Annotated in this window: 64 protein-coding genes (2 of these 64 running past the window's edge); 51 read left to right on the top strand and 13 right to left on the bottom strand. The window is 45.0% G+C overall.

Annotated elements, in window-relative coordinates:
* Positions 1-630, bottom strand: the start of a protein-coding gene (locus ACFFGT_RS01995) for a sigma 54-interacting transcriptional regulator (protein ID WP_377020820.1). 5223 nt of this gene lie to the left of the window's left edge; the window shows 630 of its 5853 coding nt (coding positions 1-630); the start codon lies at positions 628-630; its stop codon lies off the left edge, out of view.
* 156 nt (positions 631-786) lie between these two features.
* On the opposite strand from ACFFGT_RS01995, the gene ACFFGT_RS01990 reads away from it, so the two are divergent.
* The 4 genes from ACFFGT_RS01990 (at position 787) to ACFFGT_RS01975 (ending at position 4513) form a co-directional block, all read left to right on the top strand.
* Positions 787-1755 (top strand): helix-turn-helix domain-containing protein, encoded by a 969-nt coding sequence (locus ACFFGT_RS01990; RefSeq protein ID WP_377020819.1) that lies wholly within the window; start codon positions 787-789, stop codon positions 1753-1755.
* A 207-nt stretch (positions 1756-1962) separates the two neighbouring features.
* Positions 1963-2733, top strand: coding sequence for an MlaE family ABC transporter permease (locus ACFFGT_RS01985; protein WP_377020818.1), 771 nt, complete (start codon positions 1963-1965; stop codon positions 2731-2733).
* A 4-nt stretch (positions 2734-2737) separates the two neighbouring features.
* The gene (locus ACFFGT_RS01980) at positions 2738-3514 is read left to right on the top strand and encodes an ABC transporter ATP-binding protein (RefSeq protein WP_377020817.1); all 777 of its coding nucleotides are present in this window, start codon (positions 2738-2740) and stop codon (positions 3512-3514) included.
* Positions 3515-3517: 3 nt separating this feature from the next.
* Positions 3518-4513 carry an MlaD family protein gene (locus ACFFGT_RS01975; protein ID WP_377020816.1) on the top strand — a complete coding sequence of 332 codons (996 nt, stop codon included), beginning with the start codon at positions 3518-3520 and terminating at the stop codon, positions 4511-4513.
* Between the two features lie 500 nt (positions 4514-5013).
* On the opposite strand, the gene ACFFGT_RS01970 is transcribed toward ACFFGT_RS01975, so the two are convergent.
* Complete coding sequence (locus ACFFGT_RS01970) at positions 5014-7200, bottom strand: eCIS core domain-containing protein (protein WP_377020815.1); 2187 nt, start codon at positions 7198-7200, stop codon at positions 5014-5016.
* Between the two features lie 357 nt (positions 7201-7557).
* Here ACFFGT_RS01970 and ACFFGT_RS01965 point away from each other — a divergent pair, with 357 nt between their 5' ends.
* Positions 7558-8244, top strand: coding sequence for a YoaK family protein (locus ACFFGT_RS01965; protein WP_377020814.1), 687 nt, complete (start codon positions 7558-7560; stop codon positions 8242-8244).
* A gap of 32 nt (positions 8245-8276) precedes the next feature.
* Here ACFFGT_RS01965 and ACFFGT_RS01960 read toward each other — a convergent pair whose 3' ends face one another.
* The 4 genes from ACFFGT_RS01960 to ACFFGT_RS01945 form a co-directional block, all read right to left on the bottom strand.
* Positions 8277-9137 (bottom strand): sigma-70 family RNA polymerase sigma factor, encoded by an 861-nt coding sequence (locus ACFFGT_RS01960; protein ID WP_377020813.1) that lies wholly within the window; start codon positions 9135-9137, stop codon positions 8277-8279.
* 329 nt (positions 9138-9466) lie between these two features.
* Complete coding sequence (locus tag ACFFGT_RS01955) at positions 9467-10906, bottom strand: hypothetical protein (RefSeq protein WP_377020812.1); 1440 nt, start codon at positions 10904-10906, stop codon at positions 9467-9469.
* Between the two features lie 24 nt (positions 10907-10930).
* Positions 10931-12187 carry an MFS transporter gene (locus ACFFGT_RS01950; RefSeq protein ID WP_377020811.1) on the bottom strand — a complete coding sequence of 419 codons (1257 nt, stop codon included), beginning with the start codon at positions 12185-12187 and terminating at the stop codon, positions 10931-10933.
* Positions 12188-12220: 33 nt separating this feature from the next.
* Positions 12221-13960, bottom strand: a complete 1740-nt coding sequence (locus tag ACFFGT_RS01945; protein ID WP_377020810.1) for a thiamine pyrophosphate-dependent enzyme — start codon at positions 13958-13960, stop codon at positions 12221-12223.
* A 631-nt stretch (positions 13961-14591) separates the two neighbouring features.
* On the opposite strand from ACFFGT_RS01945, the gene ACFFGT_RS01940 reads away from it, so the two are divergent.
* Together ACFFGT_RS01940 and ACFFGT_RS01935 are read left to right on the top strand one after the other, a co-directional pair.
* Entirely contained in the window at positions 14592-15434 is an 843-nt protein-coding gene (locus tag ACFFGT_RS01940; RefSeq protein ID WP_377020809.1) for a putative universal stress family protein, read from the top strand.
* Positions 15435-15528: 94 nt separating this feature from the next.
* Entirely contained in the window at positions 15529-17643 is a 2115-nt protein-coding gene (locus ACFFGT_RS01935; protein ID WP_377020808.1) for a sigma 54-interacting transcriptional regulator, read from the top strand.
* A 110-nt stretch (positions 17644-17753) separates the two neighbouring features.
* On the opposite strand, the gene ACFFGT_RS01930 is transcribed toward ACFFGT_RS01935, so the two are convergent.
* Positions 17754-22658 (bottom strand): NHL domain-containing protein, encoded by a 4905-nt coding sequence (locus tag ACFFGT_RS01930; RefSeq protein ID WP_377020807.1) that lies wholly within the window; start codon positions 22656-22658, stop codon positions 17754-17756.
* 580 nt (positions 22659-23238) lie between these two features.
* Between ACFFGT_RS01930 and ACFFGT_RS01925 the strand changes: the two genes are divergently transcribed.
* The 21 genes from ACFFGT_RS01925 (at position 23239) to ACFFGT_RS01825 (ending at position 63825) form a co-directional block, all read left to right on the top strand.
* Positions 23239-26337 (top strand): SusC/RagA family TonB-linked outer membrane protein, encoded by a 3099-nt coding sequence (locus ACFFGT_RS01925; protein WP_377020806.1) that lies wholly within the window; start codon positions 23239-23241, stop codon positions 26335-26337.
* A 12-nt stretch (positions 26338-26349) separates the two neighbouring features.
* The gene (locus ACFFGT_RS01920) at positions 26350-28002 is read left to right on the top strand and encodes a RagB/SusD family nutrient uptake outer membrane protein (protein WP_377020805.1); all 1653 of its coding nucleotides are present in this window, start codon (positions 26350-26352) and stop codon (positions 28000-28002) included.
* Between the two features lie 73 nt (positions 28003-28075).
* The gene (locus tag ACFFGT_RS01915) at positions 28076-29086 is read left to right on the top strand and encodes a GntR family transcriptional regulator (RefSeq protein ID WP_377020804.1); all 1011 of its coding nucleotides are present in this window, start codon (positions 28076-28078) and stop codon (positions 29084-29086) included.
* Positions 29087-29095: 9 nt separating this feature from the next.
* Complete coding sequence (locus ACFFGT_RS01910) at positions 29096-30694, top strand: solute:sodium symporter family transporter (RefSeq protein ID WP_377020803.1); 1599 nt, start codon at positions 29096-29098, stop codon at positions 30692-30694.
* 104 nt (positions 30695-30798) lie between these two features.
* Positions 30799-32235 carry a hypothetical protein gene (locus ACFFGT_RS01905; protein ID WP_377020802.1) on the top strand — a complete coding sequence of 479 codons (1437 nt, stop codon included), beginning with the start codon at positions 30799-30801 and terminating at the stop codon, positions 32233-32235.
* 23 nt (positions 32236-32258) lie between these two features.
* A complete protein-coding gene (locus tag ACFFGT_RS01900) occupies positions 32259-34307 on the top strand; it encodes a hypothetical protein (protein WP_377020801.1) in 2049 nt (682 codons plus the stop codon).
* Between the two features lie 544 nt (positions 34308-34851).
* Complete coding sequence (locus tag ACFFGT_RS01895; RefSeq protein ID WP_377020800.1) at positions 34852-36501, top strand: glycoside hydrolase family 28 protein; 1650 nt, start codon at positions 34852-34854, stop codon at positions 36499-36501.
* Positions 36501-37493, top strand: a complete 993-nt coding sequence (locus tag ACFFGT_RS01890; RefSeq protein ID WP_377020799.1) for a pectinesterase family protein — start codon at positions 36501-36503, stop codon at positions 37491-37493. Before ACFFGT_RS01895 ends, ACFFGT_RS01890 begins: the two co-directional genes overlap by 1 nt.
* 8 nt (positions 37494-37501) lie before the next feature.
* Positions 37502-39403, top strand: coding sequence for a glycoside hydrolase family 88/105 protein (locus tag ACFFGT_RS01885; protein WP_377020798.1), 1902 nt, complete (start codon positions 37502-37504; stop codon positions 39401-39403).
* 25 nt (positions 39404-39428) lie between these two features.
* Positions 39429-40922: a tagaturonate reductase gene (locus tag ACFFGT_RS01880; RefSeq protein WP_377020797.1), complete on the top strand. Its 1494-nt coding sequence runs from the start codon at positions 39429-39431 to the stop codon at positions 40920-40922.
* Between the two features lie 11 nt (positions 40923-40933).
* Positions 40934-42586: a UxaA family hydrolase gene (locus ACFFGT_RS01875; protein ID WP_377020796.1), complete on the top strand. Its 1653-nt coding sequence runs from the start codon at positions 40934-40936 to the stop codon at positions 42584-42586.
* Positions 42587-42748: 162 nt separating this feature from the next.
* The gene (locus ACFFGT_RS01870; RefSeq protein WP_377020795.1) at positions 42749-43762 is read left to right on the top strand and encodes a zinc-binding alcohol dehydrogenase family protein; all 1014 of its coding nucleotides are present in this window, start codon (positions 42749-42751) and stop codon (positions 43760-43762) included.
* Positions 43763-43765: 3 nt separating this feature from the next.
* Entirely contained in the window at positions 43766-45313 is a 1548-nt protein-coding gene (locus ACFFGT_RS01865) for an MGH1-like glycoside hydrolase domain-containing protein (protein WP_377020794.1), read from the top strand.
* A 221-nt stretch (positions 45314-45534) separates the two neighbouring features.
* Complete coding sequence (locus ACFFGT_RS01860) at positions 45535-48282, top strand: alpha-d-galacturonidase (protein ID WP_377020793.1); 2748 nt, start codon at positions 45535-45537, stop codon at positions 48280-48282.
* Positions 48283-48287: 5 nt separating this feature from the next.
* Positions 48288-51098: a glycoside hydrolase family 95 protein gene (locus ACFFGT_RS01855; RefSeq protein ID WP_377020792.1), complete on the top strand. Its 2811-nt coding sequence runs from the start codon at positions 48288-48290 to the stop codon at positions 51096-51098.
* Complete coding sequence (locus ACFFGT_RS01850; protein WP_377020791.1) at positions 51099-54665, top strand: malectin domain-containing carbohydrate-binding protein; 3567 nt, start codon at positions 51099-51101, stop codon at positions 54663-54665.
* Positions 54666-54674: 9 nt separating this feature from the next.
* Complete coding sequence (locus ACFFGT_RS01845; RefSeq protein WP_377020790.1) at positions 54675-57437, top strand: family 78 glycoside hydrolase catalytic domain; 2763 nt, start codon at positions 54675-54677, stop codon at positions 57435-57437.
* 15 nt (positions 57438-57452) lie between these two features.
* Positions 57453-58574 (top strand): glycoside hydrolase family protein, encoded by a 1122-nt coding sequence (locus ACFFGT_RS01840; RefSeq protein WP_377020789.1) that lies wholly within the window; start codon positions 57453-57455, stop codon positions 58572-58574.
* Positions 58575-60974 carry a glycoside hydrolase family 2 TIM barrel-domain containing protein gene (locus tag ACFFGT_RS01835; protein ID WP_377020788.1) on the top strand — a complete coding sequence of 800 codons (2400 nt, stop codon included), beginning with the start codon at positions 58575-58577 and terminating at the stop codon, positions 60972-60974.
* A gap of 358 nt (positions 60975-61332) precedes the next feature.
* Positions 61333-62889, top strand: coding sequence for a sodium:solute symporter family protein (locus ACFFGT_RS01830; RefSeq protein ID WP_377020787.1), 1557 nt, complete (start codon positions 61333-61335; stop codon positions 62887-62889).
* A gap of 12 nt (positions 62890-62901) precedes the next feature.
* Positions 62902-63825, top strand: coding sequence for a dihydrodipicolinate synthase family protein (locus ACFFGT_RS01825; protein WP_377020786.1), 924 nt, complete (start codon positions 62902-62904; stop codon positions 63823-63825).
* Between the two features lie 199 nt (positions 63826-64024).
* Here the strand turns inward: ACFFGT_RS01825 and ACFFGT_RS01820 are convergent, their stop codons facing one another.
* Positions 64025-64918 (bottom strand): AraC family transcriptional regulator, encoded by an 894-nt coding sequence (locus tag ACFFGT_RS01820; protein WP_377020785.1) that lies wholly within the window; start codon positions 64916-64918, stop codon positions 64025-64027.
* A 441-nt stretch (positions 64919-65359) separates the two neighbouring features.
* Here ACFFGT_RS01820 and ACFFGT_RS01815 point away from each other — a divergent pair, with 441 nt between their 5' ends.
* The 23 genes from ACFFGT_RS01815 (at position 65360) to ACFFGT_RS01705 (ending at position 108013) form a co-directional block, all read left to right on the top strand.
* A complete protein-coding gene (locus tag ACFFGT_RS01815; RefSeq protein WP_377020784.1) occupies positions 65360-66025 on the top strand; it encodes a DUF3826 domain-containing protein in 666 nt (221 codons plus the stop codon).
* 106 nt (positions 66026-66131) lie between these two features.
* Complete coding sequence (locus tag ACFFGT_RS01810) at positions 66132-69317, top strand: SusC/RagA family TonB-linked outer membrane protein (RefSeq protein WP_377020783.1); 3186 nt, start codon at positions 66132-66134, stop codon at positions 69315-69317.
* 12 nt (positions 69318-69329) lie between these two features.
* Complete coding sequence (locus ACFFGT_RS01805) at positions 69330-71138, top strand: RagB/SusD family nutrient uptake outer membrane protein (RefSeq protein WP_377020782.1); 1809 nt, start codon at positions 69330-69332, stop codon at positions 71136-71138.
* Between the two features lie 64 nt (positions 71139-71202).
* Positions 71203-72864 (top strand): polysaccharide lyase, encoded by a 1662-nt coding sequence (locus ACFFGT_RS01800; protein WP_377020781.1) that lies wholly within the window; start codon positions 71203-71205, stop codon positions 72862-72864.
* A 69-nt stretch (positions 72865-72933) separates the two neighbouring features.
* Positions 72934-76032, top strand: a complete 3099-nt coding sequence (locus ACFFGT_RS01795) for a DUF6298 domain-containing protein (protein ID WP_377020780.1) — start codon at positions 72934-72936, stop codon at positions 76030-76032.
* A gap of 289 nt (positions 76033-76321) precedes the next feature.
* Complete coding sequence (locus tag ACFFGT_RS01790) at positions 76322-77710, top strand: glycoside hydrolase family 140 protein (protein ID WP_377020779.1); 1389 nt, start codon at positions 76322-76324, stop codon at positions 77708-77710.
* A gap of 12 nt (positions 77711-77722) precedes the next feature.
* Positions 77723-78673, top strand: a complete 951-nt coding sequence (locus tag ACFFGT_RS01785) for a glycoside hydrolase family 43 protein (protein ID WP_377020778.1) — start codon at positions 77723-77725, stop codon at positions 78671-78673.
* The gene (locus tag ACFFGT_RS01780; RefSeq protein ID WP_377020777.1) at positions 78666-80501 is read left to right on the top strand and encodes a six-hairpin glycosidase; all 1836 of its coding nucleotides are present in this window, start codon (positions 78666-78668) and stop codon (positions 80499-80501) included. The genes ACFFGT_RS01785 and ACFFGT_RS01780 overlap by 8 nt, the downstream gene beginning before the upstream one ends.
* Before the next feature lie 29 nt (positions 80502-80530).
* Positions 80531-81958 (top strand): sialate O-acetylesterase, encoded by a 1428-nt coding sequence (locus ACFFGT_RS01775; protein ID WP_377020776.1) that lies wholly within the window; start codon positions 80531-80533, stop codon positions 81956-81958.
* 8 nt (positions 81959-81966) lie between these two features.
* On the top strand, positions 81967-84753 hold the full coding sequence (locus ACFFGT_RS01770) for a glycoside hydrolase family 2 protein (RefSeq protein WP_377020775.1): 2787 nt from the start codon (positions 81967-81969) through the stop codon (positions 84751-84753).
* 3 nt (positions 84754-84756) lie between these two features.
* Positions 84757-87513 carry an alpha-L-rhamnosidase gene (locus tag ACFFGT_RS01765; protein ID WP_377020774.1) on the top strand — a complete coding sequence of 919 codons (2757 nt, stop codon included), beginning with the start codon at positions 84757-84759 and terminating at the stop codon, positions 87511-87513.
* Positions 87514-87526: 13 nt separating this feature from the next.
* A complete protein-coding gene (locus ACFFGT_RS01760) occupies positions 87527-88252 on the top strand; it encodes a DUF3826 domain-containing protein (RefSeq protein WP_377020773.1) in 726 nt (241 codons plus the stop codon).
* Positions 88253-88259: 7 nt separating this feature from the next.
* On the top strand, positions 88260-89390 hold the full coding sequence (locus ACFFGT_RS01755; RefSeq protein WP_377020772.1) for a sialidase family protein: 1131 nt from the start codon (positions 88260-88262) through the stop codon (positions 89388-89390).
* 130 nt (positions 89391-89520) lie between these two features.
* Positions 89521-90921 (top strand): acetylxylan esterase, encoded by a 1401-nt coding sequence (locus ACFFGT_RS01750; RefSeq protein WP_377020771.1) that lies wholly within the window; start codon positions 89521-89523, stop codon positions 90919-90921.
* A 4-nt stretch (positions 90922-90925) separates the two neighbouring features.
* Positions 90926-91810, top strand: a complete 885-nt coding sequence (locus ACFFGT_RS01745; protein ID WP_377020770.1) for a sugar phosphate isomerase/epimerase family protein — start codon at positions 90926-90928, stop codon at positions 91808-91810.
* Positions 91811-91816: 6 nt separating this feature from the next.
* Positions 91817-93739 (top strand): hypothetical protein, encoded by a 1923-nt coding sequence (locus ACFFGT_RS01740; protein ID WP_377020769.1) that lies wholly within the window; start codon positions 91817-91819, stop codon positions 93737-93739.
* Positions 93736-94449 carry an L-rhamnose mutarotase gene (locus ACFFGT_RS01735; RefSeq protein WP_377020768.1) on the top strand — a complete coding sequence of 238 codons (714 nt, stop codon included), beginning with the start codon at positions 93736-93738 and terminating at the stop codon, positions 94447-94449. Before ACFFGT_RS01740 ends, ACFFGT_RS01735 begins: the two co-directional genes overlap by 4 nt.
* Position 94450: 1 nt before the next feature.
* Entirely contained in the window at positions 94451-95530 is a 1080-nt protein-coding gene (locus ACFFGT_RS01730) for a Gfo/Idh/MocA family protein (protein ID WP_377020767.1), read from the top strand.
* Between the two features lie 8 nt (positions 95531-95538).
* Positions 95539-97128: a sodium:solute symporter family transporter gene (locus ACFFGT_RS01725; protein WP_377020766.1), complete on the top strand. Its 1590-nt coding sequence runs from the start codon at positions 95539-95541 to the stop codon at positions 97126-97128.
* Positions 97129-97130: 2 nt separating this feature from the next.
* Positions 97131-99329, top strand: a complete 2199-nt coding sequence (locus tag ACFFGT_RS01720) for an alpha-L-rhamnosidase-related protein (RefSeq protein WP_377020765.1) — start codon at positions 97131-97133, stop codon at positions 99327-99329.
* Positions 99326-102634, top strand: coding sequence for a glycoside hydrolase family 2 TIM barrel-domain containing protein (locus ACFFGT_RS01715; RefSeq protein ID WP_377020764.1), 3309 nt, complete (start codon positions 99326-99328; stop codon positions 102632-102634). Before ACFFGT_RS01720 ends, ACFFGT_RS01715 begins: the two co-directional genes overlap by 4 nt.
* Positions 102631-105966 (top strand): glycosyl hydrolase, encoded by a 3336-nt coding sequence (locus ACFFGT_RS01710; protein WP_377020763.1) that lies wholly within the window; start codon positions 102631-102633, stop codon positions 105964-105966. Before ACFFGT_RS01715 ends, ACFFGT_RS01710 begins: the two co-directional genes overlap by 4 nt.
* A gap of 4 nt (positions 105967-105970) precedes the next feature.
* Complete coding sequence (locus tag ACFFGT_RS01705; RefSeq protein WP_377020762.1) at positions 105971-108013, top strand: aceric acid hydrolase; 2043 nt, start codon at positions 105971-105973, stop codon at positions 108011-108013.
* Positions 108014-108520: 507 nt separating this feature from the next.
* Here ACFFGT_RS01705 and ACFFGT_RS01700 read toward each other — a convergent pair.
* The 5 genes in view from ACFFGT_RS01700 to pdxA are tightly spaced (at most 9 nt apart) and all read right to left on the bottom strand, a layout consistent with a single transcriptional unit that may run on beyond the window.
* Positions 108521-110836 carry a DUF5703 domain-containing protein gene (locus ACFFGT_RS01700; RefSeq protein ID WP_377020761.1) on the bottom strand — a complete coding sequence of 772 codons (2316 nt, stop codon included), beginning with the start codon at positions 110834-110836 and terminating at the stop codon, positions 108521-108523.
* A 1-nt stretch (position 110837) separates the two neighbouring features.
* The gene (locus ACFFGT_RS01695) at positions 110838-112259 is read right to left on the bottom strand and encodes a sialate O-acetylesterase (protein WP_377020760.1); all 1422 of its coding nucleotides are present in this window, start codon (positions 112257-112259) and stop codon (positions 110838-110840) included.
* A 9-nt stretch (positions 112260-112268) separates the two neighbouring features.
* Positions 112269-113834, bottom strand: coding sequence for a sodium:solute symporter family protein (locus ACFFGT_RS01690; protein WP_377020759.1), 1566 nt, complete (start codon positions 113832-113834; stop codon positions 112269-112271).
* A complete protein-coding gene (locus tag ACFFGT_RS01685; protein WP_377020758.1) occupies positions 113831-114997 on the bottom strand; it encodes a four-carbon acid sugar kinase family protein in 1167 nt (388 codons plus the stop codon). The genes ACFFGT_RS01690 and ACFFGT_RS01685 overlap by 4 nt, the downstream gene beginning before the upstream one ends.
* 4 nt (positions 114998-115001) lie before the next feature.
* On the bottom strand, positions 115002-115343 hold the 3' end of the coding sequence (gene pdxA / locus ACFFGT_RS01680) for a 4-hydroxythreonine-4-phosphate dehydrogenase PdxA (protein WP_377020757.1). 699 nt of this gene lie beyond the right edge of the window; only the last 342 of its 1041 coding nucleotides appear in the window; the start codon falls outside the window, past its right edge; it ends in the stop codon at positions 115002-115004.

Here is a 115343-nt window from a genome sequence, read left to right as displayed (position 1 = left end):
ATCTTGAAATTGTGTCTTTGTTCTGATATCAGCGAGGTCGCGCCCAAGCGACAGTAATAACTGCCTGTTTTTTTGTTCCTCCTCTATTTTTATATTGGTAATGATATTGTTCAAAACCGTTCCGAAAAAAGGTAATAAATCGGGAACTACTGAATTGACAGCAATAGTGGGCAGATTAGTATCATGACCGGCAAACCAAATAATACCAACTATATGCGATTGGTTTTTAATTACAAAAGACAACAGGATATTATACCCTCGTTGAACGCAGTATCTGAAATGGTCTGGCAGATTCTCTTCCTTGGATAACTGAGCAAGATCAAACTTAAATGGCCCTGTTGATCTGATAATTCCTTTTACATAAAGCTCTTCATTTAAAAAGGAACCATAATTATTTATTATTTCAGACTTTCCAAAAAAAGCATCATCATTAGGCTCATGCCCCAAAAAGTTGTAGCTATCGTAATCTTTATCGAATAAACTAATGAACGCGCCTTGAAATTTCAGATAGGACGCAATCGTCCCCGCTGTTATCAGTAAATCATCGATGGTTTCAGATTTGGAAAGTTCCAAAATAATCGAATTCTGAAATATCAGATCCCCGTCTGAAATGGTTGATATATGTTTCATGTGAATTTAACTGCCGTTATTTCGTTATTTTATTTAAGCAATTGCCGATATAAAAGCAGCTTAAATTACAATTTTTTATATTAAGTGCCTGTTTTTTAATGAATTAATTAATGGCATCGCAATTGGTTACTCTGTATGGTTGTAACTTATAAATGTATGTTGAAAAATCTATATATCTCAGAAAGCCGATCAGAAAAAGACAGGGTCTTGTCCAGGTATTTACAGGCTTTTACCAAATTTTCAGGGGATGGGGTAATTGATCTTGATAAGCGGTTAAAATACAAATTTGAGTATTCGCTGCATGAACTCGAAAGTGTTATCCATGCTTTCAATGGTACGGTTCCGCCAAGCAGGCAGTCTATTTACACAATTGGTTTAGTTAAAGAAGGGGCCGGTTTAAACAATATCGGTCAACATGCTTTTCCGATACGTGATAATACCCTTTTTATAATTCCCAGCAGGGTTATTCATTCAAGTGATTTTGACACCCTTGCCTGCAAAGGATACCTGTTGCATTTTGACCTTGACTTTTTTTCTAAAACCTCATTGCCTAAAGAATCTATTATCAACAGAAAAATCTTCAGAACTTCCATCAGGCCTTATTTATATCTGAATAAGTCACAAGCTCAATCCATGTGTGGCATATTTGAGCAAATGATGCATGAAGAAGATAGAATAAAGAATGAAGGCAATGATATGCTGGCCCTTAAGATACTGGAGCTATTGATCCATTGTGACCGTTTGTTTTCCAAGGCGTCACTTATGGGCAAAGTAATATGTTATCATCCCATTATTCACAAGTTTTCAGAATTATTGGAATATAATTATAAAAGGTACAGGAGCGTGCAATTTTATGCAAAGGTGCTCAATGTTCACCCCAACCATTTGAATTTCCTGCTAAAAAAGCACAATGGGTTAAATGCCAAGCAATATATTAATAACAAGGTCATTTCTGAATCCAAATACCTGTTATCTAATTCCGGCTTAATAATAAAAGAAATTGCTAATCACATGGGTTTTGAAGACCCCAATAATTTTTCAACTTTCTTTCAGAAGTGTACCGGCCAGGCGCCCTTAAATTATAGGGAGTCATGTCCTTTATATAGTTCCCAGTCTGCCAGTTAAACTATCGCAGACGATTTAAAAGGTTGTTCTGTGAAAGTCAAAATGGTTAACAAACTAACAGTCCCTGCTGGCGCTGGCTCCTGTTTGAATTTTAAAGCCTATTGTTTGTAATTAAAAGGAAAAATTAACCTGCTGATGGTTTCTTTGTCTGCGTGCAATAGCCCTTGTGTTTTTAATAAATAAGCACAAATTAAAGCCCCATGAAATATGGCAATTTTTATAAGAACGAAAATATTTCTGGAAGAAACAGGCGCCCTGGCGAAGTTTACCGGGCAATTTCTGTTTATGGGAAAGCAATCCAGGTACGAAGTCAGGGAGTTTCTGATCCAGTCTTATATCATAGGCTACCGGTCATTAGGCCTTGTTGGTTTAACCGGTTTTATTATGGGCCTCGTATTAACCATGCAGCTTCAACCTTCGCTGGCCAGATATGGAGTACAATCTGAGCTGCCCGGCATGGTAGCCATCGCAATTATCCGCGAAATCGGGCCTGTACTGACAGCTTTGGTGTTTGCAGGTAAAATAGGAAGCAGTATTGGTGCCGAACTCGGATCAATGAAAGTTACCGAACAAATAGATGCAATGGAAATAAGCGGAACAAATCCATTCAAATTCCTGGTTGCTACCCGCGTTATTGCAGCTACGCTGATGTTGCCCGTACTTACTATTCTTTCTGACGTTATTTGTCTTTGCGGATCATACCTTGGTATTAATATAGGGTACGAAACAAGCTTTAAGCTGTTTTTCAATGAAGTGATTCAGCATTTGTCATTCAATGATTTATTCCCTGCATTTATAAAAACATTCTTTTTTGGATTTGCTGTAAGCATGATAGGATGTTACAAAGGTTTTACCTCAAGCAAAGGGACAAGAGGCGTAGGCAATTCTGCTAACTCAGCTGTGGTGATGGCCTCAGTAATCATTTTTATTATGGATTTACTTGCAGTACAAATAACTAATATGCTAAACCTTAATTGATTTCATGAAAATGATACATGAAATTTCGGATAAGAAAATTGGTGTTATAGCCAATGAAGAGCCTCTTGTGATAGAGCACCTGTATAAGTCATTTGGTGGGCGTAAGATACTTGATGATTTCAGTCTTAGGTTAAACAGTGAAGAGAATGTGGTTGTGCTTGGGAAGTCGGGAGCGGGCAAATCTGTACTGATTAAGTGTGTGATCGGTTTGTTGGTTCCGGATGAGGGAAGTATAAAGGTTTACGGAAAAGATGTGGTTGGAATTGGTAAGCATGAGCTGGACCGGCTTCGCACAACCATTGGGTTCTTATTCCAGGGTAACGCCTTATATGATTCGATGAGCGTTCGGGAAAACCTGGAATTTCCGCTGAGAAGGCATTGGATTAAAATTACAGAAAATGAAGTCAATGATATGATCCTGGATGCGCTTGAAAATGTCAATTTGGTACATACTGTAAACATGATGCCCGCTGAATTGTCTGGCGGTATGCAGAAGAGAATTGCACTTGCCAGAACGATGATTTTAAAGCCAAAAATTATTTTATATGATGAACCAACAACAGGGCTTGATCCCGTTACGGCAAGGGAAATCGATGAGCTGATTCTGAAGTTGCAGGAAAAATATCATACCTCGTCAATCATAATTTCCCATGACATGAATTGCGTAAAAACAACAGCCAACCGGATTGTCCTGTTGTTAGATGGTAAATGTTATACAGAAGGAACCTATCAGGAGCTGGAACATTCACAGGATTTAAAAATCAAACAATTTTTCGAATAAGCAATGAAGACGGAAGGAAACAACATAAAACTTGGGATATTCGTCATGTGCGGATTGGCCATTCTTGTAATTACGCTTTACCTGGTGGGTGAAAATAAAAACAATTGGGGATCGGGTATCGAGGTTAAAATTCAATTTTCTGATCTTGATGGTCTTGTTGAAGGGGATAACGTATTGTATGCAGGCATGGCGGCAGGTAGCGTAAAAAAAATTCAGATTTTAAAAGATACAACCATTGAGGTTACATTATTGGTCAATAATAAAACCGGGCACTTTATTAAAAGAAATTCAGTTGCCACAATTGGTTCCGAAGGCTTAATGGGTAACAAGGTGATCAATATTTCACCAGTTGCAGGCAATGCGGATCTTATAAAGGATGGGGACTACCTGGCCTCCAGGCAACCCATAGGGATTGAACAAATGTTGCCGAAACTATCACGCATCGGGGATAACGTTGAATTGGTTTCCGGGGTATTAAAAAATACGGTGCTGGCGCTCGACTCCAGTCAGCTGATGAAATTAATGAAAGACAGCAATACGGCAAAGCAACTTCGTTCGTCATTGACCAATGCGCAGTTAACCATACAAAACACGGCAGAGATGACTGCTGTATTTCGTAATCTTGCCTATCAAACAAAAAATGGAAAAGGTGCCCTGGGCTTATTGGTTGCCGATAGCGGTTTTGCTCATGTGGTCTCAAAAACAATGAACCAGATAGCGGATGCTTCCCACAATGTTAATGAGGCCTCCTTAAAATTAAATAATACAGCTTCCAATATTAATGACGAGATCTTACACGGAAAGGGGATGTTAAACCTGTTACTAACAGATTCGGCATCCGCCGGGAATATAAGTAAGTCATTACTTAATATAAAAAATGGGACCGACGGTTTTAATCAAAATATGGAAGCGCTTAAACATAACTTTTTATTTAGGGGATATTTCAGGAAACAACAAAAAGAGGAGGCTAAACAGCTAAATAAAACCGGGGCTCAATAACAGCTGGCCGGTGGTTACAGACCCGTACCTTTCAAAGGCGGGGGCTGGAAATAAATATTGCTGATTAGCAATTGATAGACTGGTTTCTATGAATCAACTTGTATTAAGCCTCATAAACAGATATCAAAAAACTACCTGCTTATGGGGCTATAAAATTAACAATAAGGCCGGTGCCGGCGCAGTTACTGTATGGGTTGCCGGCAGCTGGCCAAATCACCGCTAATCGTATTTGTGCGCGCCGGTTTCTGTGGTTCGGGGCGTTAGTAAGCCGGATAAACTCAAAAAAAGCTTCAGCAGATATTGTTAGGTTATCTCTCTTCTTAGTCGTCTTCTGATCCTGGTTCCTGTTCTTCACCTGAATCTATTGCCTCTGCCAGCCAGGCCGCAATTAATTCTTGCTGTTGCCGGTAGCACTCCTTTATATATGCATCTTGTATCTGCTTTGGTGTAAGTTCAGCTTTAAATTCGGGTGTAGTCCCCGGAGCGTCATCGGATGCATGTTATTGTGGAGATGACGACAAGGAAGATGATGAAGAAGATGAAAGTGATGGAGCAGGCGAAGATGACGACGAGGAAGATGATGGAACCGACGACAATGACGACGAAGAAGAGGAAGAGGACGAAGAAGATCTTGTCGTTATACCGGGATCGTGTATTTCACGAATCAGGTCAAAAACAGCCAGGGCAAATTCTGTAAGCTTCTCTACAGGCACCTGGCTACCCAATTTTCTCAATTCAATAATGGCGCCCCGCCGCGCAGGCTGCTTTGGTTCAGAAGATTCATTGCTCAATTCAATAATGGCGCCCCGCTGCGCAGGCTGCTTTGGCTCAAGAGGTTCACGCTCTGTATTAGAAATGCCAATATCATCTATGCTCTCTATCTTATACTTCTCTTTTAATTTGGTATCATATTTAAGTGTTGTTTCTGATATTTGGCCGTAGCCCGCGATTCCAAGGGCTTGAAGAGGGTCATCATCTTCCTCTTCTTCTTCTTTTGTTTCTTCCTCTTCTTCTTTTTTTTCTTCTTTTCCTTCTTCTTCTTTTCCTTCTTTTGCTTTTTCCTTGTTAAGTATTGCTTTTTTTCTTTTAAGCGAATGGTTAAGTACTTCTTTAATAGTCTGTATTTCCGCATCTGCTATTTCATCGTGGCCTCCAGCATCCAAACCAGAAACAATTGGTAAATCTAAAGCACTACCGCCCATTAATAGCTCTATTTCCCTTAGTTCTTTTTCAGTAAGACTATTGATAAACGCCCAAAAACCGTTCCTTAACATAAAGGGCATCCAATCTTTTACGTAGGCGCCTTTAGGGTAACTGCTCCTAATGTTGGTTTTATGATCTTCAGACTCGTTTTTTGCAAAGCCATAAAAAATTGCAGCAAGTCCTCGAACTTTGCGTGATACTGTGCCCGGAATCTTCTTTGCTTCATTCAATCCGTCTATAGAAGCTTGTCTAAACGGTTTACGTGGTTCGGTATTGCCCCATCCAATGATATTTGCATGCATTTGCGCACCCGTATGTGTACCTGTAATTTTTGCTTCATCTTTTTCTTCAGGGGGGGCTTGCTCAATACCCGCATTTTTAAATGGGGCCCTGGTTAGATGTTCAATCAAATCAACTACGTTGTCGAACTTTATACCCACAGTAGCCTGGGGAGAGAAAAATTTTTCTCCATTTGGAATATGGAAACTCTGCGCTTCTTTTTGAATACTCTCGAGATGTTCTTTAAAGCTCTTTCTTGTTTTATTTAAAGCTGCCCCTTTTTCTTCTTTCGTTTTTCTTTCGCCCTCATATTTCTTCTTGAAATTTTGCTGAAAAGAATCAGTAACGATTTCATTCCAATCAATCACTGATGATGCGTCTTTCGTTTCTAAGTTTTCAGCTTTTACATCTTTTGTGTCTTTCGGTATTACTTTTTCAATGAGGCCTTCTGCTGTGTTTAGCTTTTCGAAAGGCATATGATGTTCTATCTTGTTTAAAAACTTTACTATTGCAGCCATAATTCTCACGAGATGTTCACGCCCGGTATCGGTTTCGTCAACAGCGTTTGTGATAATTTCCAAATCCGGCCCGTTGGGCCCAACATCACCGTCACCCTCTATATGAAACATATTATCAATCCCACCCAAAGGTGTTCTGGTTTGGGTAATATTCTTTAAAAAAATACTGTCGACCGCCTGAAACTCAAGCCCTATCTTGCGCTGCACCACACCTGCCGGTTGCGAAACCGGGTTATTAAGTGGTGTTGCGGGCATATCGTCTGCTGTTTTTAACTGCGCGGCCCGTTGTCCCATTACATCGGCTTCTGTTTCCAGCGCCGGGTTGTCGTTTATGGCCAGCCCTTTGGCTTGCAGGGTTGGTTTAACGCGGCCCTGCTTTTGTTGCACTACGTGCCAGGCTTCGTGCGGCAGATGCTGCTCCTGCCCGGGGCCAAGATGTATCTGGTTTCCTTTAGCGTAGGCCAATGCGCCTATTTGTGTCGGTGTCTTTGAATTGTAGTGTACCTGCACATCATCCATAGGCAAGCCCGAAAGGCTTTCCACACCACGTTTAAGCTGTGCAGGTAAACCGGCGGCGGGCTGCGCAAACCGGGTTACCGCGGCATAGCCCATGGCTGATGCATTGCTACTTTCTACCTGTTGAACAGGGGCTTGGTTTTTACTGATTGTGGTTTTTCCCTGGTTCATGAAGCAGCGTTGTAAAGTAAGTAAAGATGTTGCAAGGTAGAAGAATCGTTCTCTTTCTGATACCATCATTTTCAATGGACGAAAACGATGTTTTTCTTTATTTGTTTATAAACTCTTCTCTATCCGTAACGAAGAACAAGGTATAAAATAATACCTTCTTTTGTTGCTCTTTTTTGTTGCAGTTATCCATGTTAACTGTAGCTACCTGCTTTGTTTTATTTTTTACCGCTTATGTACTATGGGCTTTCTGTATTAGAATTTCAAAGATGAATGATTGATATAAAAAGATTGTTCATCTGTTGATTAGATAACTTTGAGACAATGCAATTTTTAACCATACCCTGTTTTTATAAATGAATGGAAGATTTTAACGAGGCATATAAAATGAGGGTGGGAACCATCATTCTCACCTTTGCCGCAGGATTTTGTGATGCCCTGACCTTTGTTACTGCAAACGCACTGTTTTCCGCTCATATAACGGGTAACTTTATCCTTTTCGCTTATGAAGTTGCTGTTACTCATCACCTTACTGCCTGGGGTAAACTAATCTCATTACCGGTATTTATGTTATCAGTTGTTTTGTCGGGCGTTTTAGTAAAGCGGATTAAAAACAAATATAACCTGCTGGTTATAGAAGGAGTAATCCTGATAATTGCTTCATTGATTAATTTTTTCGGGAGGCCTTTTTTGGGTGATGGTTCCCCGGCCTTATACTTTTCCTATTGTATCAGTATGGTTATTGTTATTGCCATGGCGCTGCAAAACGTATTTGGAAGGAGTTATACAAAGGATACTTTTGGTACCACAACTATGATGACCGGTAATCTGATTAGTGCTTCTTTGTTGATCAGCGGTTATTTCCTGCGCAAAAATTGGGAAAAGGCAGAATTGATATCCCTTAGAAGATTACTGGTTACCATGGCCGGTTTTTTGTTTGGTTGTATTTGCGGCGCGCTGCTGGGAAAAGAAATTGGGCTGACTGCTGCTGTGATACCGGGAATTACGCTCCTTTTGTTCTTTTGCGGAACCACAGAATTATTATAACATAAATATCACTTGGATTTTTACCACCCTTATCAGGCAAGGTAGGATGCTAATCTTGGCGCTACGCGCGAGGATCTGATCTTGGTTAGTGCACCATCTTTCAAACGGCGAACATGTTCTACAGATAATTTAAATTGATCTGCAATTTCCTCCAGTCTGCAGGGCATAAAACAATCCAGGCCAAAATACATCATAAGTATCTCCCTCTCTCGTTTTTCGAGTATAGACATGGCAATACCTACCTCTTGCCTCAATGATTCCCGTATGATATCCGTATCAGGAAAATGATCATTCATGGAAATTAAATCAAGCAAGGTGGCATTGCTGTCATCTCCGAGCGGACGGTCAAGCATCACTTTATCAGTAGTGTTTCTTAAAATATCTGCGAGGTTTTCCGATTGTATGCCCATTATTTCAGCGATCTCCCGCATGGACGGTTTTCGTCCTTCTGCTTGTTCAAACCGGACGCTTTCGCGAACGTAACGATTGAACACCGTAATCTGATTATACGGAAGATGGATCAACCGGGTCTGCTCATCCAATGCGGCTGTAATAGCCTGTCGTATCCACCAAACGGCATAAGATATAAACTTAAATCCCCTCGTAGGATCAAACCTCTTTGCAGCAGTTATTAATCCGATATTGCCTTCGTTGATAAGATCATTCAGATTGATCTTGGGGTTTTGGTATTGTTTTGCAACGGAAATTACAAAACGGAGGTTTGCATTGATCAGACGGACTATAGCGGCGCTATCACCATCAGCAACCCGCCTGCAGATGTTGATTTCTTCAGTTGCTGTAAGCAGGGGGATTTTACTAACCTCATTAAAATAAACGTCCAGCGAACGGTTATCCTTTATGGTGTAGGTTTGTGTTATTTGTAGTTGCCGCATCTGTGATCAATCTTTAAAATGACTTTTAGCCATTGTCCGTTAGCTGGAACAGGCCTCCATGAATTTACCGGTGCTCTATCCGAACAAATTTACCTTAATGAGTTGCTCCGGCCCTTTCAGAATCAATGAATCATCTTTATGTATCGAATTAAAACCGGCAAATTCAACGGGGTACTTTTTCTTTTCTGCCAAAACTGTAAACCAAATAGGATAAGGCAGGTAATATGAAAAGACTCCCAATCAATAACGCTGTAGCAAGCACATGAAATAAGATTTAACCGGAAAATAGACGACAAACCAGGAACAGCGCTGGGCCGTTCCGGTTTGTTTCAAAGCATAACTTGAGTGGCCAGGATGTAGGATCCTTCAGATCCATTTTGCCTGTTGCCGGTTACAACGGGGCGGGTTTGGTATTTGAAGGATAACCGTGCATGATGACCGTCAAGATAAAGGTTCCAGCCTGCACTCCAGTAAGTGAATTTTGAACTGCCATAGCGTTCAAATTGCTGGTAGCTGAACTCGCCGAATGGCTGGAGGCGCATACCTGCGTCCAGGAGGTTTTTAGGAAGTAATAAACCAACCTGGGTGAATAGTGAATGACCGGTTCCGATAAGAGGCGCAAGGTTTCCAAAACCGGCCTGCGATACGGGGCCTGTATAACCAGGGGCCTGTGTGGCGTTGGCATTCATTATAGAAGCATTACGCAAATAATTTGGCCCGAAATCATAATGATAATAAACCATATAACCGGTAAAAGCCCAGTTTTGCGCACCTCCGAATGGGAGGTCTGCAAAACTATCTATTGCCCAAAGCATGATGTGATGCCTGATTAGCGGGGAATTTGCACTGTTGAAAGCCTGGGTCACTGTTCCGTCACCGGTATAGTAATAGCCGGCGCCAATATTGAACACCTTTTTGGTACCTACATAAGTTCCTGTAGTATACGGCAGAAAGTTGCCCTCTTTTTCCAAAAATTGCCACGCGGCATATCCTGTAGTTGACAATTTACCTGTGGCATTGTTGTCAACCGCATAACTGCTGTCGGGCGCACTTTTGGGAAAGGCAGTTGCTGAAGACAATACGGTAAAAGGTTTATTTACCGACCACCGGTAGGCCACCGGGCCTATATTCCCTTTAAAATAAACACCTAACTGCCGCGCAAATTGATCAGATAAATCTACCAGGGGCCAATTGTACAGAGGGACATCTAATGCCAGGTAATTGGATGAACTGGATGTAGTCATCCGGCTCAGTCCCATCCAATAATGTAAGCCCGTGCCGATATACAATGAAGCAAAACGTTGCCGCTTTGATTTTGGATCTTTATCCGGCAATACAGCGTATTCATTCCACAAATCATGTATATAAAGCTCAGGCTTTTTTCCAAGCGTCCCGCTGAAAGTACTGCCGCCGTTACCGCTGTTTCCTCCCCCCGCCGATCCTCCGGTTGAAAATGATTGGTTATCCATACCAATATCTGCAAGGATAAGGTACCTGGGGCTCAATTGGCTGTACGTTAAAAGGCGAAACTGTCGTAGCGAGAAATCTGACCAGTTATTCTTGGCAACACCATTGATTGCTGTTCCCGGATTGCTGTTGGAGTACCTTGCCCAAAACGTGGCCCAGGTAGAAAAATGAATGTATTTATTACCGGATGAGTCCAGCTTTATTCTCATTCCTTCACCATACTCCGGCGAGCCACCCTGACCAAACACCCTGCTCACTGTTAATAGGCTCGTTATACACAAGAGGATAAATAGTTTGTACATATGCAATTTATAAACAGTTAAAGACTATAGTAAATTAGCTTGTTTAACCCCCTTTCCGGTTTCTTTTATAATCAGGCTGATGCCAAAGGCTATAGCCATTATTATCAAAAAAAAGATTCCAGCTGACTGGAAATGACCGTTGTGATCCGTTGTTGTCTGGAGCGTTTTGCCGTACCATGATGCGAAAAGAGGACCGAGGATAGCAGTTATACTGAAGGTTATGAAATTGATACCGCCTGTGGCGCTTCCTTTTACATTATCAGGGTTGGCCTCCTTAATAATGGTATATGGAATCATGGCAACGCCGGATGCAACACCAAAAAGGAACAGCGAAACAGCGAAGGGCACAATATCGGGCAGGAAGAAGATTTGGGCAAAGCAGATAAACATGACAATGATCCCTCCTGAAAGCACTGGTTTTCTCCGGCCCGTTTTATCTGAAAGCCAACCCATCAGCGGACAGCCGATAACCCATCCCAATGGAACCATGGCGCAAATTATAACTGCACGCTCGTAACTCAGGTGACGGTCCTGCTGAAAAAACGCAATCCCCCAGGTCATCGCGAAAATTGTTGTCGGTGCAAAAAGAAGGCCTGATATGATACCGCTGAAATAAGACTGTACATTGGTAAATACGATCTTATAGGGCAAAAGTAAATTTTGCTTTGCCGGATGATCATGAGGATGGTTTTCGGCCGGGGTAATGAGGTAAAGCATTACACATACTATTCCGCAAATTATCCCAAGGGCCAGCCAAAAAGTACTGACATGTAAACCATTGTGAATAAGTGGGCCGGTAACAAATTGGCCGGCCGCGCCGCCCAGCATCCCAACACACTGCGTAAAACCGATAGCTGTTGCAATTTTGTTAGCCGAAAAGCCATGGGATGCCAGGTAAACGCAACCTGTAAATGCAAACGCAGAGCCCGCGCCTTGTAAAAGCCGGCCTATATCTCCGGTAAGTACAACAGGTACCGCAAACATTATACAGCCAATTGCCAGAACAAGCACGCCGATAGAAATCGAAAATTTACCGCCTATTCTATCAAGTGCAATTCCGGCAATGAGGCTGGTGATAGAATAGGTATAGTAATATTTACCGAGGATCGAACTCACCTGTAAGGCAGATATTCCAAAGAAATCTGAAAGTTGAGATATCATCACGGCCGGCGACGAACGACTTACATATTCCAGGAAATAAAACAAGCATCCGAACCCCCAGGCAATTACAAATGCCTTTTCTTTTGACTTTGTATCATCAATAACATTAAGGTAACTCATTGATCTAAGATTAAATTCTGTTGGATAATATTGTTAGTCGGTTAGTTCTTTCAGGTGCTTATAATTGTTTTTCACCGTGTCCAGAACATCTTCAAACTTTCCTCCGAGCATCATTTTGGTCATAGAAAGTGCCATCCCTTTAACCATGTTCAGGTCGATTTTGGGGGGGAGCGCCAGTGCGGTTGGGTCGGTATGAACATTTACGAGTACAGGGCCGTTAAATGAAAATGCTTCACGCAGCCCGGATTCGAGTTGCTCCGGGTCATCAATATTGATGCCTTTAATGCCCATGGCTTCCGCCACTTTTGTAAAATCAGGATCCATCATATCAACCTGGAAATCCGGAAGCCCCATTACTTCCATTTCCAGTTTTACCATGCCAAGCGCCTTATTGTTGAATACGATGATTTTAATGGGGAGTTCGTATTGTTTAATGGTAGCCAGGTCTCCCAAAAGCATGGAAATTCCGCCATCGCCGCACATCGCAACAACCTGGCGGTTAGGGCATGCAAGTGCTGCCCCCATAGCGTGAGGCATGGCATTGGCCATTGAGCCGTGAATAAATGAGCCAATCATATCCCGTTTTCCGTTTGCTTTGATGTAACGTGCACTCCATACATTACACATACCGGTATCACAGGTAAAAATGGCATCATCTGTAGCCAGCGTGTTAATTATATCAGCAACAGCTTCCGGGGAAACAGCGCCTTTCTTGCCTTTATCGCGAACATAGATCTGCAAATGTTCCTGAACTTTTTCATGGATATGAAGCTGTGCATCAAGGAAACTACGGTCGGTCTTTTCCCGTAGCAATGGCAGGAGTGCAGCAACGCTGGATTTGATATCGCCAAAAAGCCCCATAGTCAATTTTGCCCTTCGGCCTAAATTCTCGGCTTTAATATCTATTTGTACTATTTTTTTGTCATGCGGATAAAACGGGGTATAAGGAAAATCTGTGCCCAGTAGTAAAACTACATCGCTTTCGTGCATACTATGATAAGCGGAAGGTAGTCCAAGCAACCCCGTCATACCAACCTGGTACGGGTTGTCATATTCAATCCCCATTTTACCACGAAACGAAAAGCCTACAGGTGCTTTAAGTTTTTTGGCCAGTGCCACTACCTCATCATGTGCATCGGCGGCACCTATGCCGCAAAAAATACAGATTTTTGGATTACGGTTCAACAGATTGGCAAGTTCCTGCAATTCACTGTCCTCAGGGCAGATTTTTGATTTGGTAAAGAAATTCTTTTCAGAGGAGTCAATATGAACAGCCTCAAGGCTGGCCACATCGCCCGGGAACCCGAGCACGGCAACCCCTTTTTTAGAGATAGCAGTTTGTATTGCAGCCTGGGCCATACGGGGTAATTGAATTGCATTAGCTGCCACCTGTGTGTAATAACTGCAGTCGTCAAACAGCTTGATGACATTAGTTTCCTGGAAATATCCGCTTCCGAATTCCTTGGTTGCGCATGTTGAAGCAATAGCCAAAACAGGTGCACCTGAGCGGTGTGCATCGTAAAGTCCATTTACTAAATGGACATGGCCCGGGCCACTACTCCCGGCGCAGCAGGCAAGGCCGCTCATCTGTGCATCTGCAGATGCAGCAAACGCACCAGCCTCTTCATTACGCACATGGATCCATTGTAATTCCGGGCGTTTGCGCACTGCATCATTTAATTCATTTAAACTATCACCTGTAATAGCATAAATGCGTTTTATACCGGCATTTAACATCATTTCCACGAGTTGATCTGCGACTTTTGTTGACATAATCTTTTGTGTTTTAATTGGAAAATTGGGTGAATAAAAATTTAATAATTATTGCCAAGCTTGTGCCAGTATATAATGTATTGTTAATCAATTATTTATGTTTTGGTTCGTGAGGGTTAGCATTCGATATTTCGATTATTTACGAAAATGACTTTAAATCCCAAACAGGTTTACAGCCCGGTATACAGCGGGAAAATAGCAGGTAGCTTTGGTGATCAGCTATTACAGCGATAAGATTTAGTTAAAGTAAACCCAGGTTGTTGAAATGACAAGAGCTCGCTGAGACTCGTTTGTTTATTGCCGAACAATCCATTAATTACTGAGGTGGAAAAACGAAAGGTTTTGAACTCCTTTAAGCAGAGGATGCAGGTGGAAATTGTTGATTTTCAATGAAATAGTTGGTTTTATCCGGATATTCATCGTTTTTAAAAGTGGATTATTTGATTTTTAGAGTAGTGTTATATAAGGGGAGATTAATTTTGATTTTTAAACTACGCATAATTCAGAAAAGGAGTGATCACTTGATGTTGTAGTTCGAAGTTGGGTTTGTTGGAAGGTAAAGTCAAATTTTATTGGCCGCTATTCAGTAGCCAATAAAACTGATTAAAAACGATTATATAATCTTTACAAAATGAAAAAAATAGCCATCCCAATAGATTATACCGGAATAACACAGGAGGTTATTGCTTATCTGGCAGCTTTTTGCCGTGATTTTCCTGTTAGCGAAATTGTTTTAATTAAATCATTTCATCAGCCATCAATTATTGAAAAAACATTCGCTATCCCCGGAATAGTTGGAACTGCCATTGAACAACCTTTTCTGGATTGGGAAACAGAAGAGACTACACTAAAAACTATAGCTGGGGAAATGATCAGGGCGTTCCCTGTTCATATGCAAATCTCCACCCGCATGCTTGAAGGTACATTGATCGAAGTAGTAGAAACGACACTTGAAACAGAAAGACCGGATCTGTTGATTATTATTAATGATGCAAAATCGGCTGATTCAGATAGGTTGATTGCCGGAAGTATCATACCTATTGCGCAAATGAGCACCGTCCCGGTTTTACTTTTGCCATTTACTGTAGTATACAAGCCTGTAAACCGTGTTTTGATTCCGACAACATTCCAAAACCTCAGGAGACTTGAAAATTTCAAAAAGCTTTGTCAGTCCCATATTTGGTTAAATGCGAAGATTTTTATTTTAAATCTTGATCTGAATGATCATAATGTGCATCATGATCCTGAAAATTCAGCATTGCTGGCCAGTTATCTGGATGGATACCATTTTCAGATTGTTTATAGCAAAGGCAAGGACGTTGCGGCGGAAATCCTGCATTTCGCGGCTGAAATTGAAGCTCAGGTGATTTTTGCCCTGCCAGGACAACATAGCTCCTGGCATACTTTACTTTATGGTAGTACGACCCAGCGATTCGCATTGGAGTCAAACTATCCGGTTTTACTTTTAAAATAATTGTAAGCCGCATTATATAAGTGAGCGTTCTGCAAAAACTCATACCTGCAGGAAGCCACACTGTTTGATGGGCAGGTTATAAAATGATGTTGTTATGAATCAAACCTCTTTACTGGAAAAAACATTGACGATAAACGGTAAATCGTTATTAGAGGCGCTAAGAACAGATATAGCGGTGACAAAGAATGAAACGGACTTATTGAGACTGATCAATTCACAACTGAAAAAGCTGATCAATTTTACACATATTATAATAGGAGTTACCAGTGAGGATGGCAGGATGTACAAGGTGTTCTTGCAGGATAAAGATTTAGATGAGCTGAAATCGACGGTATATAATCAAGGAATCCTGGTTGGAAATTGTGTAAGTGATGGCGTTTACAACCAGGCTGTCAAAGCCGGGAGTCCAATTGTAGTAGATTTGGAAGAACTGATGACGAAGAAGCCACCATCCTGGATTAAAATGAATTATGAAACAGGTGCCCGCGAAATGGTTATAGCAATACAAGGGGAACCTGCGCGTAAATACAACTTTATTTTGTTTTCAGACATTAAAAATAATTTTAACCACGAAGCTTTGGAAATTATAGAACATGTTGCATGTCACTTGGCAACCGCGGTGACTAAAATCAGGATCAATGAGGAAATACAAGAAGTAGAAAAGGAAAAATCTATTTTATTAGCCCTTAGCCATGGTATGGCAACTGTGCGGGATAAAGCAGATTTGGCGCGGATTATCAAACAGAAAATTGCCGGTTATTTTAATGCTGTAAATTTTGCTGTTTCTATCATCAGCGAAGATCGCCAATCGCATTCGATATTGATTTGTGGTAATCAAAGTGGTGATATGATCGATGACCGGCCTGATAAAGAGAATTTTGTTATTGACGATGATATATTTGATCGTGTAGTGCTTTCTCAGGAACCTTTAACTTTTAGCTTGTCCAGGTTGAAAAAGATGGCGAAAATTCCCCGTTATATCTTTTTGTATGATGAAAAAAAAAGCGACAAGTTAATAGGAGTAAGGCTAAAAGCCGGCGAGACAGTCATTGGGTGTGTATGGTTACAGACCAGCGTAAATATATCTATGATACTCCTGAAAGGAGTTTGTGCGCAAATATCAATTGCCGTTTTAAACATTATAGGCAAGGAGAAAATTGCGGCCCAGTTAGAAATAATCAATTCTTATAAAAAACAGATAGAAAAGGAAACCAGCTATGTGCAGGAACAAAAACTTGTGCACAGTGGTAACTATGATATGATCGGGTCAAGCAGGGCGATCAAAAGCGTTTATGAGTTGATCAACCAGGTAGCTTATTCCAATAGCACGGTATTGATTACCGGCGAAACAGGTACGGGCAAGGAATTGGCAGCAATGGCGATTCATACAGCGTCACCCAGGAAAAATAACCCGATGATAAAGGTAAACTGTGCAGCAATACCAGCAAATCTCATCGAAAGTGAATTATTTGGCCATGAAAAAGGAAGCTTTACCGGTGCTGTTGAACGCCGGATAGGGAAGTTTGAAATGGCGAATAATGGAACCCTATTTCTTGATGAAATAGGAGAAATGCCATTTGAACTTCAGGCAAAATTATTACGGACGCTACAGGAACGGGAAATTGAACGGCTTGGTGGTAACAGAACCATTAAAATAGACGTCCGCATTATTGTAGCAACAAACCGGGAATTGAAAAAAGAAGTTGAAAATGGACGATTCCGTCCTGATCTTTATTACCGTTTGAATGTTTTTCCTATAGCCTTACCTTCGCTCCGGGAAAGAAAAGAAGATATTCAGGAGTTGGCTGCATATTTTCTGGAAAGATATAACCGATCATTTGGAAAACGTCTTGCGGGAATGTCTTCAGAGGTTGAGCAGGATTTACTGAGCTATCATTGGCCTGGTAACGTCCGCGAGTTAGAGCATATTATTGAAAGGAGCACATTAATGGCAACGAGTGGTGTGTTGAAAGAGGTGTATTTGCCTAAAAATAATTTCCAGGAAAAATTACCGGATGAAACGTTCAGTTTCAAAACGATCAAAGAAAATGAGCGTGATCATATTCTGCAAACATTACGCCGGTGTGGTGGGAAAATATCAGGTACAAAAGGTGCGGCGAAGCTTTTAGGTGTGCCGGTTTCTACATTGGGGTCAAAGATAAATAAGCTTAACATCACCAAAGAAGAGATCTTTCAAATTAGAATTTAAGAGCAATTGCTTGTAGTTCAAGATCAAAATTCGCCCCCGAATAAATGATTTTTCTTGCAACCACTTCTTCAGCCAATTAAGTTTCTTCAGGCAACACAAAACGTATTCTGTTACCTGAGTAAAACAATATATCCGGATAAAACCGCTGATTTGTTTTTTAGATCGATCAGGTAATAATAAGTACCAGTCGGCAATGCCGACTGGTTATAGGTGCCATTCCATTCGGTGGTATAACCATGGCTTTGAAAAACGTGCTGGCCGTAACGGTTATATATATCAACCGTACAGCCCGGGTAATATTGAAGTGAGGGGATTTTCCATGTATCATTCTTGCCATCCCCATTGGGTGTAAAGGTATTGGGTATGGTCATCGTTACCTGCACCGTAAGTGTTCCATCCACATAAAAAGGAGTGTAGTTGGCAGCTTCGACCCCGGAAACAGTGATAGCATAATCACCGGGATCTGAAGACAGATCAGCAGCAGTAGATATCACAGGCTGCGTAGTGAGTACTGCATCATCTTCGCCATAAACAAAGCCGCTGTAAGTCACAGTCAAAACCGGGTTTGCAACATGTGCAGGCCTGGTTTTGTTTTGTGCCGTAATAGTCAATAGCGCAGGCTTTACTAAAAATGCTTGGGTTACCGGGTTGGCAGGCAGGTATGCATTGTTCCCGGCCTGGCTGGCAGTGATAGTGACCGGGCCGGTTCCCTTTATAACAATTTGGCCATTAACAATAATAGCCACAGCACTATTGTTGCTGCTGTAAGTTACCGGGATTGAATTATTGGAGCTGAAAGCACCAGGGCTAAATGCGGGATCTCCGTAAGTTTTATCGCTTATAGGCGAAAACGTAATTGTTTGCGGCTGTAATGGTGCAGCATTAACAGTAAGGTTTTGCGTAACAGGCTGGGCTGGCGAATATATACCATTACCTGGCTGGTTTGCTGTTATATGTGCCGAACCCGCCCCTTTGATGACCACCTTATTGTTTACGATAACAGCTACTGCAGGATTATCGCTGCTGTAAGTTATTGGGATACTGCCATTATCGCTCGTTGCCCCGGGATCAAAATCCGCATCTGTAGTGATTTTGTCGGGGATAGGCCCGAAAGTAATAGCCTGGGGCTTGAGGGCAGCAGGGATCACTTTGATCTGGAATGTAAATGAACTGTTGCCATCTGTATTATAAGCCGTAACCGTATAGTCTGTAAGATCGGATGGTGCCGTGGGCGTACCGGTTATTTTGCCGGTTTGAGGATCAAAGGATAGTCCCGGAGGCAGTGGCTTATCAATATGATAGCCAGTGGTACTGATTTGCCTGATACTGTTAGCCCCAAAATCAACAACAAATAGCTGCCCGCCTTTTCCCATGCTTATTCCCAAAGGAAAGTTAAAAGAAGCGCTCGTTCCAATACCGTCGCTTTCTATTGCCGAAGGGTTTCCGGCCAGCGTAACTACAGCCCCTGTTTTATCGATATAATAAATAAACCCTCCTGCATCTGAAAAATAAACCGTACCATCATGGCCTGTAGCTACGCCTGCGATATATGCAAAACTGCCTCCCTGACCTGCAATGGTGGTTACATAACCTGAGGGGGTAATACTTCTTATCAGCTTGTAATCGGCAACAAGGATATTGCCGGCCGCGTCGGTAGTAATATTTGCCGGTTGATTGAATATTGCACTGGTTCCCTGACCATCATTAAATCCTGATGTACCATTCCCCGCAAAATTACTCACCTGGCCTTCTGGGGTGATTTTACGGATATAACCACTAAATTCTGCTACATAAAAATTTCCGGAAGCATCTGTACAAATACCAACCGGCTGGTTAAACGTTGCCGACGAAATTGAGCCATTATGATTGCCCTGCCCACCAGTGCCGGCAAATGTACTCACTAAGCCCGTAGGGGAGATTTTACGGATCATGTTATTGTAAGTATCGGCCACATATAAAAAACCATCCGCACCCAGGCAAACAGCAGACGGGCCGTGGAAACTGGCTGTGCTCCCAGGGCCATTTGCTGTCCCCGCTGCACCGCTGCCAGCAAACGTAATTACCGTACCGGCGGGGGTAACATACTTAATTACATTGTTGTCCCTGTCGGCAATATAGACCCCGCCGTTATCATCGGCATATAAGCTGGTTGGGTGGTTGAGCCCGGTCTTTAATAAGGTTGTTGTAAGCCCGTAAGCAATTGCAGGAACCGCTCCCCCTGTATTTGTTGGTTCAAGAACAGGGATGACAGTGCCTACGGTATAGGTAAGTGGGGTAGGGTAAGTGATAACCGGCGGTTTAAGCGGGCTGCTGAGGCCATCAACTTCAATCCGTACCGTGGCCGAACTGCTGCCGCTAACGTTGTATCCGGTTATGGTGTAAACTGTAGCAGGCCATTTTTGTGTTGGCGTGCCGCTGATGGTGCCGGTTGCGTTATCAAAGCTTAACCCCGGTGGCAGCGGTTTGTCAATAATGTATTGTTTGGTTTGGATCCTGCGTAAAGTTTTTCCGTCGTTTGATGGTACGTATAAGGTGCCGTTTTCATCAGAAGCAATGCCTAAAGGCTGCGATATTGTGCCTGCTTTACCTACTCCATCTAACTCATTGGTGATGCCTGATTGATCAGGGCCTATGCCTGTTACCGTGCTTACTGTACCATTTGTACTTATTTTACGTATAGCATTGTTGCCTTCATCAGTGATGAACAGGTTGCCGTCGCCGTCAATTGTGATATCCCTCGGGAAAAAGAAAGTGGCACTTTTTACCAGGCCATCCTGCATGCCATAATCACCAGTACCGGCAAGGGTTGTTACCGTACCATCGGGTGTGATTTTGCGGATCACCTGATTTTCTTCATCAGCAACGTATACATTGCCCTGCTTGTCTGTAACCAGGCCGGATGGAGCGTTAAAGCGGGCAGCTGCCCCTTTGCCATCAACTAATCCCGGTTCTCCACCGCCTGCAAGTGTGGTTACCATGCCATCCGGACTTATTTTGCGGATGGCGTTATTGCCTGCATCTGCAACGTATAAATTACCTGCGGCATCAACGGCCACATTATATATTGAGTTGAATTGAGCCACAGATGTAGGGCCGTCTAAGAACCCATTACCATGGCCTCCGGCTATTGTAGTCACTTTACCTTCTGGCGTTATTTTGCGGATCCGGTCAGCACCCCAGTCGGCTACATATATATTCCCGGCGCCATCAATGGCGAGTCCGAAAGGGTGATAAAATACTGCATCGGTGCCGGTACCGTCAATACTGTCGAATCCGCCATATCTGCCGGCCAGCACAGTGCGAACACCTGAAGGCGAAACCTTGTAGATTTGCATGGTTCCTGCATCTCCGATATACACGTTACCGTTTTTATCAATACATACCCCGAAAGGCTGGAACAGGTTGTAATCAGCAACAAGACTGATTGAAGAAATACTTCCGTAATTATTGGCTGCTATTTCGCCGCCGCTATTCTGGGGCAGCAGATTATCGATGGTTTTGGCAACGGTGTATTTTTGAGGGCCCTGATAGCTGATATTTGGTGGTGCTATTGCCGGCTGGGCATTGGCTTTTACGGCAATATTGATCTTGGCCGAACTGCTGCCTGTTAAGTTGTAAGCAGTTATTGTGTAATCAGTTGCAGGCCACTCAAGCGCTGGTTTTCCGCTGATGATACCAGTAGCAGGGTCAAAGCTTAGGCCGGGCGGCAAATCGCGATCAATACCGTAACCGGTAATGGATAGTTTACGAATGCGGTTACCTTTTGTTTCTGATACATATAAGTTGCCCTTGCGATCGGTTGCAATGCCAAATGGGTATTCAAATGCCGCCAGTTTGCCAACGCCATTACTGTAATGGTTATATGAACTGCCTGCAAGCGTGCTTGCCTTCGCCTCCGGGGTAACCTTGCGTACAAGGGTGTTGTACTGGTCTGTTACATAAATGGTACCCGTAATATCACATACAATTGATGTAATACCGCCAAAAGATGCGTTTGTGCCTACGCCGTCATAGTTCCCATAGTTTGTATTACCGGCAAACGTTGTTTCATCAAACGTGGGGCTTACTTTCCTGATGATCCTTGAACCGTCGGCAACGTAAAAATTACCCTGCTGATCCATGGTTATACCGGTTGGCGAGCCAATTGCGGCAAGCTCACCCTTGCCTTCTGTTGAATAAGGATTGCCGTTGCCAAGCACGGTACTCACCATACCCGATGGTGTAATTTTACGGATCCGGTTGTTGCCTATATCACACACAAATATATTGCCAGCGGCGTCGGCCAGCAGGCCGCCAAGATTATCAAATTGCGCTTCGGTACCCAGGCCGTTTTTGTAACCCTGGGTGCCATCGCCTGCTAACACGCTTACCTGTCCCTGGGCATCAATTTTCCTGATCTGGAAGTTTTTGGTATCGGCAACATAAACATTTCCGGCTGCATCCAGTGTTATCCAGGCCGGGCCGTTAAAACGGGCCTGTGCGGCATTGCCATTAGTGTTGCCTGCGGTGCCATCACCCGCCAATGTTATAGTGCTGCCGTCGGGCTTTACCTTCCTGATGATATTGTTGTTAAAATCGGCTACATACACATTGCCCTGCTCATCTGCCGCCAAGCCCTCCGGCGAATTGAATGCAGATGTATTGGCATCACCGTTGAATGACCCGGCCTGCCCGCTGCCGCTAAGTTTAGTTACCATCCCGTAAGTATCAGCCGGAACAGGGCCACCTGCATTGGCCGGTGCAAGCACTGCAATGTCTACGCCGGCCGTATAAACCTGCGGACTTTGGTAAGTAATGTCAGGTTTAGCTGCCTGCCCTGTATTGCCGGAAGTAGCAGGGGTAATACGGGTTGTTATCGTTGATTTATGATGGAAAGACAAGAAGTCCGTTAGTTCAGAAGTGCCTGGCAGCGACAATTTACCGGGTAAGTAGGCCTTAGCAGCAACTGCTACTAAAAAAACAGCGATAAGTACAAGCGGGTATTTTGCAGTATTGCCGAAGCGATGTAGTTTCAATTTGTGATACGGTTACTGATTTATTAACAGTGCCCCAAATTATGAAAATTAAATTTTTTGCCGAAATATAAGAAATGTAAAAAGACAGTTAAGAACAAGCCTGCTAAACACAAGTTTACTGGCTTGTTCTTTCCCGTTTTAGTATCCAGGATCCAGCACGTACCACTAAACTTTTCACCCTGACAAGGATTTATCTCAATCATGTTTTCTTTTTGCCCAACTATGCAGCCCACGGCCTGCCTGCATCTGGTACCACAGGCTAACCACCGAAAATATCGATTACCGCTTCACTAACAATACCCACATCAATCCTGATGGTTCTGCAGCCGATTTCGACCTGATCCTGCAAAACTTCAAAAATGCAGGTACCGAACCCCTGGTAGCACTGGTGAGTGGCCCTGATGCCGCGGGCTAAGTCAATATAGCATTTTTCCGAACCTTAATAAGGTATTCTACCAATACACGGTTAAGGGAGCTTTCAAACAAAAAAATAAAAATGTTTGGAGGTATCATTTTTGTTACTACCTTTATTAAAGAATAGACCAGAACAGAATAACCAATTATTCAAAAAAGAACCATTATGAAAAAAAAAGTACCACCTAAAAAACTGGGCATGTATTTGCTATGCTGTATCATGCTGCTTTGTTACCAGCAGGTTTTTGCCCAACAAAAAAGAAGTATCTCCGGCCATGTTACCGACGAGCATGGTCAGGCCTTGCCGGGAGTAAGCATTTTACTGGAGGGAACAGGTCAGGGCATCAGCACCGACGTAAACGGCTTTTACAAGATCAATGTTCCCGAAACCGGAGCAAAGCTTTCCTTTTCATTTATCGGCTACATGAAAAAAATTGTAACCGTTACAAAAGACTGGAATGGCGATGTAGCCCTGACGCCTGATAAAAGCGCGGGCAGCCTTGGTGAAGTAGTTGTAATTGGTTACGGAACAAGGAAAAAGGCTAACCTTACCGGCGCGGTAAGTACCATCAAGGGTACCGAACTGGAAAAATCGCCGGTTGCCAACGTATCCAATACACTGGCAGGTGCAGTACCCGGTTTAATTGTGAATACCCGCAGCGGTGAACCCGGGGCGGATGATGCCAGTATCCTGGTTCGCGGTAAAGGAACATTAGGCAACACCAGTCCGCTGGTGGTGATTGACGGTATCCCCGACCGCGGCTTTAACCGCCTGGACCCGGCCGATATTGAATCGTTCACTGTATTGAAAGATGCTTCGGGCGCTATTTATGGTGCAAGGGCGGCAAACGGTGTAATTTTGATCACTACCAAAAGAGGTACGGCAGGCAAAACCTCTTTATCGTTTACCTCCAATTTTTCTATCACCCAGCCTACCAGGGTGCCTAAAATGTTAAGCTCATGGCAATACGCACAATCAGCCAATGAATATGACGATTTGGTTGGCCAGCAGCATGAATACACTGCTGATGACATTCAGAAGTACAAGGACGGATCGGACCCGCTTGGGCACCCGAACACCAATTGGTGGGATGCCGTTATGCGCAAATGGGCTACACAAACCAATAATATCCTGACCTTAAGAGGCGGCTCAGATAAAGTGAAATACTATATCTCAGGTCAGCATCTTTATCAAAATAGCCTTTATAACAGTGGCGCTGATTATTATAAAAACGATAATGCCCGCGCCAATATTGACATTGCTGCTACCGATAACTTTAAAATTGGCGTGGATGTCATGTACCGGAGCGAGTATAAAAACGGTGAAGCGCCGGGTTATGATGCCAACGGCATTTTCCAACAGCTGTGGAATGCGTATCCTTATCTTACACCGGTTTACCCAAATGGTAAAGTTGGCGTTGGTATTGGTGGCGGCCCGGCTACCAGTATGGTTTATATCCTGAACGGCGATTTAGGTTATACCCATAATACTTACGATTTCTTACAGACCAAAACATCGTTCAGCTGGGCTTTACCTAAAATTACCCCGGGCCTGCATTTGGATGGTTATTTTGCCTACGATGTAAACACCAGGGCGTACAAAGGCTTTAATGCCCTGCCTCCGCCTGCTTACAGCTATAACAAAACCACCGGCAATTATGACGAGTACACTTCTACCGTGCCGCCAAACCTTTCCATCAACAACTACCAAACTAAAAGCCGGTTAAGCAATATCAAGCTTGGCTACGAGCGTAAATTTGGCAAGCACGGTATTGAAGCTTTTGTTGCCTACGAGCAGCAGCAGCAAACTTATACCGAGCTGGATGCCTACCGTACCGGTTTCCTGAGCAATAACGTGCAGGAATTATTTGCAGGTAGCACAGAAGGGCAAACCAATAACTCAATAACCACCCAGTTTGCACGTCAAAACTTCATCAGCAGGATCTCCTATAACTATGACGACAGGTACCTGATTGATTACAACATGCGTTATGACGGATCGCCAAATTTCCCGGCCGGTAAACGTTTCGGTTTCTTTCCTTCGGTATCTGCCGCATGGCGTATCTCGCAGGAACCTTTCTTTCATTCATCGGTTATTGATGATCTGAAACTGAGGGGATCATGGGGTAAAACAGGTAATGATGCCGTAAATGCGTTTCAATATATCCAAACCTATGGCTTGCAGGCCGGGCAGATTTCGCAATACCTGGGCGCGGGTTACTATTACGGGCCAAATGCAACACAGGTACCAGGCTTTTCATTGGGCCCAACACCCAATGCCAACATCACCTGGGAAGTTGCCACTACCACCAACATCGGCTTTGATGCACAATTGTTCCATGCCTTTTCGGTAAGTGTTGATGCATTCCGTTCGTCACGCAGAAATATCCTGGTACCGCCAAGTGCATCTGTGCCTGATTATACCGGTCTTACTTTACCCGATGTAAACCTGGGTAAGGTTGATAATAAGGGTATTGAGCTTGACCTTGGGTATAACAAAAAGGTCGGCAATGATTTTTCTTATAATATCAGCGGAAACCTGACTTATGCTGTTAATAAAGTGGTTTACGGCGCCGAACCGGCCAATGTTCCCGCCTATCAACGTGTTACCGGATACCCGATAGATTCATGGCTATTATACCAGGCCGATGGTATTTTTCAAAACACTGCCGAACTGAATGCTTATCCTCATCCAACCGGGACAGGCGTGGGCGACATCAGGTATAAAGACGTTAACAACGATGGTGTAATTAATGACCTGGATAAAGTAAGGAACACCTTATCAAACACTCCTCAAATTCTTTACGGCTTAACACTGGGTGGCCGGTACAAAAACTTTGATTTTACCGTGTTTTGGCAGGGACAGGCCAGGGCTCAGGCTATTTTGATGCCCAGTGGTTTAAACATGGCGCAGGAGTTTTTTGACGGCCGCTGGCTAAAAGAAGGTGATAGCACTTACCCGCGTACTTTCAACGGGCCAACCAGTCGTACGTTCGGATCAAACGCCTATCCTTCAACTTTCTGGCTGCGTAACGATTCCTTTCTGCGCCTGAAGAATGTGGAGCTTGGTTATAGCTTTTCTAAAGATCTGTTGAGCAAGATCAAAGTAAAGAGCGCCAGGGTATTTGTAAGCGGAAACAACCTGTTTTCGTTTGATAAGTTCGGACCATCATTTGACCCTGAAAGTGCAACGGGTACTGTCAACAACGGCAGGATCTATCCACAGCAAAGGATCATCAACCTGGGCGTAAATGTTACATTTTAAATGAATTGCGTGATGAAAAAGATATATATAACCTTTAGTGTACTACTGCTCCTGATTACGGGTTTTTCCTGTAAAAAGGTAATCGACCTGCAGCCTACCGGTTCTTTCACAACCAATAATGTTTGGAAAGATCCTTCGCTGATCCAGGTATTTGTTAACCAGATCTATAAAGAATCGGTATTCGCTTTTAAAGACGGCGGATTTGGCTGGGGATCGCAAACGGATGAACTATACAGTAATTTTAACTGGTGTAATGAAAATACCTACATTATGGGGCAGGCAACGCCCGATAACCAGGGAAGTTCATTTCCCCTCAATTACAGTTCAACCCTTAATTACTGGACAACGCTGTACAGCACCATTCAAAAAACAAACCTGTTTTTTCAGAATGTGGGTATGGCTGATAGCGTTGGTCATGGTGCACAGCTTAACAATATGAAAGGCGAAGTTCACTTTTTAAGGGCGCTATGCTATTTTGAATTGTTGAAGCGTTTTGGCGGCGTTCCGCTGATTACCAAGGTTTACACAGCTAATGACAATACCTTTACTGAATCGAGGGCTACTTATGACCAGACAAGGGATTTTATCCTGACCGAAATAGCCGCGGCAACTGCAATATTGCCTAAAACCTATGCCAACAGCAGCGATTATGGTAAAGCTACACTGGGTGCTGCCCTTGCCCTTAAATCGCGTTTGTTATTGTATGCTGCCAGTCCAACTTTTAATACTACGAACGATGTGAGCCGCTGGCAGGCTGCTGCTGATGCAGCGAAGGCGGTGATAGATCTGAACATTTACTCGTTGCACGGCAATGCTACAACCTACAACACCATCTTTACCGACTTTTTTAACAGTGAGGTAATTTTTTCAAGGGTGTTTAATGCTACCGTGCAGGAAGATCGTTACAATACCCTTTACCGCGACCTGAGCCCTAACGGCTATAACGGCTACAGCGCATATAATGTACTGGAGCAAATGGTTGAAGACTTTGATATGGCCGATGGTACTCACTTTAGCTGGGCAGCAAACGGGACAAATCCTTACCAAAACAGGGAACCCCGTTTTTATGCGGATATCCTGTTTAACGGCGCTCCTTTCCAGGGCCGGGGAGCCCAGTTTTATGAGGGTGGCCTCGATTCAAAATCAAGCTCATTATCTCCCTGGAATGCTTCGAAAACAGGCTATACGATCAGGAAAATGGTTGATGAAAATTATGATTTTAACGTTCAGCCTTACAGCGCCTGCCAGTGGGTTGCTTTTCGTTTAGGTGAGATCTACTTAAACTATGCCGAGGCAGAAGCAGCACTTGGCAACAGCAGCGAAGCCTTGAATTACCTGAACAAGATCAGGGCAAGGGCAGGTGTACCGGCCGTTAACGCAACCGGCTCAGCATTGACAGATGCTATCCGCCACGAAAGAAGGATAGAGCTGTGCTTTGAGGGGCACCGCTTCTTTGATATCAGAAGGTGGGGTATGGCTGAGATAGGCTCAAAAGATGGGTTGGGGATTACCATTACGCCAACTTCGCCGGCCAATACATCGTTCACTTACAAAGTGACTACCATACAGAAACGTACCTGGGTGCCAAGTTTTTATTATTACCCGATCCCGCGTAAGGAAATTCAGATCAATCCTAATCTAAAACAAAACCCCAATTACAATTAATCCAAAATAATGCATAAAAAAGGCAGCAGCGTAGCTGCCTTTTTTTCTTACTTTGCCTAAAACTACGTACTTAATGGATAAAATATTTGATGAGATAAGAAAGCTGGCGGAGGTTCCTTCTTATTCCAAGCATGACAGGTTTGTTCAGGGGATTATCAATGCTATCGACGAAAAGTTCATCGGCCAGGATGAAGTGCTGCCCTCGGTAAACAGGTTGATCAAGGAGCTGGGCTTTTCGCGCGAAACCATCATGAAGGGTTATAAAGACCTCATCAGCAGGGGGATTGTGGAAAGCAAAAACAGGCTGGGCTACTTTGTGGGCAACGGAAATACCGGGCAAACCTTAAATGTGGCCTTGCTGATGTATAACCTGGATACCTTTGAGGAGCAGTTTTACCGCAACTTCAGGCACGAGCTGGGAGAGAATGTACAGCTCACCACCTATTTTCATCATGGTAATATCGAGATCTTTGAAACCATACTATTGCAGATAAGGGGGAAGTACGGCATGTACGTAGCAGCGCCAATCCCGCATCCTAAAACTAAAGAGTTACTGGATATTATCCCACGAAATAAATTCCTGATGTTTGACAGGTTTGAACCGCTGGAAGGTGAATTTAACCACATCACCCAGGAGTTTGGCCATAGTTCATATGATGTTTTTTCGAAACTTGCTCCGCGGATAAAGCAGTTTGATGAGTTTATTTTTTACCATTCAAAAAACTCGCTCGATCCGAAAGAGATTGTACAGTCGTTCAAAAAATTCCTGGAAGATTTTGATGTCAAAGGCCGGATTTTGGAGGAGTACGTACCCGGATCTATCCAAAAAGGGAAAGTGTATTTCACGCTCGACAACTTTGCCCTCTGGCAAATTATGCGCGACTGTAAAACGCAAATGCTGGAGCCAGGTAAAGACCTTGGGGTATTATCCCACAATGATGAGCCCGCCAAAGAAATTATCGGCATAACTACTTTCTCGGCCGATTTCTCCAGCATGGGGCAACTGGCAGGCAAAGCTGTTTTATCCAAAGAGAAACTGCAGTTAACCGTCCCGATGTTATTGTTTGACAGGAGTACGCTATAAATACCTGATATGAGTGCCATGATGATTGCCGGTTTTTTGTTTTTTGCCGGGATAGTAGTTTTTACATCATGGTACCGGGCGGGAAATGCACGTGTTAATACTTTAAATAAACTGTTTTTTGCCAACCGGAGCCTTGGCTTTGTGCTGGTAGGCAGCGGTTTGCTGTTTACTAATATCAACGCTGCATCCATCATTGGCGAAAATGAGCTTACCTATACCAATAACATGACGGTTATGGCCTGGGGGGTAAGTTCGGTAGTAGCTATGCTGCTGGTATCAGAATTTATAATGCCGCTCTACCTCAAAATGGGCATAGCAACAACCCCCGATTTTTTGACCGCAAGGTATGGGGCAGATGTTGGCAGACTGGTATCCGTAATCTTCCTGGTCAGTTATATATTTAACCTCCTGCCATCGGTACTTTACGCCGGGGCAGTGGCATTTAACGGTTTATTTCATTTTTCTGATGTGTGTGGGATCTCATATCCTACGGTGATCATTGTGCTTGTTTGGATCATGGGCACCATCGGCTGCATCGTCTCCATTATCGGTGGGTTAAAAGCAATCACCAAGCTTGATATATTGCTGGGTGTAGGCTTTTTTTGCGGGGGGATCCTGCTGCCTTTCTTCGGCCTGAAGTATATGGGTAATGGAAACATAGGAGAGGGGCTGCAAGCTTTACTTACCAAACATACCGGTCACCTCAATGGCATCGGTACATCACATGACGCTATACCTTTTGGTACCCTGTTTACGGGGATGCTGCTCGTTAACCTTTACTACTGGGGCACTGAACAATATATTATTCAGCAGGTGCTATCCTCCAAAGATCTCGAAACTTCACAAAAAGGCATTGCACTGGCCAGTCTGGGAAAACTGGTATCACCGCTGTTGTTAAATATCCCGGGGATTATAGCGGTACATGTTTTTGCCAATATGCATAATACTGCCGAGGCTTTTCCGCGGCTGGTTAGCATGGTGTCGCCTCCTTTTGTGGCCGGCTTTATCTCGGCAATTATTTTTGTGGCTTCGCTCACTACCTTTAATGCCGGATTGAACAGTTCAAGTACGCTGTTCATGTTAAACATTTATAAGCCCTGGTTGCAAAAACGTTCTAAACAGGTAACTGAAAAAAAACTGGTGCGGACAGCCAAGCAATTTGAGATTATGATCTGTTTGGCAGCCATGTTTATTGCCCCGTTGATCATTTTTGTTAAAAATGGCTTCTACACCTATGTGCAAATTGTTAACGGCTTTTTTAATGTGCCTATTTTTACCATTATGTTTATGGGGTTTGTAACTAAAAGAGTGCCCGGTATAGCGGCTAAAATTGGGCTGGGCTTTTTTATTACCTGCTATGCGTTTACGCAATTGGTTATTAATACCCATATTCATTTCCTGCATATCCTGGCTATTTTGTTTGTGTTAACCTGCGGCCTGATGCTTGCAATTGGTAAGTTTTACCCCATGCCGGTGCCATATACTTTAAAGCTGAATAACCTGGTCAATATCAGCCCATGGAAAAACCGGTACTACTATGCGGGTATCCTGTTTATCCTAATGATTGCAATGTTTGTCTTGTTCTCGCCGGTAATTCTGGCAAAATAAATTTGGTATAAAAATATTTTTCTATAGTTTTATAGAATAGAACAGAATAGAATTTATATTTGCCCTAACCTTAATACATTATAAACACTAAATAATTTACGATTATGATCTTGCTTAAATATAAAGCGGTTTTGCTTTTATTGCTTTTAGCATGTTTTAATGCTGCTGCACAGCCTGCCTTTACCTCATCTGATAAAGCTGTTGAAAAAGCATTTAACTGGGCAAAGGAGCAAGCCTTGCACTATAGAGGGGCCGCAACAGATCCTGTTGGTCCCTGGTATGAGTCGGCGCTTCCGCCGCGGTCGGCATTTTGTATGAGGGACGTATCGCACCAGTGTATTGGTGCCGAAATACTGGGCTTAAGCCGTGAGAATACCAATATGTTTAACTTGTTTGCCGGTCATATCTCACAATCAAAAGATTGGTGCTCCTATTGGGAGATCAATAAATGGAACAAACCTGCTCCTGATGATTACCGGAATGATAAGGAGTTTTGGTATAACCTGCCTGCAAACTTTGATGTTTTAAATGCAAGCTGGCGGATGTACCTGTGGACAGGCAACCGTCATTACATTGATGCCCCCGCATTTGTGAATTTTCAGCAAAGAACCGTAAATGAGTATATCAGCATCTGGGTATTAGCTGCTGACTCTTTACTGAAAAGGCCTGCACATCCTAATGCACCGGTACCCTATAACGAAAGTGATTCTTTTCACCGCTGCCGGGGTTTACCTTCATATTCGGAAGGCGTTCAAAACTTAAAAACCGGTGTCGATCTGGTTGCCGCACTTTACCGGGGGATGATTACCTATTCGGAGATTCTTAACAATAAGGGAAAACATAAAGAAGCCGCCGTTTACGCTCAAAAAGCACAAAAATACCTTGCACGCCTTGAAGCCGACTGGTGGAGTGATAAAGATGATCAATACTATACCTATTACAGTAACACCGGGCAGTTTGGAAAGGATGAAGGTGAAACTTTCCTGCTGTGGTTTGATGCATTGAAAGATACTGTAAGGGCAAATAAAACACTGGATCGGGTTACGGCCGCTAAGATCAATGTCGAAAACATGTCGTACTATCCGTTCCTGTTTTACAAATTTGGCAGGTGGGACAAGGGTAGGGAGTATATGCTGTTACTTTCCGATCCATCAACCGCCCGCAGGGAATATCCTGAAGTATCCTATGGGATCATTGAAGGCGTTACACAGGGCCTGATGGGCATATCACCCGATGCCCGTACACAAACATTAATCACTATTTATAAGACGGATACAGCCGGGAACGCATCCATCAGCAATGTACCGCTTTTAAATACCAATATTAATCTGGCACATCTGAGCAGGCAACAATCAGCTATAAAAAATACCGGGGCCAAGGCCTTTAAATGGAAAGCTATGTTTTACGGCACATTTAAACATGCGGCTGTTAACGGTAAAACCATTGCGGTTAAAATAGGAAAAGACCTGCAAAACAAACCAGTATCATTTGTGGAAACCGCCGTTAACCCCGGTCAAAATGTTAACGTCAAAGTATATTAATCTGTAACTACGCTACCTACTTTATGAAGTTTCTTAAACACTGTGTCTTTTTATTTTCTATTATATTGGCTTGTTACACAGCGCAGGCACAGCAAACTGATCTATCCAAACAAAATGCAAGGTGGGCTATACAACCTGATGGCAGTATCTCATGGAAAATAGATAAAAATTTGCCGCATAGTGATCATATTGAAATGTCGGGCGAAAAGGTTTCGTTATGGGTTAAGTATGGGATAGATACCAGCGGTTTAGCCAATGTGACCCGTACGGTGGTTTTCCCTACTTTCAGGATGCTGCCCGATGATACCCGGAGCCACATTGCTTATACTTTTCATGATAATGAGTTACCGCGCATTTATATTGATAACCAACTGCTGCATATAACCGGCGAAGATGGTGCCGGTGATATGAACCTGAAGGTTAAAAGTATAAACCAGCATGGTATTATACATGTATTTGGCCAGGCAGGTAAAAAGGGGGCAATCAGTATAGACAGAAGTTTGTTTCCTTCTATAGATAAACCTTTGGCTCTTGAAAAATTTACGATCACCAATAAGGGCAGCGAACCGGTTACCGTTTCGATGGAAAAATTAAGCCGCATAGTTACAACAGATTCGGCTGCCAGCAAATCGGCCCCGCATACGGTGATTATGCAATCGGTTAATGATGGCCGGCATGTACTGCAGCCGGGCCAATCGGTAGTACTATCCATTTGTTACCTCGCTACCGATCATCCCGCGATGCTGAGCCCGGTTGACCCTTCAGCAGAAGAAAAGGCAAGGATGAACCGCGTGACTCAGATTTTAGCCCCTTTGCAATTGCAAACTCCTGATAGCATACTGAATACTGAATTTGCATTTGCCAAAATACGCGCCACGGAGAGCATTTTTAAAACAAAAGCCGGCTATATGCATGGGCCGGGCGGCTTATCCTATTATGCTGCCATCTGGGCCAATGACCAGGCAGAATATATCAGTCCTTATTTTGCGTTTTCTGGTGATAGTATAGGTGTTTTATCAGCTTTGAATTGTTACCGGTTGTTTGCGCGCTATATGAACCCGCAGTACAAGCCAATTCCCAGTTCAATAGTGGCCGAGGGCGATACCTTTTGGAATGGTGCCGGTGACCGGGGTGACCAGGCCATGATAGCTTATGGCGCATCAAGGTTTGCATTGGCTTATGGCAAAATAGACTCGGCGCGGAAACTATGGCCGCTGATAACCTGGTGCCTGGAATACAGCCGCAGGCATATCAATGAGCAGGGGGTGGTAACATCTGATGCCGATGAATTGGAAGGAAGGTTCCCGGCGGGGAAGGCCAATTTATCCACCAACAGCCTGTATTATGATGCGCTGATATCGGCAGCTTTGCTTGGCAAACAGCTACAGGTACCTGCTAAAATTACTGACCAATACAGGAAAGAAGCCGCTCAACTCAAAACAGCTATTGAAAAATACTTTGGGGCAACCATTGATGGGTATCAAACCTACCGGTATTATGAAACCAATAATACTCTGCGGGCCTGGATCTGTATGCCCCTGGCAATGGGCATTTTCGACCGGAAAGAAGGTACTATCCAGGCGCTGTTTTCCCCGCAATTATGGACTGTCGATGGCCTGGCTACCGAAGAGGGAAAAGAAACTTTCTGGGACCGTTCAACCTTGTATGCCCTACGGGGTGTGTTACAGGCCGGTGCTACGGACAAGGCTATCGATTATTTGCATTATTACTCCAACCGCAGGCTGTTAGGGGAGCATGTGCCTTACCCGGTTGAGGCCTATCCCGAAGGTAATCAACGGCATTTATCGGCCGAGAGCGGCTTGTATTGCCGGATCTTTACAGAAGGTTTGTTTGGCATGAGGCCTACGGGCTTCAATAGCTTCAATTGCACCCCAAGACTGCCCCGTAATTGGAATAACATGGCTTTGAATAAAATTCAGGCATTCGGAACAGTTTTCGACCTTAAGGTTTCGAGACTGGCAGCTGGAAAAATTGAAGTAAAAGTTATCCGGGGAGTAAAGCAACATACTTACGTTGTTAAAAATGGCAATACTGTTAAGGTGGTATTGTAGTTCATAAGCTCTTTAGCCAACTATCCGTTGGGCATATCTTTATCATGCTCAAATTCCCGTTAGATGCTACCTTACTTGAAGTAAGATAACAGGCGTTACCCTAACAAGCGTTTGGAAGATTTTTTAATTCCCTCCCCTGGGAGGGGTGCGGCTGAAATGTGTGTTGGCAGGGAGGGGTATATACGCCATTTCAAACGATTAAGCCTATCGATGAACCCCTCCCTACACCCTCCCAGGGGAGGGAATCGCATAATCCACCACTTTTTTTATTTATCCGAACACCTATGGTGCAAATATTTTTTGGATGTTATTCTACATAGGTAGCACATAACGGTGCATTTCGGCAAGATATATCCACTTGGTTTAACTCAAACCTATCCCACTTTTACCTCTCTAAAAATTTACGCAAACGTTTCTGGGAACGTTTGCGCGGTTTTAGTTGGACAAATCCTTTTTTTTATTGCCCTCAGCCTTTAATCTTGTTTAGGATTTAACAGTCCTTCACCAATTATAGGGCGATAAATAGCTGTTTTAAAATAAAAACATGTCGGTAATAAAAACAACGGTTAGGATAGCGGTTTTGCTTTTGGCAGGTTGCTTTACGTCGCAGGCACAGCAATATTCCTGGCAGCATTTGCCGCAGGTAAGCAAACCTGTGTTTAAAAAAGATACCATCAATATTTTAAAATATGGTGCCAAAGCCGATGGCCTTACATTAAATACCATCAGCATTAATAAAGCAATTGCGGCATGTAGTGCTAAAGGTGGTGGGGTAGTACTTATTCCGCCGGGTTTGTGGCTAACCGGTCCGCTGGTGATGCAAAGCAATGTAAACGTGCATGTAAGCCGTGCAGCGTTGTTGCAGTTCACTGATGATAAAAGCCAATACAAGCTTGTTGAAGGTAATTACGAAGGCCATGCCGCAGTACGTAACGAATCGCCGATATCAGGTACTAACCTTACCAATATAGCTATTACCGGCGAGGGCATTATTGATGGTCACGGCGAAGTTTGGCGGGCTATCAGCAAAGACAGGCTCACCGAAGCAGAGTGGAATAAACTCGTAGCATCAGGCGGCGTGGTAAGTGAAAACGGTAAATCATGGTACCCATCCCAAAGCTATGTCGGCGGACTAAAAACACCAGGTGCAGGTGTGATAGGCAACGGGAGAATCATAAAGGATAATGAACCTTTCAAAGACTTTTTCAGGCCCAATATGCTGGTGCTTACCAATTGTAAAAAAGTACTGCTGCAGGGCGTTACGCTGCAAAATTCGCCTGCCTGGGATATCCATACTTTATTGTGCGAAGACCTAACCGTGCAGAATGTAAAGGTTAGAAATGCCTGGAACGCCCAGAACGGTGATGGCATTGATGTGGAATCGTGCCGGAATGTTTTGATTGAAGGCAGCACATTTGATGCTGGTGATGATGGCATCTGCATTAAATCAGGTCGGGATGAAGAAGGCCGTAAACGGGGCAAACCAACTGAAAATGTTATCGTGAGGGATAATGTGGTTTACCGTGCGCATGGCGGTTTTGTGATAGGCAGCGAAATGTCGGGCGGGGCGCGCAATATCTTCGTGTCCAACTGTACTTTCATCGGTACAGATATAGGCTTGCGTTTTAAAACTACCCGGGGCAGGGGCGGTGTGGTCGAAAATATCTTCATCAAAAACATCAGCATGAAGGAGATCCTTCATGAGGCTATTCTTTTTGATATGTACTATGGCGGCAAATCTCCCGGTGAAGACGATAATGTAAATGACCAGGCTGTTGTGCCGGTAACCGAAGCTACGCCTTCATTTCGCAAATTCTATGTAAATAACGTGGTATGCAACGGTGCCGAAAAAGCCCTCATGATCAGAGGACTGCCTGAGATGGGGATTAAAGACATCCACATCGAAAACAGTACTTTCAAAACCGTTAAAGGCGCAGATGTAATAGAGGCGCAAAACATCTTCCTGAAAAATATTCACTTCGAAGGCAAAGAAACTAACCCGCTCATCAATATTCAAAACAGCAGCAGTGTTACGTTTGATCATATTACCTATGGCGATACGCAGCTGTTGTTTAAGATCAGCGGCAAAAAATCGCAGCAGATAAAATTGCTGAATACAGATGCTTCAAAGGCTAACAGCAAAGTTGAGTTTAGTTCAGGAGCAGCAGAAAGTGCATTAACCGGTTCAAAATAATGAAGACGGCCGCATTGTTGATATGGATCGTTTTTGCACCGGCATTACTGCTGGCGCAGGCGGTGATATATCCAAAGCGCTTTACCGTAGCCCAGGATGGCAGCGGCGATTTTAAAACTATTCAGCAGGCTATAAATGCCGTTCGCGACCTTTCGCAGCAAAGGGTTAGTGTTTATATAAAAGCTGGTGTGTACCCGGAAAAACTGGTGATCCCATCCTGGAAATCTAATATCGAATTGATTGGCGAAGATCAAAATACTACCATTATAACCAGCAGCGATTTCTCGGGTAAGCCAAACCCGCAGGGAAAGGACGTCTTTGGAAAAACCGAGTTTACAACCTATACTTCATACACAGTTCTGGTACAGGGGAACGATTTTATCGCAAGGAATTTAACCATAGCAAATGCTGCCGGTCCGGTAGGGCAGGCGGTGGCTTTACACGTAGAGGGAGATAGGTGTGCCGTGATCAATTGCAAGCTGCTTGGCAACCAGGATACGCTGTATGCAGGCACAGAAAACAGCCGTCAATTTTATAAGGATTGCTATCTTGAAGGTACTACCGATTTTATTTTCGGCGAAGCCACTGCCGTTTTCCAAAACTGCGTGATCAAAAGTCTCAAAAACTCTTTTATAACTGCCCCTGCTACCACGCCGAGGCAGAAATTTGGTTTTGTATTTATTGACTGTAAGCTAATAACGGCAGATACTTCCGTTAAAAAAGTTTACCTCGGCAGGCCATGGCGACCGTATGCCAAAGCAGTTTTTATCAATGCCCAAATGGGCAGTCAGATCTATGCTACAGGCTGGGATAACTGGCGGAACCCCGAAAATGAAAATACCGTCTTTTTTGCTGAATTCAAAAGTAAGGGCGTTGATATAAGTAAGCGTGCGCCTTGGTCGCACCAGCTTACTGAAGCCGAAGTGAAAAAATATACATTAAATAACATCCTTGCCGGGAATGATAGCTGGGATGTAACATTGATAAAATGAGCTGTATAATGAAGAAAATATTATTGTTATGTAATTTCCTGTTCGCTGGCTTTTGGCTCAGGGCACAAACACTGCCATGGTCACAGCGAATAGCCAATACGGCCATTCATTTATGGAAAGATTCATTACCGGGCACTAACTGGTCATACGACCAGGGGATAGTTTTGCAGGGGCTGCAAAGCGTTTGGCAACAATCGGCCAAGGGCGAATATTTTAGCTATATCCAAAAATCGATGGACAGGTATGTGGGGACAGATGGAACCATCTGTACTTATAAAGCCAATGATTATACGCTTGATAATATCCTTTCAGGCCGGAGTTTGCTATTTCTCCAACAGGTATTAGGTACCGAAAAATACTATAAAGCAGCCTATCTGCTTCGTAAGCAAATAAGTGAGCAGCCTAAAACACCAGAAGGGGGCTTCTGGCATAAAAAAAGATATCCTAACCAAATGTGGCTCGATGGCTTATACATGGCCGAGCCTTTTTATGCCGAATACGCTTCAGTTTACCACGAATACGCCGACTTTGACCAAATAGCCGACCAGTTTATTTTGATGGAAAAATATGCCCGAGATAATAAAACGGGCCTCCTGTACCATGCCTGGGATCAAAGCAAAAAGGAACGCTGGGCAAATCCGCAAACTGGCCTCTCGGCAAGTTTATGGGCACGAGCCGATGGCTGGTATGCCATGGCGCTGGTTGACGTGTTACCTTATTTTCCAGTTGATCATCCTAAACGTGTGGCACTCGTTGCCATTTTGAACCGCCTTGCTGTCGCTATACAAAGCAGTCAGGATAAAGACTCGGGCTTATGGTACCAGGTACTTGACAAGGGCAGCAAAAATGGTAATTATTTGGAAGCATCAGCATCGTGCATGTTTGTTTATACGCTGGCCAAAGGTGTAAGGGAGGGGTATCTTCCACGAAAATATTTGCCGGTAGCTCAAAAAGCCTATGATGGTATTATCAAAAACTTTATAGAAACAGATGCCGCCGGACAGGTAAACCTGAAAGGCACCGCAGGGGCAGTAGGACTCGGCGGCGAGCCATATCGCGACGGCAGCTACGAATATTATACGGGTGTTAAAACGGTAACCAACGAAACAAAAGGTGTTGGTGCTTTTATGCTGGCCAGCGTAGAAATGGAGCGCCTGATTAACCTCAATTTAGGTAAAGGCAAAACTGTCCTTTTGGACAGCTATTTCAATAACGAATATCATAAAGATATTACCGGTAAAAGTATCCCGTTCCATTACAAATGGGAGGAGCAGGATAACAATGGGTTTTCGTTTTTAGGGCAGGTATTTAACAATTATGAGCTGTACACCAAAACTTTAAATGAGGCGCCGGATGCGGAGAACCTTAAAAAAGCAGTTGCTTATATTATCGTTGATCCAGATATCCCGAAGGAAAACCCCGACGCTAAATACATTGAAGAACCGCATATCAGAGCCATTGGCAACTGGGTGAAAAATGGCGGTATACTACTTGTGTTAAACAATGATACCGGCAATGCCGAGTTTGTGCACCTGAACAAACTGATGGCGAAGTTTGGCATCAGCTTTAACCAAAACAGTGTTAATAAGGTGGTAGGGCGCAACTTTGAGCAGGGTGCTATTAATATCCAACAGGATAATGCCATCTTTAAAACGGCCCGCAAAGTTTACATCAAAGAGTTGAGTACCCTGCAGCTAAGCAATCCGGCAGTTGCGCAGTTAACCAATGGCAAGGATATTATCGCAGCTACTGCCAAATATGGTAAAGGTACTGTGTTTGCCGTTGGCGATCCCTGGTTTTATAACGAATATACAGATGGCCGGAAACTGCCTCCGGAATATGACAATTTTAAAGCAGCTAACGATTTAGTCATTTGGCTGGTAAAGCAAATCCCTCAATCAAAAAAATAGCAACCTCATTACAATCCATAAGCACATGATATTATCAAGATATAACCTGAACAAAACAACCGTATCGGCAGGGGAGCTGCCACCTGCAAACGTGTTCGATCTGCCCGAAAAGGTGCTGCAGTTCGGAACAGGTGTATTGTTACGCGGTCTGCCCGATTATTTCATCGATAAAGCTAACCGTGCCGGGATCTTCAACGGCAGGGTAGCGGTTGTTAAATCAACCGACAAAGGCTCGACGACTGATTTCGATATGCAGGATGGCTTGTATACCATTTATTCCAAAGGGATTGAAAACGGTGAAGAGGTTAATGAGCAGGTGATCTGTTCGGCAATCAGTCGCGTACTTTCTGCCTCAAGCGAGTGGGAAGAGATTTTGGAGATAGCACGGAGCAAGGATTTACAGGTAGTGATTTCCAATACAACGGAGGTAGGTATTCAACTGGTAAAGGAAGATGTGCGCAAACACCCGCCGGCATCATTTCCTGGTAAATTGCTGGCTATTTTATATGAACGTTACAGGGCTTTTAATGGACGGCCCGATACTGGTTTGGTGATCATCCCAACGGAGTTGATCATCGATAATGGCAAAAAACTGGAGTCCATTGTATTGGAACTTGCCCATCTGAATAAACTGGAACCTGCCTTTATGGACTGGCTGGAGAGCAGCAACAGCTTCTGCAATTCGCTGGTTGACAGGATTGTGCCCGGCAGACCGGATCAACAAATGAGCGATGCCATGGAAACCGAACGCGGTTATACCGATAACCTCAGCATCATGTCCGAAACTTATAGTCTCTGGGCTATCCAGGGCGATGAAAAAATAGCCGGGGTATTATCTTTTGCCCGGGCAGATAAAGGCGTGGTGATCACTCCTGATATTGAACTGTTCAGGGAGTTGAAACTGCGGTTACTCAACGGTACACATACACTGAGTTGCGCGGTGGCCTATCTTTCCGGCTTTAAAACGGTTAAGGAGGCAATGGACGATACGCATTTTACAAAGTTCATTACCCAACTGATGTTTACCGAGATCATGCCATCCATCCCTTACCAGATTGATGAAGATGTAGCCCGCGATTTTGGCGGCAAGGTGCTTGATAGGTTCCGCAACCCGAACATCAGGCACGAGTGGCTGAGCATTTCGGTACAGTATGCCACTAAAATTAAAATGCGGGTTATTCCGTTATTACTGAACTATTATAAACAAAACAATAAAGCGCCGCAATTAATGGCCCTTGGTTTTGCAGCTTTTATCCGCTTTATGCAGATCACTGAAACTGCCGATGGTAAATACACGGGAACAGCGCATTCGGATAACTACACAATAACTGACGACCAGGCGCCAAACCTGAGCAAAGCATGGAATGGTGCGGATGCTGAAACAGCAATAACGGCCATCCTCAAAAATAAAAGTCTTTGGGATGCCGATCTGACAAATTTGCCCGGCTTTACAGAGGCGGTGACAGCACAGTTCAAGCTTATTAATGAACAGGGAAAATTGGAAATAAGCGCCATTTAAATTAAACATCCATGAAACAGAATATATTAAAAGTACACCCTGCCGATAACGTACTGGTAGCGTTGACCGATTTGCAGGCTGACGAGCAGGTTACTTACCAGGATAAAACTTATACCGTAAAGGAACTGATCCCAGCTAAACATAAATTCGCTATTGTAGATATTCCCGAAGGCGGGGAGATCATTATGTACGGGGTATTGGTAGGTAAGGCCCAAAGCCCGATAGCGGTTGGCGGGTTACTTAGTACTGCCAATGTAAAACACGCGGCAAACAGCTTTTTAACAGGCCAAAGCCATACCGATTGGCACAGGCCCGATATCAGCAAATGGGAGGGTAAAACATTTAACGGTTATCACCGCGAAGATGGTAGTGTGGGTACGGCTAATTACTGGCTGGTTGTACCGATGGTGTTTTGCGAAAACCGCAATATTGAAGTATTGCAGGAAGCATTGGTAAAACCTTTGGGTTACGGCCGCAAAAAAACATATGAGATCAAAGCGCAGGAACTGATCGGTAAAATAAAGGCAGGCGCCCAGATAGATGAGGTTTTATTTACTGAAATAGGCAGCGATACCACTCAAAATGCCGGTAACAAGGTTTTTCCTAACGTTGATGGCATTAAGTTTTTAACGCATACAGGCGGCTGTGGTGGTACCCGCCAGGATTCAACCGCACTTTGCGGTTTACTGGCCGGTTATATTACCCACCCCAACGTAGCCGGGGCGACGGTACTGAGCCTGGGCTGCCAGAATGCCGAAGTGAAAACTTTGCAGGAGGAGATCAATAAACGCTCACCGGAGTTTAACAAACCTTTGTATATTTTAGATCAGCAGAAAACAGGCAAAGAGGCCGATTTGATGGAGCAGGGCATCAGGCAAACACTCGCCGGTTTAATGCAGGCCAATCAATATACCCGTCAACCCGCCCCTTTAAGTAAGCTGACCATTGGTTTAGAATGCGGCGGCTCTGACGGCTTCTCGGGTATCTCTGCAAATCCGGCTATCGGGTACACTTCCGATCTGCTGGTGGCTATGGGCGGTTCCGTTATTTTGGCCGAGTTTCCGGAGCTTTGTGGTGTGGAGCAAAACCTGATTGATCGTTGCCTGGACAAAAACAAGGCCGAGCGTTTTGCTGACCTGGTACGCACCTACAGCCAGCGGGCAGAAGAAGCCGGTTCAGGCTTTTACATGAACCCATCGCCGGGCAATATTAAAGATGGTTTGATCACCGATGCGATCAAATCTGCCGGGGCAGCAAAAAAAGGCGGCACATCGCCGGTGGCCGATGTGTTGGATTATCCCGAAAAAGTAACACAGCCGGGCCTTAACCTGCTGTGCACCCCGGGCAACGATGTGGAATCGACCACGGCCGAAGTTGGTTCGGGGGCGAATATCGTTTTATTTACAACCGGGCTGGGAACGCCTACAGGTAACCCTATAGCCCCGGTTGTAAAAATTGCCACCAATACCGCGTTATTTAACCGCATGAGCGATATTATCGACATCAATACCGGTACCATTGTGGAGGGTGATGAAACCATTGAACAGGCCGGCGAACGCATCCTGGATTATGTTGTAAAAGTAGCAAGCGGAGAGATTGAAGTCCACGCGGTTCGCCACGGGCAGGATGATTTTATTCCGTGGAAAAGAGGGGTTTCGCTTTAATTGCACATTTACTTTCTCCACCCCCGTGTTCGTGTCCCCACGAACACCCGTAGACAGGTATCGTAGATAGGGAATGAAAAGAGATATTAGTAAAAACAGCCACAGTAAAAAGCACAGGTTTCCGTGAGGACACGGAAACGGGGAAAATATGACGAGATACTAATGAAAATACTAACTTGTACCACACCCGGTAAACTGGAATACGGCACTGCCGATATGCCGCAATTAAAGCCGGGTTATTCGCTGCTTAAAATAAAACGCATAGGCATTTGCGGCACCGATCTGCATGCCTTTGAAGGTACGCAGCCCTTTTTTAGCTATCCTCGAATTTTAGGCCATGAGCTTGCAGCCGAACTGATTGAAGTCGGTGATGCCAAAGGTTTTGAAAAAGGTGAGGCTGTAACTTTTATCCCGTATTTCAATTGCGGGCATTGTATTGCCTGTCGCTCCGGCAAACCAAATTGTTGTGTAAATATCCAGGTTTGCGGTGTGCATACCGATGGCGGCATGGCCGAATATCTGCAGGTACCATCGCATTTACTGGTTCATGGCGAAGGTTTAAGTTTTGATGAGCTGGCATTGGTTGAACCATTGGCTATCGGTGCCCATGGTGTGCGGCGAGCCGACGTAAAGCCGGACGAATTTGTACTGGTGATAGGCGCAGGCCCAATCGGCTTAGGCATTCTGGAATTTGTCCGCATTGCCGGTGCAAAGGTCATAGCTGCCGACGTAAATGAGCAGCGCCTAAACTTTTGCCGGGAAAACCTGAAGGTTGACTATACCATCAACGTGAAAAATGAAGACGTAACCGAACGCTTGAAAGAGATCACCAATAGCGACATGCCAACGGTGATTATCGATGCTACCGGCAATCAAAGAGCGATAAACGGGGCGTTCCTGTATTTGGCGCATGGCGGCAGGTATGTGCTGGTTGGTTTGCAGCGGGATGAGATTATTGTAAGTCACCCCGAATTTCATAAGCGCGAATCTACCTTAATGAGCAGTCGCAATGCAACCCGCGAGGATTTTGAGCATGTGATCCGCTCCATGAAAAGCGGATTGGTGAATCCGCAAACCTATATTACGCACCGGGTACAATTTGATGAAGTAAAAGATCAGTTTGAAAGCTGGCTGAACCCGGCCAACGGTGTTATCAAAGCAATTGTGGAGGTATAAGAGATGACGAAAAGGGCATTTTTGATCGGCTTGTTTTTTTGTATGGTAGGCAATGCTTTCGCACAGCAAAAGCATGTATTGGGTTTTGAAAAGCTGAAAACTTATGTGGATGGCTTTAATAAAACTGATACCGAAACGGTTAAAAATTATATCACTAACGATCATGCCTACGACTGGCTTGCCAAAAATGTGCCCTTGTTTGATTGCCCCGATTCGGCCATTCAAAAGATTTATTATTACCGCTGGTGGACGTTTAGGAAACATTTGAAACAAACGCCCGATGGCTTCATTTTTACCGAATTTATAACCCCGGTTAGTTTCACCGGTGTTTATAACAGCTCAAGCAGTGCCCTCGGACACCAGGTTTATGAGGGGCGCTGGCTGCACGATTTGCAATACATCAACCAGTATATCAATTTTTGGCTGTATGTTGATCCTAAACAGAAGAAGCCGCACCTGCATGCTTTCAGCAGTTGGATAGATGACGCTGTGTATAATTATTATCTCGTAAACCTCGACAAAAAGTTTGTCGAACAGGCTTTGCCCTCGCTTAATGCCGATTACCACGTGTGGGAAACTGAAAAACAGCTGCCTTCCAAGCTATTTTGGCAGTTTGACGTGCGTGATGCTATGGAGGAAAGTATCAGCGGAGGACGCAAGGTCAAAAACATCAGGCCTACTATCAACAGCTATATGTATGGCAATGCGGTGGCTTTATCAAAAATGGCAGCCTTAACCGGTAATGATTCGCTGAAAACAAAGTATACACAGAAAGCCATCGATCTTAAAAAACTGGTGCAGGACAGTCTTTGGAACGATAGCGCCTCCTTTTTTGAAGTACGTAAACCCGATGGGCATTTTGCCGATGCCCGCGAAGAACTTGGTTTTATCCCCTGGTATTTTAACCTGCCCGATGATAAACCTGCTTATTCCAAACAATGGGATCAGTTAACGGATGCTAAAGGTTTCAACGCGCCATGGGGCATTACCACTGCCGAACGCAGGCACCCCTTGTTCCGCACCCATGGAACCGGGCATGGTTGCGAGTGGGACGGAGCAGTATGGCCTTTTGCCACCACGCAAACCTTGAAAGGACTGGCCAATTTGCTTACCACGTATCAAAATAAAGGAACAATGACGCCCGGCATTTTTTATGATGAGCTGCATAAATACGCGCTTTCACATATTAAACGCGGGCAGCCTTATTTAGGCGAATACCAGGATGAAAAAACAGGTTACTGGCTTAAAGGTGATAACCCAAGGAGCAGCTACTATAACCACTCCGGATTTTGTGATCTGGTCATCAGCGACCTTGTGGGCTTAAAACCGCATGAGGATAATATACTGGAGATTTTCCCGCTGATCCCTCAAAACCAATGGAAATGGTTTGCGCTGGATAATGTACTTTATCACGGGCACACTATCAGCGTGGTTTGGGATAAAACCGGTACAAAATACCACAAAGGTAAAGGGTTCATTATTTATGCTGATGGTAAGGTGATCTCCCGGAGCACTCAGCTAAAACATGTACTGGTAAAACTCCCGGCTTAATCCTGACTCATTTTCTCTCTTTTATTGGCTTGGTGGCTTTAATGATGATAATATCGTATAGTAGATAGAGAAAATATCAGATGAAATTGCAACAGCGTACTGATATTTTTGAATATTATACAACCAATTAAGTTCACAACCAAAGGTATCGTTTGAGATACTGGAGCCTTCGTTCAAATCAAAGAAACGGGCTTTGGTAAGCCTGTTTAATACGAATGAAAATGAAGATGTCCAATCGTTATCTCCTGCTGTTATTCGCGCTGATCTTTTCTTTTCATTCAAGCTTATACGCGCAAAAACCTTCAAAAAAAATCACCATTATTACCCTGCCTAAACATCATGCAAGGATAAGTTATGGTGTGCAAAAGCTGTCTCAGGCTTTGCAACATGCAGGATATTCCGTTACAGAACAATCTTATAAAGAAGCACTTCCTTCAGGCAATGCCATAATTATCGGTCTGCTTACTGATGCTCCGGTTAAGAAATTACTCGATTCTTCAACTAATCATCCCGGAAAAGAGGGTTTTATCATCAGCGATCAGGGCCTTAAAAATAAGCTGCTGATAGGTGGTGCTGATAATTCAGGTGCGCTTTACGGCTGTCTTGAACTGGCCGACAGGATCAGCCTGAACAAAAAACTGCCTGTAAAGATTAATATGCGCGATCAGCCCGAAATGGTTTTGCGGGGCACCTGTATCGGAGTGCAAAAGCCTGCCTTACTACCTGGCCGCGGTACCTATGAATATCCTTATACGCCGCAAAATTTCCCATGGTTTTATGATAAGGCTTTATGGATCCGTTACCTGGATTCGCTGGCGCATAACCGCATGAACTCGCTGTATTTGTGGAATGGGCACCCTTTTGCTTCATTGGTGAGGGTTAAAGAATATCCTTATGCTGTTGAGGTTGATGATGCCACGTTTAAGAAAAATGAAGAGATCTACAGCTTTTTGGCCGATGAAGCCGATAAGCGTGGCATCTGGCTTATCCAGGGATTTTATAATATCATCGTATCCAAACCCTTCGCCGAAAAAAATAACCTGAAAACGCAGGACAGGAACCGGCACATCGTACCCATCATTGCCGATTATACCCGTAAATCTATCGCGGCCTTTGTGCAAAAATACCCTAATGTAGGTTTGCTGGTTACCCTTGGCGAGGCTATGGAAGGCGTTGGGCAGGATGATGTGGACTGGTTTACTCAAACTATTATTCCGGGGGTAAAGGACGGTTTGAAAGCTTTAGGGCGTACCGATGAACCACCGATCGTGCTTCGCGCACATGATACCGACGCGCCCAATGTGATGAAATACGCGAAACCGCTTTATTCAAATTTATATACCGAAGCAAAATACAACGGCGAGGCGCTTACCACCTATGAGCCGCATGGCCCCTGGGCCGATCTGCACCGTACGCTGAGCAGCATTGGCACCGTGCAGATAGAGAACGTGCATATCATGGCCAACCTGGAGCCTTTCCGTTATGGCTCGGCTGATTTCATTCAAAAATGTGTGCAGGCCATGCATTCTATTTATGGGGCAAACGCCCTGCACCTGTATCCGCAGGCATCATATTGGGATTGGCCTTACACTGCTGATAACACGGGCGGAAAACGTTTGTTGCAGTTGGACAGGGACTGGATCTGGTACAAAGCCTGGTCGCGCTATGCCTGGGATAGTAAGCGGGACAGAGCCGGCGAGATCCGTTACTGGGCAAAACAACTGGCTGATAAATATGGATGTGATCAGGCTAACGGTGAGGCAATTTTAAAAGCTTACGAAGAGTCGGGCAATATCTCGCCCGAGCTGTTACGCCGCTTCGGCATCACCGATGGCAACCGCCAAACCATGACTTTAGGAATGCTGATGAGCCAGCTGGTTAATCCCGAAAAGTACGGGCTGTTTTCCCTGTTGTACAATTCGGAAGGCCCGGTTGGAGAAATGATGAGCGAGTATGCCGAAAAGGAGTGGAAGCATCAACCGCATACCGGCGAAACACCGGTTAAGGTTATTGACAGTGTGATACTTCAAGGCAAAAGAGCCGTTGAAGCTATCGACAAAGCCTCTCCACAGGTAAGTAAAGAAAAAGCAGAGTTTGCCCGTTTAAAAAATGATATGTATTGCTATAACGCTATGGCCAATAGCTATGCCTATAAGGCCATAGCGGCGTTATGGGTATTACGCTATAAATATTCGGATAATGTTGCCGATTTGGAAAAGGCACTGCCCGAGTTGGAAACCAGTCTGGATTATTATAAACAACTGGTGAAGCTAACTGAAAATACTTACCTGTATGCCAACAGCATGCAAACCAAACAGCGCAAAATTCCGGTTGGAGGCAACGATGCAAAAATGAAAACCTGGGTCGAACTTTTACCTGTTTATCAAAAGGAACTGGACAATTTTAAACGGAATATCGATTCGTTAAAATCGCCGCAAACGCAGCAAAAGCAAAAGGAGGTTATCGTTTTGAAGGATGAGCCAGTAAGTCTCAATGCAGGTAATTATCAATTATATACCGGAGAGCAGGTGTACACGGATACCGCTACCGTTATCAAAAACATGGCAAAAGAATTAGCAGGTTTAAAAGGGATCAAGCTATCCAAGGCGGATCAGCAGAAGAATGGTATAGCCATCAGCTTCAAAAGCGATAAGCCGGTAAAATTATTGGTTGGTTTTTTTAACAGCAAATTACCTCAGTACCTGCCCGAGCCGCAACTGGAAACAGATGCCAGTGCCAATGATTACGGCCAGGCCGATATCAAGATTGCCAATGCTATTCAAATTGATGGCCTGCCGCCTGTAAATATCCATACATACACGTTTAAAGCCGGGTCAAATACCCTTACCTTAGGTAAAGGCGCAGCACTGGTTTTGGGTATTGTTGATGCAGATGCCAATGTACCGGTTTATGATGCCGGCTTGAGCAATGAAGGTAATATCAAGGATTTACGCTGGCTTTTTAACTGAGATTTATGAAAAGCAGGAAGAGTTTATTTATTGTGATATTCATGTTTGGGGTTGTACAGGCTTTTGCCCAGTCGCAGTCCATGAAGCTTTGGTATAAACAGCCCGCCCAAAAGTGGACAGATGCCTTACCCATTGGCAATGGACGGATAGGAGGCATGATCTACGGCGGCGTTACCGAAGATCATATCCAATATAACGAACAAACTTTGTGGACTGGCGGCCCCCGCGATTACACCCGCAAAGGTGCCGTGAAATATTTGGAACCTATCCGCAAGCTGCTTTCCGAAAGTAAACAAGCCGAAGCGGAGGCTTTAGCCCAGCAGCATTTTATGGGGATGAAAAGCAATGAGTTGAGCTATGCTGCTGATTCTGTAAAATGGGTTAGTATGATGCTTTCTATGTATGGTCCGCAGGACGAGATGATGCGAGATGATAGCTGGAAAACCATCACACTACCTACAGAACAAGGTTGGGAAGCTCAACCCGGATTTGAGGGTGTGGATGGTGCAGTTTGGTTCATTAAGCATTTTAATATTCCTGCTGGTTGGAAGGGGAAAACCTTAGTAATTAGCTTAGGCAGAATACGTGACATAGACCGAACCTGGCTTAACGGAGATTACATTGGCACTACTTCGGGTAATGGTTATAGAAAATACATCATCCCTGCTGATAAACTGTTTGTTGGCGATAATAAACTTGCTGTACAGGTAATTAACTTTTACGATAAAGGTGGATTTACAAGCAACACTAAAACTTTATCAGTTTATCCCGAAGGAGATGAAACCGATGCGATCAGCCTTGCCGGTCAATGGAAATATTTTATACAGGATGATAACCCACCTGCATATCCTCGCTACAATGCCGATTACCAACCCTTTGCCGATCTGTACCTGAAATTTCCAAAACAAGAGATAACTGGATACAAACGCGATCTCGATCTTACCAATGCCACCGCCCATGTGAGCTACAAAGCGGATGGCGTCACCTATGCGCGCGAATATTTCAGCAGCGCGCCCGACCAGGTAATGGCCGTACATCTTACCGCTGATAAGCCCGGTAAAATTACGTTGAAAGCCTTGCTTAATAGTCTGCATAAAAACTATGTCACCCGTAAAGTTGATGATCATACCCTGGCGCTGTCATTAAAAGTAAAAGACGGTGTTTTGCGTGGTGTAAGTTATCTGCACGTACAGTCCATAGGGGGTAAGGTTGCAGTAAGTCCGAAAAATATTTCGGTTAAGGGAGCTAATGAAGCGACGTTTTACCTTACAGCCGCTACCAATTTTAAAAACTATCATGATGTATCGGGGAATCCGGAAGCTATCTGTAAAAAACAGATCGCTGCTATAGTGCATCAAAGTTACGCGGGTATCAAAGCTGCTCATATCTCAGATTATAAAAAGTATTTCGATACGTTTTCAGTTGATCTGGGTAAAGGCGAAAATGCTGATCTACCAACGGATGAGCGGATCCTGAAGTTTGTACAGTCGCCTGATCCTTCGTTTATCAGCTTGTACATGCAATATGGTCGGTATTTGCTGATCTCGTCTTCAAGGCCGGGTAGTGGTCCGGCAAATTTGCAGGGTTTGTGGAATAACCTGCTTACACCGCCATGGGGCAGCAAGTTCACTACCAATATCAACCTCGAAATGAATTACTGGCCTGCCGAGGTACTTAATTTATCGGCCTGCAGTCAGCCATTTTTTAGCATAGTTGATGATCTCGCTAAAACCGGGCATGAAACCGCTCTTGAGAATTACGGTGCACCGGGTTGGGTGCTGCATCATAACACCGATCTGTGGCGTGGCACTGCACCCGTCAACGCTTCCAATCATGGGATCTGGGTGAGCGGGGCAGCCTGGCTTTGCCACCAATTATGGGAGCATTATTTGTATACCGGCGACAAGGATTTTCTGCAAAAGCGGGCATATCCTGAAATGAAAGGTGCAGCCGAGTTCTTTGTACACTTTTTAGTAAAAGATCCTAAAACAGGCTACCTCATTAGTACACCATCTAATTCGCCCGAGCATGGTGGTTTGGTTGCCGGGCCAACAATGGATCACCAGATCATCCGCGACCTGTTTAAAAACTGCATAGAAGCGGCCAAAACATTAAATATCGATAAGGCTTTTGCCGATGCGCTTAAACTCAAGTACAGCCAGATAGCACCCAATAAAATAGGTAAACACGGCCAGTTGCAGGAGTGGTTGGACGATAAGGACGATACTACCGATACCCACCGTCATGTTTCGCATATGTGGGGCGTTTATCCCGGAACAGATATCACCGTTAAAACGCCGGAGCTGATGAAGGCTGCTGAACAATCCATGAAATACCGGGGTGACGAAGGCACAGGCTGGAGCATCGCCTGGAAGGTAAATATCTGGGCGCGCATGCACCAGGGCGATCATGCCTACCTCATGTTAACCAAATTGCTCTCGCCTGCCGATGTAAGCTCGGGCAAAGAAAAGGGCGGCGTTTACCACAACCTGTTCGATGCGCACCCGCCCTTCCAGATCGACGGGAATTTTGGCGGCGCTGCCGGTTTAGCCGAAATGCTGCTCCAAAGTCAGGGCGATGCCATTGAGCTGCTGCCTGCTTTGCCAAGGGCTTTGCCGCAGGGAAATATCAAAGGTATTTGTGCAAGAGGCGGTTTTGTATTGGATTTTGAATGGCAAAATGGCCGGTTGAAAAATCTGCAGGTGTACTCAAAATTGGGCAAAATATGCCGCTTAAATTACGCCGGAAGGACAGTAGATATCGAGACTCAAAAAGGTAAAAGCTATCGCTTTGATGCTGATCTGAAACAATTGTAAATGAGGGCAACAGAAACTTATAATAAGCAAAAGAGGAGGCTGATTTATCGGCCGGTGATTTTGCTTTTTATCGCCCTGTTAGATTTTAACTTACCTACTGCTCATGCTCAGCAAAATATCCGCAGGGAGATTTCATTAAACACCAATTGGAAAAGCATTGCTGATGATAACAAGCCTAAAGCCTACGCCGGTTTTGAACAAGCCGGTTTTAACGATGCTAAATGGCAAACCGTAAATGTTCCTCACAATTGGGATACCTACGAAGGCTATCGCCGCCTCAAACACGGCAACCAGCACGGAACCGCATGGTACCGGAGGGTTTTCGCGCTTGAAAAAAAGCAAAACGATAAACGCTATTTTCTGTGGTTTGAAGGCGTTGGCTCTTATGCTACGGTTTGGCTTAACGGCAAGCAGGTAGGCTATCATGCCGGCGGGCGCACTTCATTTACTATTGATGTAACGGATGCTATCAAAACAGGCAAGCAAAACCTGCTGTGTGTTAAGGCCGATCATCCCTCTTTTATCAAAGACCTGCCCTGGGTTTGCGGTGGCTGCTCTGATGATCCCGGTTTTTCGGAAGGCTCGCAGCCTATGGGGATTTTTCGGCCGGTACACCTTGTCGTTACAAATAATATCCGTGTTGAACCTTTTGGGGTACACATCTGGAATGATACCACTATTCGCGAAAAATCAGCCACACTTAATCTCGAAACGGAAGTTAAAAACTACGGTGGCAAAGCGTCTCATATTATCATCATAAACAGTTTCATTGATGTCGGTGGCAGAACCCTCGCCCAGACAAAAACAAATAAAACACTAAGCGCAGGGGAAACTAACATAATAAGTCATCAATTTACCGGTGTCAAAAATGTGCACTTATGGTCGTTAAAAAAGCCTTATTTGTATAATGTAGTGACTGAGATTTGGGGCGATGGAAAACTGATCGACAAAACGCAAACGCCCTATGGTATCCGGTGGATCAGCTGGCCCATTGGTCGTAACAATGATGACAATCGTTTTTATCTTAATGGCAAACCTGTTTTTATCAATGGCATTGCCGAGTATGAACACCTGATGGGTAAAAGCCAGGCTTTCAGCAGCGAGGAAATCAAAGCCCGGGTAATGCAGGTAAAAGCTGCCGGTTTTAACGCTTTCAGGGATGCACACCAGCCGCATAATCTCGCCTATCAGCAGTATTGGGATAAGTTGGGTATTTTATGGTGGCCGCAATATTCGGCTCATATCTGGTTTGATTCGCCGGCGTTCAGGGCTAATTACAAGGCTTTACTGGTTGATTGGATAAAGGAGCGGCGTAACAGTCCCTCGGTTATATTATGGGGATTACAGAACGAAAGCAAACTGCCTGCCGATTTTGCCCGTGAATGCAGTGAGATCATCCGCAAGCTTGATCCCACCGCTTCATCGCAACGCAAAATAACAACCTGCAATGGGGGAGAAGGTACCGACTGGGATGTGCCTCAAAACTGGACAGGTACTTATGGTGGTAACCCGCTTACTTATGGTGATGACCTGAAAAAACAGATCCTGGTAGGTGAATACGGTGCCTGGCGAAGCCTCGGCTTACATACCGAAGGCCCTTTTAATGCAAACGGCCCCTTGAGTGAAGACCGCATGACCCAGCTTATGGAAACCAAAGTCCGCCTGGGCGAATCGGTGAAAGACCAGGTTGCCGGGCATTTTCAATGGCTGCTCTATTCGCACGAAAACCCCGGCCGTACGCAGGGAGGCGAAGGGCAAAGAGAACTTGACAGGGTAGGGCCGGTTAACTATAAAGGATTGTTTACCCCCTGGGGACAACCTACCGACGCTTTTTACATGTACCGGGCAAATTATGCACCCAGGGATAAGGAGCCGATGGTATACATTGTATCGCACACATGGCCAAACCGCTGGGTAACTCCGGGTAAAAAGGATAGTATTATTGTTTATTCTAATTGTGATGAGGTTGAGCTTTTTAATGATATCAACCATGCATCTTTAGGTAAAAGAAAGCGAAATGGTATTGGTGCTCATTTTCAATGGGATGGCGCGGATATAAAATACAATGTGTTATATGCAGTGGGATATGTAAACGGTAAACAGGTAACGCATGATGAGATCATGCTGAATCATTTGCCCATAGCACCTCATTTACCAAAGGACAATCCCGCAATCCTAAAACCGGAAGCAGGTTACAACTACTTGTACAGGCTCAACTGTGGCGGCCCTGATTATACCGACAGCTACGGAAACAAATGGAAAGCCGACAGGCATCAGGATAATAAACAACAACCCGGTTCCACATCATGGACGGATGATTATCCCGGTATGCCAAGATTCTTCGCCAGCCAGCAACGTACTTTTGACAGGATTGGCGAAACGGCTGATGGAGAACTCTTCCAAACATTCAGGTATGGCTTAGATAAATTAAAATTCAATTTCCCGGTACCCGATGGGGATTACCGCATTGAATTATATTTTACCGAACCATGGTACGGTACCGGCGGCGGGATGGATTGTTCAGGCTGGCGTTTATTTGATGTAGCCGTGAATGATAAGATCATGATCCATGATCTCGATATCTGGAAAGAAACAAGGTATGCAAAGGCGCTTAAAAAAACCATTACCGCACATGTTACCGGCGGAATGCTCAGCATATCCTTCCCAAATGCCGCTGCCGGCGAAGCTATCATATCTGCCATAGCTATCAGTACTTTGAATAAGCAGGCAAAGCCACAACAGGCAGGCGACGGAATCATTAAACAGTTGCAGGGCAATAATAAATGGACAGTAAAAAACTGGGTAGATATCGGCCAAAAACAGTACAGCGATGCCTGGATAACCTTCAGTGATCTGCCGCCAATATTTTATGGAGCTGATTGGATCAGCACTTTCAATTCGGCCCCGGCTCAAACAGGCTCGTTCACTTTAAATGCCGATGCCGACGTTTATGTTGTTATGGATGCACAGGCTGAACAACGACCAGCATGGATAGCCGATTATGAAAATACTGGTTTATTTGTTAAAACCGACGCAGATGGTGGCCATCAACTACCCGTTTACAGGAAGCGTTTTAAAATGAATGATGTAGTCAATTTAGGCGAAAACAAAGGTAAGTTCATGTACACCATAATTGTTCTACCTGTTACCTCGCTCGAACCGGCAACCGATCTTCGCAAAACCATCAGTTATAAAGCCGAAACTGCCGAACTAAAAGGAAACGGAGTAATGCGCGATACCCTTAACGGGAAAAAAGTAATTAAATTTAACAGCGAGGTGGGTGGCAGTGCGGTATTTGCGATAACGCCGGGTGTTGCCGATCTGTATGCCTTGCGAATAAAATATTATAACCAAAGCAATGAAACTTTTACAGCAAAAATGCAGCTGCTGGCTGCCGATGGCACAGTGATGAAATCGGAAGAGCTAAGTTTTAAACCTGTTGCCAAAAATAAATCGGGTACGGTTGCAAGCAATACGGGCACAAGCATCAATGCGGGTAATTATAAACTGGTAATCACGGGTATAAAAGCCGATGGTTTGGCCATTTCGGGGATAGAAATGCAATAAAATATTAAGATGATAAAAAGGATAAGTCTGTTGTTTTTGTTACTGCCATTTGGGGCTTTTGCTCAAAGCCTGAAATTGCTTAACCTGCAATGCGAGTACAAAACAAATCCGCTGGGTATTGAATCGGCCACACCAAAATTAAGCTGGCAGCTGCAAAGCGATGCCCATGGCGTAATACAAACGGCTTACCGGGTTTGGGTGGCCGACGATGCAGGCAAGCTGGCAAACAACAATGCGGATGTATGGGATTCGGGAAGGGTGCCATCAAATGCGTCCTTACAAATATCCTGCAATGGAAAGCCAATGCAAGCTGCCAAAACGTATTACTGGAAAGTGATGGTTTGGGATAATCATGGCAAAGCATCTGCCTGGAGCAATATTGCCAGCTGGCAAATGGGTTTGCTCAAAAATGCCGATTGGCAGGGCGCCGATTGGGTTGCCTATGATAAATTGCCCGATTCTTCGGCCATAGTACCGTTTTATCATGGTAAAGGGCCAAAAAAGCTGGGCGCAGCTAATGATGTTTTGCCTTTAATGCGTAAAGCCTTTAATGTTGATGGTAAGCTGAAGAAAGCCACGCTTTATTTATGCGGATTAGGTCATTTTGAACTGAGTTTGAACGGTAAAAAAGTAGGTGATCATTTCCTTGATGCCGGATGGACAAAATATGATAAACAGGCTTTATATGTACCTTTTGATTTAACCAGTCAGCTCATCTCCGGTAAAAATACCCTTGGCGTAATGCTGGGCAATGGGTTTTATTATATCCCACGCGATAGGCGCTACCGCAAACTCACCGGCGCTTTTGGTTACCCCAAAATGATCTGCCGTTTGGTGGTGGAATATGATAACGGCAGGGTGGATAATGTGGTAAGTGATGGATCCTGGAAAACTGCTCCTTCACAGGTTACTTTTAGCAGCATCTATGGGGGCGAGGATTATAACGCAAACCTTGAACAATCAGGCTGGGATACCAACAACTTCGATGATTCAAAATGGCGCAGCGTGGTTAAGGTAGATGGCATACCACAGCTAAACGCGCAATTGGCCGAACCCTTAAAGATCATGCAGGAACTTGAGCCGCAAAGCAAAAAGCAGCTTGCCAGCGGTGCCTGGGTTTATGACCTTGGTCAAAACTTTTCGGGGATCCCGCAGATCAGCGTGCGGGGTAAAAAGGGGGATACAGTTAGGATTATTCCTGCCGAGTTGGTTAACGAAGATGGCAGTGCCAATCAAAAGGCTTCAGGCAGTCCGCATTATTATAGCTACGTTTTAAAGGGTGATGGAATTGAAACCTGGCACCCATTGTTTACTTATTATGGTTTCAGGTATTTGCAGGTGCAGGGTGCTGTTCCGCAAAATGAAGCTAACAATCAGCAACTGCCCATAATTGTTGATATCAAAGGCTTGCACACCCGTAATGCTGCTGAAACTGTGGGCAATTTTGCTTGCTCAAACGAATTGTTCAATAAAACCTTTAAGTTGATTGACTGGGCCATGAAAAGTAATATGGCCAGTGTGTTTACCGATTGCCCTCATCGCGAAAAATTGGGCTGGCTGGAAGAAGCGCATTTGGTTGGCAGTTCCTTGCATTATAACTACGATGTCGTAGGCCTTGCGCGTAAGTGCATCAATGATATGCGTATCTCGCAAACAGATGAAGGGTTGATCCCCGAGATCTCACCCGAGTATGTAAAGTTTGATGAACCTTTCCGCGATTCGCCCGAGTGGGGGAGCAATTCGGTGATCCTGCCATGGTATGTGTACCAATGGTATGGCGATAAGGAGGTATTAGCTCAAAACTACGATATGATCAAACGATACCTGGCTTACCTCGATAAAAAATCTCAAAACCATTTATTGTACCAGGGCCTGGGCGATTGGTATGACCTCGGCCCAAACCCTCCCGGTGTTTCACAGTTAACACCACAGGGTATTACAGCTACCTCGCTGTATTATTATGATCTGGATCTCGCCGGTAAAATAGCAAGCCTGCTCGGCAAAAATGACGATGCCGCATCCTACAAAAAACTGGCTGCCGAAGTTAAGCTGGCTTACAACAAAACATTTTTTAATGCCGGTACAAAACAATACGGCACAGGTAGCCAGGCAGCCAACGCTATGTCTGTTTATGCCGGACTGGTGGAACCACAATACAAGGCTGCCGTTGTAAACAACATTGTAAAAGACATTCGCAATCGTGGCAATGCCCTTACTGCCGGTGATATCGGTTACCGTTACCTGCTGCGTGTTTTGGATGATGAAGGCCGCTCGGATGTGATCTATGATATGAACAGCCGTGCCGATGTGCCGGGCTACGGTTACCAGCTTGCTCATGGTGCCACAGCCTTAACCGAATCATGGGCAGCGCTGCCATCTGTATCCAATAACCACTTTATGTTAGGGCATTTGATGGAGTGGTTTTACAGCGGTCTGGCTGGCATCCGCCCTGCCGATGATGCCATTGCATTTAATAAAATAGAGATCAGGCCTGAAACTGTTGGTGATGTTACCTGGGCCAAGGCTAATTACCAATCGCCGTATGGCAATATCATCAGCAGCTGGAAAAAAGATAAAGGGCAATTTAAACTGGAGGTAAGTATCCCCGCTAATACTACGGCAAGTATCTATTTGCCTGTTAAAAGCAATGTTGCAATTACTGTAGATGGTCGAAATATCAAAGCAAGGCATGATCTTAAATTCGTGGGGTATCACGATGGTAAGGCAGAAATAAAAGCAGGGTCGGGCAATTATACATTTATCGCCAAATAAAATATTGAACATCGTATGAAACACATTTTTAGATCATTTACATTTCTTGTTTGTCTTTTTTTAGTGCCGAAGGCACACGCCCAGGAGGTGCCCGAAAAGGTGATGAAAGACATTTACGAGCAGGTAAAAACACCTTATAAATACGGCATGGTGATATCGCCGAATGATAATGCTCAAAAAGCCGACTGCCCCACGGTTTTTCGCCAGGGGGATAGCTGGTATATGAGCTATATTATTTTTAACGGTCGCGGTTATGAAACCTGCCTGGCCGATAGTAAGGACCTGCTGCACTGGAAAACACGCGGCCGGATCCTTTCATTCTCTGAGGATACCACACGCTGGGATAATAACCAAAAAGCAGGCTATGTAGGCTTGCAGGATTTTAAATGGGGCGGCTCATACAAATTACAGCAATACAATGGCAAGTATTGGTTGTCATATTTTGGTGGACAAAGCAAGGGGTATGAGAAAGGTTTGCTGTCGATAAGCGTAGCTTCCACCAATAAAGATCCGGGTACTGCACATGAATGGCAGGGATTGGATCATCCTGTGCTGTCAAGCATAGATAAAGATGTAAGCTGGTGGGATAACCATACGCAGTATAAGCAAACTGTAATCTGGGATAAAAAGAAGCTGACCGGTCACCCGTTCATCATGTATTACAATGCCAATGGTGATAGCGTAAACAAAAAACGCGGCGCCGAGCGGATAGGTATGGCTGTATCTGACGATATGCTGCATTGGCAGCGTTTTGGTAAAGACCCGGTGCTTAATCACGGCGATGGCATTACAGGCGATCCGTACATCCAACAGATAGGAAACGTGTATGTCATGTTCTATTTCGGTGCCTTTTGGAAAACCGGCACATCTGGTGTATTTAACCGCTTTGCCTGCTCGTATGATCTGGTACACTGGACGGATTGGACAGGGGAGAAGCTCATCCAGTCATCCGAGCCTTATGACAATATGTTTGCCCACAAATCATGCGTGGTGAAGTATAAGGGGGTAGTTTATCATTTTTATTGCGCCGTAAACAAAGCCGATCAGCGTGGAATAGCTGTGGCTACTTCAAAAGATCTGGGTAAAAGCGAGTTGAATTTTGTTGCCCCGCCTGTTAAGAAAAGCAAATCAAAATAAATGAAGTTCCGTTATTTATATGCGCTGTGTTTTACGCTTTTTATAGCGGGTTTTGCATCTGCGCAAAACGTGCGTAAAACAGAAAGCTTTAACACCGGCTGGAAGTTTTTTTTAGGCGATGATGCGGATGCTAAGCAAACAAAATATGATGATAGCCATTGGCGAAAACTTGACCTTCCGCATGATTGGAGCATTGAAGGAAAATTCGACAGTAAAAACCCAACAACTCAGGCCGAAGGCGGTTTGCCTGCCGGTACAGGCTGGTACCGCAAAAGCTTCGTGATCCCGGCATCGTCAAAAAACAAAAACGTTTTTATTGATTTTGACGGTGTTTATCATAACAGCGAAGTTTGGATCAATGGGCATTATTTAGGTAAACGCCCTAACGGCTATATCTCTTTCAGATATGATCTCACATCTTACCTTATCTTCGGCAATCAAAAGAACGTGATTGAGGTTAGGGTTGATAACAGCGACCAGCCTAATTCACGCTGGTATACCGGTTCTGGCATTTATCGCAATGTGTGGTTAACTACTACCAATAAAACCTATCTGCCGCAATGGTCGTCATTTATAACTACGCCGCAGGCTGATCAGCAAAAAGCGACGATAAGTATCCGTACGGTTTTACCGGGTTCTGCTCATCGCAAATTTAAACTCAAAGCTTCAGTTTTGGATAGCCAGGGTAAAGTTGTCGGAGTTGTGACAACTACCGTAACTGATACTGTAATTCTGCAGAACCTTAGGGTTATGAACCCTAATTTATGGTCGATAAACCATCCGTATCTATACAAAGTGAAACTGCAATTGATAGCTGCGGATCAGGTTATTGATGATTATACCACCACTACTGGTATTCGTTATTTCAACTTCGACGCAGATAAAGGCTTCAGCCTGAACGGCGTGCCGATGAAAATTCTTGGCGTTTGCCTGCACCATGATCAGGGTGCTTTGGGTACGGCTGTTAATACCCGTGCTATCGAGCGTCAATTGCAGATATTAAAAGATATGGGCTGCAATGCCATCCGCACATCGCACAATCCACCGGCACCTGAACTGCTCGATTTATGCGATAAAATGGGTTTCCTGGTGATGGATGAAGCCTTTGATATGTGGAAGAAGAAAAAAAGCAAACACGATTACCATGAGGACTGGGACGAATGGCATGTAAAAGACCTGCAAGACCAGGTTTTGCGCGACCGTAATCATCCTTCCATTTTTGCATGGAGTATTGGCAACGAGATCAGGGAGCAGTTTGATAGTACAGGTGTGAGCATCGGTAGAGAATTGGTGAAAATTGTTAAGCAGCTGGATAACACAAGACCAGTTACATCGGCCCTAAGCGACGCCGATCCTAAAAAGAATTTCATTTACCAGTCGGGCGCACTTGATTTGGTTGGCTTAAATTATCACCAGGAAGTATATGCCGGTTTTCAGAAAAACTATCCCGGTCAAAAGTTTATAGGTACCGAAAACATATCGGCACTGGCAACGCGCGGCCATTATGATATGCCGTCGGATAGTATCAGACGCTGGCCAAAGGACGGTAAAACATCACTGAAGGATGGTAATGCCGATTTTACCGTATCAGCCTACGATAATGTATCTGCTTACTGGGGCTCAACTCACGAGGAAACATGGAAGATCATCAAAAAATATGATTTCCTTTCAGGGCTTTTTGTGTGGACCGGCTTCGATTACATTGGCGAGCCAACCCCATACCTGTGGCCGGCCCGCAGTTCGTATTTTGGTATTGTTGATTTGGCTGGTTTCCCAAAGGATGTGTATTACATGTACCAAAGCGAATGGACAAGCAAACCTGTTTTACACCTGTTACCACATTGGAACTGGAAACCTGGTCAGCTGATTGACGTATGGGCTTATTACAATAATGCCGATGAAGTGGAGGCTTTTTTAAACGGTAAATCGATCGGAGTTAAGAAAAAGAACGGCGATGATCTGCACGTAATGTGGCGTGTTAAATATGAGCCCGGAGTGTTAAAAGCGGTATCCCGCCGTAATGGCAAAGTGGTTATGACCACGCAGGTAGTTACAGCCGGCGAACCTTACAAAATAGAGCTTAAGGCCGATAGGAATAAAATTAAAGCAGATGGTAAAGACCTGTCGTATATCACCGTATCTGTTTTGGATAAAAATAACGTTTCTGTACCTGATGCTAATCAACTGGTGAAGTTTAAGGTAACCGGACAAGGAATATTGAAAGCTGTGGATAATGGTTCGCAAACAGATCTGGGTCCGTTTGTATCCGATCAGCATCATTTGTTTAATGGCTTGGGGCTGGCTATTATTCAATCTAAATCTGTTGTGGGGAAAATTACCATTAACGCTGCTGCCGATGGGTTACAGGCGGGTAGTGTTACGATTGAAAGTTTGCGCTAACAATTAATCAATTTCCAGCGATCACCCGCCAGGCGGCAAATGTGTTGCAAAGACGAAAGGCGCTGGTAAATAACAAAATATGTCGTTGCGAGCGCAGCATGGCAATCTCGTAGCCAATGCATATTTGACTTGCATAGCTACGAGATTGCTTCGTCGTTCCTCCTCGCAATGATATATCTTTTAATAATATCACGGTTAGAAGACAAGCACCTCTCCTGTTTGTATATTCATTCAGTTAGTGATAATATCCTACAATAGCAGGAGAAAATATTACAGTAAAGCATAACTGTGAGGAGTTACATTTGTTATGCAATTTTAAACCACAATACTAATTTTTACCGTACTACCCGATTAACGCATGAAAGTGTTGCCCGTGTTAGATTTTACCATTATAGGTATTTACCTTATAGCCATGGTGCTGGTTGGTTTTTATTTTTCGCGTAAAAATAAAAATGCCGAACAGTTCACAGTTGCATCTGGTTTAATACCGGGCTGGGCTATCGGTTTATCCATTTATGCCACTTTTTTAAGCAGTAACACCTTTTTAGGAGTACCCGGCAAAGCCTACGGCGGCAACTGGAATGCTTTTGTTTTTAGCTTATCCATGCCTTTTGCAGCCTGGATAGCGGTTAAATATTTTATACCATTTTACCGTAATACCGGTAACATTTCGGCTTATACACACTTTGAAAAACGCTTTGGCCCCTGGGCAAGGGTTTACGCGGTTATTTGTTTTTTGCTTACGCAGATAGCCCGCATGGGCTCTGTGTTTTTCGGCATTGCGCTGAGTTTGCAGGCGCTTACCGGGCTCTCCATGAAGACCATCATGATCGTAATGGGCATCTCCATTATTCTTTACACCGTATCAGGCGGAATCAAAGCCGTGATCTGGACAGAAGTGGTACAAGCCATCATCAAAACTTTGGGAGCCATTCTGATCATTTACCTGGTAGTGAGCAACATCCCCGGCGGCTTTGATAAGATCGTAGAAATTGGTAAAGCCGATCATAAATTCAGCCTGGGCAGTTTCTCACTTAATTTAACTGAGCCAACATTTTGGGTGATCCTGTTCTACGGCTTCTTTATCAATCTCAATAACTTCGGGATGGATCAAAATTATATCCAGCGTTATCATGCAGCTACATCTACCAAACAGGCAGCCAAATCGGTATGGCTTTGTGTTGGCATTTATGTGCCTGCATCATTCCTGTTTTTTGTAATAGGTTCATGCTTATATGCTTACTACAGCCAGCACCCCGATTTAATTTTAAGCCTTAAACACCAGGTAGCTATTGAGCGCCTGCCTGCAACAGCTTCGGCAAATGAGGTTGTAGCGTTTATGAGCAAACTTACTCCGGCAGATTATGGCGACAAAATCATGCCGCATTTTATGGTCACTAAAATCCCCGCTGGTTTGGTTGGTATTATCGTTGCGGCCATTTTATCGGCAGCTATGAGCACCATTAGTTCGGGCATGAATTCATCTGCTACTGTTTTCACCATCGATATTTACAAACGGTACTTTAAACCACAACTCAACGAAAAAAATACCATGAACGCCTTGCACATAGGTACGGTACTTTTCGGGTTTACAGGCATGGCGGCCGGCATAGCCATGATAGGGGTAAAAAGCATCCTCGATTTGTGGTGGCAGCTTTCGGGGATTTTTGCTGCCGGCATGCTCGGCTTGTTTTTATTGGGTATCATCAGCAGGCAAACCCGTAACCACGAGGCTATCATTGCCAGTATCATAGGCGTTTTGGTAATTCTGTGGCTTACTTTTCCGGCCCTCATTCCCGAACAATATGCGGCACTTCGCAGTACGCTGAATACCAATATGATCATTGTTGCAGGTACGTTAGCCATTTTTTTAACCGGGATTTTTTTAACCAAAACAAGGCAGTTAACAGTTTAATTTAATCATCAAATGGAGCAATCAAAAAAGGGTTTTATCCCGGTAATGTTAACGCCTTTTAAAGATAACGGTGCTGTTGATTATGTGGCACTAACCCGTTTAACCGAAATGTACCTGCATGCAGGCGCTGCCGGTGTGTTCGCCAATTGCCTGTCGAGCGAAATGTTTGAACTGAGCGGCGAAGAACGGTTGGCAATAATTAAACATGTGGTTGAAACTGTTGACGGCGCTGTTCCGGTTGTGGCCACCGGTACCTTCGGTGGGCCAATTGAAAAACAAGCCGATTTTATAAAAAGGGTATATGATACAGGCACTTCGGCGGTAATAGCCATAACAAGTTTACTGGCCGATGCCGATGAACCGGACACTGCGCTTAACGACCGCGTATTTGAGCTGTTTGATCAAACTGAAAATATCCCATTAGGTTTTTACGAATGCCCGGTGCCGTATAAAAGGTTATTGTCGCCACAGCAGCTTCATCATTTTGCAGCAACCGGCAGGATAATATATCATAAAGATACCTGCCTTAACCTAAATGTGGTAAAGCAAAAACTGGAGTTAAGCAAAATCAATCCTTCGTTTGGCTTATATGATGCTTACATGGTTCATGCGGTTGAATCGCTGAAAGCGGGTTCGGCAGGCTTGTCTTGTATCCAGGGGAATTTTTTTCCGGAACTTATTGTTTGGTTATGTGATCATTATGCCGATGCATCGCGCCAACATGAGGTTACAATGGTACAGGAATTTTTAACCGAAAACATGGATGTGATGCACAATGTTTACCCGGTTATTGCTAAATATTATCTTACCAAACGTGGTTTGAAAATAACTACCACTACCCGCCGCGATGTTGGTTATTTTTCGCCGGCCATCCGTAATAAAATTGAAGATCTGCATAGCAGCTATACTACACTACAAAGCGAGATAGGTATTTAAAAATAAAAAAAATCGTCATTGCGAGGCACAACGCAATCCCCAACATTCAGAGGGGCTATGCAAATCCGCCCTGTAAAATAGGGGATTGCGTCGTGCCTCGCAATGACGCTTGGGGGATATATCAGTAGTTTTATTGAATCGTTTTTAGACGGCTTTTAATTTTACTTAAGACTCCATACTAACGACTTAAAACTTTACATTAAGCAGAAATTGCCTGCTTTTGCCCTTTAATATACCGGCGCTTATACTCAAGCGGGGTCATACCGGTAACCCTTTTAAAGTGACGGTAAAAGTTTGAAATATTATTATAACCGCATTCAAAGCATAAAACTTCGGTAGGCAATTTATCTTCTATCAAAAACCTGCAGGCATGACTGATCCTGATCTCGGTTAAAAAATCAAAATAAGTTTTCTTGGTCATTAGCTTAAAATACCGGCAAAAGGAGGTAACACTCAGGTTGCCGATAGCCGCTATTTTTTCCAGGCTGATCTCCTGTTTATAATTGGCCAGTGTATATGAACATACTTTATTTAAGCGGATGGTATCCGATTCGTTTGATTGATGGAAATCACTGTGCGATAAAGTGATTGGTTCAAATTCTTCATTTTCGGCCAGCACTTTCAATATCGAAAGCAGGATAATGATCCTGTCGAGGTTGGTAGCCTCAACTGCCTGGCGCATCAGTTTTGCCAGTTCGATTTTTGCTTCGCCCTTAATTACCATACCACTTTTTGCTTTTTCAAAAAGCTTGGGCAGCATAAAGGCTTCGGGTAAATTTAACAGGTAACGGCCAAGGCAGTCGGGCAAAAAATGGATCACGATCACCTCAACATTTAACCCCGAATCGGGCAAAAAGTATTCGTCCTTGCATCGCCAGCAGTGCGGAAGCGCTTCACCAAGCAGCGTAATTTCGCCTGGCGAAAAATTGCTGATATTATCACCAATAAACCTAACCCCTTCACCCTTTATTACGTAGTGTAACTCAAGCTCGGGATGGTAATGCCATATCCCCCTGAAGGTGGGCAAAATATCATGCCTGATACTGAATGAATTTTGCGGTTTTACCGCAACCTTAAGAAAATGGGGCTTCATTTTACAAAAATCAATAAAGGTTAGCAGGTGAGCGGACAATTAAGTATGCGTCGCGCCGGTTTATATTTTTAAAAGTAGCAATTTTTAATCAAACCCAATTTGCAGGAATGTAATTTTCTTTTGACAGAAACTTAAGCTAACAGGAAAAATAGGTTATGATAAGATTGTATAATAAATAGATAAATACAAACAGGAAACGCAAAGCCTAAGCATTGATATTTGTTTAAGCAACTTGTAAATCAGGCTGTAGGATACCAGGAAATATAAACCAATAAAATTAATATACTTTTTACCAGGCTTTTAGTACTGACAAGATTTTAACATTTAATTAATTGTGATAAAAACAATTAATTGCTTGAAAAATGATAGCATACTACACCCTTAGGGGCTTTTATTTTGATGAATTAAAAGCTGTAAAAAGGATAACCAATTAAATAAGTCATGAAGCAATTTAAGTATATAGCGATGGTGTTATTAGCAATAACAGGCAGTAAAGTGTTTGCACAAACAGCAGCTGATAACAACTATATAAAAGTTATTACCGAACGATCAAACAAAATTGTTACAGCAGCAGGTATTACCGATTCGGTGAAATTTAAGAAAGTGCGTGATATTGTGGCTGCCCAGTATAGTGATCTTAATACTATATATGATGCACGTAAAAACAAGGTAAACGATATTAAAACACAAATGCCCGATGACAAGGCGGGGGCCAATGCTAAAATCGCCCTTATAGATAGCGATGTGGTGAAACAAGTTAAAGTTTTACATACATCATATATCAACAAGCTGAATAAGCAATTAAGCGCGGATGAGGTGGACAAGATAAAAGATGGTATGACCTACCGCATCTATCCCATTACCTACACCGCTTACCAGGATGAAATCCCTAACCTTACCGATGAGCAAAAAGGTAAGATAAAAGGATGGCTGCTGGAGGCACGGGAGAATGCTATTGATGCCGAATCGGCCGAGAAAAAACATGCCTGGTTTGGCAAGTTTAAAGGGCGCATTAACAATTATTTATCAGCACAGGGCTACGATATGAAAAAGGAGGGGGAAGAATGGCAAAAACGCATCAAGGAGCGGCAGGCCGCTAAACAATAATTTGAACTAACCTAAATATCCCCGGTAATCATGATATAAGCTTTAGCCGGGCAAACCAATTATACCAATTAATTAACCTGATCATGAAAATTAAATTATCAAGTTTATGAGAAAACTTTTCCTCTTACTTTCGGTGTTGCTGTGCATGGGCAGTGCGCTAAAAGCCCAGGATCGTAACATAACGGGTTCCGTTACGGACGAAAAAGGCCTTCCCCTGCCAGGGGTTGCCATCCAGGTAAAGGGCAGTACCACGGGCACGCTCACCAATGCTGATGGTAAATATTCAATCAAAGCTACCAACCTGCAAACTGTTGTGGTTGGCGCTAAATTTCTGGGATACAATTACCAGGAAAAATCACTGAAGATTGGCGAAATGAACGCCGATTTTAAAATGGTACCCTCACAAAACAACCTCGACGAAGTTGTAGTAGTAGGTTACGGTACCCAAAAGAAGATCCACTTAACAGGTGCGGTTGCCCCGGTTGATATGAAAGCTATCCAGGATATCCCTACCACCAACCTTGCGGCCGCACTGCGCGGAACCAATGCTGCTGTTAGCGTTAACGGAGGTATAGCCAGACCGGGCCAAAGCGGAACAATCACTATCCGTAACCCTGTTTTCCTGGCAAAAAATGGCGGCAGTACTACGCCTTTATATATCATTGATGGGGTGCAGCGTACCGAAAGTGACTTTAACCTGCTCGATCAAAGCGAGGTTGATAATATTTCGATACTGAAAGATGCCTCTGCGGCCATTTACGGTATTTTAGGTGCAAACGGCGTTATCGTGGTAACAACCAAACGCGGTCAGGCGGGTGCACCCAAGGTAAGCTTCAGCTCATCGGTTGGTGTTGCCGATGCTATTCAATTACCTAAAATGATGTCGGGCTTTCAAATGGCTACTTATTTGAATGATATTGAGCAAACACGGTATAATCATACTATTACGCCCGAAGGATATATCAATGGCGATTTAAGTAATAAGGACTTAAAATATTATACGCCCGATGAGCTTGACTACTTCAAGAATAACAACCAAAACTTCCTTGATCAGGCCTTTAAGCCTGCTGTAACAACCCGTAACGCGCTTAGCATAACCGGTGGTAATGATAAAGTTACCTATTTTGCCGGCGCCAACTACGTAAACCAAAACTCCAACTTTAAAGGTGTAAACACCAACCGTTTCGGGTTTAGGGCCAGTGTTGATGCAAAAGTGGCAAAAGGTTTAAAACTGTCCCTTTCATTGAGTGAAGACCTTGCCAAAAGCAAAATTTACTGGTACAAGCTTTCAAGCACTACAGAAAGCCCTGATAACGACTTTCTGTCGCTTAACCAGGCACCGCCATGGCAAAAATATTTTATTGATGGGCACCCTGTATACTTAGGTACCAGCAATAACGATAACCTTAACTTTTTTGCTGTTCAAAATTCCAATAACTATACAGGCAACAATAACACTGTATTTAATGGTTTAGCCAATTTGAGCTACGAAATTCCGGGCATCAGTGGCTTAACTGCCAATGTTAGTTACAACCGTAATATCAACAACGCTTTTAATAAGCAATATGGCTCAACATTCTACTACAATCAATATTCGGGCGAGGGGGATAACAACCACATTCCCGGTGGAACAATTGTAAGTGTAAAGGCTATAAAAAATGGTGATAAAGTACGCCTTACCCCATCACTGGCCGATAATTACCAGTTTAACGCAAACCTAACCTACCACAAACGTTTTGGCTCACATGAAATTACTGCCCTGGCATTGTATGAGCAATATGAATCATACAGCGAAGGCGTAGCTGCTGAAGCCGACGGTGTTATTGTAGGCGGAAAAGATAACCAGACATTTACCACCGGCGATCAATCGTCAAACCAGGCTACGCTGGTAAAAGAATATGGCCGTAAAGCGGTTGCAGGCAGGGTAAATTACGCTTATGCTGATAAATACCTGGTTGAGCTTGCCATGAGGGCAGATGCTAATACCAACTTTGCACCGGGCCACCAATGGGGATATTTTCCATCTGCTTCGGCCGGTTGGGTAGTTTCAAAGGAAAATTTCTTTAAGTCGGTAAGCTTCGTTGATCTTTTGAAATTAAGGGGATCAGTTGGTTTGCTGGGTTCTGATAATACACCATCGTACTTATACGCTGTTAACTACCAGTTTGGTACCGGCAATAAAGGTGGCGCGGTTTTCGGCGGCAATGGCGATAGGGGATTGGGTGCGCTGTTAAACATAGCAATCCCAAATGCTAACCTAACCTGGGACCATGACCTGAAAACAAATTATGGTTTAGATGCTGCTTTCCTGAATAACCGCTTATCAGTTTCGGCCGATTATTTCTGGGAGCATCACTATGATCTGCTGGCTTCACTTAATACATCGGTGCCTGTAACTATTGGTGCAGCACCATCTGCCGAAAACTATGGTATCATCAATACCTTCGGTTACGAGATCTCGGCAAGCTGGAAAGACAAAATAGGATCGAATTTCAGTTATAGTTTCAGTCCTTTCTTTGCCTGGAGCGATAATAAATATATCAAATATGATATCTCTGCAGCCCAGGTAGGCACCATTCAGGATTTGACGGGTAAATCGGGCGATCCTGGTATCCTTGGTTACAAATCGCTTGGTATAATCCGTACACAGGCCGATGCCGATGCCATCATTGCCGAAAGGGCTGCTGCAGCCGGCGGTGCTCAAAATGTTAAAATTCTGGGTTATACTCCGGCGCCGGGGATGATCAATTATGTGGACAAAAACGGGGATGGTATCATCAAACAAAATGATGTAAACGATCAGTTTTATTTAGGTAATAAAGCATCAAACCACTATAATCTTGGTCTAAACTTTGGCGGTGCATATAAAACCTTAAGTTTAAATGTGGTAATGGGAATGAGCTGGGGTGGCACCCAGTCAATAGAAAGTGCGGCCATTAAACAAGGTACTGCTAACCAGAACAGGCCTGTATTTTGGGCTGATCACTGGACACCATCAAACCCAAATGCTAAATATCCCGATCCTTACTACTCGGATGATGTGAGTGCTACAAGTAATTTTTGGTTTGTTAGTCCCTTTACCTGGAATATCTCCAGTGCTAATTTAAGCTATACCCTGCCTGCCAGTATTACTAAAAGGCTCGGTATGTCAAGCATCAGGGCATACGTGGTGGCTACAAATCCAATCAATTTTGTAAACCCGTTCCCCGATCATTATCGTGATATTTCATCACCATTTGGGGTATATCCCAACTTACGTACAGTATCTTTTGGTTTAAACTTAGGCTTCTAAACTTTGAAAGACATGAAATTATTTAAAACCATATTTGCAGCTTTGATCTTATCAGCCCTGTTTACAAACTGTAAAAAGGTGCTTGATAAAGAGGATCTTACTCATAGCACCCCAGGTCAGATATTTAATGACTCAACGGTAGCTATCTTAAACATCAATTACCTGTACACGGCTAATCAGCCCGGCTGGTTTGGCGATACCGGCGGTGCCATTGGCGGCGGGGGAGATAAGTGCGACGAATTTTACAGCGATAACGCTTATGTAAAAGGAACTGTTACTACCGAAACTGTTGGTGATATCGGCACTTCGGTAAACATCAGCAATAACTACGGCCGCATCCGCAATATCAATCAAACCCTGCAGGACCTTGATGCCAGCACCTTGCCTGCCTCTACAAAAAACAGGTATAAAGCACAGGCTTATTTTTGGAGGGCTTTCAGATATTTCGATCTTGTGCGGTTATATGGTGGTGTGCCGCTTGTATTAAAACCATTGGATGCTATTGGTACGGATTCAAAAAACGCGGCTTTGCTGCCCCGTAACAAAACCTCCGAGTGCTTTAAACAAATTGTGAGCGATTTGGATAGCTGTATCAAATATCTGCCTGCAAAATGGAGCGGAAGTGATTACGGTCGTATTTCATCGGCTGCTGCAGCTGCTTTTAAAGGCAGGGTACTATTAACCTATGCAAGTCCGCAATTTAACGCCAATGGCGATGCTGCCCGCTGGCAAACAGCTGCCGATGCCAATGACAAGGCTATCCAGATCCTGACTGCCAATAACTACGGCTTAAACCCATCATATGATAACATGTGGTTTACCGAAAGCAGCAGTAACCCGGAGGCTATTTTGGTAACAGGTTATAACACATCAACAACCGATCAAAACCAAAATAACAATACTTATGATAATGCAACCCGTCCGGCGTATTTGGGTACTAAAGGAGGTTCAAACCAGCCTACCTGGGATATTGTAAAATCATACCCGATGCTTGACGGTAAAGCGCCGGGCACGTCATTAAAATATGCTTATGACGATTCGAAATTTTTTGATAACCGCGACCCGAGGTTTAACAAAACCATTGCCTATAATGGTTGTAACTGGCCTATAAACGGCAATACCTCATACCGCCTGTGGACTTACTTTTATTATAACAAGGCAGATGGTTCGGGTGTTAAAACTACCGAACCAGCATCGGCAACAGGTTCAGGCTTTTATCTGCGTAAAGCCATCGACCCAAATGTTAGCGTAGCAAATGCACCGTACGTAGGCACCGATTGGATGGAGATCCGTTATGCCGAAGTTTTATTGAACCAGGCCGAATGCGCGGCTGCATTGGGTAATGTAACAACCGGCTATACCAATATTGCAGCAATCAGGAAACGTGCCGGGATTGAAGCAGGCAGCGACAATCAGTATGGTTTACAATTAGGTATGAGCCCTGCACAAATGATAGATGCCATTATGAATGAGCGTAAAATTGAGTTTGCTTTTGAAGGTAAACGCTATTGGGACCTTCGCCGCCGTAAGCTGCTTGAAAGCACGCTGAACGGCACAAAGAGAACGGGCCTTACGGTTACGCTTAATAACAATGCAAGTGCTAAAGACTATATCACCGGCACGCGCGATGCTTCGGCAGCGGCATCTTTAGATGATATGTACAGCACATTGTTTACTGTTAAAACCAAAACATTAGATTCATATACCATCGCAATTCAGGCAGGTGATTACTTTTTCGGGATCCCTGTGGCTGCATTGTTAAATAATGCCAATTTACAGCAAAACAATACCTGGGGTGGGCCGTTTGATCCGCTTCAGTAATAAATTAATTGAACGATGGGGGGCCTGCTAACCACTCAACAGAAAAAAGATTACCAATAGAAATATGAAAAAACACACAGCTTTATTTTTAGTAGCAGCGGCATTGGGTTTAGCTAAACCGGCTTTTGCCCAATACCCGGAAGTGCCGGAGAAGGTTAAAGCAGAGAGTGAAGCTTTGATGAAAGAGGCTACCCGTCGTTCAGATTCAGCATGGGCGGTTGCCCTGCCCATTATCCAGGCCGATCAAAGGCGCGGCAAAGTATTCGTACCGTGGGCTGCCAGGCCAACCGATTTGCCGCAGGCTAAGATCCCGGCTTTCCCGGGTGCAGAAGGCGGTGGTAAATTCACCTTTGGCGGTCGTGGCGGTAAGGTATATGTAGTAACCAGTTTAGCCGATTATGGCCCCGGCACCTTGCGCGAAGCCTGTGAAAAAGGCGGTGCCCGTATCGTGGTATTTAACGTTGCGGGTATCATCCGCATAAAAACACCGATTATTGTGAGGGCGCCATACATTACCATTGAAGGGCAAACTGCTCCGGGTGATGGTGTTTGTATTGCCGGCGAATCATTTTGGGTAAACACGCATGACGTTGTGATCCGCTATATGCGTTTCCGCCGTGGCGAAACCAATGTTGGCCGCCGTGATGATGCTTTGGGTGGCAACCCGGTTGGTAACATCATTGCCGATCACGTATCAGCAAGCTGGGGACTGGACGAAAACTTTTCGATGTATCGCCACATGTTTGATCCGGGCGATGGATCGAAAGAAGAGAAACTGGGCACGGTGAATATCACTATCCAAAACTGTATCTACTCCGAATCATTGGATTACTGGAACCATGCTTTCGGTTCAACTACAGGCGGCGAAAACAGCTCATTGATGCGTAATCTTTGGGCCGATAATACCGGCCGTAACCCATCGGTTGGCTGGAATGGTGTATACAACTTTGTAAACAACGTGGTATTTAACTGGCACCACCGCTCAATGGATGGCGGCGATTATACTACCAATTATAACGTGATCAATAACTATTTTAAACCGGGCCCGGTTACACCTAAAGACGAACCCGTTGGTCACCGCATCCTGAAGCCGGAATCGGGCAGGAGCAAGTTGAAAGAGAAATTCTTTGGTCGTGTGTATGCATCAGGCAACATCATGGAAGGTTATCCGGAGGTTACCAAAGATCCATGGAAAGGCGGGATCCAGGTTGAAGGTCCGGGTGGTAAGGAATTACCTGACGCAGGCCAGTACAAGGATTACATGAAAGCTGACGAACCCTTCCCCATGCCATCGCTTACTATCCTATCGGCAACTGATGCTTTTAAGTTTGTTATAGCAAACGCAGGTGCAACCCTGCCAAAACGTGACCCGGTTGATGTACGCATTACCGAGCAGGTTCGTACCGGTAAGATCACTTACAAGGAAATGGAAACCGATACCGCTTACCAGTTTAAAGTGCGTAAATTACCTAAAGACTCATACAAACTGGGTATCATCACGGCCCCATGGCAGGTTGGTGGCTATCCCGAATATAAAGGTACCCCTTACAAAGATTCGGACAATGATGGTTTGCCTGACGATTGGGAACTTGCACATGGCCTGAACCCTAAAGATGGCAAAGACTCGGCCCTGCCTGCAAAAAATGGCGGCGGTTATACCAATATCGAAGTATATTTAAATACAGTAGCTGCTAAAGGCGAAAAGAAACTGGCTTCTTTAAAATAATAACATATTATAATGCGGGGATTGAGGTTTAACAGGATTTATTTTTTGGTTGGTTTAATGACTGGGGGGATGCTTTTGCATACCCCCTTATTTGCGCAGGATAAAAAGAAGGCTTTTAAACCGCAACCGCCTGTAACTGCCGATAAAAACGGCAAACTGACTTATGCGGCGGCCCCAAATGGCGACCGTATTCCTGATTATTCGTACTGCGGGTATATGGCTTCTGAAAAGCCGATCCCTTTTGTGCCCGTAAAAGTTGTGGTGCCTGTAAAAGCCGGTGATGCTACCTTGAGGATCCAGGCTGCTTTAGATTATGTAGCAGGCTTACCCGCCGATAAAGATGGTTTCCGCGGAGCGGTATTGCTCAATAAGGGCGTGTACCAGGTTAACGGCAGCCTCAAAATAAATGCATCCGGCGTGGTTTTACGAGGAAGCGGGATGGCTGCCGATGGAACCATATTGTTTGCCGCCGGAACCGACAGGGAAACTTTTATTCATGTTACAGGTAAAAACGACCGGCAAACATCCAAAGGAATTAAAATTACCGATGCTTATGTACCGGTAAATGCCAATACGCTGCATATTGCAGACGGCGCAAATATTAAAACCGGCGATCTGGTTTTAATTCACCGCCCAAGTACACAGGCATGGATCAATACCATTAAAACCGATCATTTTGGCGGAGATTTAACCGCTTTAGCCTGGAAACCCGGCGAACGTGATATTTACTGGGATAGAAAAGTGACTGCTGTTGATGGCAACTCGTTAACCCTCGATGCACCGCTAACAACAGCTTTGGATACAACTTATGGCAGTGGTTTAATAGCAACCTACCAATGGCCCGGCAGGATTGCGCAAGTAGGTATCGAAAACTTAAAACTACAATCGGCATACAATGCCGCTAATGCTAAAGACGAAGCCCACCGCTGGATGGCTATCACCATGGAAAATGTGAGTGACGCCTGGGTACGCCAGGTAACCTTTGAGCATTTTGCAGGCTCGGCGGTATTTGTTGGTACTACAGGTAACCGCGTTACTGTTGAGGATTGTAAATCGCTTGCGCCCATTTCTGAAATAGGAGGGCAGCGCCGTAACACGTTCTTAACTATGGGCGGGCAAAACCTTTTTCAGCGTTTATATTCCGAACAGGGCTTTCATGATTTTGCTACCGGGTATTGCGCCCCGGGGCCGAATGCTTTTGTTCAGTGTATGTCGGTCGGTTCGCTGAGCTTTAGCGGAGGGATCGACAGCTGGGCATCGGGCGTTTTGTTCGATATTGCTAACATCGACGGCCAACCATTAAGTTATATGAACCGCGGACAGGACGGGCAAGGTGCCGGATGGAGTGCCGCCAATAGTTTGTTTTGGAATTGCACTGCCGCACGGGTTGATAATTACCAACCGCCAACCGCTCAAAACTGGGCCTTTGGCACATGGGCTCAGTTTGCCGGCGATGGTTACTGGAGCACACCAAACAGCACCATAAGCCCAAGAAGTTTTTATTATGCGCAGCTGGCTAACCGTTTAAATAAAGATGTAACTAAACAGGCCGATATCCTTTACCCGGCTACCGAGCCATCGAGCAGCCCGACTGTTGAACAGGCAGCCGAACTGATGGCCGCTGCACGCAAACCGGCAGTAACTATCAGCAACTGGATAGATCAATCGCCTAAAAGAAATTCGATTAATACTTCATCTGCAAATGCTAAAACTATTGATGAGATTGGATATAAAAATGCTGTAACTGCTGCGTTAGCTCCAAAGATGGCCGTTACTAACGGCTGGTTAACCCGTGGCAATGTGGTATTAACAGGCAGGCATTTTGAAACCCCGTGGTGGAGCGGCACTGTACATCCCGATTATACCGAAAAGGAAGCCAAACCGGCCATCTCCCGCTGGGTACCCGGTCAAACAGGTACCGGTTTAACTGACGATTTAAATTCAGTTACCGATTGGATGCGAAAAGATAATATCGTGGTATTTGAGCATAATTACGGTTTATGGTATGATCGCCGCCGTGATGATCACGAGCGTATCCGCAGGATGGATGGCGATGTTTGGGCACCATTTTATGAGTTGCCTTTTGCCCGCAGCGGTAAGGAACTGGCTTACGATGGACTGAGCAAATACGATCTGACCAAATACAACACCTGGTACTGGAACCGCCTGAAACAGTTTGCCGATCTGGCCGACCAGAAAGGCCTGGTGCTGGTTCACCAAAACTATTTTCAGCATAACATTATTGAAGCCGGTGCGCATTATACTGATTTTCCGTGGCGCACGGCAAACAACATTAACGGCAGCGGTTTCCCTGAACCCGTACCTTATGCAGGAGATAAACGCCAGTTTATGGCTGAGCAGTTTTATGACGAAACTAACCCGGAAAGGCGTAAACTGCATATAGCCTATATCAATAAATGTATGGACAACTTCGCCGGTAATACCGGGGTGATCCAGCAGATTGGGGCGGAATTTACCGGTCCGCTGCATTTTATGAAGTTTTGGGTAGAAACCATTAAACAATGGGAAACCACTCACAAAAAGAAACAAATTATAGCCCTGAGCGCTACTAAAGATGTGCAGGATGCCATCCTTGCTGATCCTGCAACGGCTTCGGTGATTAACGTCATCGATATCCGTTACTGGTACTACCAGGCCAATGGAACAGCTTATGAACCTATCGGCGGCCAAAGTCTTGCTCCACGCCAGCAAGCCCGCATCTTTAAACCAAAAGCCGCATCATTTGAACAGGTTTACCGCGCGGTACATGAGTATCGCACCAAATATCCTGATAAGGCGGTACTGTTTTCTGCCGATGATTATGACCATTTTGGCTGGGCAGTATTTATAGCCGGGGGATCATTACCCGTGCTGCCTGCTACAACCAATAAAGCTTTTCTAACTGATGCAAGCAGTATGAAGCCGATCGATCTGCCCGGTTCGCCCAAAGATCAATGGGGATTGGCTTCGTCAAAAGGGTATATTGTTTATAGTAATAGCGGGGGAATTCACCTTGATTTATCGGCCGGTATCAGCTACAAAGCACAATGGATCGATCCTAAAACCGGTGAACTTTTACCCGGTGACGAAACGATAAAGGGCGCTGTTAATACAGAAATTAAAGGACAGGGGAATGGGGCTGCTATTTTGTGGTTGAGCCGTAATTGATGCTACGCACGGTCAAGCGTCCACGCTCCCGTAACAGGACTAATTAAGTAAGCGTGGACACTTACCTTGGTTATAATTCAAGCGAAGGACGCTTGAACTTGCGATATATATAAGAAAATGTCATTTCGATAGAGCAGAGGGGGCAGAGCGCAGGGGCGAAAGAGAAATCTTATACGCCACGCAAATTTGTAATGGATGGTGTAAAGTAGGGCGTATAAGATTTCTCCTCACGCAGCCGCACATTCCCAATTGTTCGTCGAAATGACAACCGGTTTTTGATTTTTACTATATGATGCTTAAAAAATCTACCATACTAATTGCCATCGCCTGTTTGTTTTTTGCATTTAAAAGCAATGAAACAACCATGCCCCATTTAAGCATATCCACCAACCACCGCTATTTCATGGCCGGCGATAAGCCATTTTTCTGGCTTGGCGATACCGGCTGGCTGCTATTCTCCAAACTGAAAAGGGAAGAGGCAGAACAATACCTTGATGTCCGCAGTAAACAGGGTTTTAACGTGATCCAGGTGATGGTGGTGCATAGCATTAAAGAAACTAATGCTTATGGCGATTCGGCCCTGAGCAATAAGAATATCGCTCAACCTAAAACAACACCCGGCAGCACTTTCGGTAAAGGGAATGAGTATGATTATTGGGACCATATCGACTGGATCATTACAAAAGCTGCGGAAAAAGGTTTGTACGTAGCGCTGGTGCCTGTTTGGGGATCGGTGGTAAAAGAAAACCACATCGGTGCCGAAAAGGCGAAAGCATACGCCGAATTTTTAGCCAAAAGGTACCGCGACCGGCCAAATGTGATCTGGATGAATGGCGGCGACATAGCCGGTTCCGATTCATTGAATACCTGGAATGCTATCGGTAATACTTTGCATGATGTAGATGGCACACATCTCATTACCTATCATCCCCGTGGGCGCACACAATCATCAAAATGGTTTCATAACGAAAATTGGTTAAGCTTTAACTGTTTTCAGTCGGGCCACCGCAATTATGCGCAGGATACCTCAAAAAAAGACCTAAAGTACGGTGAAGACAACTGGCGTTATGTGGAAACGGATTATGTCAAATCACCCGCAAAACCTACGCTTGATGCCGAGCCATCGTACGAAAAAATCCCCTACGGGCTGCATGATATTAAACTGCCCCGCTGGACGGCTGCTGATGTAAGGCGCTACGGCTATTGGTCGGTTTTTGCAGGGGCATGTGGTTATACTTATGGCGATAATGACGTAATGCAAATGCATAAGCCAACCGATAAAGGCAGTGCCTATGGCTCAAAGGGGTATTGGTACAATTCGGTTAATGATCCGGGTGCAAAACAGATGGTTTATTTAAAGAAGCTAATGCTGTCGCGCCCATATATTGATCGTGTACCGGATCAGTCGTTGATTGCAGGCAACAATGGTGAAAAGTATAACAGGCTCATCGCTACCCGGGGCAAAAATTTCGCCTTTGTATACACCTATACCGGCGGGCCAATTAATATTAACGCGGACAAACTGGAAGGTACAAAACTCAAAGCATCCTGGTTTAATCCCCGTAACGGACAAATTACAGCTATCGGCACATTCGTAAAAGCCAAAACAATTAAATTTAATCCACCCGGCAAGGTATCCAACGGGAACGACTGGGTGCTCATGATCGACGCCATATAAACCAATATATAAATGAACCGGATTGTTAAATATATCACCTTATTGCTGGCCATCGCGCTGATGTTATCATGCAGGGCAGGTAAAAGCGTGTACCTGTTTACCTCCTTTCATGAGCCTGCCAAAGAAGGCTTGCGTTTTTTGTACAGCTATGATGCTTATCACTGGAATGCTATAGACCACATCTTCATCAAACCGGAAACAGGTGATGCAAAGATCATGCGCGACCCATCCATAGCCCAGGGGCCGGATGGCGTTTATCATTTGGTGTGGACAACCGGCTGGAAAAACGATAAAGGTATCGGCTATGCCAGTTCAAAGGATTTGATCCATTGGTCGGCCCAGCAACATATTGAGGTAATGGGTTCAGAACCCACCGCCGTGAATGCCTGGGCGCCGGAACTGTTTTATGACGACGAAGCAGGTGATTTTATTATAGTATGGGCTTCGACGGTACCTTTCCGTTTTCCGAAAGGACAGGAAGATGAAAACAATAACCACCGTCTTTACTATACCAGAACAAAGGATTTTAAATCATTCAGTCCCTCAAAGCTTTTCCTTGATCCGGGGTTCAGCGTGATTGATGCCGAGATCGTAAAGCGGGCTAAAAATGATTATGTGCTGGTAATGAAGGATAACACCAGGCCAAACCGTAATATCCTGGTAGCATTCAGCAACAATCCTTTAGGGCCTTACAATAACTATACCCCAAGATTTACCGAAGCCTATAGCGAGGGCCCGAGCATGATCAAAACAGGTGATAACTGGCTCATTTATTATGATTCGTACCGCTTAAAAAGATATGGCGCTATGCGCACAACCGACTTTAAAACTTTTACAGATCTGACTGATAGCGTGAGCGTACCGGTAGGGCACAAGCACGGTACCATATTTAAAGTCACCAAAAAACAGCTTGGGCAGCTTTTAAAGGCAGCCGGGCAAACCGAAGGAGCTAAACATGAATAAGTTCATCATTATATTGTTTTTTACATCGATGGCCCGGATAGCCAGTGCACAGGATACCGTGCATTACAGCGGTAATACAGTTGTCAATGTCGATTATCATCACGGGCAGCTTAGCCTGGTTATGGGTGTGCACAGCAAGCAGATCTTCAGAGCCAACCGTGAGCACCCGGAACTGGCTGATGGCTTTGGTTTTACCTACAACCATGCCCCCATGCTGGCCTACTGGAACAATACTTTTTATGTTGAATACCTGAGCGATAAGGTAGGCGAGAGCGTGCCGCCCGGCCAAACCCTGCTCATGACCTCAAAAGACGGCGAAACATGGTCGAAACCCACGGTGGTTTTTCCTCAGTATAAAATCCCTGATGGCACCACTAAAGAGGGGCATCCCGGAGTGGCTAAAGACCTGTATTCGGTGATGCACCAGCGTATGGGCTTTTATACCGCCCAATCAAAACGCCTGTTGGTACTGGGTTTTTATGGTATTTGTTTAGATGGGCATGATGACCCAAATGACGGACTGGGCATAGGCCGTGTAGTGCGCGAAGTTTTACCAAACGGCAAATTCGGGCCGGTATATTTTATCCATTATAACCCAAAATGGAACGAGCAAAATACCTCATTCCCTTTTTATAAAACCAGTAAGGACAAAGGCTTTGTACAGGCTTGCGATGAGTTGATGGCCAATCCGCTGATGATGATGCAGTGGGTAGAAGAAACGGATAAGAAAGACCCGCTGATCCCGCTGCATAAGGATTATAAAGCATTTAACTTTTATCACCTGCCCGATGGCCGGGTAGTTGGATTATGGAAATATGCCCTTACCGCTATCAGTACGGATAATGGCAAAACCTGGCCGGCGAATGCTGCCCGCGCACCGCGTTTTGTAAACGCCAATGCCAAGATATGGGGGCAGCGCACATCCGACGGTAAATATGTAACGGTTTATAATCCTTCGGAGTTCAGGTGGCCGCTGGCATTATCAGTAAGTAAGGACGGCCTGGATTATACTAACCTACTGTTGGTAAACGGAGAGATTTCGACCATGCGCTATGGCGGGGCTTATAAATCATACGGCCCGCAATACGTTCGTGGTATTGAAGAAGGAAACGGAACCCCGCCCGATGGCAAGCTTTGGGTAACCTATAGCATGAACAAGGAGGATATCTGGGTGTCATCCATCCCGGTGCCAATCACTGAAATTGCCGATTCACATGCTAACGAGGTTTTTAATGAACTGCCCGCCGGCAAAGAACTGGAGAAATGGAACACCTACAGCCCGCAGTGGGCACCGGTAAGTATCGATAAAACTCCCGATGGCGGACGCGCCCTTACCTTGAAAGACAGCGATCCTTTTGATTTTGCCAAAGCCGAACGGGTGGTGCCATCTTCAAAAAAACTGATGACCGATTTCACCATCATCCCGGCACAAAACAATACCGGCATGCTGGATATTGAATTTCAGAATGAAAAAGGCATGGCAGCTATCAGGCTTACGCTTGATTCGGCCGGGCAATTCAGGACCAAAGCCGGGTATCGCAACAAAAATTTCATGAAGTATGAGGCCGGTACCCAATATCATATAGTGATCAAACTGAATACCGATACCCGCTTTTACACCGTGAATGTGAACGGCAAGGACGTGCTTACCGGGCTCTTTTTTGCACCTGTGCTGAGCGTAAACCGGGTAGTATTCCGTACAGGCGATATCAGGAGGTTCCCGGATGCCGATACACCTACGGATCAGGATTTCGACCGGCCAAACGCCGGGGAAGCCGCAAAGCAAGCCGTTTTTTATATCAAATCATTTAAAACAAGTAATTACTAATAATGCTGCGCCTTATAAAATATTGTTGGTTGACGATCTGCCTGTTGAGCTCCGGAATTGCCGGAGCGCAGGTGGCTTTGCCTAAAATATTGGGCAACAATATGGTATTGCAGCGCAATGCTCCCGTACCCGTTTGGGGCACCGCATCCCCCGGCGAAAGGGTGACTGTAAAGTTTAGTAAACAAACAAAAACAACTACTGCCGATGCATCTGGCAAGTGGATGGTAAAACTCGATCCAATGCCTGCATCTGCTAAATCTGCAATACTGACGATATCAGGTACAAACACGATTAAGCTCGAAAATATATTGGTAGGCGAGGTATGGCTCTGCTCCGGCCAATCTAACATGCAGTATGAAATGCGCAAGAACAGTAAAGTGAAAAAGCCGGATACCAGTACTGCATACTCACCGGTTGATGAACTGGAACGGGCGCACAACCCACAGATCAGGATTTTTTTGGTTACGCAAAAAAATCTGCTTAAACCTGATTCTACCCATTCCGGTTGGAGCGTTGCTGAGGATTCGGCGTTGAGGGCGTTTTCGGCCGCAGGGTATTTCTTCGCTAAAAACCTGCAGCACGATCTGAAAGTGCCTGTAGGCATTATTTCATCGGCTGTAAGCGGCAGTCGTATTGAGCCATGGGTATCGCAGGAAGGCTTTGATGCTATCCCATATTTCAAAGCAAACAATATTAAAATCGACGGCGATCCGGGTAAATTTTATGCCAAAATGATTGAGCCGGTTGCCCCGTTTGCACTTAAAGGTTTTTTATGGTACCAGGGCGAAAGCGCCTGCTTTTTGGGCGAAACCATCAGCTACACCTACAAAATGGAGGCGTTGATCAACAACTGGCGTAAGCTCTGGGGTGATAAAACGCTGCCATTTTATTATGTGCAGATAGCGCCATACTACTATTCGCAAGGCAAAGGCCCGGTAACTTATACTCCTTTCACAGAGCCGGAATTGCGCGAAGCGCAGACTGCCGCCTTGCAGATCCCGCACACTGGTATGATTATCACTACCGATTTGAACGATGATCTTAAAAATATCCACCCGCCTTTTAAATGGGAGATAGGCCGGAGGCTGGAATTACTGGCGCTGGCCAATACTTACAAACAGCCTGTGGTTTTTTCGGGGCCGGTGTATAAAAGTATGAAGATAAGCGGTGACAAGATCATCCTTGAGTTTGATCACGTGGGGGCCGGACTAATAAGCCATGACGGTAAACCGCTTACTGATTTCACCATTGCCGGTGCGGACGGGAATTTTGTTGATGCCGATGCCACCATCAAAGGCAATACGGTTGAAGTATCGGCCGGAGTGGTGACTAAGCCTGTAGCCACGCGTTTTGCCTGGCTGGAGTCGGCGCAGCCTAATTTTTATAATAAGGATGGCTTACCTGCCGCGCCCTTCCGTACGGATAACCCTTTGAAATTTACCTTAACTGCTAACTGAATATATCGATGAGATCTGCCTGTTTTAAAATATGGATTGTTTTGCTGTTTGTGATAAGCGGGCTGATAACCCGCGCCCAGGAAACGCAAAAACTATTCCTGTCGGGCACCGGCAGCGACCATACCGTAAACTGGCAGTTTTTCTGCACCGAAGGCAACAATTCAGGTAAATGGACAACCATCCCTGTACCCTCAAACTGGGAACTGCAGGGCTTTGGAAAATATAACTACGGTCTTGCAAAAGACAGCCTGAAAGGCAAAGAAAAAGGGCTTTATAAATACGAGTTTAATGTACCTGCATCATGGCGGGGCAAAGCCATAAACATTGTTTTTGATGGCTCTATGACCGATACCGAGGTGAAACTGAACGGTAAATTGGCCGGGCCAGTTCACCAGGGGGCATTTTACCGTTTTAAATATGATGTAGGTGCTTTGCTTAGTTATGGTAAATCCAATTTACTTGAAGTAACAGTATCCAAACACTCCTCCAACACATCGGTAAATGCGGCCGAGCGTAAGGGCGATTTCTGGGTGTTCGGCGGGATTTTCAGGCCGGTGTTTCTGGAAGCTTCGCCAAAATCCCACATCGGCTATTACGCTGTTGATGCCAAAGCCAATGGCAATTTGAAGGCGCAACTTAGGTTGGCATTTGTAAAAAGTGGTACTGTAACAGGGCAGGTTTATACGCTGGCGGGACAAAAGTTTGGTACCCCGTTTTCGGTTAAGATCAATGCGGGTGATACCGTTGCTAATATCAGTACGCATATTGCATCGCCAAAATTATGGTCGCCCGAGTTTCCTAATCTGTATAATGTGGTGTTTACGCTGAACCAAAATGGCAAAGCAGTTCATACGGTAAAACAACGCATCGGCTTCCGTACGGTTGAATTGCGGAAGCACGATGGCATTTATGTTAACAATGTAAAGATTAAATTTAAAGGGGTAAACCGCCATTCATTTTGGCCAACAACAGGCAGGGCGCTCAACAAAAAAATAAGTATTGAGGATGTACTGCTGATGAAGGATATGAACATGAACGCGGTGCGCATGTCGCATTATCCGCCCGATGATCATTTTTTGGATGTGTGCGATTCGTTAGGTCTATTTGTTTTGGATGAGCTTACCGGCTGGCACCATGCTTATGACGACGTTGTTGGCTCAAAATTAACCAAAGAACTTATCGAAAAAGATATCAATCATCCGTCTATTGTGATGTGGGATAACGGTAACGAGGGTGGTTTTAATTTTAACCTCGATCATTTATTTGATGAGCTGGACATTCAAAAACGCCCGCTCATCCATCCATGGGGCATCTTCCGAGGGACAAATACACAACACTATATCAATTATGATTACGGCACCAATACAGGTATCAACGGTCACGATATATTTTTCCCTACCGAGTTTTTGCATGGTTTATATGACGGCGGCGGCGGTGCCGGGCTGGATGATTTCTGGAAACAGATGTGGTACACCCCAATTTCGGCAGGTGGTTTTATCTGGGATTTTGCAGATGAAGCTGTAGTTCGCACCGATAAAAACGGAGAACTGGACAGCGATGGCGACCATGGCCCCGACGGCATCATTGGCCCATATCATGAAAAGGAAGGCAGCTACTATGCCATCAAGGAGATCTGGAGCCCGGTTTACCTGGAACCGAGGGAAATTACGTCAGCGTTTAACGGAACACTGCCTTTAGAGAACAGGTATTCTTATACAAATATCAAACAATGCACTTTCAGCTATAAATTGGCTATGCTCAATGGTGCCGGTTCAAAAACTAAAATCGGTACCATCGCTTCGCCGGATGTTGCACCGGGACAGTATGGGAATCTGCAGTTGCAACTACCTAAAGACTGGCAAAATTTCGACGTGCTGTATATCTCGGCTTTTGATGTAAATAAGCAAGAGCTGTTTACCTGGAGTTTCCCTATAAGCAGTCATGATCAGATCGCTAACCGGTTCATCGCCAAAACAGGAGGAAGCAAAGCTGCAATTACCGAAACGGATTCACTGTACAACGTTAAAACCGGCAATGGGATCGAACTGGCGTTTAACCGTAATTCGGGCATATTGGTTAGTGTGAAAAATGCTAAAGGAAATATTCCTTTTAACAACGGGCCAATATTAGTAGAAGGGCAGGATCAAACCGGCTTTCAAAAACTTACCTGTCATTATGAGGGCGATAACCTGGTTGTTGAAGCGGTATTCCCACCTAAAAAATCGGAGCCTTTAATGAAGTGGACGATCTACCCATCCGGCTGGGTACAGCTTGATGTTAAATATTGGCCTATTGGCGAGGAAGCCACCTTGATGGGTGTCAATTTCTCTTTCCCCGAAAAAGAGATCAAAGGGATTACTTTTATGGGCGATGGCCCTTACCGGGTATGGAAAAACCGGATGAAAGGTACTGCGCTGGGTGTTTGGGATAAAACATACAACAATACCATAACCGGGCAGGGTAAAGTTGTTTACCCAGAGTTTAAAGGCTATTACTCCAACCTGTACTGGATGAAGCTGCAAACTACCGGGCAGCCGGTAACCATTGTTTGTAACAGCCGGGACGTGTTTATGCGCCTGTTTACACCTTCAAATCCCAAAAACGTATACAATACCGCTCCGCTTTTCCCTTCGGGCGATATCTCGTTTATGCATGGCATAACCCCGATAGGTACCAAATCGCAAAAGCCTGAAAAGCTGGGGCCGGGCGGGCAAAAGAACCAATATTTTAATTACGACAGGAATATAGAAGATGCACTGACGCTGAACCTGTATTTCGACTTTTCGGGCAAATAAAGAATGAAGAGGATATTTACATATCTCATTTTGTTAGCGGGCTTTATTTTATACGGCTCCATCAACTGTTATGCGGATGCCCACATCGGCTTACAAAACCTGAAATGCGAAATGTTGAGCAATCCTTCGGGTATCGGCACAGCAAAGCCCCGGTTAAGCTGGCAGATCACGAGCGATATACGGAATACCAACCAGGTAGCCTATCAAATCCTCGTAGCCTCAACTCCCGAAAAGTTAACAGCAGGGCAGGGTGACCTGTGGGATTCGCACAAAGTAAATTCGGCTGAATCCATTATGGTCAACTACGCGGGTAAGCCACTTGGCAGCCGTGCAGCATGTTACTGGAAAGTTAGGGTGTGGACTAACAACGGCGTAACAACCTGGAGCAAACCCGCAACATGGAGCGTAGGCCTTTTAAACCCTGCAGATTGGAAAGCCAAATGGATAGGCTGCGACCGTGGTTTTGCCTGGGATAGCGTTTCTAAATTCTCCCGGCTTTCTGCACGTTACTATCGTCATCAATTTGATTTAAAGTCGGGTATAAAAAAAGCTACGGCCTACATCGTTGGCCTCGGACACTACGAGCTATATATGAATGGCCAACCCATTGGCGACCAGGTTTTGGCCGAACCGCCCACCGATTATACCCAATCCGTTAAATATAACACCTTTGATGTTACCGCTAACTTGAAACAGGGTGGTAATACCATCGGAACCGTTTTGGGTAATGGCCGCTACTTTACCATGCGGCCTAAGTACAAACCAAAAAAAATCAAGGAATTTGGGTTCCCAAAAATGCTGCTGCAATTGGAGGTTGAATATACTGATGGAACAAAGCAAACCATCATTAGCGATAACAACTGGCATTTTACAGCCGATGGTCCTATTCGTACCAATAACGAGTATGATGGCGAAGAATACGATGCCACCAAAGAATTTCCGGGATGGAATAACGCTGGTTTTAATGATAATAAGTGGCTTAAGGCCGAATTAGTTGAAGCTCCTGGTGGCAAAATTGAGGCGCAGATGAACGAGCCGATCAAAGTAATGGATACCATTAAACCCATCAGCGTAAAGCAACTGAAAGATAATGTATGGATCCTGGATCTGGGACAAAATATGGCAGGCTGGTTACGGCTACGTGTAAAAGGCAACAGGGGCAATAAGGTGACTTTGCGTTATGCCGAAACCCTGCAAGCCAGCGGTGAATTGTATGTAGCCAACCTGCGCGATGCCAAAGTAACCGATGTGTATACGCTGAAAGGTGGAGCAGAAGAGACCTGGCACCCGGTATTTGTGTATCACGGTTTCCGGTATGTGGAGATCAGCGGTTATCCCGGTAAGCCTGAATTGGGCGATTTTGAAGGACAGGTTGTTTATGATGCCTTGCCAACCATTGGTCGTTTTGAAACATCCAACGATATCGTCAACAAGATCTATCATAATGCATATTGGGGGATCCTGAGCAATTATAAAGGTATGCCCGTCGACTGCCCGCAGCGTAACGAACGGATGCCCTGGCTGGGCGATAGGGCGGTAGGTTCGCTGGGCGAAAGCTTTGTGTTTGCCAACGGTAACTTCTACGCCAAATGGCTGGATGATATCGCGCAATCGCAAAAAGCCGACGGTTCTATTCCGGACGTTGCCCCGGCTTATTGGAATTATTACAGTAATAACATGACTTGGCCCGGCACTTATATCCTGGTGGCCGATATGCTTTACCGACAGTTCGCGGATCAGGCACCCATTGAAAAGCATTATGCTTCCATGAAAAAATGGATTGACTATATGCGGGTTAAGTACATGAAAAATAACATCGTCACCAAAGATAAATATGGCGACTGGTGTGTGCCGCCCGAATCGCCGGAGCTGATCCACGCTAAAGACTCCTCGCTTAATACCGATGGGCAACTGATTGCAACGGCTTACTATTACCACCTGTCGGGCCTGATGCAAAAGTTTGCCACCATGTTGCACAAGCCAGCCGATGCGCAGTTTTTCGGCACCATAAAGCAGAACATCAGCAAGGCATTTAATGATAAGTATTTTGATAGAACCACATCGAAATACAGTAACAATACAGTAACAGCCAACCTGTTGCCATTGTACTTCGGGATCACCCCAACTGCCCATAAACAAGCAGTATTTAAAAACATAGTTGCTAAGATCAACGAGGCTCATGACCATATCAGTACGGGCGTAATCGGAACCCAATGGCTTATGCGTGGGCTTACTGAATTTGGCCGCCCCGATCTGGCCTGGAAGATAGCCTCCAATACAACCTATCCAAGTTGGGGGTATATGGCTGGCAGGGGCGCTACCACTATTTGGGAACTGTGGAACGGCGATACCGCCAATCCTGCCATGAATTCCCGCAACCACATCATGCTATTGGGCGATCTGATTGCCTGGTTTTACCAGGACATAGCCGGGATAAAAACATCTAATGCAGGCTTTAAGCAATTGATTATGCAACCCGCAATTATCAACGTATTGGATAGTGTTAATGCTTCGTATCAAACAGCCTATGGAACTGTGCGCAGTAATTATACCAGTACCAAAAGCGGTTTTAAATGGCATGTCATAGTGCCGCCAAATAGTTCGGCCCTGGTTTATGTGCCGGCGAAAAACATGGATGAAGTAACCGAGGGTGGGGCTAAAATATCAACTGTAAAAGAAATTAAGCCAGTGAAAATGCAAAACGGTCGAGCCGTTTTGAGCATAGGCTCTGGTAATTATGATTTTGAAGTTAAGTATTAAAAAAAACATCGATATGAAAAAAATAAACATTGCGGGTGCTATGCTAATTGCGTTGCTGTCGCTTTCAAGCGCGGTTAAAGCCCAGGAGCAACAGGCTGCCAAGACCGCTCCATCACCCGAAGCCCAGGCGAAAGCCGATGCCGAAGTTGATAAGAAAGCGACGGATTGGGTTTGGTCGTTATCCCTCACCGATACGGCAAAAGCTACTCGTGTAAAAAATGTGATAGCAACCCACCTCAAGGCAATCCGCGATTGGAATAGCAGTCATTCATTTGAATCTGTTCCTGCGGGTATCGATCCTGCAACGGGTAAAGCCTTGAGCACCATGGACAGGCAGATCATTATTAATTCATCGCTGCCAAAATCGGTACATGAAAACCTGATGACCGGTTTAAGTAATGATCTGACCGAAGAACAGGTTGAAACTGTGCTTGATAAATATACTATCGGCAAAGTGGCTTTTACACTGGCCGGTTATAAATCTATTATACCCGATCTGACTCCCGTTGAAGAAGCAGCAATCCTCGCTAACCTGAAACTGGCCCGCGAACAGGCTGTGGATTTTAAAAATATCAAACAGGTATCAGCCATTTTCGAGATCTATAAAACAAAGAACGAGCAATACCTCAACGGCAACGGCCGTAACTGGCACAAGCTCTACGGCGATTATACCAAAGCCATCATTGCAAAAAAGGCTGCTGATAAGGCGGCAAAAGATAAGGCTGTTACTCAAAAATAATAATGCGATGCTAAAAAAGATCTTGTTTACCGGTATTGGAGCTTGCCTATTAATGGCCAATGTGTTTGCCCAAAATCCATGGCGCAAGGGCATCATCACGGATGAGTTTATTTATGATAAAGCGCCTTACCCCGAATGCCATGCAGCAACCATTGCCGAAACGCCTGCGGGTTTGGTAGCCTCATGGTTTGGCGGCACCAAGGAGCGAAACCCCGATGTATGTATTTGGATGAGCCGCTTTGTTGACGGTAAATGGACAGAAGGCGTTAACGTAGCCAACGGCATCCAAAACGATACCTTACGCTATGCCTGCTGGAACCCGATACTATACCAGGTACCTAAAGGTGAATTACAGCTTTATTATAAAATAGGCCTGAGCCCGGCAAAATGGAAAGGTTTTGTAAAAACATCCAAAGACGGTGGCATTAGCTGGTCGGAGCAGAAGGCTTTACCCGAAGGCTTTTTAGGCCCCATCAAAAACAAACCCGTGTTATTGAAAGATGGTACGCTGTTGAGCCCGGTAAGCACCGAAGGCAAAGCATGGCAGGTGCATTTTGAAGCCACTAAAGATTTCGGTAAAAACTGGACGATGATTGGTCCCATAAGCGATGGTAAGGACATGAAAGCCATACAACCCAGTATTTTAACTTATAAAGATGGCAGGTTGCAGGCGCTTTGCCGTAGCCAGAACAGGGCGATATTAAGTACCTGGTCAAAAGATAACGGGCAAACATGGTCTGCTTTGGAGAAAACTTCATTGCCAAATAATAACTCCGGTACCGATGCGGTGACTTTAAAAGATGGCCGCCAGTTATTGGTTTACAATCATGTTTTACCGCCGGGAAATTTAGCCAAGGGAGCTCGTACGCCATTGAATGTGGCTGTATCCAAAGATGGTATTACGTGGTATGCCGCTTTGATCCTGGAGGATTCGCCTATCAGCCAGTATTCTTATCCATCGGTTATTCAGTCAGCAGATGGTTTGGTACATGTGGTGTATACCTGGCGCAGGCAAAAGATAAAGCATGTGGTTATTGATCTGTCAAAACTGGAGCTGAAGGAAATAAAGGATGGCGTTTGGCCGAAGGTGGAAGGCTATACGCCTCCGGTGCCTACTGGGGAGACTAAGGATTTATAATTAAACTTATACCCAACCGTCATTGCGAGGTACGAAGCAATCCCAAACTGTACAGGGCGGCTCTGCTAATCGGGGATTGCTTCGTACCTCGCAATGACGCTTTCTTAAGCCTCTACAAAAAAATAAAGCAATGAAAAAATTAACCTGCATACTGATAACCTGCCTCATCGCGATGAGTTTTGCCGCCCGTGCGCAGCAAACTACCGATGCCATGTACAGGAAAACCCTGAAGGATGTGCTTGACGAAGTGCAGGAAAAATATCACATAAAAATCAAATACACTGTGGCGCAGGTTGAGGGTAAATGGGTTAATTACGCCCAGTGGCGGTTCAGGCCTGATGTGGATACCACACTGGCTAACATCCTTACCCCGCTTGATTTAAAAGTGAATAAAGAAGCGCCCGGCAGGTACAAACTGAAAGAATATGAATATTTCCGCTGGGCGGTAAGCGATGGCTGGAAGGAGCTTGACCGGATAGCGACCCAATACCATGACATGGATACCTGGGAACAACGCAAGGCGACACTAAAACCCCAGTTGTATAAAGCTTTGGAGCTATCACCTTTGCCTTCCAAGCCCGCTTCAAAACCAATCATCACGCCTAAACGGACTTATGACGGTTATACAGTTGAGAATATCGCCATTGAAATTTTGCCGGGCTTGTACATTAATGGCTCGTTATACAAACCATCAAAAATAAAAGGAAAAATCCCGGTGATCTTAAGCCCTGATGGGCATTGGGAACATCAGCGTTACCGTGCCGATTGCCAGATCCGTTGTGCTTCGCTGGCGCGGATGGGGGCAATGGCCTACAGTTATGATCTTTTTGCCTGGGGCGAATCCCTGCTGCAATTTAAGGATGAAGATCATCGCCGTAGCCTGGCACAAACTATCCAGGCGCTTGGTGCTATCCGAATCCTGGATTATGTGCTTTCGCTTAAGGAAACCGATCCTGAGCGCGTAGGTGTCAGCGGCGGATCAGGTGGCGGGAGCCATACCGTTTTGATGACTGCCATGGACGACAGGATCAAACTCAGCGCCCCGGTGGTGTCGGTGTCGTCTTACTTTTATGGAGGATGCCCTTGTGAAAGCGGGATGCCTATCCATCAATGCGGCAACGGAACAGATAATGTAGAACTGGCCGCCATGGCAGCGCCACGACCACAGTTACTGATCTCCGACGGGCAGGACTGGACAGCCAATATGCCCGAACACGATTTTCCTTATCTCCAAAAAATGTATGGCTATTACGGCGCCACAGATAAGGTGCAGAATGTACATCTGCCAAACGAAGGCCATGATTTCGGTCCTTCAAAAAGGGCTGCATTGTACGCCTTTATTGCCAAAAACTTTCATCTTGATATTAATAAGATCAAAGACAGTAAGGGCAATTTCGATGATCAAAAAGTCACCATCGAAAAGGAACCGGCTATGTATGTGTTTGGTGACAAGGGCGAAAAGCTCCCAGCTAATGCCATAAAGGGCTTTGAACAATTAGAGAAGGTATTTGCGCAGGCAACAAAAAAATAGGTTTATGAAATACAGGTTGATCTCAGGTTTATGGATAGGGTTGATGATGTGTGCCTTTAGTGCACTTTCGGTTGCCCAAACCGCGTCAAAGCAGCGTTATAAAGTAGCGGTTGTTGACCTGATGATCCTCAAACGTCAAAAATTAGGTGCATTTCAACTGACCAAAGATATTGGTGCAGATGGCGTTGAAGTAGATATGGGGGGCCTTGGCGACCGGGAGACTTTTGATAACCAACTGGCCAAAGACTCGATAAGAAAAGTATTCCTGAACAAGGCAAAAGAGCTGAATCTCGAAATTCCATCCATGGGCATGACCGGCTTTTTCGCACAGTCATTTGCCGAACGCCCAACCGCGGTTAAAGCGGTTACCGATTGTATCAACACCATGAAACAAATGGGTGTTAAGATTGGCTTTTTGCCGATGGGGGTAAAAGGCGATCTGGTGAAATATCCTGAATTGCGCCCTGCTATAGTTGCCCGCTTAAAGGAAGTTGGAAAAATAGCCGAGAAGGCAGGTGTTGTAATAGGCATTGAAACAGTGCTGGATGCCAAAGGCGAGTTGCAGTTGTTGAAAGATGTAGGCTCTCCCGCCATTAAAAGCTATTTCAACTTTGAAAACGCCATCAGGAACGGTCGCGATTTGAATAGCGAGCTCAGGGTGTTGGGCAAAAACTATATCGTGCAGATCCACTGCACCAATGATGATGGTGTTTGGCTGCAAAATGATCCTAAAATAAACATGGAACAGGTAAAGGTCACTTTAGATAAAATGGGCTGGACGGGTTGGCTGGTTATTGAACGCTCGCGCGATGCCAAAGACCCGAGGAATGTAAAGTGGAATTTCAGCGCCAATACCACATATGTAAAATCAATATTCCAGGCTAATTAAATAATAATGAAGAGCTGCCGTATACTCGCTTTCGCATTGCTGTTAAATGTTATTTTGACATGCAGCGTTTTTGCGGCCGAAATTTGGGTATCCCCGAAAGGTTCTGATAAAAATACGGGGACAAGAGAGCAGTCGCTGGCAACCGTAGCTATGGCGCTCAGGAAAGCCCGTGAACTGAGGCGCTTAAATGATGTATCGATAAAAGGCGGCATCCATATCAAAGTATTAGCGGGAGTTTATCAGTTAACGGAACCATTATTTATCCGCCCCGAAGATTCAGGTACGGCCGAGAGTCCGACCTTTATTGAGGGCGAAGGCATAGGCAAAACTATCCTAAGCGGCGGGATAACTATAGCCGGATGGCGTAAAGTAACTTCAGAGATTCCCGGTTTGCCTGCGGAGGCCAAAGGCAAAGTTTGGGAAGCAGATGCGCCAACAATCGGTGATGAACCTTTACAGTTCAGGCAGCTATGGGTGAATAATGAAAAGGCGATTCGTGCCCGTGATACCGATGCCCCGGTAATGAACCGCATCCTTTCCTGGAACCATCAAACCGAAACCTGTATAATTCCATGGTCGGCTTCGCTTGATATAACACGCATTAAGGGCATGGAAATGTTTATTCACCAATGGTGGGCTATTGCTATTTTAAGGGTTAAGGCTGTTCAATTAATGGAGGATAGCGCCCGCTTATCATTTTATCAGCCCGAAAGCCGAATCCAGTCTGAACACCCATGGCCTGCGCCCTGGATCTCCAAAAAAACAGGCAATTCGGCATTTTACCTCAGTAACGCTATTGGCTTTTTAAACGGGCCCGGTGAATGGTATCATGATCGTATCGCTAACAAAATCTATTATATCCCGCGCAAAGGTGAAGATGTGCAAACGGCTAATGTTATCGTTCCTCAACTGGAAACGCTGGTGAAAATGGAAGGCACTGTTGATCGCCTGGTAAATTATGTGCAGTTCAAAAATATCAGCTTTGAGCATAGCAGCTGGCTCCGCCCGTCAAAAGCAGGTTTAGTGCCTCACCAGGCCGGCATGTATATGCTGGATGCATATAAACTGAAAATTCCAGGCACGCCGGAAAAAAAGGGGTTGGAAAACCAGGCATGGGTAGGCAGACCAAATGCTGCGGTTGAGGTAGCTTATGCATCGTACATCGCATTTGATGGTTGCGGTTTTGAACACATGGCCTCAACCGGGCTGGATTTTCAGCGGGGCACGCGCAATGATGTGGTTAAAGGTAGCCTGTTCAAAGATATCGGTGGCACCGCAATTCTCGACGGTGTATATTCCGACGAAGCGCAGGAAGTTCACCTGCCTTATAACCCAACAGATAAGCGTGAGATCTGCACCAATGATACCATCACTAATAATCTGATCATCGATGCTACCAATGAAGACTGGGGATGCGTTGGTATTGGCGCAGGCTATGTTAAAGGTATCAGTATAACGCATAATGAGGTTTGCGACGTGAACTACACCGGCATCAGCATGGGCTGGGGCTGGACAAAGACCGCCAACGCCATGAGCGATAACCGTATCACGGCCAACAAAATTCACCACTACGCCCGCAATATGTATGATGTGGCCGGCATTTATACGCTATCCGCGCAGCCCGGTTCGGTGATCAGCAATAATACTGTGGATAGTATTTACAAAGCCCCGTATGCGCATGATCCTGTGCATTGGTTTTACCTGTATACCGATGAGGGATCGTCATACATCACCATTAAAAACAACTGGTGCCCGGCAGATAAATTCCTGAAAAATGCCAATGGCCCAGGTAATGTCTGGGAAAATAACGGTCCGCAGGTTGATGATGCCGTAAAGCTATCAACAGGTATAGAACGACCTTATAGCTATCTGTTTCAATATCGTAAGGTGAACCAGGATAACCTGCCTATCAATCATAAAACAGAATGAAAATATTAAAAGCATATATAGTTTGGCTCACGGTGGTTTTATTGTTGCCTGCATTTCATGTAGAGGCAACTTCAAACCCTTATGCCATTGTTGAAGTGACGGGTCCGCAAGGTAAGCAGCTCAATTATGCCGCGTTATTAAATATCGCCCGCAAGCAGGGGTTACCGGCTTCGGCTGTTTACCGTTGGGATAACCATCTGATTGTTTATGGCAAGCATTTAAACACGGCGTCCATCCAAAAAACTGCTCAGGCAGCGTACCCCTCATGCCAGGTTACGGTTTACAGCAACCCGTTTTATGATTTTAACCGAACGCAGCGTTGTGGGGCAAATGGCATTGCTAAGCAATGGGATAACATTATACTGACCGCAAACCTGGTTGCCGATGAGCGTCTGCAGCAGGAATATATCGATTATCACACCAGCCAGTTTAAAAACTGGCCCGAGGTTTCTAAGGGTTTTTGTAATGCAGGTTTTCAGCAGTTACTGGTGTTCAGGAACGGGCGCCGCCTGATGCTGGTGATCAGTATCCCGAAAGGCAAAAAGCTTGACGACCTCAATCCTAAAACCATCGAAAATAATCCGCGGGTAAACGATTGGAACAGGTTGATGAAAAAATACCAGGGAGGTGTGCCCGGTACGCGAAAGGGCGAGGTATGGGTGTTTTTTAAACAGGTAATAGACAACAGCGACACTAAACGATCATTATAAAATGAAAATAGGAATATTAGGATTAGGCGAAGGACGCAGCACCATGTCGGCAGTATTGAAAAGCGAGAAGCTTGAGTTGAAAATGGTTTGCGACAGAAATATTGAATTGTGTAAACAACGCGTTGAGGAGTTCAATTTTCATAGTTATACAACCAACTACGAGGATCTGCTCAACGATACTGAAATAGATATCATTGCCATTTATACGCCCGATCATCTGCATGCCGAACACGTTAAACAGGCTTTACTGCATGGCAAACATGTGGTGTGCACCAAACCATTTATTGATGATTTAAGCAAAGCCGCCGAACTGCTTGAACTGGTTGAGCAAAGCGGCAAGAAAGTATTTGTAGGCCAAAGCTCCCGTTTTTTTGAGCCGATGAAAAAGCAACGTAAAGATTATGAGGCCGGTTTGATAGGGGATTTGATAACGGTAGAGGCCTATTATCATGCAGATCACCGCTGGTTTTTAGAAAAATCATGGTCCTTACAGCAAGCTTTTAAATGGCTTTATGGTGGCTTAAGCCACCCGGTTGATTTTATCCGATGGTATTTGCCGGAGATTGAAGAGGTGATGGGCTACGGTATGCTAAGTTCTAACGGAGCAAAAGGAGGCCTCAAGAACCCGGATACCATGCACTTTATATTTAAAGCGAAGGACGGTAGAATCGCCAGGGTGAGCGGCTGTTATACAGGCCCGGTGCAGCCCGTTACCCGCGACAGCGAAATGAGCTGCATTTTACGCGGAACCGAAGGCTGCAGCCAGGGCGACTATATGGACCTGCGCTATGCCATCACCGATAATACCGGCGAAGAACGCATCCTAACCTGGGAACATAAACTGAAGCACTATTTCAGGTTTGAGGGCAAAAGCCACCACGCCGGCGAATACCAAAATTACCTCGAATACTTTGCGGACAGCATCACCCAAGGCTACACCGCTTATCCCGATATTAAGGAAGGTATCGGTACTATCGCTCTGCTGCAGGCTATGGACCGCTCGTTACAAAGCGGCAAACCCGTAAAAGTTGATGACATCCTCACCGAATTTAATTTAACCGTAAACGAGTTAAGCGCATGATATTGGGCATGAGCAATATCGTATCGCGCCTAACGCTGTTGGATTATTCGGTAGTGGCCGTGTACCTGATTGTTTTAATGGTGATCGGTTACCGCGCCAGTTTCGGCAACAAAAACAAAACGGACGAAACGCTTTTTCTCGCCAATAAATCGTTGGGCTGGGCAAGCATCGGTTTTAACATGTGGGGAACCAATGTTGGGCCGTCCATGTTGCTGGCTTTTGCAAGTATCGGTTACAGCACAGGTATCGTAGCCGTTAATTTCGATTGGTATGCCTTTGTGTTCCTGATGCTGCTGGCGTTGGTTTTCGCGCCGAAATACATCGCGGCCAAAGTATCAACCATGCCTGAGTTTATGGGCAATAGGTATGGCGATTCAACCCGTAACATTTTGGCCTGGTACGCATTGATCAAAATGCTGATCTCATGGCTTTCACTGGGCCTATTTGCCGGGGGCTTTTTAGTGAGGCAGATCCTGGGCATTCCCATGTGGCAATCGGTTATTGTGTTGGTATCATTTGCGGGTTTATTTGCCTTTACAGGCGGCTTAAAAGCTATTGCCAAAGTAAATGTCTTCCAGATGCTGCTGCTCATTGGCGTATCGCTAACGCTGACTGTTTTGGGCGTAAACAAAGCAGGTGGGTTATCAGCCGTGTTTCATCAAACGCCTGCAAATTACTGGAACCTGATTCATCCGGCAAGTGACGTCAAATATCCATGGTATGCCATTTTGTTAGGCTACCCGGTATCTGCGGTGGCATTTTTCTGTACAGATCAGGCTATGGTACAATCGGTGCTTGGAGCTAAAAACCTGGAGCAGGGGCAGCTTGGTGTTAACTTTATTGGCTGGCTTAAAATACTATCACTGCCGCTGTTTATCCTCACCGGTATTTTGTGTTTTATCCTCTACCCGCATCTGAGCGATCCGGCATTGGCTTACATGACCATGGTTACCAACCTTTTTCCACCCGGCATGAACGGGTTGGTTATTGTGGTGCTCATAGCGGTTTTGGTAGGCACCATAGGCTCCTCGTTAAACTCGCTGAGCACGGTTTTTACCATGGATATTTATGCCGAAAAGATCAACCCCAATGCTACTAATAAAGACCTCATCAGGGTAGGCCGTTACACGGTAATTGCCGGCTGCCTGTTTGCAATAGGTATGGCGCTGGCAATTGACAGCATTAAAGGGCTTAACCTGTTTGATGTTTTTCAATCCGTTTTGGGCTTCATCGCGCCGCCCTTGGCTGTTGTTTTCCTGCTTACGGTTTATTGGAAACGGACCACCCGCAAAGCGGTCAATATTATTCTTTCGGCGGGTTCGGCCTTTAGCCTTGGTACAGGTGTGGTTTATTTATGGGTGCTTCCGCCGGCCAGGTATAGCTTTTGGCCGCATTACCTCATGCTGTCGTTTTTCATATTTGTTTTCCTGGCCGTATCGGCTGTTTTAATCTCGCTGCTTGACAAAACACCGGCTATATATGTTGCTGAACAATCTGAAGCGGAAAATACTTCAAAACCTACCCGGCGTGTAAAAATAGCCTGGGCATTGCTTACAATAGTAATGATTGTTTTATATCTCATTTTCAACGGACATTAAAAATGCATAAAAGATCTACCCATATAAAACTCAACAAGCACTACTTATTGGTCATGCTGCTCAGCCTGATGCTTTTTGCTGATGTCGCCAAAGCGCAAAAGGCAACCTGGATCTGGTATCCCGGAGATTATGAAGTATGGCTCAGCAACCGGATGCAAAACCGCCGTACCGAGCGCGGGGCTTTCTTTCCGCCATTCTGGAAGTTGGATAGCCATTATGTGCTGGTTGATTTTCATAAGGATTTTACGCTTGCAAACCCCGAAACAGTTGAACTGGCTGTTGAAGGGCAATACAATGTAAAGCTCGATGGTAAGGCATTGGCGGGTTATCCAAAAAATATCCATGTGCCGGCTGGCAGGCACAGGCTTAGTCTCAAAGTCTATAACCAGGCTGCTGCCCCAGCCATATTTGTGAAGGGGCAGCAACTGGTGTCAGATACCTCCTGGCTGGTAACTTATGAGGATAAGGAATGGATTGATGAGTCAGGCAAAACTTCTGATGTATCGGCTACCAAATACGTAAATGCCGGTAACTGGAACTTTGATTCGGCAGATAAAATTCCGTCTGCATTCCGTTTGCCAACGGAAGAGCACAAGCCCGCAAAAACCGAACGAAAAGAACACGCTATTTTGGTTGATTTTGGTAAAGAAACCTTTGGCTATGCAAAACTCATCGGCTTAAAAGGTAAGGGCAATGTTAAATTCTGCTATGGCGAATCCAAAGAAGAAGCTTTAGCTACTGCAACCTGCGAATTGCTGGATAGTATTAACATAGATCAGCCTCAAAAAGCTGATTATACTATGGAGGGTTCGCGTGCTTTCCGCTACATCAATATATTATTTGATGACAATGTAAGTGTTGATAATATTTCCATGCTTTACGAGTATTCGCCGGTTGAGCAGCGTGGGAGTTTTAGATGTTCGGATGAGCAGGTGAATAAGATATGGGATGTTTCGGCTTATACGCTGCATCTCAATACCCGCGAGTTTTTTATCGATGGGATCAAGAGGGACAGGTGGATCTGGTCGGGCGATGCTTACCAGAGTTACCTCATGAATTACTACCTGTACTTTGATTCGCCCACGGTAACCCGCACCCTGTATGCCCTGCGCGGTAAAGACGCGGTAACCAGCCATATCAATACCATTATGGATTATACTTTTTACTGGTTCATGGGTATTTATGACTACTACCAGTACACCGGCGATAAAAGCTTCATCAAGCAAATGTACCCGCGCATGCAAAGCCTGATGAGCTACTGCCTGCAGCGCCGGGACAAAAACGGACTGATGGAAGGCCTCCCCGGCGACTGGGTATTCATCGATTGGGCCGACAAACTGAGTAAAAAAGGCGAGGTAAGCTTTGAACAATTGTTGCTTTGCCGCAGCCTGGAAACCATGGCCCTGTGTGCCAATATTATGGATGATAAAACAGGCAATGAGCAATATAAAAAACTGGCGACCGAACTGAAATCAAATATCTTTGATCTGTATTGGAATAAGGATAAACACGCCTTTGTGCACAGCCTGGTTGATGGGAAGCAAAGCGACAATGTGACCCGCTACACCAATATGTTCTCGATATTTTTCAATTATCTAAACGCAAGCCAACAGCTGGAGGTTAAAAAATACGTGCTGCTGAACGACAAGATCCAAAAGATAACCACCCCCTACATGCGCTTTTATGAACTGGAAGCCCTTTGCGCCATGGGCGAACAAAGTTATGTGCTCAAAGAAATGAAAGATTACTGGGGTGGGATGCTGAACCTTGGCGCTACCTCATTTTGGGAAGAGTATGATCCATCTAAAATCGGGGCCGACCATTACGCTATGTACGGGCGACCATTTGGCAAAAGCCTGTGCCATGCCTGGGGAGCCAGTCCGATATATTTGCTTGGTAAATACTATCTCGGCGTAAAACCAACTGCGCCAGGCTATCAGCAATATATTATCGAGCCTAAATTGGGCGATTTACAATGGATGGAAGGCAGCGTGCCTACCACCAACGGCGATATCAAAGTGTCATGCAGCACCAAACAGATCAAAGTAAGCAGCGACACCGGAACCGGCCTGCTGAGATTTACCAGTACATCAAAACCGGTTTGTAAGGAGGGTGAAATAACTGCTAAAGGAAACGGAACCTATGAACTCACCATTCAAAAACAAAAACAGTACACCATAAATTATAGTGCGAAGAAATGATGAAGAAGCTATTCTCTATCCTGCTTTTAACGGCATTTTCATCAACAGGGCTTTACGCGCAGCTGGTTGATAAAACACCTGCGCCTATTCCCAATGTACCAACGGTTTATGATGCCGAGCCATGGGAAAATCCCTTGGTTGATGGGATAAACCGCGACCCGGCACGTGCCACCGCTTACTCGTACAGCAATATAAAAGATGCGCTGGCTGGTGACCGGGGAAAATCGGGCAGGATGTTATCCCTGAATGGTTACTGGGATTTTAGTTATGCCGCCAAACCAGCCGATGCACCAAAGGATTTTTATAAAAGCAGGGTAAGCGGCTGGAAAAAGATCATTGTGCCCTCCAGCATCGAAATGCAGGGCTATGATAAGCCTATTTATAAAAGTGCCGTTTACCCGTTCAGGCCGGTTAACCCGCCGCATGTTCCACTGGATTATAATGGAGTAGGCAGCTATCAGCGCATCTTTACTTTGCCTGCCGGTTGGAAGGATATGAACATTACCCTGCATTTCGGTGGCGTAAGTTCGGGCTTTAAAGTTTGGCTCAACGGCAAGTTTTTAGGTTATGGTGAGGATAGTTTTTTGCCTTCGGAGTTCAACATTACCCCGTACCTGCAAGCGGGTGAAAACGTAGTGTCAGTGCAGGTGATCCGCTGGAGTGACGGCTATTTCCTGGAAGACCAGGATCAATGGCGTATGAGCGGCATCCACAGGGAGGTAATGCTATTGGCTGAGCCTAAATTGCGGATAGCCGATTTTCAATGGCAGGCCAAATTGGATAAGCAGTATAAAGATGCTGTTTTTAGTATCCGCCCGCGGATAGAAAATTTGACAGGCAAAGCTGTTCCCGGTTATAAGATTGAAGCAAGGATTTTCGATAGGAACAATAAAGAAGTACTGCAAAAACCTTTGGAGCGGAGCGTGGAAAGCATCATTAATGAGATCTACCCGCGGTTGGATAATGTAAAATTCGGTCTGCTGGAAACCACGTTGAAAAATCCGGATAAATGGAGCGATGAAAAGCCAAATCTGTATACGCTTACCTTGTCATTAATTGACAGTGCAGGCCAAACGCTTGAAGTGAAAAGCTGCAAGGTTGGGATCAGGAGTATTGAATTTAGCAAAGAGGATAGCAAGTTGCTGATTAATGGAAAAGTAACCTACCTGTACGGCGTAAACCGTCCCGATCATGACCCGGTAAAAGGAAAGGCGCTGTCGCGCGAAGATATCCTGTACGATGTGCGCACCATCAAACGCTTTAATTTTAACTGTATCCGCACCAGTCATTACCCTATGGATCCATACCTGTACGACCTGTGCGATGAGTATGGCATATTGGTGATTGACGAAGCCAACCTGGAAACACATGGCCTCGGCTCAAAATTGAGCAACGACCCCATGTGGACCGGCGCTTACCTCGATAGGGCCACCCGAATGGTGATGCGCGATAAAAATCATCCAAGTATAATCATCTGGAGTTTAGGCAATGAGGCCGGTCGCGGGCCAAACCACGCGGCAATGGCGGGCTGGATCCATGATTTTGATATTACCCGACCAGTTCATTATGAGCCTGCCCAGGGCACACCGCAGGCCGAAGGCTATATCGACCCAACCGATCCCCGCTATCCTAAAACTAATGATCATTCGCACAGGTTGCAAAATCCTATCGATCAGCCTTATGTAGATATTGTGAGCCGGATGTATCCCGGCATTTATACCGCGCCTTTATTAGCCAATCAGCAAAATGGCGATAACCGCCCGATATTTTTTGTAGAGTACTCGCACGCCATGGGCAACTCTAACGGAAACCTTAAAGAGTTTTGGGATCAGTGGCGATCAACCAAGCGGGTTATCGGCGGGGCTATCTGGGAATTTAAAGACCAGGGGCTTTTAAAACATGATTCCACAGGTAAGGCATACTACGCCTACGGCGGCGACTATGGCGAACGCTATTTTGATAATTTCACCATCAAAGGTATCGTAGCATCCGACGGACGACCTAAGCCTGCCATTTACGAATGCAAGCACGTTTTTCAGCCTGCGGTTTGCGAACTGGTCGACGCTGATAAAGGGGCCATCCGCATCAAAAACTGGCATAGCGTAGCTTCACTGGCCGACTATGAGGTTAGCCTGCAGGTTAAGGAAGATGGTAACGTCATTTTCAATAAACCGATTCCACGTATTAACCTCGCAGCCGGGCATGACACCACTATCAGCATCAAACAATACCTGCCCAATTTAAAGCGTAATCATGAATATTTGGCCGATATCCATTTTACCCTTGCCGAAAATAAGCCATGGGCAGATAAAGGTTATGAAATAGCAAGCGATCAGTTTCAGCTAACCAAGCCTGAATTATCAGAGGTTCATCTCGACAATAAAAAATACCAGTCGGTGAAAATCTCAGAAGATGATAAAGTCTATCGTATCGCTGGTAAAGATTTTGAAATAGGTATCAGTAAAGTTAACGGGGCTTTAAATTCCTATATCAGCAAACCCCACCAACAAGTATTCGCACTGCTATTGCCACATTTTACCCGCCCGGTTACCGATAACGATCATCGTGGATGGAAGATGGAAAAGAAACTGGCAGCATGGATCAAGGCAGTGCCTGTATTGAAAAAGATCTCAAGCCAAAAAGCCGGAGATGGTTCGATAGTAATCACAAGTGTTTATTCGATGCTGAATGATAGCGCAACGGTTAACGTAGATTACACTATTCGCGGCGATGGGCTGTTGAAGGTTTTTTATTCCCTTAATGTTAAACCGGGTTTACCAAACCTACCCAAAGTTGGGATGCAGATGGGGATAGCACAGGCCGACAGCAATATCAGCTACTATGGCAGAGGGCCTTATGAAAACTATATCGACAGGCGTACAAGCTCGGAAGCGGGAATTTATTCGCAAACAATCAGCCAGTTTATGGAGCCTTATGTAGTACCGCAGGAAAACGGCAACCGTACCGATGTACGCTGGATGCTGCTGCACCATAAAACAGGTGGCTTACTAATAGCAACAGATAGCCTGCTTAGCATGAGTGCCTGGCCTTATACCGAAGAAAATATTCAAAAGGCAAAACATACCAATAAGCTGAAGGATGCAGGTTTTATAACCCTGAATATCGACCTGTTACAAATGGGCGTAGGAGGTAATGACAGCTGGTCGGAAGTGGCAGAGCCTTTGGAACAGTACCGCATTCCTGCCAAAAAGTATCAATACAGTTTTTACCTGAAACCTTATGAGGGTAAACCCGAAGTTGCCGGAATTGCGGCATATCAGATAAAATTCAACAGGAAGCCATGAGGAAGTACGTTTTCATAATTTGCCTTTGCTGCCTGTTTTTACCGGGATTAGCCCAGCAGCACAAACTCTCGACCCCCAAAAAGGATTTGGAGCAGGCTTTTCTGCACCCGCCAGAATCGGCAAAGCCATGGGGGTTTTGGTACTGGATGCAGGGAGCGGTAAGCCGTGAAGGTATTACTGCTGATTTGGAAGCCATGAAACAGGCCGGGATTGCCGGAGCTTATTTAATGCCAATCAAAGGGCCTGCCACTCCACCATATTTTACCCCATCAATTAAGCAATTAAGCCCCGAATGGTGGGCAATGGTGAAGTTTACCATGCAGGAGGCCGACAGGATAGGCCTTAAACTGGCCATGCATGACTGTGATGGTTTCGCGCTGGCAGGCGGCCCATGGATAACGCCGGAGCTTTCGATGCAGAAAGTAGTATGGTCAAAAACAGAGGTTGAAGGTGGTAAAACTTATCATGATACTTTGCATGTGCCACAGCACTATAAAAACTATTATGAGGATATCGAAATATTGGCTTATCCGTCGCTTGCGGGCGAGGGGCAAAGCAGTTATGATGAGCATCCGAAGGTAACTACCAATCTGCCCAATACAGAAGTGCAATACCTTGCAGAAAAAGGAAATACCAAAAGTTTTACCAGTAACGAGCCCTGCTGGCTGCAACTGGAATTTACTAAACCTTTTATCTGCCGTTCGCTCATTATCCATACATCGGCAAGCAATTATCAGTCGCAACGGTTGCTGCTTGAAGTAAGCGATGACGGAAAAAACTTCCGCTCATTAGGTAGGCTTGAGCCGCCGCGCCATGGCTGGCAGGATGGGGATGCGGAAATTACCAATGCTATTGCTCCAACAACCGCAAAATATTTCAGGTTTACTTATGATAAAAATGGATCCGAGCCGGGGGCGGAAGATCTTGATTTTGCCAAATGGAAACCTACGTTAAAGCTTTTGGGTATCGAATTATTAAGCGAACCACGCATCCATCAGTATGAAAGCAAAAACGGTGAGGTATGGCGTTTAAGCAAACAAAGCACAGATGCGCAGTTACCAGCGAACATTTGTGTTGATAAAAGCAAGGTTATCAATCTTACCGATAAATTAAGCGCAGATGGTAAACTGAACTGGATTGTCCCAGCCGGCAATTGGACTATCATTCGTATTGGTCATACTTCCACCGGGCATACCAACGCTACAGGCGGTGGCGGCATCGGTTTGGAATGTGATAAGTTTAACCCCGAGGCTGCCAAAATTCAGTTTGACAATTGGTTTGGCGAAGCTATAAAACAGGTTGGGCCGGAGTTGGCAAAACGAGTTTTAAAGATCTTTCATGTGGATAGCTGGGAGTGCGGGAGCCAAAACTGGTCGCCGGTTTTTGCCGTGGAGTTTAAAAAACGGCGAGGGTATGATCTGTTGCCTTATCTTCCGCTGATGGCCGGTGTGCCGATGGAGAGTGCAGGGAAATCCGAAAAGGTTTTGGCCGACGTGCGTCAAACCATAGTCGAACTGCAGGTAGATAATTTCTATGGTACCATGGCTAAGCTGGCGCACGAAAAAGGCTGCACATTTACTGCCGAAAGCGTGGCCCCAACTATGATGAGCGATGGCATGCTGCATTACCAAAAAGCCGATATCCCGATGGGCGAGTTTTGGTTCAGGAGCCCCACACATGATAAACCGAATGATATGCTTGATGCCATATCAGGCGGACACATTTACGGCAAAAATATTATCCAGGCCGAGGCTTTTACCGAATTAAGGCTTTTGTGGGACGAACATCCCGGCATGCTCAAAACCACTGCCGACCGTAATTTTGCCTTAGGTATTAACCGCTTTGTTTTCCATGTAAACGTACATAACCCCTGGCTCGATCGTAAACCCGGGATGACGCTGGATGGTATCGGTCTGTTTTTCCAGCGCGATCAAACCTGGTGGCAGCCCGGTAAAGCCTGGTTTGATTATATTACCCGCTGCCAATCGATGCTGCAACAAGGCCACCCGGTTACCGATATCGCCGTATTCACCGGCGAGGAAACACCACGACGCGCTATTTTACCTGACAGGTTAGTGAGTACCCTGCCGGGGATCTTCGGTGCCGAACGGGTAAAGCAGGAAGCCGAACGTTTGGCCAATAAAGATTTACCGATCATTAATTCGGTTGAAGATGCAAGCCACTCGGCCAATATGGCTTTGCCCGAAAATTGGATCGACCCGTTGCGTGGTTATGCCTATGATTCGTTTAATAAAGACGCGTTGCTGCGTTTATCCACTGTAAAAAATGGCAGGATAGTTTTGCCCGGGGGGGCGAGTTATGCTGTGTTGGTTGTCCCCGGCGTAAGCCAAATGTCGCCTCAGCCATGGCAGTTATCGGCAGAGGTTATTAAAAAACTTCAGCAATTGGTGAATGAGGGCGCTACAGTTTTATTGGGCGATGAGCGAATGAAAGCTTCGTTTACAGGTAAAAGTAAACTGCTTATCGGCCCTTACCAAAAAGATACATTTGATGAACTGGGCCTTTCCCGCGATTTGATCGCTACAGATTCTGTTAATCAACCTGTAAAAGATCTCGCTTGGACACATCGCAGCGTTGATGATCTTGATCTCTATTTCATCTCGAATCAAAAAGCGTTAAACCGGACAGTTAATTTATCACTAAGGATATCCGGTCGTGTTCCCGAGTTGTGGGATCCCTTAACGGGGGAAATAAAACGATTACAGAGCAGCAGTAAATCGGGACGTACAAACCTACGTCTTGATCTTGCTGCCAATGGTTCTGCTTTTATCGTTTTCAGAAACAGCCTTCCGGGCGCAAAGCTTAAGTTGGATAAAGCGGCACATTTCAAAACGGTGCAAATTTTTACAAACTGGCAGGTACAATTTGATCCAAAATCCGGAGGCCCTGTAAAGCCGGTTATGTTTGATAGACCTGACGATTGGTCGCTAAGCAATAATGATAGTGTGAAGTACTATTCCGGTACAGCGGTTTATAGTCGTACTTTTCAGTTTACCGGAAAACCGGGCAGCAAGCTATACCTTGATCTGGGCAATGTTGCCAACCTGGCCCAAGTATATTTAAATGGTATTAACTGCGGCACGGCCTGGACATTTCCTTATCGCTTAAACATAGGCAAGGCGGTTAATCCCGGGGAAAACAAGCTGATAATTAAAGTAAGCAATACCTGGGCTAACCGGCTCATGGGCGATCATGCCCTGCCCGAAAATAAACGAATTACATGGACAAACGCACCTTACCGGCTGGAAGGCCGCCCGCTTTTGCCGGCTGGTTTGCTGAGCCCGGTGAGGCTGCTTAATGATATCCCTTAATGTTATGAAAAGGATTTTTAAATATATTGGAATTGCATTGTTGTTAAGCTGCGCTGTTAAACTTTCGGCGCAAAACAAGGCACTGGTAAATACCAGTAAAAGCAGTTACGCCAAACTGAGCAGCCTTGATATGGGGGCAGTACAATGGACTGGCGGTTTTTGGGCCGACAGGTTCAAAGTTTGCCGCGATACCATGATCCCCAATCTGTGGCGCATTTATACCGATCCGAAGATCAGTCACGCTTACCGCAATTTTGAAATAGCAGCCGGACTGGATACCGGTTCGCACGAGGGGCCGCCTTTTCATGATGGCGATTTTTATAAGCTTTTTGAAGCTGTGGCCAGCATGTACGCTGCCACACATGATCCGGCGCTTGACCAGTTAATGGATAAAACCATAGCCGTTATAGCCAAAGCGCAACGCGCTGATGGGTATATTCACACGCCAACCATTATTGAGGAGCGTAAAAATACCGGTAAGGAAAAGGCGTTTAATGACCGCCTCAATTTTGAAACCTATAACCTCGGTCACCTGATGACTGCGGCCTGCGTGCATTACCGTGTTACAGGCAAAACCACCTTGCTGAAAGTAGCAATCAAGGCAACCGATTATCTTTATAAGTTTTATAAAACTGCTTCGCCCGAGCTGGCGCGTAATGCTATTTGCCCCTCGCATTATATGGGTGTGGTAGAGATGTACCGCACTACCCGCGATCCCAAATACCTGGAGCTGGCTAAAAACCTCATCGATATCCGTGGCCTGATGAAAGATGGCACTGATGACAACCAGGACAGGGTACCATTTCGTCAGCAAACACAAGCGATGGGCCATGCAGTAAGGGCTAATTATCTTTTTGCCGGAGCTGCTGATGTTTACGCCGAAACGGGCGATACCACATTAATGCATACTTTAAACCTGATGTGGAACGATGTGGTTAACCGCAAAATGTATATCACCGGTGGCTGCGGATCATTGTATGATGGTGTTTCACCGGATGGCACTTCCTATAATCCTAACGAGGTGCAGAAAATTCATCAGGCATACGGGCGCGATTACCAGTTGCCTAACTTCACCGCGCATAACGAAACCTGCGCCAACATAGGCAACGTGCTCTGGAACTGGCGCATGCTGCAAATAACCGGTGATGCCAAATACGCCGATGTAATGGAACTTGCGCTGTATAACAGTGTGCTTTCGGGCATCAGCTTAAGCGGCCGCGATTTTTTGTACACCAATCCGCTGGCTTATTCGGATAGTTTGCCTTTTAAACAGCGTTGGTCGAAGGATAGGGTGGGGTACATTAAATTATCTAACTGTTGTCCGCCAAATGTGGTGCGTACTATTGCCGAGGTGAGCGATTATGCTTACAGTGTATCGGATAAAGGCTTGTGGTTTAACCTGTATGGCAGCAATACCATAACGGCTAAACTGAAAGATGGTACGCCGGTAAAACTAACGCAAACAACCAATTACCCCTGGGATGGAAAAATCCGGATCCGGTTTGATGAAGTTCCGGGCAATAACGCATTTTCTGTGTTTTTGAGGATCCCGGGCTGGTGTAAAGACGCGGGTATAAAAATTGCCGGTCAGCCGGTACCACAATTAGATACTACACCGGGGGCCTACACACAGCTAACAGCCGTTTGGCAAAAGGGAATGACTATTGACCTTGATCTGCCCATGCCGGTTACGATGATGGAAGCTAACCCGCTGGTTGAAGAAACCCGTAACCAGGTAGCGGTTAAGCGCGGTCCGGTGGTATATTGTCTTGAATCGGCCGATCTTGCGAAGGGGCAGAAGATATTCAATATCGCTCTATCTGCAGGCAGCGAACTGAAACCTGAAATGATCAGGATAGATAACAGCGAGATCATGAGCCTTGTTGGTAAAGCCAATCTGCGAAATGAAAATGATTGGAGTAACAGGCTTTATAAAGAAGTATCCGCACCAAAACAAAGCGCTGTTGATATCAGACTGATCCCGTACTACGCCTGGGGTAATCGCGGGCATGTGGATATGGAGACCTGGATGCCGCTGGATTTTTAAGTGAAAGGATAAAGGCGAAAGGTAAAAGGTTTTTGAAAAAAGACTGCCGCCGCTCGCGGCTCCAGCCGAGTGGCAACTATTGGGGCGGCCTCTGGCCGCCGGGATTAATTAGAACTGGTCGAAGTTTAGCGATAGCGTAACTTCGACCTAAAACAATGGAAGCATTCTGCTTCCGCATACCGAATTATTAGCTCAATGAATCAACCAACTGTATTATTACTTTTTATTTGGTTAAGCTGAAAGCTTAACTCATTTAGGGACGAAGTTTAGCGATAGCGTAACTTCGTCCAGTAATTTGGAGGGCGGCCAGAGGCCGGGAAATAGTTGCCACTCGGCAGGAGCCCAGCGGCGGCGGCGTGAGTTTGCATTTATAATGCAACCGGCATTGCAAACGTCTGACCAGATTAAGCACTCGTTGCAAACGAGCGCAAGCGGGCAATCGCATATTATACAGGGCGGATATGCTTCCGTGCGGTTGCCACGCTGCGCTCGCAATGACATGATTTTTTATTGTCCTAACATCACCTCAATATCCTTCCTTCGCTCTTCCGGAAAAACTTTCATATCAACTACTTTTCCATCCTTCAGCGTAGCCTCAACAGTAGTATTATACGGAGCATGAAGTTTAAAATGAACATCCCAATCCTTTGGCCAGGCAGGGAAGAGCATGATCTTTTTATCATCAACCTGCATCAGCATTTCATGCAGACCGATCATACCCGAGCCGCCCCAGTTATGATCTGGCGTCCAGTCAAAACCAGGTCCCCAGAATGCGGGGAAACGCCTGCCGGAGTTTTTGAGTTTGAAGGAGGTAAGTTTAGCGGCTTCATTGGTCAGGCCTAAGCGGGCTGCGAAGATATTATCCTGTTTCCAGCCTATGCCGCTTCTGAATTTGGCTACGAGGGTATCCAGTTTCCAGGTGTTTAAAGCTGTATCCAATCCCGGTTTGCCTAAGCCGAAGATTCCCCATGGAAATACCGGGTAAAACTGGGTGTTCTCTTCATTATTAACCCGCTCCCATGATTTTGCTGGTGTGAGGGTTTTGTGACCATCAATTTCTGCAAATGTTAATGGGGGGATTCGTTTCAGCAAGGCGGTCAATTTCAAGCGCTCATCGCCCGTTAAATAGCTATCCGGCAAGGCCAGCATTCGTTTAGTGATGGTTTGCAGGGCCGCTATGGTAGAGTTGGAATTATAAGCCATCTTGAAAGTTTCGGCAGATGAACCGGGGTACAAAACAAGGTGCCCGTTGCCGTCAAGTGCCTTGGCGCTGCGCTTGCGGGCAAGGTATTGATAATGCTCATCAAAAAAAGTAAGGCAGCTTTCAATAAAGGGAATATACTGGTGAATGTCATCACCTTTATAGCGCTCCGTTTCCAGCATCATGAGGCAAAATTCAAAAACGGTATCCCATGTGTATTCAAGCCATGCGTTGTATTCAACTCCCTTGTCAAAATCAACAGGGCGTTTCCAGGTATATTCGGCACTATTTGGCAGACCAAAGTTTTCAACCTGCTCAGTAAAACTGGCTCCCTGGTGGCCCCAGTAAACCTGGCTGCGTAACTCGGCGTTTTTTAGGGAGCGGAGGTAGAAATCAAACTCAGGTTTCATCATGTCGATATCACCGCTTTTGAGCATCGGGAAATATACCAGCCGCTGATTTTGGGCCGTCATTAAACCACCGCCCCAGTTACGGAAATCGGGTGTAAAAGCATATTGCGGGTTTACAAAAACGGGATCGTAAGTAAACAGCCCGCCGTTAAATTTAGTGGGCACCTGTCCGTACGCATTACAGCCAAGCATATATCTGAACAACTGGTAATTTTTACCGCTTTGCCATGCTGTAGTATCGACGACTTGTTTGTCTGAGTTGATGTAGATAAAACTCCTGTCCCAGTATTGTTTCCACCAGCTGGCGGTTTTTTGCCATGCGGTTTTAGTATTGGCTTCAGCTTCTTGAACTGCTTTTTGCAGGCCCTGCTGCCATTCATTTACAGATGCAGTTTGTTGTGTGTTGAGGCAGACCTCAAGACTCTCGTTTGTAGACGGTTTGATGCTTTGTAAAACCCAGCCTTCAAAGTCGGTATTCAGATATTGTCCCTTTGTGGTGCCTGCGGGTTTTAAATTTTTACCCTGCATCAACCCGCCGAAGGTGAGGTTTTTAAGCGGATTATACATCTGATCCTTAACAGCATCCATACCTTGCTGTTTTACTGTAACATCAAATATGGTGGAGTCGAGATTATGGTGGTAGAACCGGATAGCATTACCTTTAAATGCAATGCTATCCTTCAGCGTTTTAACATCATTGCGCGGGGCAAATTTCCATGAGCCTTCATTTTTTTCGAGTCCTTTAACTTCCCTGTCGCGGTAGCGCCAGCTTTCAAAAATGGCTTCGGTTTTAATGGCTTTGTTGCTGCTGATGTTAACATGGATCACCGGGCGGTAAACATCAACCCAAAGTTTTATTGTGGCCTTTAAATCTCCGTTTTTTCCGTTGATAAATACAGCTCCATTTTGAAGTTTTAGCTCCTGTTTAAACTCACCGTTATCAAACGGATTGGGGGATAGTTTGATTCTTACCCGGCCGGGTTTGAGCATGGCGTTGTTTTCATCAAAGGTGCCGCTCCGGGCTATGTAAAAAAGCAGTTCGCCTTTTTCAACCCATACATTTAAACCAATATCGCCGCCGCCGCAGGGCATGGATTGGCTTGAGTTTTGGCTTTGACTGGTCCAGACTTCATTGTATTGTTCAATGCCTTTGGTTTGCGCAAAGGCAATATTGCAGTACAGAAAGCAAAGCAGCGGCAGGATCTTTTTCATATTACCAGTCGTCGGTTCTGAATGAGGAAACGGGGAGCCCGTTAGTGCCGAACAGATCGCCCACAACAAAATCCTTAAAGGCATAACGTACAGCCACGGGTTCTTTTACCGAAGATGAAGATACAATAATTGCACTGCCCGATATCATGGCCTGTGCAGGGTAAAACATTTTGTCTTTACCCGCTATTTCAAAGTTTTGGATGGGCTTGTTGAAGGAAGTTAACCCATTTTCGGCATGTTCAAACCTGATGGTGGCCCGGTCACCGTCAATAGTCATTTCTTTATACAGCGGACTTGCATAGTCGAATCCCTTAATACCGTAAGTTTGAGCTAAAGCCAGGTAAGCCAGCCGCGTACCAACAGGTTCTTTACGGGGTGGGTGGATAAATGCCTGCTCTCCAACATCAAGCAATACGGCCATGCCGCTGTTAGGTATAACTTTTAACGATTTACGCTGAGCATCACGCAGGTAAGCCGAATTGTATTTACCGCCCGTATTGTATGGGGGTAATTGGGCATAATCGTAGGGGGCAATCTGCGTATAGTAAAACGGAAGATCGCCTTGCTGCCAAAGCTCGCGCCAGCGTTTTACCATGGCCGGGAAAAGTTTTTCGTATTGATCAGGCCTGTCGTAATTTGATTCGCCCTGGTACCAAATACAGCCTTTGATGCCGTAACCGATTACCGGGTTCAGCATTCCATTGAACAGGGTGGTAGGCGTGCGTGATACAGCCTTTATCGAATCTGTTTTAGCCGGAATTTTGATCTCCGGAAAATCTTTCAGGCCATCAGCATCCATCCAGGCCTCGGCGCTTGATCCGGCATAACAATCACTGATGAGTCCGATAGGCACATGCAGCATTTCATTTAGTAACCGGCCAAAGTAATAGCCCGTAGCACTAAAGTTGGAAACAAACTCGGGTGAAGCTACATGCCACTCAGATGGTTTACTGTTTTCCTGCGCCTCGGTTACGGATGAGTGGGGCACGGTATAAATGCGGATATTGCTGTTGGCCGATTTTAGTATTGCATCAACAGAACCTATTATCGGCTGGCTTTTATAGCCTTTCATCGGGATTTCCATGTTTGATTGCCCGGTGCAAATCCAAACTTCGCCAATCATTACATTGTTAAGCTTTAGGGTAGTGACATCGGTAATAGTTATGGTATAAGGGCCGCCGTAAACCGGGGTGCTTACTTTGGCGAGCCACTTACCATTGGTATTTACCCTGGCTTTGTAGCTTTTTTTATTCCATGAAGTATTTATGGTAACTGTTGAGCCGGCTTTATTCCAACCCCAGACAGGCGCTTCGCTTTGCTGTTGCAGTACCATGTTATCAGTAAAAATGGAAGCCAATTTTACCTGCGCCTGCGAGGATATAAACAGGAACAAGCCAAAGGTTGATGCCAGTAATTTTTTCATTGCTGTAAATTATTTCTTAAGTCTTCCGGCGCGCTTGGCCTCAAGCCATCCGCTGAAAAGGAGGTTTTTATTCAGTTCTGGTTTAGGGAAAAACAAGCTGGCCAGGGAGCCGACTATGATGACCACCAAATGGCTGTACACGCCAAGCATGTATTTATGCTGATTGAAGTTGTATTTACCCAGATCGAGCAGGATATGTTTATCGGCACCTAAACCTATTTTGGTAGAGGTTAAAAAGGCATACCCGGTAAACAGGATGCAGGCGATGATGCCGATATTCAAGCCTTGCCGGTTAGCCCGGCTGCTGAATAAGCCCAGTAAAAAAATCCCCGCTATACCACCCGAAAATATGGCGTACAGCGTAAATACTATACCTAAGGCCCCTTCATCACCTGCAAGCAGGTATAGGGTGGCTATGCCCATCGCTCCAAAACCAGCCAGCACTACTATCCATCTACCGGCTTTTAAATACTCTTTATCTGATTTATTGGGTTTGAATTTTTTGTAATAATCCTCTACCCCAATAGCCGAAAGGCAGTTAAGATCGGCGCCCAAGCTGGAAATGGCTGCAGAGATCAGCGCTGCCAATATCAACCCCACAACGCCTGTAGGCAGTTTGCTCATGATAAAGTAGGGGAAAACGGCATCGGCCTTAATACCGGCTGGTAAGGGATTTTGCTGGTAGAAAGCAAACAAGGCAGTACCGATGAACATAAATAATGCCCAAAGCGGTACGGTAAGTGCCACACCCATTAACGATGCCCTGATAGCCGCTTTATCTGTTTTGGCAGTTAAATAACGCTGTACCATGGTTTGATCGGTGCCGTATTTTTGGATGGCGTAAAAAACGCCGTTAATCACCATCACGATGAACGTAAGTTTTTTAAAATCCCAGGAATAAGGGCCGAAGTTGTTTTTATGGTTTACGCTGGCGATGTGCCAAAGCTCGGGAAAGCCACCTTTGATGGAGCAAATAAGGATGATAAATGAAGCAATCCCACCTGCTATCAATAAAAAGCCCTGTACCACATCGGCCCAGATCACGGCCTCAATACCGCCTATGAGGGTGATCACAATGATCACGACGCCAATTATCCAGATGATCACGAATGTATTGGTATTGGTCATGTTGGAGAGCGCCAGCGCCAGCAGGAAAAATACGGTGCCCATTTTTGAAAAATGAGTTAATACAAAACTTATAGAGCTGTAAAAGCGGGCAAACAAGCCAAAGCGTTTTTCAAAGTATTCGTAAGTGCTTACGCCTATTACTTCGCGGTAAAGCGGTACAATGAACCATACCATCAATAACAATACGATGGGTACCATCAGGCCTTGCACCAGCAGGATCCAGTTGGATGAAAAGCCTTCGCCAGGGTAAGCCAGGAAGGTTACACTGCTGATGAGCGTTGCCATTAGTGACATACCTATTGCCCAGGCCGGGATAGAGCCGCGCGATACGAAATATTTTTTGGTAGAGTTTTGTCCTTTTGAAAACCGGAGACCGATGGTTAATGAAATGGCCAGTGCCAGGGCTATGATGATATAATCTGCCAGGTGCAGGGTTTCATGTTTCATATACAGGTATAGTTATTGGTTCCCCAAACAGGGGCGGGCCAGGGATAGCTGCCTGGTTTTAAAGTTAAACATAATTGGTTATTGCCTGCTATGCGCATATGAATAACTCCGGGAGCTATTAGTTTTGAGGGATATAATTTTTCGATGTTTAAACGCTCAAGTATGGCCCAGGCCGTTGCGCCGCCCTCAATCAGTAACTCATGAAGCGAGGTATGCTCAATAACCTGTTTTACAATAGCTGCCATTTTGTGGCTCAGTAATACCGGGTCTACTTTAATATCCTTAATAAAATCGGGGTTTATGGCAATGATGGCATTGTTGCCCGCAACAATGCTTGATGCTACATGACTTGCAAAAAGGGCATGCACATTATCTCCGCTGGTTTCGGCACAGATGGTAGCTGCCGGTACATAGTGTACCGGGATATTGTTGTGCCTCCCGTCATTAAGGTTTAGCTTGCCCTGGTAAAAGGTACTGCCAAACACAAACAACCGCCTGCCTGTGGTTTCCGGATCCGAGGTTGTAACCGTTTGCTGCGGTGTTAAATGTTCAAGCAGGCAGCTGAACAAATTTGCAGAGCCTGCTAAAAGGGTATCGCCGCCTGTTTTTTCTATCCAATATTTCAGATCTTGCTCATCATCTGCCGCACCTATAATTATTCCTGTTGATGGCAGGTTATCCTCTTTTTTTATAAGCCGGATCTTGCCATCAGCTCTTAGTAATTCAATAATATTTGAGCTTAATGCTGGGAAAGTAGGATCATTGGCAAAATCACTGAGGTGGATAGGCTCGCCATTGTAATGAAAGGTATCGCCAACAAGCTTTTTTGAATGATGGGGGTTGCCGGGAATAATGAGCGCCCTTTTTAATCCCGAGGCGGTTAGCTGGCTTTGCAGTTCTTCAACAATGTGTCCCCGCAAAACGGAATCTATTTTTTTGAAGATAAACCTGGGGTGTAATTGCAGAAGTTGAACTGTTAGATCATGCATGATCTCCCTCGCTGTATCAACCGGGAGCGAGCGGGTATCCGTGGCTATGATAAGCATATCGGCATTACAGTGTTCATCAACAGTAGTGCTCACCTCGGTTCTTAACCCGTGGTTGAGACCAATTCCGGCGAGCTCGGCGGCCCCTGTTAAATCATCTGCAATTACAGCAATCATATCCTTATACTTTTATCCTGTTTTTGCTCAACTGCACCGCCGACTCAATCGCCAGTATCATGGCATCGCTGCTGGCAACGCCTTTACCTGCAATTTCAAAAGCAGTCCCATGGTCAACCGAAGTGCGGATAATAGGCAAACCCATAGTAATGTTAACGCCTTTTACGCTATCCATCTGCTGTTTTTCGGCATTCCATTTAAAGCCGGTAAGTTTAAAAGGAATATGGCCCTGATCATGGTACATAGCTACTACGCCACCGTAATACCCGGTTGATGCTTTGGAAAATAAGGTATCGGCAGGCACTGGGCCTTCCACATCATAGCCTAATTTTAGCGCTTCCTGTAC

Source organism: Mucilaginibacter angelicae (assembly GCF_042434235.1).
GTDB classification, from domain to species: domain Bacteria; phylum Bacteroidota; class Bacteroidia; order Sphingobacteriales; family Sphingobacteriaceae; genus Mucilaginibacter; species Mucilaginibacter angelicae.
The sequence above is the reverse complement of the archived record's forward strand: the minus strand, read 5'-3'. Positions and strand labels throughout refer to the sequence as shown.

Excerpts from the sequence above, each read along its gene's own strand:
- ACFFGT_RS01990 (WP_377020819.1), top strand. The coding sequence starts at position 787 with ATGTTGAAAAATCTATATATCTCAGAAAGCCGATCAGAAAAAGACAGG.
- ACFFGT_RS01985 (WP_377020818.1), top strand. The coding sequence starts at position 1,963 with ATGGCAATTTTTATAAGAACGAAAATATTTCTGGAAGAAACAGGCGCC.
- ACFFGT_RS01980 (WP_377020817.1), top strand. The coding sequence starts at position 2,738 with ATGAAAATGATACATGAAATTTCGGATAAGAAAATTGGTGTTATAGCC.
- ACFFGT_RS01975 (WP_377020816.1), top strand. The coding sequence starts at position 3,518 with ATGAAGACGGAAGGAAACAACATAAAACTTGGGATATTCGTCATGTGC.
- ACFFGT_RS01970 (WP_377020815.1), bottom strand. The coding sequence starts at position 7,200 with ATGAACCAGGGAAAAACCACAATCAGTAAAAACCAAGCCCCTGTTCAA.
- ACFFGT_RS01965 (WP_377020814.1), top strand. The coding sequence starts at position 7,558 with ATGGAAGATTTTAACGAGGCATATAAAATGAGGGTGGGAACCATCATT.
- ACFFGT_RS01960 (WP_377020813.1), bottom strand. The coding sequence starts at position 9,137 with ATGCGGCAACTACAAATAACACAAACCTACACCATAAAGGATAACCGT.
- ACFFGT_RS01955 (WP_377020812.1), bottom strand. The coding sequence starts at position 10,906 with ATGTACAAACTATTTATCCTCTTGTGTATAACGAGCCTATTAACAGTG.
- ACFFGT_RS01950 (WP_377020811.1), bottom strand. The coding sequence starts at position 12,187 with ATGAGTTACCTTAATGTTATTGATGATACAAAGTCAAAAGAAAAGGCA.
- ACFFGT_RS01945 (WP_377020810.1), bottom strand. The coding sequence starts at position 13,960 with ATGTCAACAAAAGTCGCAGATCAACTCGTGGAAATGATGTTAAATGCC.
- ACFFGT_RS01940 (WP_377020809.1), top strand. The coding sequence starts at position 14,592 with ATGAAAAAAATAGCCATCCCAATAGATTATACCGGAATAACACAGGAG.
- ACFFGT_RS01935 (WP_377020808.1), top strand. The coding sequence starts at position 15,529 with ATGAATCAAACCTCTTTACTGGAAAAAACATTGACGATAAACGGTAAA.
- ACFFGT_RS01925 (WP_377020806.1), top strand. The coding sequence starts at position 23,239 with ATGAAAAAAAAAGTACCACCTAAAAAACTGGGCATGTATTTGCTATGC.
- ACFFGT_RS01920 (WP_377020805.1), top strand. The coding sequence starts at position 26,350 with ATGAAAAAGATATATATAACCTTTAGTGTACTACTGCTCCTGATTACG.
- ACFFGT_RS01915 (WP_377020804.1), top strand. The coding sequence starts at position 28,076 with ATGGATAAAATATTTGATGAGATAAGAAAGCTGGCGGAGGTTCCTTCT.
- ACFFGT_RS01910 (WP_377020803.1), top strand. The coding sequence starts at position 29,096 with ATGAGTGCCATGATGATTGCCGGTTTTTTGTTTTTTGCCGGGATAGTA.
- ACFFGT_RS01905 (WP_377020802.1), top strand. The coding sequence starts at position 30,799 with ATGATCTTGCTTAAATATAAAGCGGTTTTGCTTTTATTGCTTTTAGCA.
- ACFFGT_RS01900 (WP_377020801.1), top strand. The coding sequence starts at position 32,259 with ATGAAGTTTCTTAAACACTGTGTCTTTTTATTTTCTATTATATTGGCT.
- ACFFGT_RS01895 (WP_377020800.1), top strand. The coding sequence starts at position 34,852 with ATGTCGGTAATAAAAACAACGGTTAGGATAGCGGTTTTGCTTTTGGCA.
- ACFFGT_RS01890 (WP_377020799.1), top strand. The coding sequence starts at position 36,501 with ATGAAGACGGCCGCATTGTTGATATGGATCGTTTTTGCACCGGCATTA.
- ACFFGT_RS01885 (WP_377020798.1), top strand. The coding sequence starts at position 37,502 with ATGAAGAAAATATTATTGTTATGTAATTTCCTGTTCGCTGGCTTTTGG.
- ACFFGT_RS01880 (WP_377020797.1), top strand. The coding sequence starts at position 39,429 with ATGATATTATCAAGATATAACCTGAACAAAACAACCGTATCGGCAGGG.
- ACFFGT_RS01875 (WP_377020796.1), top strand. The coding sequence starts at position 40,934 with ATGAAACAGAATATATTAAAAGTACACCCTGCCGATAACGTACTGGTA.
- ACFFGT_RS01870 (WP_377020795.1), top strand. The coding sequence starts at position 42,749 with ATGAAAATACTAACTTGTACCACACCCGGTAAACTGGAATACGGCACT.
- ACFFGT_RS01865 (WP_377020794.1), top strand. The coding sequence starts at position 43,766 with ATGACGAAAAGGGCATTTTTGATCGGCTTGTTTTTTTGTATGGTAGGC.
- ACFFGT_RS01860 (WP_377020793.1), top strand. The coding sequence starts at position 45,535 with ATGAAGATGTCCAATCGTTATCTCCTGCTGTTATTCGCGCTGATCTTT.
- ACFFGT_RS01855 (WP_377020792.1), top strand. The coding sequence starts at position 48,288 with ATGAAAAGCAGGAAGAGTTTATTTATTGTGATATTCATGTTTGGGGTT.
- ACFFGT_RS01850 (WP_377020791.1), top strand. The coding sequence starts at position 51,099 with ATGAGGGCAACAGAAACTTATAATAAGCAAAAGAGGAGGCTGATTTAT.
- ACFFGT_RS01845 (WP_377020790.1), top strand. The coding sequence starts at position 54,675 with ATGATAAAAAGGATAAGTCTGTTGTTTTTGTTACTGCCATTTGGGGCT.
- ACFFGT_RS01840 (WP_377020789.1), top strand. The coding sequence starts at position 57,453 with ATGAAACACATTTTTAGATCATTTACATTTCTTGTTTGTCTTTTTTTA.
- ACFFGT_RS01835 (WP_377020788.1), top strand. The coding sequence starts at position 58,575 with ATGAAGTTCCGTTATTTATATGCGCTGTGTTTTACGCTTTTTATAGCG.
- ACFFGT_RS01830 (WP_377020787.1), top strand. The coding sequence starts at position 61,333 with ATGAAAGTGTTGCCCGTGTTAGATTTTACCATTATAGGTATTTACCTT.
- ACFFGT_RS01825 (WP_377020786.1), top strand. The coding sequence starts at position 62,902 with ATGGAGCAATCAAAAAAGGGTTTTATCCCGGTAATGTTAACGCCTTTT.
- ACFFGT_RS01820 (WP_377020785.1), bottom strand. The coding sequence starts at position 64,918 with ATGAAGCCCCATTTTCTTAAGGTTGCGGTAAAACCGCAAAATTCATTC.
- ACFFGT_RS01815 (WP_377020784.1), top strand. The coding sequence starts at position 65,360 with ATGAAGCAATTTAAGTATATAGCGATGGTGTTATTAGCAATAACAGGC.
- ACFFGT_RS01810 (WP_377020783.1), top strand. The coding sequence starts at position 66,132 with ATGAGAAAACTTTTCCTCTTACTTTCGGTGTTGCTGTGCATGGGCAGT.
- ACFFGT_RS01805 (WP_377020782.1), top strand. The coding sequence starts at position 69,330 with ATGAAATTATTTAAAACCATATTTGCAGCTTTGATCTTATCAGCCCTG.
- ACFFGT_RS01800 (WP_377020781.1), top strand. The coding sequence starts at position 71,203 with ATGAAAAAACACACAGCTTTATTTTTAGTAGCAGCGGCATTGGGTTTA.
- ACFFGT_RS01795 (WP_377020780.1), top strand. The coding sequence starts at position 72,934 with ATGCTTTTGCATACCCCCTTATTTGCGCAGGATAAAAAGAAGGCTTTT.
- ACFFGT_RS01790 (WP_377020779.1), top strand. The coding sequence starts at position 76,322 with ATGATGCTTAAAAAATCTACCATACTAATTGCCATCGCCTGTTTGTTT.
- ACFFGT_RS01785 (WP_377020778.1), top strand. The coding sequence starts at position 77,723 with ATGAACCGGATTGTTAAATATATCACCTTATTGCTGGCCATCGCGCTG.
- ACFFGT_RS01780 (WP_377020777.1), top strand. The coding sequence starts at position 78,666 with ATGAATAAGTTCATCATTATATTGTTTTTTACATCGATGGCCCGGATA.
- ACFFGT_RS01770 (WP_377020775.1), top strand. The coding sequence starts at position 81,967 with ATGAGATCTGCCTGTTTTAAAATATGGATTGTTTTGCTGTTTGTGATA.
- ACFFGT_RS01765 (WP_377020774.1), top strand. The coding sequence starts at position 84,757 with ATGAAGAGGATATTTACATATCTCATTTTGTTAGCGGGCTTTATTTTA.
- ACFFGT_RS01760 (WP_377020773.1), top strand. The coding sequence starts at position 87,527 with ATGAAAAAAATAAACATTGCGGGTGCTATGCTAATTGCGTTGCTGTCG.
- ACFFGT_RS01755 (WP_377020772.1), top strand. The coding sequence starts at position 88,260 with ATGCTAAAAAAGATCTTGTTTACCGGTATTGGAGCTTGCCTATTAATG.
- ACFFGT_RS01750 (WP_377020771.1), top strand. The coding sequence starts at position 89,521 with ATGAAAAAATTAACCTGCATACTGATAACCTGCCTCATCGCGATGAGT.
- ACFFGT_RS01745 (WP_377020770.1), top strand. The coding sequence starts at position 90,926 with ATGAAATACAGGTTGATCTCAGGTTTATGGATAGGGTTGATGATGTGT.
- ACFFGT_RS01740 (WP_377020769.1), top strand. The coding sequence starts at position 91,817 with ATGAAGAGCTGCCGTATACTCGCTTTCGCATTGCTGTTAAATGTTATT.
- ACFFGT_RS01735 (WP_377020768.1), top strand. The coding sequence starts at position 93,736 with ATGAAAATATTAAAAGCATATATAGTTTGGCTCACGGTGGTTTTATTG.
- ACFFGT_RS01730 (WP_377020767.1), top strand. The coding sequence starts at position 94,451 with ATGAAAATAGGAATATTAGGATTAGGCGAAGGACGCAGCACCATGTCG.
- ACFFGT_RS01725 (WP_377020766.1), top strand. The coding sequence starts at position 95,539 with ATGAGCAATATCGTATCGCGCCTAACGCTGTTGGATTATTCGGTAGTG.
- ACFFGT_RS01720 (WP_377020765.1), top strand. The coding sequence starts at position 97,131 with ATGCATAAAAGATCTACCCATATAAAACTCAACAAGCACTACTTATTG.
- ACFFGT_RS01715 (WP_377020764.1), top strand. The coding sequence starts at position 99,326 with ATGATGAAGAAGCTATTCTCTATCCTGCTTTTAACGGCATTTTCATCA.
- ACFFGT_RS01710 (WP_377020763.1), top strand. The coding sequence starts at position 102,631 with ATGAGGAAGTACGTTTTCATAATTTGCCTTTGCTGCCTGTTTTTACCG.
- ACFFGT_RS01705 (WP_377020762.1), top strand. The coding sequence starts at position 105,971 with ATGAAAAGGATTTTTAAATATATTGGAATTGCATTGTTGTTAAGCTGC.
- ACFFGT_RS01700 (WP_377020761.1), bottom strand. The coding sequence starts at position 110,836 with ATGAAAAAGATCCTGCCGCTGCTTTGCTTTCTGTACTGCAATATTGCC.
- ACFFGT_RS01695 (WP_377020760.1), bottom strand. The coding sequence starts at position 112,259 with ATGAAAAAATTACTGGCATCAACCTTTGGCTTGTTCCTGTTTATATCC.
- ACFFGT_RS01690 (WP_377020759.1), bottom strand. The coding sequence starts at position 113,834 with ATGAAACATGAAACCCTGCACCTGGCAGATTATATCATCATAGCCCTG.
- ACFFGT_RS01685 (WP_377020758.1), bottom strand. The coding sequence starts at position 114,997 with ATGATTGCTGTAATTGCAGATGATTTAACAGGGGCCGCCGAGCTCGCC.